The following is a 115,343-nucleotide window of genomic DNA, read 5'->3' as shown; positions in this document are numbered from 1 at the left end:
CGTCGAACGAGAAGAATTCAGTCGCACGCTGATCGAGACCGCGCCCGTTGCGCTCTGCCTGCTGGCGCGTCCCACGGGCGACATCGTGTTCGGCAACGGCCTGGCGCTGCAATGGCTGGGCGTCGAAGCCGGCCAGCCGCTGGAAAACACGCCGGAGGCCAATCTGCTGCTACGCCAGGTGCTGGCGGCGACCGCGCCGGGAACCATCGCCAATTTCCATGCCGCCGACGGCCGCCCGCTGTATGTCGCCTATGCACCGACGCGCTATAACAACCGGGATGTCGTGCTGTGCGCCTTTTCCGACATCAGCGCCCGGGCGTCGATAGAACGCGCGCTTGCACAGGCCAAGCGGGAAGCGGATAAGGCCAGCGAAGCCAAGTCCACGTTCCTGGCGACCATGAGCCACGAAATCCGCACGCCGCTCTATGGCGTGCTGGGGACATTGGAACTGATGGGGTTGACGCAGCTGGACCGCGAACAACGCCAGCATCTGGAGCGCATGCAAAGCTCGTCGGCGATCCTGCTCCAGCTCATCAGCGACATCCTGGACATCACCAAGATCGAAGCCGGCCAGCTTGTGCTGGAGTCCACGGAGTTCAACCCTCGTGAACTGGTGCAGAGCTGCACCAGCTCCTATGCGGCGATGGCCGAGCAAAAGGGCCTGCTGCTGTTCTGTTGCGTGGACATCGACGTGCCGCCCTGGGTGACGGGCGACGCCGCCCGAATCCGGCAGATACTGGGCAACCTGCTGAGCAACGCCATCAAATTCAGCGAATCCGGGCATGTGATCGCACGCCTGAAGGTTGCAAGCGCCGCGGCCGACCAAACGACCCTCACGCTCCAGGTCGTCGACACGGGCATCGGCATCGGCAAGGACGAACAGACCCAACTCTTCGTGCCCTTCTACCAGATCGATGGCGCATCGCATACGGTGCGAGGCACGGGGATCGGCCTGCCCATCTGCGCGCGCCTGGCCAAGCTGATGGGCAGCGAGATACGGGTGACCAGCGAACTGGGGCTGGGCAGCAGCTTTTCGCTGGAGTTACCGCTGCGGACCGTGCCCGGCCGGCCGCTCGATACGCCCGATCTGCGCGGCGCTCGCGTCCTGGTGCGCAGCCCCAATCGCGAGCTGACCGACAACGTTTGCCTGTGGCTGAATCTCTGGGGCGCGCAGGCCGCCCCCGCTCCGGCCCCCCTGCCCTTGGGCGCGCCCGACGAGGTGCTGCTGGACGTGCTGTTCAGCGGACCCGACCTGGATGCCCTGGACTGGGCCGGCCACCACGTGCTGGCGGCCGCTGGCGTCAAGGCGCCCTCCGCCCGCACCATCCGGGTCATACCCGGCGTGGATCAGATCGCCGCCGGCGTCCTGGGCGCCTTGCGGGGCCAGCTGACACCGCCGCCTGGCGCTGCGGAAGCGATCATGTTCGCGCCTTTGGGGCTGCGGGTCCTGGTCGCCGAAGACAACCCGATCAATCAGGCGACGTTGCAGAATCAGCTGCAACAGCTGGGCTGTACCGCGACAGTGGCCCCGAATGGCGCCGAGGCGTTGACGCTTTGGGGACTGGGAACCTACGACGTGCTGCTGACCGACGTCAACATGCCCCGCATGAACGGCTACGACCTGGCTCGCGAACTGCGCGCCCAAGGCGTCAAGGTCCCTATCATCGGCGTCACGGCAAACGCGATGCGCGAAGAGGAAGAGCGCTGCCTGGATGCAGGCATGACGTCATGGCTCGTCAAGCCTATCGAGTTGCGCACGCTGCGCCGCCATCTGCAGCACCGCAACGCCGGCGCTTCGGGCATCGCGACGGCCATGACCCGCTTGCTTCCCGCGGCAGCCAGCACGCCGCCCCCGGCGTCCATCAAGTTCCGCGCGCTTTTCATCACTACGATGCAGGACGATCTGGAGCAGCTGGAACAGACACTGGCGGCCGGCGACCTGCACCTGCTGCAAAAGACGCTGCACCGCATCCGGGGCGCGGTCGGCGTCGTGCACATGACAGCGCTGACCCGCAGGCTGGAGGCGCTGGAAGCAGCGCTGCACAACGAAGGACTGAACGCGGTGACGATCAGCGAAGCCCAAGCCCTGGCCGGCGCGCTGCGACGCATGCTGGCGGAAATCTAAACCCGTTTTCGTCGTGTCCCGGCAGGAACTTGGATTAAAATGAACACACTCGGAAGCCTGGATGGCTTCGGAAGCCGCGCCATTCGATAGCCCATTCATGAGCAAGCCTTTGTCTGCACAGGATGTACGTATCATCGTCGCCGATGATCATCCGATCATCTCGCTTGCCGTGGCCGAATCTCTCAACGGGGTTCCGGGCTTCAGCGTCGTGGCGACTGCCCGCTCCGGACTGGAACTCCTTGCGGCGGCCCAAAACCACCCCTGCAACTTGATCGTGACCGACTTCACGATGCAGTCCGACGCAGCGGACGAGGACGGCCTGCGCCTCATCGAGCGCCTGCAGCGCCAATTTCCGCAGATCCCGATCGTGGTCTTCACGATGCTGACCAATAGCGGCATTCTCAGCCAATTGCGGCAACTGGGCGTGGCGGGCATCGTCGGCAAAGACGAACCCATCGACAAGCTGGTGGCGGTATGCGTACGCGCCATGACCGGAGCAGAGACGATCCTGTCGGCCGGCGTCGACAAGCGGCTCAGCCAGAATGATGTGACGATGGGAGGCGCTGGCCGCACCAGGAGCCTGTCGCCCAAGGAGCTCGAAGTGGTGCGCCTGTTCGCGCTGGGGCTGTCGGTGACGGAGATCGCGCGCCGGCTGAACCGGTCCGTCGCAACCATCGGCACGCAAAAGCAGTCGGCCATGCGCAAGCTCAACATCGACAGCAACGCCGAACTGCTGCGCTACGCCGACGAACAAGGATTCGCCTGAGCGCTGTCCCGCCCGTCCACGCGTAACGCCCGACTGCGCTCACCGCGCAACCGGGCGTTGCTTGACGCTGACCGGCCCTTACCAGCGATAGGTCACGTTCAACATCCCGCCTATCCCGCGCTGGTCGCCGCTGCCGGCCAGGCCAGACACCTGGCCCGCCAGATAAAGGGACTTGCCTATCCTGCCCTCGGCGCCCATCTTCAACTCAGCCGCGTCGCGCAACGGCTTGACGCTGAAGCGCCCGTCACCGATCGCGACCTGCGGGGTGCCTGTATTGTGCAGCCAATTGGCCTCCAGGAACGGACGCATCGTCGCCCCAGCCTCGGACTTGCCCAGAGGATAAACGCGCGCGCCGACACGCGTGGTCACTGAATTCGCGCTGCCGCTCTCCAGCTTCATGCCCGGCAGCGTGGCGTCTTCGGCGTCGTACCGGGCGTAGGCCACTTGAACCTGAGGCTCGACCACCACGGCGGCCAGGGCCGAACCGGGCGCGAACGGCCGCACCGCATAGCCTGCTTCGACCGAAGCCATCCAGGCATGGGCGTGATAGCGCGCCGATCCCAGTTCGCTGCTGATCTGGTTCGAGTAGCGGGCGTACTGCAGCGTGGAGTCCGCATAGGCGCCCAGGCGGGTGACGTCATTGGCGTAGGCCGTGGCATACACGCCGACGGAGTAGCCCGTAACCTTGCCCCGCGCTCGCGCGTTCACGGAGGAGTTCGAGCCAGGCAGCATGAGCCGCGACGTGGAGTTCGCCCGCGCATCGCCGTAACCCGCCATCACGCCGGCAAACATGACGCCGTCCTGACCCGCGCGGGCGTGCAGCACATCGCCGCCCAACTGCATGACGTAGCTGTCCGTGTCGACGTCGACCTTGCCCTGTGTCATGCGCAGGCCGCTGTCGTGGCTACCTTTCACGCGCGCCCAGAGCGTATTGCCGGCTTTATCCGTCGCATCATTAGCCGACGGGATCCGACCCACCGCGCGGTCATGCAGGCTGTGCATGAACATCCGCGTCGCCGCCAACTGGTTGCCCAGGTACGCACCGCTTTCCGGCGAGACGTTGACGTAGCCCTCGCCGCCGGGCGGGGTGATCTCGGGCGGCGCCACCGGCCCGCCGGGCTCCGTGACCGGCGGTTCCGGCTTTTCCGGGTCGACCTCGCCGCCTGGATCCGTGACCGGCGGTTCCGGCTTTTCCGGGTCGACCTCGCCGCCTGGATCCGTGATCGGCGGCTCCGGCGTTTCCGGGTCGACCTCGCCGCCCGGCGTATAGACGGAAGTCAGGTACCAGTCTGACGCCACGCCATTGGCGCCGCCGCGCACCAGGCTGTAGTCATAGCCATTGATCGCGATGGTTCCCGCGCTAGCGCGGTAGCCCGTCGACCCGGCGTCCAGGCGAAACGCGTCCGCCGTGGTGGTGCCTCCATTGATCGTTTCCACCAGCCGGATGCCTTGCGTGGTCTGCCCGCCCGCGCCGCCCGCGTTGACAATACGCATGGCCGTGGTGCCGGAGGTGGAACCGCCGTCGATCACCAGTTTGTCGGTCAGGGAACTGTCATCGCCCAGTCTGGTGTTCATGACCAGCGTGCCGCCGCCGGCGTAGTCGTTGACGGTCACCGTCTTGAAGCCCGCGTGCGCGTCGGGTGCGACGAATCTCACCGTGCCCGCGTTGTTCAGGACGCCGAAGGAAGAATCGCCCCGAACGTTCCAGGCGCTGGTGGCGTCCACGCCCAGACTATTGATGCGGCCCCCGCGTGAGATGAGCGCGCCGGTCAACACGCTGGCATTCTTGAGCGAGACATCCACGACGCCACTGTCGGCCAGGATGTCACCGACCAGGGTGGAGCCAGCGGCGTCCAGGTTGACCTGCCCCGCTTCGATGGTCGTGGTAGTGCCGCCGCTGGTGACATCGATCGCCCGCGCGTGCAGAAGCAAGCCGCCGTCCTCGACACCGCCACGGCGCGCCGTGACTTGCGCGTCGCGCAGCGTGAAATCATGGTTGCCGCCAGTGACCAGCAACGCCGTGGCGTCCTGCGTGTCGACGCGGCTTCCGTTCGTGAGGAATAGCGTATTGGTGATGTCATCGCCCGTCACGTAGCTCCAGATCCCGAATGCGTCGACGCCTTGGGTACTCAGCTGCGTGCTGTCCAGCATCACGATGGTCCGGTTGCTCATGGCGAGGCCCGTGGCGTCGACGCCGCTAGTGCGCACGACGGTTCCTGTCGCGCTGACCTTCGAGTTGGTTCCGCTGGAAAACAGTCCGTGCGCCACGACGCCTTCGGTTTCGATGGTGGAGTCCGTCAACGAAATGCTGGCGCCGGATACCCGCGCCAGCGCGCCAACCGAACCCGCGCCGCTGGTCTGGATCCGCGTGCCGTAGGTTTCTATGGTGGCCTGGGTTCCCCCTTCGCGCGACGCATATAGCCCATGCGCATTGTTGCCACGCGTGATGATGGAACCCCCGCGCAGGATCGCGCGGCCCCGCCGGTTGTCGATACCGAGCGACTGGGAGTCGATATGCAAGCCGACGGCGTCGAGTTCGCTATCGACGCCGATGAGCCAGATCCCCGCTCCCCACGAACGCGTGGCCGAGATTGAGACGTCGCGCAGCTTGGCCGAAGCGCCGTCCGCGTTGAGATTGATGCCGTATCCGTTGGAACTCGACAGCGTCGCATCGCTGACTTCCACGGCGCCGCCCGGGACGCCGTAAACGCTGTTCGCCATGATCGCGTCGCCATAGGCGGTCACCGAGCCGCCCGCCATCACGAGCCTCCCGCTTTCCGCGTCGATGCCCCTGCCGGAGACAGCCGTGAGGTGCGTGTCCTTGAGCGACAGCGTCGACGTGGCGCCTCTCGCGGCCATCGCGGCGATCGTATTGCCACGAACGCTGGCATTGACGCCTGTCAGTTCGACCCGACCGCCGTTATCGACATAAACGGCGGCGCTGTTATTGGCGGCCGTGGTGATATCGAGGGACTCCGCCGTGATGAGGGAGTTTGCGCCTTCCGCGCGCAATCCGGTGCTGCCGTTGTTTGCCAGGGAGACGCTGCCGCCTTTCAGGGTGACTTTTCCGCCCGACTGCGCGTAAGCCCCATGGGAATACAAGCCCGCGGTGCTGATTTCGGTATTGACGGCCGATATCGAACTGCCTGCGCCCGTCGCATGCAGGCCATATGCGTAATACCCGGTGCCCACGGTCTGCACGCTGCCGTTGGACAGTTCCGCCGCCCCGCCCTGGCTGGCCTTGACGCCCGGGGTGTTCTGGCCGCCTGCTCCGCCCGCGCTGATACGGATGCCGTCTCCGATCACCTTGTTGCCCGCGATAGAGACAGTGATGGCTGCTCCGGCGCCAGCATGGGTGACCGTAGCCCCGGACTCCAAGGTCATCTGCGTGCCGCCCGTTGGATCCGATACATCCACCTGGCCGAGTTCCGCCGCAACGCCGACGAACGGGTAGGCGGGAAGCGTGGCGGCCAGTATGCCGATCATGATGGGGGTGAGATGCTGGTTCATGGTGGATTCCTTGGCCCCTGCCAAGGTCCGCTGACGAACATCGCAAATCACCCGCGATAGTGCATTGCCTATCGATCAATATGCCTGCGACCTGGACAAGGAGAGAATGAAGAAGAGGCCTCATTCTCTAGAGTCAAGGCTCCAGCAAGAATCATAAGATTATTAAAACCCCATCCCCCCGGCCGGCAACCTCTCTCTACGTGCTCAACCACGCCAACAGCGCCCCAGCCGCCACGCACGCCAGTGCCAGCGCCGACCAGGCCCGCCCTGCGCTACGGGCGCCAAATACGCCCACCGCGATCGCGGCATATGCGACAAAACTCAATAGCGTTCCAGTCAGTACGCCCACAGCCGGCGACGCGCCGGCCACGGCCGGTAGAATCAGCGCCAACGCCGACATCGCCAGGGCCGACACCAGATAGCCGCCCGCGGCGGCCGCCAGCACGCGGCCGCCGGTCCGCCATCGCTGTGCCGCGGTTCCGTCGCCGGCGGGCCGCGCTTTCCGCGGCTGCGCTGCAGCGGCCGTTGGCTCACCCCCCCAATGCCGCCGCAGCGCGCAAGCCATGTATGCCAGCGCCAGGCCGAAGACGAGCACGGTGAGTTCCACCGCCGCGAGCAACCCCTCCCCGCTCACGGCATACGCCTGCAAATGCCGCCCGGTCGTCGCCCAGTTCAACACCGGCAAACCCACGCATAGCACGGCCGCTGCTGCCAGCTGCTCGATCCACGCTTGTCGGGGCTGGCGCCACAACGCATGGGCCAATGAGGCGGTCCACACCGCGAAAAAGAACTGGATCTCTGCGGCGCTGCGCTGGGGCCAGGACGCCGGAATCAACCTGTTGCCGTAAAAGTAGGCGATGCTTGCCAGCGCAATGCCTGCCAGCGCGGCGACGTTGAAGGCCTCGACCCAACGGTAAACCAGAGCCGTGGCCCCGCCGAACTCATGCTCGCTCTTCCTGCGCCGCTTGATGGAGAACAACAGCGTACCGATGGCGATCATGGCAGTGCCCATCAGACCGCTGAAGAAGTACAGCCACTTGATGGTCCATCCGCCGAAATCCGCCTTGTGCAGGGCTTCGATCGTCTCGTGGACCTGCCTGGCTTCAAACCCGTCGTGCTGAGCGGGCACGACCTGCAATACCGCTGCGCTTGCCGCATCGAACGCGACGCGGCTGGCATCGGTGAGCAGCTGCGGGGCCGCGCTGGCCAAGGGCTTGCGGCCGGACACCAGGACCATGCTGCGGGCGTCGCCCGGACGGTCTATCGTGATGCGCGCAGCATCCTGCCCGGTCAGCTCGCGCGCGCGCGATAGCAAGGGATACAGATCCGGCACCCCGCCCAAACCCGGCCCTGCGAGGCCAGGCGCAGGCAGCGCAGGCGCAAGTTGGGCCTGGTAACGGCGATAGGCGCCGGCATCCCCGCCATACACCGCATGCAGCGGCCACGGCATGTAGCTGGTGTAGAAGAACGCCAGTCCCGTGTACCCGATCATGAACAGGAACGGCAGCGTCAGCACCGCCGTGGCGTTATGGGCATCCAGCCAGCTGCGCAGACCCTTGCCCGGGCGAAAAGTGAAGAAATCCTTGAAGATGCGCTTGTGCACCACCACGCCCGAGACCAGCGCGACCAGCATGCACATGGATATCCAACCCACCAGCCAGTAGCCCGGCAAGCCGCCGTGCAAGGTGTAGTGAAAGGACATGAAATGCCGGCCGCCCTCGGTCTCGCGTATCTGGGGCGGCGGCTGCACCGCGCCAGTCCGGGAGTCCAGCCAGACCTCGTGGCGCGCGCCATCGTCCGTGCGCCAGGACAGCTGCACGGGCCAGCCGGGTCTGGCCGGCAGGGCGATATCCCAGGCGGAAGCAGCCGCGGCGCGGGACGACAACTCCTGCGTTGCCCGCGGCAGCCACTGCTTGGCATCCGCAGCAGCATCAGAGGCGGAGCTGGCCGGCGGCCCCGCTTCCATCCAGCGCGTGATGGGTTCCCGGAACACGCTGAGCGTGCCGGTCAGGAAGATCGCGCACAGCAGCCAGCCGCAAGTCAGGCCGCACCAGGTGTGCAGCCAGGACATGCTTTGACGGAATCCCCCTTTCACAATCGGGTCCGCAGGCCGCAGCGATCACCGACCGACAACCGGCCGGTCACAACGTGCCCCGCAAGGTCAGCATCACGTTGCGGGGCTCGCCGTAATGGTTGCCGCGCCGGATCTGGCTGACCATGCCGTAGTAGTCCTTGTCGAACACGTTCGCCACGTTCAGGCTGGCGGACCAGTGCTTGTTGATGCGATAGCCCGCGCGCAAGTCCCACACCGCGCGGCCGGGCGCGCCCATCCGCACCGACATGTCGTCGTAGGCCTTGTACGAGTAGCCGCTTTGCGCCGACACGCCGCCGCCGACGCTGAAGGCATTCCAACGGCCCGGCAACTGGTAGGTGGTGGACAGGCGGAACAGATGGCGCGGCGTTTCCGCGCTGATCGTTTCGCCTTCGTCGTCGCGGCTGGTGACGTAGGTGTAGCCGGCCATCACCTGCCAGCCCGGCGACAATTCCCCACTGGCTTCCAGTTCAAAGCCCTTGCTGCGCAGGGTGCCGCCGTTGCGATAGCAATTGGGCGAGGCCAGCGAACCCGGGCAGTTGCCAGGGGCAGACATGTCCTCCACGGCGATGCCGGACTTCTTCACCGCGAATACCGCGGCGGATACGTTCAGGCGTCCGTCGTAGAGTTCGCCCTTCACCCCCGCCTCATAATTGGCGCCGATGGACGGGTCCAGCGGCTTGCCCGAAGACGTTACGTAGGTGCTCTGCGGCTGGTAGGTGTCGGCGTAGCTGGTGTAGACCGACCATTGCTGGTCCAGGTCGTAGACCAGTCCGGCATAGGGCGTGAATTCATGCTTCTGCTCATAGTCCCGGGTTCTCGCGCCCGTCAGCCCGTCGTCGGACCGGTACTTCAGCCAGCTGAACTTGCCGCCCAGCAGCAAATGCAGTGGCTCCGCCAGTTGCAGGCGCATGCTGCCGTACAGGCTGGTCTGCTCCAACTGCGAGGTCTCCTTGCTGTCCCACGCTGGACGCGCCGGCTCAGGGATGGAGGAATGGTCCGGGTGGTACACGTTGATGGGCGAGTCGCTGTCCAGATTCGCCGACTTCTGATTGACGCGCTGGCGCGACCAGCTGGTGCCAAGCAGAATCTGGTGCGTGCCGCCCAGCGCCTGGAAACTGCCCGTCGTGTTCAGATCGATGCCATCGCTCTTTACCCGCGCATTGTTGAAGTAGATGGTGTAGAAGCTCGAACCGACGCCAGTCGCCCGATCCACGCCGCCGATCGGAATGGCCACGCGCTGGTCCAGGTCCACCTCGGTGTGGTTGAGAGACAGGCGCAGCTTCCAGTCCTTGTCGAACCGGTGCTCGGCTTCGGCGAACACTTCGTTCACCTGGCCCTTCTGCCGGTTCCAGTCCTGGATCAGCGAGGTCGAGCGTGAAACGTCCAGCGCACCGCCATCGGTATAGCGCGGCAGGCCGAACAGCCAATAGCCGTCCGTGTCGGTGGCCTGGTGGCGCGCCCCGAACGTCAACGTGGTGTCGCGCCCGAGATCGGCGTCGATCACGCCGTAGACCAGGGGCGACTTCGACTTCGTGCCATCGTAGAAGTAATGGCGGTCCTGATAAGCGGTCACCAGGCGGCCGCGCACCGTGCCGGACTCGTTGAGCGGGCCGCCGCCATCAAGTTCCATGCGGTAGTTGTTCCAGGATCCGACCGTGGTGGAGCCCTCGAAATGGCCTTCGCCGCGCGGGCGCTTGCGCACCATGTTGATCGCGCCGCTGGGGTCCGCCGAGCCCAGCATCAAGCCGGCCGCGCCGCGCAGCACTTCGACCCGGTCGAATACCGCGGTGTCGATGGGCAGCCAGCCTACCGGGGCATAGACCACCCCGGCCACGCCATCGACCAGATAGTTGTTGTCGTCGACTGTGAAGCCGCGTATCGAGAACTTGTGGTTGCCGAAGTTTCTTGCCGTCTTCGTCACGCCGGTGGTCTGCGCCAGCGCCTCGTCCAGGGTGGTCAGGTTCTTGTCGTCCAGCAACTGGCGCGTGAGCACGCTGACCGACTGCGGCGTTTCCCTGACCGACTGCGTCATCTTGCTGATCGTGATGGCGTCGCTCGTGTACGAGCCGGTTCCTTCGGTGGTCGGATTGCCCACGCCGCTGCCGCTGACCGTCACCGACTGCAGCGTCACCGCATCGCCCGACGATTGCCCAATGGCCGTCAAGGTGTACACGTTCGGTCTGGCGCTGTTCACGCGCACATTGGCGCCGGCCAGCAACTGATCCAGCGCCTCCCGCGGCGTAAGGCGGCCATTGACCGCTGGCGCGCGCTTGCCCGCCACCACGGCCTCATCGAACAGCACCTGATGCCGGGACTGTTCCGAAAACAGCCTCAAGGCATGTTCCAGCGGTTGAGCCGGAATGCTGAAATCCACCTGCGCCTGCTGCTGCGCGTGCACCGCAGCGGGCGACGCCAGGGCGGCCAGCGCGCACGCCACCATCACCGGCATGGCCCTGAGTTGCATGCCCGCCGTCAACGCGCCGCCAGCCAGCGCGTCCTTCAACAATCCCCGTCCCATTCCCGCTCCATCGTTGTTGGCCGCTACCGGCCTTGCGGGAGTAAACGGATTGCGGCACGGGATTGGGAACCCGCATACCGCCTGCAAACAAAAATAATTTTCAGGCAGGCGCCTGGACGCTCAGCGATCCAGGATCAGGTAGCCGCCATCGGGCGCGCGCTTGACCTGCACCGGCAGCAGATCCGGCAGGGCTTCCAGGAATGCGGCCGGCGCATTGGTCGCGGCAAAGCCCGAGACCGGCAGGGACTTCAGGCCCGGGTTGTCCAGCGCCACCGGCTTGCCCAAGTACTGCGCGACTTCCTGGGCCACTTCGCCCAGCGGCGTGCGCCGGTACGCCAGACGGCCAGTGCGCCATCCGCCCACCCCGTCCGGCACCGCCGTCACCGCCTGATGGGTGGCGTTGCGCGCATCCACGGTCACGCCTTGTTCCGCGCCCAGCGACAGCTCCGGCCTGGCCTGGTCGCGGTCGGGCTGCACGCGCACGCGGCCGTGCGACACCTTGACGATGACTTCCTCTGGCGTGTTGCGCACATTGAAGGCCGTGCCCACCACGGTGATCCTGCTGCGGCGGGCATCGACGGTAAATGGCCGGCCGGCGTCCGGCGCCACGTCAAAAAACCCTTCGCCCTGGTTCAACACCAGCTCGCGGCGCCGCGGGTAGTAGCGGACCTCCAGCGTGCTGCCGAAATTCAACGCGACATGCGAGCCGTCGGGCAGGTCCAGCTGGCGCACCTCTCCCGCGGCGGTGCTCACGCTCAGTACGTAGCCGGGCGTGTTGTCCCAGCGATACCAACCGTAGCCGCCGCCCACCACCAGCGCCGCACAGGCGGCGGCGAAGGTCTTGGAGAAACCCGGTTGCCCCAACAGCGCGCCCCAGAAGCCCGGCCGGACGGAGGCCTTCCGCGAAGCGCGGCGCGGCAAGCGCGGGGATGAACGGCTGGCGGCCTGCGCGTCGGAGGCCAAGGCGGGCCGCGGCGCCTGCGACAGGTCTTCCCAGGTTCGCGATACCCGCGAATAGGCCTGCCGATGCGCGGGCCGCGCGGCCAGCCAGGCATGCAGCTCCTCTTCATCGGCGTCCGACCAGCTGGCGTCCTGGCGGCGCACCAGCCACTCGGCCGCCGCTTCGTGCAGGGCAAGCGTGTCCGGCGAGGCAGAGGAAGACGGGTCGGTCATGACGAGGCAGCGTCGCTGTTGTTGTTATTGTCCAGGCCGGCATCGCCGCCAGCAGGCCGATGCAATTGCTGCATCTGCGCAACCGTAGCATAGTGCACGCGGACCTCGCAGTACGCGATGGCCCGCGCCAGATGCTTGACGACCATGCGCCGCGATATCTGCATGCGGGCAGCGACTTCGTCCTGAGTCAATCCATCGAAACGGCTCAGCACAAAGGCTTCACGCTGGCGTTCGGGGAGTTCCTGCAAGGCTTCGCCCAGGCGCGCAAGCCGTTGCTGATGCGCGGCCGCGCGCATGGGACACGCCGCATCGCCCGCCGCCATGGCCTGCACGCCCTCTTCCGCTTCATCGAGCGACACCGTCTGCAAGCGCCGGCCTGCCTTGCGTTCGCGGAATTCGTCCGCCACGCCGTTCAACACCGTCCTGCGCAGGTAGGCGCCCTGTTCATCGGAAGAGTCCAGCGCGGGATTCGCCGCCACCCATTTGACGACGCCATCGTGCAACGCGTCTTCGGCGCTGCCTATGCTGCCCTTGAACCGCGCCAGGCCGCGCATGAGCGGCAAGCGCCAGCGCGCGTAGGCTTTGGCGATCGCGCTGGAATCTCCGTTCTTGTCGTCGGCGGATGCGGGTGTCGTGTCGGACGCCAGCAAAGGGTTGCGGCTCATGCGGCGCGGGTCATTTGAAAGTGGCCGGATTGTACTGAGATTTATTCTCAATCGCAATGCAGCCCGGCCCCGTGCCTTTCACCCATCCCTACCAGCCTCGCGACTCACGGCGCCACTTGATACCCGCGCTGCTGCATGCAATTGCTGTACGCGGAGGCCGCTGCCGCATTCTGCTGCGACGCTTCGGCGCGATCCTGGCGGCGGTCCTGGCGTTGCCGCGAACCGCCCACAACCATCCCTGCCGCCGCCGCGTCTTTCGCCTGGTTCTGCCGGTACTGCTGCTTGGCGTCGTCGCTCATCCGGTCGTAGACCTCCTCGTGCTGATTGCCGCGCACGCCGGCTACTGCCGCACCTGCTGCCGCGCCCGCGGCGGCGCCACGGACCCGTCCGCCGGATTTAGGATCGTTCGTGCTGGCGCTGGCGCCGCTGCCTGACAAAGCCTGGCATGCGCTGATGTCCTGCTGGGTGGTTTGGGGCGACTGCCCTTTGAGCGGCGTTACCGTCTGTGCGCCGGCGCACAGGCAGAACAGGGAAAGCAGCGTCGCGGTACAGGGGCGTATGGACTTTTTCATGAAAAACTCCATTGATGGTGAGGGACCCTGGACGTTTCAGTTTAGCGCCGCATGGCTGGCCGCGATCGCCTGCCAGGCACCGTTACTTCCTGCGGAAATCAGGCCGGAACCCCGCCCGCGGATTCCAGCGACAGCGCCCTGCCCGGCACCAATTCATAGCAGCCGCGGCGCAGCTTGCGGATCTGCAAGGGTCCGCCCCAATCCGCCAGGCGGCGCTGCAATAGCAACAGGCGCACGCCCAGGTTGTCCTGCACATCGGGCAGTCCCAGGGCGCTTCCGGCCAGCCGCAGTTCGCGCGTGGAAAAGCCCCAGCGGCCGTGGCGCTGCGCATCGCAGGCCAGCTTCCACAGAATCGCTCCCGCCACGCCCTTGATCAGGTATTGCCCGTCGATGAAGACCGTGCCGTCGCGCGGAAAGTAGCGCAGGCTGAGAGGCGCGCCCAGGTGCGCCGCCAGCCCGATCGGCGTCTCCTGCGGCAGCGGAGCGCCTGCATCCAGCTCGGCGCCTTGCAGCGTTACCAGGGCTTGCGCCAGCTGCGCGCACAATACCGCCAAGGCATCCTCGTCGTCATACCCGAAGAACTGGTCGCTCTCGCTTTCGACCAGCAGCGCGCCCACGGTGCGCCCCCGCGCGCGCAGCGGGACGGCCAACTGGCTGCAAGGGGTGGCCAGGCCGGGCAGCGCAATGGGCAGGCCTTCGATCGGGCCCAAGCCGCTGGCCATCTCGTGCAGGGTGCGGCCGTACCGGTACATGCGCGCCATATGGCCGATGCGCAGCGCCACGCCTTCGCGCGCGGCTACGCCCGCCAGGCCGGCTTCGACCAGCGGCACTTCGGCGCCCACGCCCTGCTGCGCATAACCCATGCTGGCCAAGGCATACAGGGTCTGGCGCCGCTCATCCAGCAACCAGAGGATGGCATGGCTCACCGCCAGATCGCGGCGCAAACCATCCATGGCGACCTGGGGCAACAGGCTAAGCTCGTCGCACTCGGCAAGCCGTGCCGACACGGCCCGCGCGCCGGCGGCCAGATCGCAGCGCGGCTGCAGCGTCGGCAGCGACGCGCCGGCGTGCATGGGCTGGATGTCCAGCACCTCGTAGATGTCGGCGCCGCGCAGCCGGAACACGTGTTCCATGCCGGTATGCGCGGCAATGCCGGCCAGCTTGGCGCGCAGGCGCTCGAACACCGGGCCTTCGGTTTCGGTGCGCAGATAACGCAATTGCAAAGCCAGGCTGGCCCCGGTGCAAGGGTCCTCCACCATCAGGCTGGCACGCCCGGTGGCGAGAATGTTCTCGCGGCTGCGGTTGAAGAACTGGAAGGTCAAGGCCACGTGGCAGCCATCCACGTACTCCACGTGCGACAGCAGATTGACATGGGGGATGCCATCGGCCGAGACGCTGCACAAGGTGGGCGGAATGCCGCCATCCAGGACACGTCGGACCGCCAGCAGGGTCAATGCGCTCATGGGCCAGGCTCCAGTTCCACTGCCTGCCCGGCATGCGGACCCGGCGTCTGGTTCCAGGCTCCCGCCACGGTAAAGCGCAACGCCACCAATTCGTGCACGGCTACGCCGTACCAGTGGTCCAGGAAGGGCGCCCCCGCGAAACCGTCGACTTCGGCGAGCTCCCGGGTCAGCGTGTTGCGCCGCAATGCCAGCAATTCGGCATGCGCGGGCAAGGCGGCTTCGACGCGGGCGTCGCGGCCTTTGAGATGCAGCGTGCGGTTCGTGCGGGGCGAGGTGGCCAGCATGGCGACCTGCGCGGTTTCGCGGATGGCGGCCACGACCCGGGGAGCGGCATTTTCCGCCACCAGCACCAGCATGCGGCCGTCCGGCAGCGTATCGGCGGCCAGGGCTCTGCAGACATGGGGATTGCCGTCTCGATCGCAACTGCCCAGCCGCAGCGAAGGCAGCATGGGCAGGCACAGGATCCATTCGGCGGGCAGTATGGGCACGGCGGGAAACCCCTGGGCTGTTGAAGCTCGACGGTGCCAGAAATCATAGCCCAAGGCCCCTGCCCGGATGGCATGGCAATTAGCGTTTTTTTAGCGCTTGCTTAACAAACTCTTAGCAACGCGCGCAGCGCGGCGTTCCTACACTTTCCTTGCCCGGTTTCCGGACCGAATCCGGCCATTTCCGGGCAACCGGCAACCGCCTCGCCCGTCCTCTTTTCAAGGCCAGCACCATGAACTGCAATACCGAAGCCCAGTATTTCCCTACGTCCAGCGCCGGCATGCCCCCGCGCATGGACATCTATGTCGGCATCCACAAGGCCTTGCGCGCCATGATGCTTGACACGCTGCTGGCCGTGGGCCGCGTCGACACGGCCGACCCCGCCGAAACGCGCGCGGCATGCGAACGCGTGCAGGCGCTGGCCGACATCTGCGCCAGCCACCTGGGACATGAAAACGATTTTTTGCATGCGGCGATGGAAGCGCGCCGCCCCGGATCCAGCGGGCGCATCGCCGCGGAGCATGTCGAACACCTTGCGGCGATTGCCCGCTTGCGCGCCGCGGCCTCCGCCCTGCTTGCAGCCGGCTGTGGCGCAACGCAAGCAGAAGCCGCGCTGCTGCTGTACCGGCAACTGGCGCTGTTCGTCGGCGAGAACTTCGCCCATATGCACGTGGAGGAAACGCAGCACAACCAGGTATTGTGGTCTTGCTACAGCGACGATGAGCTGCGCGCGCTGGAAGGCGCCATCGTGGCATCGCTGCCGCCGGCCGAGAACCTTTGCATCATGCGCTGGATGGTTCCGGCCATGACACCCGCCGAGCGCGCCGAACTGCTGGCAGGCGTACGGGCTGCCGCGCCCGCGCCTGTCTACGCCGCCGTGCTCGACGCGGTACGGCCGCATCTGACTCGCGCGGATTGGGTCAAGCTGACCCGTGCGCTGACACCATCCGAGACCGCTGTGCGGATCGTGGCCTGAGAGCCGCGATCAATTCGCCTTTTCGTCCTCGCCCTTGTAACCGCTGATATAGGCGCGCCCCGAGCAGCGCACGAAGGCCACGCAGGTCAGGCCGCCGCTCTTGGCGTCGCAGGTGGCGCGCGCCTCGTTGCGCGCGGCCACCGGATCGGGATTCTTCGCGGTAAAGCTGGTGCCGCGGCCCTTGCTGCCCTTGCCCCAGGCCATGCCGACGCAGGTGTCGGTATAGGTGAGCACCGTGCGGCAGCCCACGCAGTCTTCCCACTTGAGCAAGGCGTCGACCGCTTCCTTCTCGCTCGGGTAGCCGTCGGCATAGGTCAGCTGGCCCGAGTCCTTCTCGGCCACGGAGCCCCAGTAGCCGCGCGAATCCAGCTTGGCCGACAGGGCTTCGAGCTGGGCCGGCGTGGCGCTGTCGGGCGCCTTCAGGTCGGCTTCGCTGTAGCCGGGGCCAACGCACAGGGGCATGACGGCAAGCTTGCACTTGCCGTCGGCGCTGTCGTTGGTGCAGGTGCGGATGGCCTTCTTCGCGGCGACCTCGGAAGACACGCTGGCACCCCAGAACAGGTCGTCGCGCGAATTGCGCGAGAACGCCACGCAGCTGTCGGAGAATGAGGTCACGCTCTTGCAGCCCTTGCCGCCGGCCTTGTTGCACTTGGCCAGCGCGGCGTCCTGCGCTTCCTTGGTGGAAGTTTCGGGCATGACCCAATACAGCTTGGCGTGCGCTTCGTCGGTGGCCACGGCGCCGTACAGCGTGTCGGCATGCGCCGCGGGCGCAGCGACCAGGCCCAGCGCCAGCGCGCCTGCGCCGGCCAATGCGGCCACGGTGGAACGGAACTGAACGAGCAATCGCGCGAGCATCATGGGTGTGCAATATCCAGTGGTTGTGGCGCCGCGCACCCCTGCGATCTGTCATCGCCAGGGCGCCCCGGGGCGCAGAACGCGCGGATCGTAACACGTTACAGTTTGTCTTCCATGCCCTGCTTTTCCACGTTTCCAGGCATTACGTAACCAATTTTGCGGCGGCTGAAAGCTGATGCGCCACTATTTTTTCGTTAACATTCTGCCCTCATGGCGCAGCGCCGGGCGGCCGCTTGCGGGTATCCGCCGCCCTGCGGACGCTTCGGCGTCGCGATACGACTCGTCACGAAACGAAACCAAAACAAGACAAAATCTTGCGGTTGCTGAATTATGTTGCGGCACGCCGGATCTTTGAGGGAGCTAGGGCCCAGCATGAATAAATCGCGACTCCGTTCGACCTGGTTGCTGGGCCGCGCCCTGCCGGCGGCCTTGGCCCTGGCCGCCTTGGCCGGCTGCGCGCCGATGCCCACGGGCGGCAGTTCCACGCTGCCGTCGCTGACCAATATCTTCTCGTCCGGGCTATCGCTCTCGCCCAGCGTGAACGTGGCCAAGAACATGAAGGGCCGTCCGGTCTCCGACGCCATCACGGCGCTGGGCGAACCGTCGAAGAAGCGCGGCGTGGGCAACACGATGGAGCTCATCTGGTCCGACTACCAGACCGCCCCCTATACCGAATGGGTCTCGACCGGCACCTCGCAGCAGGTCGTGGGCATGATTCCGGCTACCTCCACCAGCGCCGCGACCCCCGTGTTCCAGAACACCAACCATGGCTATTACAACAACCGCACCAGGGTTTACGAATGCACCGTGGTGATGCGCATGCAGAACAGCGTCATCATCGACAGCCAGGTGGACGGCAACGTATGCCCTGAATTCATCGCCGCGCTGCGCAAGTGGGCCGGCGAACGCGAAGCCAACAACTACCGCAGCAATTAAGGCGCGCCCCCTCTTGTCGAACAAACTCGGAGCCCGCCATTTCGTCGCCGCGACGGCTGACGCCATACGCCAGCGGGGCCGCGCCATGCTGGCCGCGGCGCCCTGGTCCCTGGCGCTGTTCATCCTGTCGCTGCCTTTCGCCTTGCTGATCAGCAACCTGTTTCCGTACGGGAATGGGCTGTTCATGGCGCTGGCGCTGATCAACCTGATCGCGTTGGCGCGCATGACCGGCGCCTGGCATCGCGTCGTCAAGCCGGGCGACCTGACGGGCGTCGGCGCCCACCGCGGCAACGCGGCGCAGGTCCGCCACCTGGCGTTGCTTGGCGCGCTCGTCATCACAGCCACTGCGATGGCTCGCGCCACCGGAGACCTGCCCTATGTGATCTACATGGTGCTGGCCGGATCGAATGACGCTGTGTTCTGGAGCGCCTTGTGCGCCGCGCTGGCGCTGATCTGGGTGCCAACGCTGTACGCGCTGGCGATGTACGGCCTGAGCCTGCCGCGCGTTGCGGTAACCGGCAAGTACGGTTTCCAAGCCGCGCGCACCGCCATGCCGTACAAGCCCTGGCCGCTGATGCTGGCGTTGCTCATGTTGATCGCGGCGGCCGGCCACGCTGGCTACATCCTGGGCATGCTCGCGTACGGCTACCCGGATGTTGGGTTGGCGCGGGCTGCGATGAGCGCCCTGCTCTGCGTCCCGCTCGTGTTTGTGGTGGCGGCGATGTATGCGGTTGCCTATCGCGATTCCTGCGAACCGGCTGCGCGGACGCCCTCCAGCCGTCCTTGAACCCGGGCGCAGGCCGTCCAATGAGGCGTCAGGCGCGTCTCTTGCTGCCATGCCCTAGTCCAAATCCGACGATCGCGGATACTCGATTTGGAGTATTGCCCCGCCACGCCAGAACTGCAAAAGTCGCTGGCAGCGGTTCCCGGGCCACCGTGTTGTCGATCATGTTGCCGCAGGCGCCCTCCCCCAAGTACTTATGAGCACGAGGAATCAGGAGATGTCGCCATGGACCCCAAGAGTTTTCATTTCATCCTTCCAGCGGACAAGCGCCCTTCGTTCAGCCCGCTGAACGAGGAGGTACACCCCGACTTCGGTTGGCTGACCGCGAATCGCGCACGGTCGCGCGGCGCCGACGTCTTCGCGGTGATCGATACGATCGTGATTCACGCCACGGCGGGTTATGCCACCCAGCACGCGATTGACACATGGAAGGATAGAAAGGCAAGCGCCCACTGGATCGTCCCGGATGAAGACGAGCCCCAGCACGGCCACTTCGTCTGGTCCGTGGTCGCTGAAGCCAAGGCGGCATTCCATGTCGGGGACGTCAACTACGCGCCGCATCTGGGCCAGGGTCCGAACGTCAATAACCGCAGCCTGGGAATCGAGATCGTCAACACCCAGGATGTCCAGAATTACAAGGACCCCTATTCGGATTGGCAAGTTGAAGCGACGGCACAGATCATTACCTATGCCTGGAGCAAGTATCCGAACCTGAAGCATGTCATTTCGCATGCCAAGCTGGACCCGAATCGCCGGTCGGACCCCGGAACCAATTTTCCCTGGTCCAAGCTGGAGAATCTGGTGCTGTCCCATACTGCGGTGGCACAACGGAATCCGCTGGTGTTTGCCGCCTATGCCGGCGCGCCGCGGGCCGATTACGCGGGGAACTGCTGCGGACCGTGATCGCGAATCCGCGCGAAGCTGACATTTCACTGACGCAAAGACGCGAATAGTTATTATTCATATAGAATCCGGACTGTCCGCAACCCCCTAGCCTGGCAGTCCCGATGTCCCTGCCCCCTTCCACGGGCCCTGATTTCCCACGCAAACGCCTGATCCTGACCGCCGCGCTGGCCTTGGCGGCCTTGATCGCTTTGGCGTTCTGGTATGCCGGATCCAAGGGGTCCCCCGCCGCGCGCCCGCCCGAATATGGGCAGATTCCGGTAGCCGTCGCGGTTGCAGCCGCCAGCGCCGGTCCGCTGCAGCGCGACCTGCATGCGCTCGGCACCATTACGCCGCTGGCGCAGGTCACCCTGCGCAGCCAGGTCGATGGGGAACTGCTGAAGCTGCATTTCACCGAAGGCCAGGCCGTCGCGCGCGGCCAGCTGCTGGCCGAGATCGATGCGCGCCCCTACCTTGCGGCGCTGGCCGCGGCCGAAGGCGAACTGGCGCGCACCCAGGCGCTGCTGGAGAACGCCGAGGCCGATCTGCAGCGCTACCGCAAGCTGGCGCGCCAGGAAGCGGTGTCGGGCCAGCAGCTGGATACCGCCGAAGCCCAGGTGCGCGCCTATGCGGCCCAGCGGCTGCGCAACCAGGCCCAGGTGGCCGATGCCCGGCGCCTGCTGGACCACACGCGCATCGTCGCGCCCCATGACGGCCGTATCGGGCTGCGCCGCATCGACGCCGGCAACCACGTGCGCGCCGCCGACGCCGACGGCCTGACCACCCTGGTGCAGACCCGGCCGATCTCGGCGCTCTTCAGCATTTCCGAAACGCGCCTGGACATCTTGCGCCAGGCCCATGCGCGCGACGCCGCGCTGCGGGTCCAGGCCTGGGACGCGGACGACCGCCGCCTGCTGGCCGAAGGCACTTTGGAGGCGCTGGACAACCGCATCCAGGCCGCCAGCGGCACCGTCCGGCTGCGTGCGCGCTTTGCCAATGCCGACGAATCGCTGTTCCCGAATCAGTTCGTCAACATCCGGCTGGCGGTGGTGCAGCAGGACAACGTCATTTCCATACCCACGGCCGCGGTGCAGTACGGCGCCGAAGGCGCCTTCGTGTTCGTGATCGGCGAGGACACGCGCGCCACCCGCCGCGTGCTGGAGCTGGGCCCCGCCAACGCCGGCCGCATCGTGGTGCAGGCCGGCCTGGCCGCAGGCGAACGCGTCGTGGTCGAAGGCGTGGACCGCCTGCACGACGGCCGTGACGTACAGATTGTCGAACCGCCGAGATCATGAGCCTGTCGCGCCCCTTCATCCTGCGCCCCGTCGCCACGTCCTTCCTGATGATCGCCCTGCTGCTGTCGGGCATCCTGGCGTGGCGCATGCTGCCCGTGGCGGCGCTGCCGCAGGTGGACTACCCCATCATCCAGGTGACCACGCAGTATCCCGGCGCAAGTCCGAACGTGACGGCCCGCACCGTCACCGCGCCGCTGGAGCGGCGCTTCGGGCAGATCCCGGGCCTGAAACAGATGTCGTCCACCAGCGGCAGCGGCATCTCGGTGATCACGCTGCAATTCTCGCTGGACGTATCGCTGGGGGTGGCCGAGCAGGAAGTCCAGGCGGCCATCAGCGCCAGCGGCGCGCTGCTGCCCAACGACCTGCCGACGCCGCCCGTGTACCGCAAGGTCAATCCCGCCGACGTGCCTATCCTGACACTGGCGGTCACGTCCGATTCCCTGCCGCTGCCGCAGGTCTACGACCTGGTCGACACCCGCATGACGCAACGCCTGTCGCAGTTGTCCGGCGTGGGCATGGTCAGCCTGGCGGGCGGCCAGCGGCCGGCGGTGCGGGTGCAGGTCAATCCCATGGCGCTGGCCGCGCGCGGCCTGCAGCTGGCCGACGTGCAGGAGGCCATCGGCAAGGCCAATTCGAACCAGCCCAAGGGCAGCTTCGACGGGCCGGTGCGTTCGGTCATCATGGACGCCAACGACCAGTTGCAAAGCGCCGAGGAGTACCGCGAACTGATCGTCGCCTGGCGCAACGGCGCGCCAGTGCGGCTGGGTCAGGTCGCCACGGTAGAGGACGGCGCCGAAGACCGCTATCTGGCCGCCTGGGTCGATCAGCAGCCCGCCGTGCTGGTCAACATCCAGCGCCAGCCGGGCGCCAACGTCATCGCCGTGGCCGACCAGGTCAAGGCGCTGCTGCCGCAACTGACGTCCAGCTTGCCCGCCGCCGCGCAGGTCCGCGTGCTGACCGACCGCACCGAGAGCATCCGCGCATCGGTGCGCGGCGTGCAATGGGAGCTGGCCTTCGCCGTGGGCCTGGTGGTGCTGGTGACGTTCCTGTTCCTGCGCAACCTGCCCGCCACGCTGATCCCCAGCCTGGCCGTGCCGTTGTCCCTGATCGGCACCTTCGGCTTCATGCACCTGGCGGGCTTCTCCACCAACAACCTGACGCTGATGGCGCTGACCATCGGCGCGGGCTTCGTGGTGGACGATGCCATCGTGATGCTGGAGAACATCGCCCGCTACCGCGAGCGGGGCCACAGCCCCATGTCGGCCGCGCTCAAGGGCGCCGGGCAGATCGGCTTCACGCTGGTGTCCCTGACGCTGTCGCTGATCGCGGTATTGATTCCGCTGCTGTTCATGGAGGACGTGGTGGGCCGGCTGTTCCGCGAGTTCGCGGTGACGCTGGCCGTCGCCATCCTGATATCGCTGGCGGTGTCGTTGACCCTGACGCCCATGATGTGCGCGCGCCTTCTGCCTGCGCACGAAGCGACGCGCCCCGGGCTGCTGGACCGCATCCAGGCGCGCTACGCCGGCTGGCTGGACCTGACCTTGCGCCATCAACGGCTGACGCTGACGGTAATGCTGGCGACGGTGGCGCTGACCGGACTGCTGTACCTGGCCGTGCCCAAGGGCTTCTTCCCGACCCAGGACGGCGGCACGCTGCAAGGGGTGACGCAATCGTCCCAGAGCACCTCGTTCGATGCCATGTCGCGGCGCCAGCAAGCGGTGGCCGAGGCCTTGCTGGCAGACCCGGACGTCGCCAGCCTGTCGTCCTTCATCGGCATCGACGGCATGAACGCCACCTTGAACACCGGCCGGCTGCTGATCAACCTGAAGCCCTGGTCAGAGCGCAGCGCGCCGCTGGCGGACATCATGGCGCGGCTGGATGGCCGCGCCCGCGAGGTCCAGGGCATTTCGCTCTACCTGCAGCCGGTGCAGGAACTCAATATCGAGGACCGCGTGAGCCGCGGCCAGTACCAGTTCACGCTGACCTCGCCGGACAGCGCGCTGCTGGCGCGCTGGACCCGCGCGCTGGCTGAACGCCTGGCGCAGGCGCCCGAGTTGGTCGACGTTTCCACCGACCTGCAAGGCGACGGCCGCCAGGCTTACCTGCAGGTCTCGCGCGACGCCGCGGCCCGCCTGGGGGTGACGATGGACGACGTGGCGCAGACCCTCTACAACGCCTTCGGCCAGCGCCAGGTGGCCACGCTGTTCACGCAGTCCAACCAGTACCGGGTGGTGCTGGAAGTGGACCGCAAGCTGGCGCTCAACCCGGACGCGCTGGAACGCATCCATCTGCAATCCGAAGACGGGCAGGCGATTCCGCTGTCGGCGCTGGCCACCGTCAGCGAGCGCGCGGCGCCGCTGGCCGTGAACCACCTGTCGCAATTCCCCGCGGTGAACCTGTCCTTCAACCTGCCCGCGGGCGGCTCGCTGGGCGCGGCCATCGCGGCCATCGAGTCGCCGCGGCAGGAGATCGGCATGCCGGTCAGCGTGGAGCTGCGCTTGCAGGGCGCGGCGGCGGCCTTCCAGGCCTCGCTGTCGAACACGCTGTGGCTGATGCTGGCCGCCGTGGTCACCATGTACCTGGTGCTGGGCATGCTGTATGAAAGCGCAATCCATCCGGTGACCATCCTGTCCACCCTGCCCTCGGCCGCGGTGGGCGCCTTTTTGGCGCTGCTGCTCACCGGGCGTCCGCTGGACCTGATCGCCGTCATCGGCATCATCCTGTTGATCGGGCTGGTGAAGAAGAACGGCATCATGATGGTGGACTTTGCGCTGGAGGCCGAACGCTCTCGCGGCCTGACGCCGCAGGCCGCCATCCGCGAAGCCGCGCTGCTGCGCCTGCGTCCGATTCTGATGACCACGCTGGCCGCGCTGTTCGGCGCGCTGCCGCTGATGCTGGCCACGGGCTCGGGCGCGGAACTGCGCCAGCCGCTGGGCTGGGTCATGGTGGGCGGGCTGCTGGTCAGCCAGGTGCTGACCCTGTTCACCACGCCTGCCGTGTACCTGTTCTTCCACCGCCTGGGCCAGCGCCGCGGCGCCGCGGCCGCCAAACCCGGGATGGAAGGCCGGGCGCCATGATCCGCGCCTTGCTGCACCGCCCGACCGCCTGCATCTTCCTGGCGATCGCGCTGACTTTGCTGGGCGCGGTCGCATGGCGGCTGCTGCCCGTGGCGCCGCTGCCCCAGGTCGACTTTCCCACCATCGAGGTGCGCGCCGAGCTGCCGGGCGCCAGTCCCGAAAGCATGGCCAGCACGGTGGCCGCGCCGCTGGAGCGTGCGTTGGGCAGCATCGCCGGCGTCAGCGCCATGACTTCGTCCAGCAACCAGGGCGCGACCCGTGTGCAACTGCAGTTCGACCTGGACCGCGACATCAACGAGGCCGCGCGCGACGTGCAGGCAGCCATCAACGCGGCCCGCGCCGAGCTGCCCGCCGGCATGCCGGGCAATCCCAGCTATCGCAAGGTCAACCCGTCCCAGGCCCCCATCATGGCGCTGGCGCTCAGTTCGCCCACGCGCCCCGCGGGCGAACTCTACGACCTGGGTTCGACCGTGCTGGCGCAGAAGATCTCGCAGATCAACGGCGTGGGCGAAGTGACCATGGGCGGCAGCTCCCTGCCCGCGGTGCGCGTGCAAGTCAATTCCAACGCCTTGGCCCACTACGGCGTGGCGCTGGACGAAGTGCGCCAGGCCATCGCCGACGCCGCGCCCATGCGCCCGCAAGGCCAGCTGGATTCCGCCAGCCAGCGCTGGGAAGTCGGCACGCCCGAGCAGCCCCGCGCCGCGCGCGACTACGAAAGCCTGATCGTGCGCCACCAGGACGGCGCGGTGATCCGGCTGTCGCAGATCGCGCGCGTGAGCGACTCGGTGGAAAACCGCTACAGCAGCGGCTTCCACAACCGCAACCCGGCGGTGGTCCTGACCATCAGCCGCCAGCCGGGTTCGAACATCATCGAAACCATAGGCGCCATCAACCAGGCCCTGCCCGGCCTGCGCGCGCTGATGCCGGCCGACGTGGACCTGACCGTGGCGCTGGACCGCTCGCCGGGCATCAACGCCACCTTGCGCGAAGCGCACATCACGCTGGGGCTGGCCACCGCGCTGGTGATCCTGGTGGTGTGGGCGTTCCTGGGCAATGCGCGGGCGGCGGCCATCCCCAGCGTGGCGATTCCGGTGTGCCTGATCGCCACCTTCGCCGTCATGTACCTGTGGGGCTTTTCGCTGAACAATCTGTCGCTGATGGCGCTGATCGTCGCGGCCGGCCTGGTGGTCGACGACGCCATCGTGGTGCTGGAGAACATCTCGCGCCATATCGAGCGCGGCCTCTCGCCGCGCAAGGCCGCGCTGCGAGGCGTACGCGAAGTGGGCTTCACGCTGGTGGCCATGACCGTGGCGCTGAGCGTGGTCTTCGTGTCCATCCTGTTCATGGGCGGCCTGGTCGAGCGGCTGTTTCGCGAGTTCTCCATCACCCTGGTCGCCGCCACCGTCATTTCGCTGGTGGTCTCGGTGGCCATCATCCCCAGCCTGTGCGCCCGCTGGCTCAAGCCCGCCGGCCCGGCCACGCCCACGGCGAACGCGCGTCCATCGCGCATGCGCGCGATCTTCGAGCGCCTCCATGCCTGGTACGGCAGCACCCTGTGGCGGGTGCTGGGCCATGCCCGCCTGACGCTGTTGCTGCTGGCCGCCGTGGTGGGGCTGAACGTCTACCTGTACGTGCAGGCGCCCAAAGGCTTCCTGCCGGTGCAGGATACCGGCCAACTGGTGGGCTTCGTGCGCGGCGACGATGGCTTCTCGTTCCAGGTCATGCAACCCAAGATCGACCAATACCGCCAACTGGTGCTGAAGCATCCGGCGGTGCAGGACGTCATCGGCTACAACGGCGGCAGCCTGGGCATCAGCAACTCCCTGTTCCTGATCCGCCTGAAGCCCGCCGCCGAACGCAAGGAATCGTCGACCGAGGTCATCAACTGGCTGCGCACCAACGCCCCGGCCGTGCCGGGCGGCATGTTCTTCCTGAACGTGGACCAGGACCTGCGCATGCCCGGCGGCTTTGGCAACTCCGGCGACCATGAACTGGCCATCATGGCCAGCGACGTGCCGGCGCTGCGGCAATGGTCGCGCAAGATCTCCAAGGCCATGCAGGAGATCCCCGAGTTGCGCGACGTCGATGCGGAAGGCGACGGCGCCACCCAGCAAGTCGTGATCGACATAGACCGCGCCGCCGCGCAACGCCTGGGCGTGGACATGGGCACCATCAGCAGCGTGCTCAGCAACTCCTTCAGCCAGCGCCAGGTCGCGACGCTCTACGACGCCATGAACCAGTACCGCGTGGTGCTGGAACTGGACCCGCGCTACACCGAGGACCCGGAGGTGCTGGAACAGGTGCAAGTGGTCGCGGCGGACGGCACCCGCGTGCCGCTGACGGCCTTCGCCACCTATGACTACGGGCTGGTGAACGACCGCGTGTTCCATGACGGCCTGTTCGCCGCCGTGGGGGTGGGCTTTTCGTTGGCCGAAGGCGTGTCGTTGCAACAGGCCCTGGCCGCCATCGACAGAACCATGGCCGAGCTGATGGTGCCCTCATCCATCCAGACCCGCCTGGGCGGCGACGCGCGCAACTTCCAGCAAAGCCTGCAGGACCAGCCCTGGCTGATCCTGGCGGTGCTGGTGGCGATCTACCTGGTGCTGGGCATCCTGTACGAAAGCCCGCTGCATCCGCTCACCATCCTGTCGACCTTGCCGTCCGCCGGCGTGGGCGCGCTGCTGGCGCTGCGCCTGGCCGGCATCGAATTCACGCTGATCGCGTTGCTGGGGCTGTTCCTGCTGGTGGGCATCGTCATGAAGAACGCCATCCTGATGATCGACTTCGCCCTCAGCCTGGAACGGCGCGAAGGGCTGACGCCCGAGCAGGCCATCCACCGCGCCGCCATGCTGCGGCTGCGGCCCATCGTCATGACCAACCTCGCGGGGCTGCTGGGCGCCCTGCCCTTGGTGCTGGGCATGGGCGAAGGCTCCGAGCTGCGCCGACCGCTGGGCATCGCCATCGTCGGCGGGCTGATGATCAGCCAGTTTTTGACGCTGTACACCACGCCCATCGTTTATCTGGCGCTGGAACGGTTGCGGTTGAAGTGGAAGGCTGCCAAGCGCGGCCGCGCAAGCTATCCGCCGCCATGATCGGCCGCTCCCGTCCGCCCGCGGTTGCGCGCAGCGAACGAGAATGCGTCACGCCGCCGTCTGGATGCCGGCTTCGCGTATCAGGCGCGCCCACTTCTTCTGTTCTTCCTGGATGTAGCGCTGCGCCACCTCTGGAGATCCGCCCATGGCCGTGCTGCCCTCGGCGGTGAACATGGCCACGGTGGCCGGATCCGCCAGCACCTTTTCCACCACCGCATTGACGGCCCGCACGACCTCGGGCGGCGTGCCCGCCGGCGCCACCAGGGCCTTCCAGTCCAGCGCCTCGAATCCCTCGTAGCCGGACTCGGCCACGGTGGGCACATCGGGCAGGATCGCCAGCCGCGCGCGCGAGCTGACGGCCAAGGACCGCAACACCTTGCCCTTGAGCATTTCCTGGGCGGCCTGCGGCGTGGCGAACATGTAGTCCGTACTGCCGCCCAGCAAATCGTTGAGCGCCGGCGCCGCGCCGCGATATGGCACGTTCAGCACCTGGAACTTGCCCTGATAGGCGAGCAGTTCGCCCGCCAGATGGCCTACCGTGCCGGAACCCGCCAGGGCCTGCTTGATGGCGCCAGGCTCGGCCCGCGCATCCTTGATCAGGTCGGCCAAGGTCTGCCAGCGCGCGTTGGCCTTGACCACCAGCACCACCGGCAGCGACGCGATCAGGGAGACCGCCGCGAAGTCTTTTTCCGCGTCGAAGGGAATCTGCGGCATCAGGGCGGGATTGATGGCCAGGTTGGCGGTCTGGCCCAGGCCCAGCATGTAGCCATCCGGCTTGGCCTTGGCGACGAAGTCCATGCCGATGTTGCCGCCCGCGCCGGGGCGGTTTTCCACCACCACCGACCAGCCTGCCATGGCAGTGACCTTGGCCGCGATGGCGCGCGCCACGGAGTCCGTGCCTCCGCCCGGCGTGTAGGGAACGATGAGGCGCACCGGCCGCCCGTTCGGGTAGGCGGCCGCAGTCTGGGCGCGCAGCGGCAAGGCCGCGGCGCACATCGCGGCGCCCAGGAAAGCGCGGCGGGATAGCGTGATCATGGTTAGTCTCCTTGTGTGATTTGCCTTGCTTTCAAGGCCGCGATTTCGTCGTCGCGATAGCCGACGCCGCGCAGCAGCGCGTCGGTGTGTTCGCCCACCGCAGGCGGCTGCAGGCGTATTCCGGGCTGGGCGCCGCCCAGCGTGAAGGGCGCCAGCGGCGCCAGGGACTCGCGCCCGTCCTCCAGGGTGATGGGCGCGAGGCCGCCGGTAGCCGCCAAATGCGGATCGTCGAACAGTTGCTCAGGCCGCGTGATCGGCGCGAAGGGCAAACCTTCGCGCTCGAATACCGCCGCCAACTCGGCCGCGCTGCGGTCCGCCAGGTGCGAACGCAGCTGCGGCATCAGCCAGTCGCGCGCCTGCACGCGGTCGTTGTTGCTGGCCAGGCGCGGATCGGCCAGCAGCTCCGCCAGGCCGAAGGCGCGGCAGAAGATGCCCCATTGCTTGTCGCTGACCACGGCCAGGAAGATCTGTTCGCCGCCCTTGACGGTGAACACGTCGTAGATGGCCCAGGCCGAGATGCGGCTGGGCATGGGCGCCGCCGCGCGCCCGGTGACGGCGTACTGCATCATGTGCTGGCCGACCAGGAAGACGTTGTTCTCGAACAGCGAGGCCTGCACTTCCGTGCCCTCTCCCGTCTGCTCGCGCTGCGCCAGGGCCGCCATGGCGCCAATGGCGCCGAACATGCCGCCCATGATGTCGTTGACGCTGGCGCCCGCGCGCAGGGGATCGCCAGGACGCCCGGTCATGTAGGCCAGGCCGCCCATCATCTGCACGACTTCGTCCAGCGCGGTGCGGTGTTCGTAGGGTCCGGGCAGGAAGCCCTTGTGGCTGACATAGATGAGGCGGGGATTGCGTCGCTTGAGGGTGGCGTAGTCCAGGCCCAGCTTTTGCATGACGCCGGCCTTGAAGTTCTCGCTCACGATGTCGGCCGAGTCGATCAGGCGCAACGCGGCCTCTATGCCCTCGGGCTGCTTCAGGTCCAGGGCGATGCTCTTCTTGTTGCGGTTGAACATCGGGAAGAAGCCCGCCCCCGACCCCAGCAAGCGGCGCGTGCTGTCGCCGCCCACCGGTTCAACCTTGATGACCTCGGCACCCAGGTCGGCCAGCAGCATGCCGCAGGTGGGGCCCATGACCATGTGGGTGAATTCGACGACGCGGATGTGCTCGTAAGGAAGGCGCGGACTGGACATGTGCGTGGATCTTCTGCAAGTGTGGGCGGCTGCCGCAGGACCGGCGCGGCCGCATGTTTCTGATGTCGGGATCCCCGGCGCTCAAGCCTGGCCGAATCCCTTGGGCAATCCCGCGTCCGGCGTCATGCCGTAGAGGGGCTCGCCCGGAAGTCCGGCGGCAAGCGGCGCGCGCGCGGCAACGATGCCTTCCAGATCGATGCCGGTGCGCACGCCCATGGCCTCGAACATGAAGACCAGGTCTTCGGTCACGACGTTGCCGGACGCGCCCGGCGCATAGGGGCAGCCGCCCAGGCCGCCCAGCGAACTGTCGAAGGTGCGCACGCCTTCCTCCCAGGCAGCCAGGCAGTTGGCCAGGCCCAGGCCGCGCGTGTTGTGCATGTGGGCGGCGCCCGCCTTATCGCCGATTTCTGCGCGCAGGCGGCGGAACAGCCGGCGCACTTGCGCGGGATTGGCATAGCCCACGGTGTCCGACAGCCCCGATTCGTCAGCGCCCGCGGCCACGCACAGCGCCGCCAGGCGGATGACCTCGTCTTCGGGCACCGCGCCCTGCAAGGTGCAGCCGAAGGCCGTTGAAATGCCGGCCTCCAGCTTGACCGCGGGAGCCAGCTCGTCGCGCAGCCTCGCGATCGCCCGAACCTCCTCCACCATTTCTTCTGGGGTCTTGCGCACATTGGCCAGCGAATGCTCGCGGCTGGCGGAGACCGGCATCGTCAGCTTGTGGACGCCTGCCTTCAGCGCCGCCTCTGCGCCACGCAGGTTGGGCACCAGCGCCATGACCGTAAGCGCCGGATGGCGCGCCGCATGCCGCACCACCTCGGCAGCGTCCGCCATCTGCGGCAGCAGGCGCGCCGGCACGAAGGAAGCCACTTCGATTTCACGCACGCCGGCCGCGACCAGCGCATCGATCCAGCGCAGCTTGTCGGCGGTAGGCATGGTCGCCTTGACCGACTGCAAGCCATCGCGCGGGCCCACTTCGCTGATCAAGACGTCGGGGTTCCGGTCGCTGGGATGGGCCATGGCTTGATGTCTCCGAAAATTCTATCTTATAGAACGATGTTTCTTTAGATAGAATTATGGAATTCACCCGCCGCAACTGTCAAGCGCCGACTCGCCCGGGAAAACCACGAGCCACGCGCCAGGCAGCGCCTACAATGCCGTCACTCGTTCTAAAGGATGGAATATGGCCCAGCCCTGGAATCAACCCTGCGGAGCCGCGCATGCCCCGTAAAGCCGCCACGGAATCCCTGGCCGATAGCGATGCCGCCCAGGGCGGCGTGGCCGCGGTGGACCGCGCGCTCAGCCTGATGTCGGTTTACGCGCCGGGTGACAAGGCCCTGTCACTGGGAGAACTGGCCGAGCGTACGCGCCTGTACAAGAGCACGGTCCTGCGACTGCTGGCGTCGCTGGAGCACGCCGGATGGATCCAGCGCCTGGACGACGGCCGCTATGCCCTGGGTGGAGAAATCGCCCGTCTGCACGGTCTCTACGCCGCCTCGTTTTCGTTGGAAGAGGTGGTCATGCCGGTGTTGCGCGACCTGGTCGCCGCGACCGGCGAAAGCGCGGCCTATCACGTGCGCCAGGGCGATGCGCGCCTGTGCCTTTACCGCGTGGATTCGCCGCATCCGGTGCGCGACCACATCCGTGCGGGCGATTTGCTGCCGCTGGACCGCGGCAGCGGCGGGCGCGTCCTGACGGCCTACGACCCCGTGTTGGGGCGGGCGCCGGGACCGGATCAGGAACTGCATGCGCGCATCCGCGCCGACGGCTATTTCGCGGCCATGGGCGACCGCCTGGCGGAAGTGGCGGGCATTTCCGCTCCAGTCTTTCTGCTCAATGGCGAGATCGCAGCGGCGGTGACGCTGACCGCCCCCGTCCATCGTTATGTTGCCGCCCATCTGGCAGCGGTGCGGGAGGCGGCGCGGCGCCTGACCGGAAAAGTGGGCTAGCGGACGCGAAGGCCGCGAATACCGCCGGGCAGTGTAAAAAAACCGGTCCTTCCGCACGATGGACAAGCCCGAACCGGCGGATAAACAATGCATTTCCCTCCACGGCCGGAGTCCCTCCATGGCACCCGAAGCCCTGCAACTGCGGATCGACCACTTGACGGAGCTGGACCGGCGTGAACTTGCCAAATTGATGGGGGCCGATGCCGTGCGTTTCGTGGAGACGCGGCCGGCGGATGGACGCCTGGGCGAACTCGATACGCTCACCGCCATCGTCAGCATTTCGCTGGCCACCATCAACGCCGCCGGCGTTGTGCTGGCCATCTGGCTGGCCAAGGGCGGAAGGAAGGTGACGCTGCGCGACCACCTTGTGATCGAGACTGCCGAAGGCAACCGCCTGGTACGCAAGTTGGAACTGACCGGCCGATCCGAGGACGAAATCAAGGCAGAGGTCCTCAAGGAACTCCAGGCCGCATTTTCCAACGTGTCTACGTCCGCCAAGGAGCAATGAATGCGGCCGGCCGCCGGCCAGATGGACCCGGACACCAACACGGTGTTCGTCTGCGACAGCCCGGTGCGCGAGTACGTGAAATGGGCCATGCATGGCAAGCTGCCGCGCGCGCTCCTGCCCACGGTCCTGCATGAACTGACGCACCACTGGTGCCTGTCTGGTTGCGTCGGCCGCGCGCTGGCCGAACTCAGCCTGGAGTCGCAAGAACATCTGGCGGCCTCCCCCCTGTTTCCGCTCTATGCCGATGACATCGTGCTGGCGCAGTGGGACACGGTGGAGTTCGCGCGCGCGCTGCTGGAGCCGCTGCTGGAAGGCATGGCTATGTTCGCGCAGTTCGACGTCTATCCCGGACCCTCTCCGGTCCTGTCCGGCACGCTGGCCATGCTGGGACGTCTGTTTCCCCCTGAAGAAGACGAGACGGCGGCGGACGTCATCGACGCGCTGCGCCACCGGCTGATCGAATACCGCCTGTCCGACCAAGCCCTGCGCAGCAAGAGCGGATTGCTAGTGCAGGCCATGAGCAGCCGCAACGGCGGCTATCTGCTGGGCTATCTCAGCGTGAAGAACCTGTGGATGCAAGCGCGCAAGGCCTCCCCCCGCCTGGCCGACGCCGACCTGTTTCTGCTGTACTTGCGCAATCTGGTCTTCGACGACGCGGGATTCGTGGACAAGCTGCTCGACGCCGGCGCGCAGGCGCTGCACGGCACGCAAGCGTTCGACGGCCTTGCCAGCCATCTGAACGAGCGCCTCAAGCTGTTGTCGGCGCCGGATCTGGAGCAGCGCGTCGCGGAAATGGAGGAAGCGCTGGAGAAGTACTCCGACCTGGAGGGCCACGGCCGCTGCATCTACCTGGACGATCAGTTGGTCGAGGACGTCAACTGGCGCCTTTACCAGCGTTTGCGCGCCATCGCACCCGGCTTGAAGGATCTGAAGGGGCCCGACCTCAAAGGCATGACGCGGGCGGAAAAACTACATGCGATCCGCGAGTTCGGCGCGGCGCTGGACCGGGCGGCAACGGGTATCGACAAGGTGGATCCGGCTGATCTACAGCGCCTGCTCAGGATCTGGGCGCACCTGTTGCACCGCGCCATCGTGTGCTTGCGGGTAGATCAGGTGGAATGCGAAACAGGCGCCGACGGCAGATGCACGGTCTATGCGAACGGCGATCCCGTCTTCTCCGCAACCGCCCGGCCCAAGCGCAAACCCGACGGCCGCAACCCGGCCTCGCTGGCGCTCTACTACCTGCCCGACGAGTACGAGATCGCGCTGGTGTGCGTGGACGACAAGGGCGCCCTGTTCGCGCTCTTCGGGGACCGCGTTTCCGCCACGCAACAGGAAACGCTCACGCAGGCGATCCGCATCGTCCTCGGCGACCACGACCGGCGGGAAATCCTGGGCTCCTATCTGCGCATGCACGCCGGCTTGCGCGACGAACCGCTGCTGCGGCCGGGCGCGGTCGCGCGCCTGGCCGAACACTTCTACTTCAACCATGCGATGCGCTTCGTGGTCGACGCCCATCTGGACGCCTGCCTGAAAACGTTGCGCACCGACGGACTCTGGCAGATCCTGGACGAAGAAGGAAGCCATGTGAACGCAATGGCGGCCTTGGGACTGATCCAGTCCTGGACCTCGGACGAGACCTGCATCCGGGCCTTGCTGCAGCATCGGGAAATGGACTTCGATGAAGTCACCGCGCGACTCTCCCAGGCCCAGGCCGCCCACGGCCTGCCCTTGATCCATGAGGGCAAGCGCAGGGTCTTTCTCTGACGCAAGCCGCCCACGGCAATCAGGGCAGCTGCCCGCCCGGCAGCACCAGCTTCTCCAGATAATCCAGATCCTCGCGCACCAGCCGCAAGGACTCGCTTACGTCCGGCGACCTGGGACGCCGGGAGGCGTCGCGCAGCAATGACTGCACCGCCATGTCGGCCATGATGGCCGCGACTTCGGCGCGGCTCAGGCGGCCGTCGGGCTTGTACCACCACGCCGACCAGTTGCACATGCCGATGAGGCTGAAGGCGGCGACGTGCGGATCGACCATGCGGAATTGGCCGTCGCGGATGCCGTTTTCGATGACGCGGCTGAAGTTCTCCAGCACGTTGCGGCGCGACGCCTGCACCGCGGCGCGCTGCTTGGGCGTCATGTCGGCCTCGGTCCGGTCGGCCACGCGGAACTCGGCGGTGCGCGACAGGATCAGGTCGGCATGCCGCGTGACCAGCGCGCGCAGCGCCTCGACTGGATCCAGGTCCTCGCGGGTGGCGGTCTCGCCGGCCATTTTCTTGGCCGCGCTCAGCACGTCCTCGGTCAACGAACGCAGGATCTCGTCCTTGCTCTTGAAGTAGTAATAGACCGCGGTGCGGCTCAGGCCCAGGGATTCGGCGATGTCCTGGATGCTGGTGCCGCCGCTGCCGCGCTTGATGAATAGCGTGGCAGCGGCGTCGAGTATGGCGGTGCGCAGCGCTTCGCCCTTCAGCGCTCCCTTGGTGCTTGCGTCGTTCACGTTGCGATGTTCCTCGAATGGACCGTCCGGGACGGCCCCGTCCCGAAATTATGGCATGCGCGTTTACGTCCCCAACCCGCGCCCGCCGGCGTTCTCCCGTGGCTGAGTCCCTAATTTTTGACGCTACTGTCAGTTTTTTAAATTTAATTGACACTAAAGTCAAATATTCGTCTAATACGTCAAACCGAGGTCCCAGGACCATCGCCACAGGAGACGAATGTGACTACCGCCGCCCCCTCCAGCCAGATCACCGCCGGCTTTCTCAACACCGATTGGAATCCGCGCGACCTGCCCGCCGGCGCCTCGACCCGCAACGTCGTGCTGCGCACCGCGGACGGCGCCGCCACCTCCGGATCGCTGTACCAGCCGGCCGGCCCCCGTCCCGACACCGTGGTCTGCGTGATGCATCCGCGCGAGTTCATGGCCTGCCACTACCTGATCCCCGACATCGTCGGCGCCGGTCTTGCGGCGTGGTCGCAAGGCGCGCGCTCGGTCGGCAACGATCTCAGGCTGGAACACGAACAGGCGCTGCAGGACGTGGCCGCCGGCCTGCGCTTCCTGCGCGAGCAGGGTTTCAAGAAGATCGTGCTGCTGGGCAATTCCGGCGGCGCCGGCCTGTACGCGTTCTATGCGCAGCAGGCCGGCCTGCCCGCCGGCGAGCGCGTCGCCCGCACCCCGGGCGGCAAGCCCAGCGGGCTGGATGAACTGGACATGCCCGAGGTGCATGGCCTGGTGCTGGTGGGTCCGCATCCGGGCCAGGGTTCGCTGCTGCTGAATTGCATCGACCCCTCTGTCGCCGACGAGAACGACGCGCTGTCGGCGGCGCCGGACCTGGATCCGCTGGCGCCCGAGAACGGCTACCGGCCCAAGGGCCAGGCGCGCTATGCGCCGGAGTTCGTCGCCCGCTACCGCCAGGCGCAGCGCGACCGCGTGGCGCGCCTGGACGCGCAGGCGCGGCAAATGATCGCCGACCGCCTGGCGGCCCGCGCCGACCTCAAGAGCGGCGCCGACACATCCGCCGCACGCCGCCGCCAGGCCGCGCACACGCCGGTGCTGGTGGTCTGGCGCACCGACGCCGACCTGCGCTGCCTGGACCTCAGCCTGGATCCTTCCGACCGCCACCCGGGTTCGCTGTGGGGCAAGGATCCCTACGCGTCGAACTATGGCGCCGTCGGCTTCGCCCGCTTCTGCACGCCCGAGAGCTGGCTGTCGACCTGGTCCGGCCTGTCTTCCAACGCCAGCATGGCGCGCACCGCCGGCGGCATCAATCAGCCCACCCTGATCGTCGAATACACCGGCGACCAGGCCTGTTTCCCTTCCGACGTGCGCGCCATCCACGACGCCATCCCCGCGCCGGACAAGACCCACCTGCGCATCCGCGGCGACCACCACGGCCGCGCGCTGGTCGAAGGCGAAGAACCCGGGCGCTACGCGGCCGGCCGCGAACTGGCCGCCTGGCTGCGCCAACGTTTCCTGTAATCCGAATGCCGACGGAGCAAGTCATGACTGCAACTCCCAAGACCCCCGCCCCCCTGCGCCTGCACGGCGTGGACCATACGGCGCGGCCCACCTGGCGCCTGCGCGAAACGGTCGCCTTCTACCGCGACATCCTCGGCCTGCCGCTGGTGCATGTGATCTCGGCGCGCGGCTGGGGTCCCGCCACGCACCCGGACTTCCTGCATTTCTTCTTCGACAGCGGCCAGGGCAGCACCATCGCGTTCTTCTATTACCTGGGCTCGGACGAACCCGAAGCGCTGCGCGGACGCAGCCGCATGCGGCCGCTGCCCGAAGACCATGTGTTCGACGCCACGCATACCGCCTGGCTGGTGGAAAGCGAGGACGAGCTCAAGGCCTGGAAGCAGAAGCTGCAGGATGCCGGGCTGGAAGTCTCGGTCGAAACCCGCCATGAAGTGATCGAATCCATCTACGTACGCGATCCCAACGGCTATTTCATCGAATTCACACGCAAGCTGCGGCCCCTGGGCGAAGTCGACGCGATCGACGCCGCCTTGACGCTGCAGGCGGCCATGCAGGCCGAAGCCGATGCGGAATCGGCTGGCGGACGCATCCAGCACATCGACGACGTCTGGGCGCGCAAGGCGGCGCTGCTGCAAGACAGGCTGGAGCTGGCCGATGGCGGCGCCGAGCCGCCCGTGCGGATCTTCGTGCCGCGCGTCGAGGAGTTTTCGTCCCTGGTCGAGGACGCCTCGGGACGCGAAAACTGCACCGTGGTGCCGGGCGAGCATTTCGACTGCATCGTTTCCGACGGCCCGGTGGAGTTCCAGCGCAAGGCCCTGGGGCTCAAGCCCGCCGTCTGGTATGGCTTGTTCACTGGCGGCGTCAGCGGCACGATCGACGTATTGGATCGGGACCGCGTCCGGATCTCGGCCGCGCGCCACTGAGACACGGGCCAGGAGGAGACCATCATGCGAGATATACGCCACCCCATAGAGGGCGTGATCTACCACCACCCCGAGCGCGCCCGCCAGTATTTCGCCAGCGGCGCCTGGGAGCATTCGACCGTGGGCGCGGCGCTGCACGCCACGGCCCGGCGCTGCCCCGAACGCACCGCGCTGATCATCGACGAAGGCAGCCTGAGCTTTCGCGAACTGGACGAACAGACCGACCGGCTGGCCGCCGCCTTGCTGAAGCTGGGCCTGGCGCCCGCGGACCGCGCCATCTTCCAGATGGGCACCACGCTTGAAACCGCGCTGGCCTTGCTGGCCTGCTACAAGGCAGGGATCGTCCCGGTCTGTTCGTTGCCGCAGCACCGCGAGCTGGAGATCGGCCAGCTCTCGCGCCAGACCCGCGCCCGCGGCTATTTCGTGCAGGCCGACTTCGGCAAGTTCGATCTGCCGGCCTTTGCCGCCGGCATGCTGGCCGCCAGCGACACGCTGGAACACCTGGTCGTGGCGCGCGGCGACTCGCCGCATGGCGAGTCCCTGCATGCCCTGCTCGATGCGATGCCGCTGGCCGAGGCCCGCCTCATCCTGGCGGACCAGGGACCCGGCTGCGAGGACGTGCTGAGCTTCCAGCTGTCGGGCGGCACGACCGGCATGCCCAAGATCATCCCGCGCTTCCACGCCGAGTATCTGGGCCATTCGCTGGCCTGCGCCCGGCGCTACAAGATGCAGGACGACGACCGCATCATCTGGGCGCTGCCCCTGCTGCACAACGCGGCCCAGGTCTATGTGCTGATCCCCGTCATCGCCATGGGCGTGTCCGCGGTGCTGATGCCGCGGGTCGACGTGCCGCGCATGCTGGAGCTGATCGAACGCCACCGCGTCACCCGCGCCATGTCCATCGGGCCGATAGCGCCGCAGATCATGGCCTTTCCCGACCTGGCGAACTACGACCTGTCCTCCTTGCGCCTGTTCATCACCATGAGCGCTGCGGACCGCCTCGAAGCGCATCTGAACGTGCCCTGCTCCAACCTGTTCGGCATCACGGAAGGACTGCTGCTGGGCTCGCCCGCCGACGCGTCCGAGTACGAGCGGCACCATACGCAAGGCCGCTCGGGCTGTCCCGAGGACGACATCCGCCTGCTGGCGCCCGGCACCGAGGAACCGGTGGCCGAAGGCCAGATGGGCGAACTCTGCTTCCGCGGCCCCGCCACGCTGCCCGGATTCTTCGATGCCCCGGCGGCGAACGCCTCGGCCTATACCTCGGACGGCTATTACCGCACCGGCGACATGATGACGGCGCGCCTGGTCGATGGCGCAACCTGCTACGCCTTCGAAGGCCGCCTGCGCGACAACATCAACCGCGGCGGCGAGAAGATCGGCTGCGAGGAAGTCGAGGCGCTGGTCGGCGCGCATCCCGCGATTTCCGAAGCGCGCCTGGTGGCCATGCCCGACCCCTTCTACGGCGAGAAAGGCTGCATCTTCATCATCGTCCGGCCTGGCCACGCGGCGCCCGGCCTGACGGAACTGGCGGACTTCCTCACGGGCCAGGGGCTCGCCAAATACAAATGCCCCGAACGCATCGAGCAGATCGAAGCCTTCCCCGTCACCAAGGTCGGCAAGCTCGACAAGGCCGCCCTGCGCCATAGCGTCGCGGAAATGCTCAATCAGGAAGCCGCAAAGGCCCGGGAGAACGGCAATGACCAGCACTGAATACGTCTTGAGCGAAACGCCTTTCATCGTGCGCCGCCGCGTCAAATGGGGCGACTGCGATCCCGCCGGCGTGGTCTACACCGTCACTTTTGGCGAATACGTGCTGTCAGCGGCCGAACTGTTCTACGGCCACCTGTTCAACGGCACGCCGCAGCGCATCAAGGATGAGCACGGCTTCGGCACGCCGACGCGCGCGCTGTCCTTCGACTTCCAGGCCTCGCTGTGGCCCGACGAGGAATTCGACATGTGCGTCAGGGTCGAGGAAATCCGCACCCGCACCTACACCCTGCACGTGGCCGGCAGCGTGCGCGGCCAGCCGGCGTTCGACGCCAGGCTGACCCCGATCTGCGTGGCGCGCGGCGAACGGCGCGCCATCGAAGTGCCCGCCGCGCTGCGCGGCGCGCTGCAGTCATATCAGCAAGCCTGCGCGCAGGCCGAAGCAAACAGGAGTGAAGCCAAATGAAGATCGCCGTCATCGGAGCCGGCCCCGCCGGCCTGTACTTTTCGCTGCTCGCCAAGAAGCATGCGCCGCAGCATGAAATCACCGTGTACGAACGGAACCCGCGCGGCGCCACCTACGGCTGGGGCGTGGTGTTCTCGGACATCGGCCTGTCCTTCCTGCGCGAAGCCGACCCGGAATTCTTCAAGGCCTTTGTCGCGCACCACGAACGCTGCGACTACATGGAAATCATCCATCAGGGCGCCCGCGTGCAGGTCCAGGGCAACCATTTCTCGCGCACGGCCCGCATCGACATGCTGGAAGTCCTGGAGCGCGCCTGCCTGGACGCGGGCGTCAAGATCCTGCATGAACAGCGGATCGACGACGTGGAACGGCTGGCCGCGGAAGTGGACATGGTGGTGGCCGCCGACGGCAGCAACAGCGCCGTGCGCAAGCAGTACGCCGAACACTTCCGGCCGAGCTTCGAACGCCGCCGCAACAAGTTCGCCTGGTACGGCACGCGCCAGCGCTTTCATCCGGTGTCGCTGATCTTCCGCGAAACGGACCACGGCATCTTCATCGCGCACAGCTACCAGTACAGCAAGGACCTCAGCACCTTCCTGGTGGAAGTGGACCCGGACACCTGGCAACGCGCCGGCCTGGACGCGGCCAGCGAGGACGCAAGCCGCCGCTATTGCGCAGAAGTATTCCGCGCCGACCTGGGCGCCAACGAACTGCTGGGCAACCGTTCGCTCTGGTTCGAAGCCAACATCGTGCGCAATGAGCGCTGGTCGCACCGCAACATCGTCCTGCTTGGCGACGCGTTGCGCACCGTGCATTTCTCGCTCGGCTCCGGCACCCGCATGGCAATGCAGGACGCGATCGCGCTGCATCAAGGCCTCACGCAGCATCCCGACGACACGCAGGCCGCGTTCGCGCACTTCGAGGCGCAGCGCCGCCCGGCTTCGTCCAACTTCCAGAGCGCCGCCGCGCGCAGCCTGGACTGGTACGAGAACGTGGCCGACAAGATGCACCTGGACCCGGTGTCCTTCGCCTACGACTACATGCGCCGCACGGGCCAGGTCAGCCACGACGACCTGCGCCAGCGCGATCCGGGCTTCGCCGCGGCCTACGAGGCGCTGCACCCGGAGGCGGCGGCCGTGTCCTGAGCGGCGCACTGTTTTGTTGTGAGTACCCGGCCGCGGCGCACCCGCGCTTGCGGCCTCAACGATAAGCGGCGCGGGGAAGCGCCGCAAAAACCATCCATGGAAAGTGGAGGAGACATGAAAAATACTCTTTGGTGCCTGGCGCTGACTGGCGCCCTGGCCTGCGCCTCGGCACAGGCCCAATCCGACAAGTACCCCGAACGGCCGGTGCGCATCGTGCTGCCCTATTCGGTGGGCAGCGGCCCCGACGCCGTCGCCCGCATGCTGGGCGAACAGCTCACGGCGGCCTGGAAGCAGCCGCTCATCGTCGAGAACAAGCCTGGCGCCAACGGCTGGCTGGCGATCGGCGAGGTCAAGCGCGCCACGCCCGACGGCTACTCGCTGGCGGTGGTGGACAACACCCACATGACGCTGCAACCACAGCTCTACCGCAGCCTGCCCTTCGATCCGGTCAAGGATTTCGTCCCGGTGGCGCCGATCTACACCACCCATTTCTTCATGGTGGTGTCGGCCTCGTCCCCCTGGAACAACGTCACCGACCTGATCGCGGCGGCCAAGGCCCAGCCCGGCAAGCTGACCTACGGCACCTGGGGCATGGGCAGCGTGGCGCACGTGGGCACCTCCATGTTCCAGACCGCCACGCAGACCAGCATGACGCACGTGCCCTTCAAGGACCTGGCCCAGCTCTACACGGCGGTGGCCAATGGCGAAGTCGATTGGGCTTTCGGCACGGCGGCCACGGTGCAGAACCTGTACCAGGCCAAGCGCGTCAAGCTGCTGGCGCTGGCGGCGCCGTCCCGCCTGGGTTCCTACGCGGACGTGCCCACGGTCAGCGAGGCCGGCGGCCCCAAGGACTTCGAGTTGAAAACCTGGGTCGCGGCCTTCGCGCCCAAGGGCACGCCGGATGCCGTGGTCAAGCGCATCAACGCCGCCATCGCCCAGGCCGTGGTCACGCCCGCCGTGCGCAAACGCTTCGAAACCTATGGCTTCGACGCCTGGCCGCAGGACGCCGCCGCGCTGGCCCAGGCCCGCGACGCCGATTCGGCGCGCTTTGCGGCCGTGGTCAAAGAGGCCAATATCTCGCTGGACTGAGGCACCGTCCCGGGGCTGCCCGCGGCGGCCCCGCTACCCTTCCGGCGCCTTGGGAGTGGCCGTCAGCCGCTGCGCCATGAACTCCAGGAATTCGCGCGCCAGCGCCGGCAAGGTCCGGCCCTGCAAGGTCAGGACCTGGATGCTCCGCTGCCGCATTTCCGGATTGCTGAACGGCACCGCCGCCAAGCCCTCGCCGTCGCGCTGTCCCAGCATCGTCAGGTAGCCCGACAGCGCCACGATGTCGCTGCCCGGCAGCATGGGCAGGAAGGCCGCGGAATGATTGGACACATAGGCCGGCTCGATATGCAGCCCGGCATTGGCGCAGGCCGCGTCGAACAGCTGCCGCACGGTGGTGCCATGGTCGCCCAGCGACAGCGGCACCTTGGTCAGGTCGCGCACGCTCAGGCTGCGGCGGCTGGCCAGCGGGTGGTTGCGGCACATGACCGCATAGACCGGCGCGCGCACCAGCAATTCGGTCTTGAGCCGGTCGTCCTGCGCGGTGGTGTAGCGCAGCGCCAGCTGCGACAGGCCTTCCAGGATCTGCCGGCTGACCTCCTCGGGGCGCTCCACATGCAGATGGAAGCGGGCCTCGGGCCGCACCCGCTTGAACTCGGCCATGCACATGGGCAGGAATCGGTGGGCGAAACCCTCGGTGCAGGCCAGGCGTATAGTCACGTCGCCCAGGTGGCTGCGCTGGCGGATCTCGGTGGTGACGCGCTCGGCTTCCAGCGCGGCGGCATTGGCGTACGCCGCCAGTTGGCGGCCGGCCTCGCTCAGTTCCATGCCGCGCGCCTGCCGCTCGAACAGCGCGATGCCCAGCCCGTCCTCCAGCTTGGCGATCTGCCGGCTGACGGCCGAGGCCGCCACGTGCTGCGCCGCCGCGGCGCCCGCGATGGAGCCGCAGCGCGCGACCTCCAGGAAGTACCTCAAGCCCAGCGAAATCATGACGGCCCCTCTTACCCATGCCTTTATAGCAACGAAAGAATGCTAATTATCTAATTGTGGCATGTTATGAAGCGTAATAACTTTGTGCCTCCCTCAGCATCCCAGCCGCCCAAGTGACCCGCGAACAAGCCCTGCTCCAAGCCGTTCAAGCCTACGACAATGGCGACCTGCATGCCGCGCTGGCCCGTCGCGTCGCCTACGCGACGGAAAGCGAAGTGCCCGACCAGGCGCCGGCCCAGCATGCCTACCTCAATGAAGAACTGCTGCCCTTGCTCAAGGAGCTGGGCTTCGCCTGCGAGGTGCATCCCAATCCCTCGGGCGCCGACCTGCCCATCCTGGTGGCGCGGCGCATCGAGCAGGCCGGCCTGCCCACGGTGCTGATGTACGGCCATGGCGACGTGGTGCGCGGCAATGCCGCCCGTTGGGAAGCCGGCCGCGATCCTTGGCGCCTGCAGGTCGAGGGTGACCGCTGGTACGGGCGCGGCACCGCCGACAACAAGGGCCAGCACAGCATCAACCTGGAAGCCTTGCGCCAGGTCATCGCCGCGCGCGGCGGCGCGCTGGGCTTCAACGCGATCTGGCTGATCGAAACCGGCGAGGAAGCGGGTTCGCCCGGACTGGCCGCCTTCTGCGAGGCGCAGCGCGAGGCCCTGGCGGCGGACGTGTTCATCGCCAGCGACGGCCCGCGCCTGAGCGCCCGGCGTCCCACCCTGTTCATGGGCTCGCGCGGCGCGGTGAACTTCGAATTGAAGCTGCGTGCGCGCGAACGCGGCTATCACTCGGGCAACTGGGGCGGCCTGCTGGCCAACCCCGCCATCGTGCTGGCGCATGCCATCGCCACGCTGGTGGACGCGCGCGGCCGCATCACGGTGCCCGGCCTGCGTCCGCCCCCCATCCCGGACGCGGTGGCCGAGGCGCTGGCCGACCTGGAAGTCGGCGGCGGCGAGGACGACCCCGACATCAACGCCTGGTGGGGCGAACCCGGGCTGAGCGCGCCCGAAAAAGTGTTCGGCTGGAACAGCCTGGACGTCCTGACCTTTGGCGCCGGCGATCCGGCCAAGCCGGTCAACGCCATCCCGCCCGAAGCCGTGGCCTGGTGTCAACTGCGTTTCGTGGTGGGCACGGACTGGCGGGCGCTGGAAACGCATGTAAAGGAGCATCTGCGCGCGGCGGGCTTCGAGGACGTGCAAGTGCGCATCGGCATGCAGGCCGGCGCCACCCGCCTGTCGCCCGACAATCCCTGGGTGCGTTGGGCCGCGGCCTCGCTGGAACGCAGCACCGGCAAGCGGCCGGCGCTGTTGCCGAACCTGGGCGGTTCCCTGCCCAACGACATCTTCGCCGACCAGCTGGGCCTGCCCACCTTGTGGGTGCCGCATTCCTATCCCGCCTGCGCCCAGCACGCACCCAACGAACACCTGCTGGGCAGCGTCGCCCGCGAGGGGTTGGCCATCATGGCCGGCCTGTTCTGGGACCTGGGCGACCAGGGCAGCGCCCTGCGCCTGGCGGCCACAACTCCGTCTTCCAACACCAAGTGACCGGGATCTCCGACATGAACGTCAAACTCCGCGCCGCCCTCGTGGCCGCAAGCCTTGCCGCCGCCGCGCATGCGGGCGGCGCCCATGCCGCCTATCCCGAACAGGCGATCAAGATCGTCGTGCCCTTCACGCCGGGCGGCGCGACCGACGCCGTGGCGCGGCTGCTGGCCAACAAGCTGTCCGGCAAGTTCGGCCAGCCGGTCATCGTGGAAAACCGCCCGGGCGCATCCACCGTGATCGGCGCGGAAGCGGCGGCGCGCGCGCAGCCTGACGGCTACACCCTGATGCTGTCGGGCAGCACCACCTATACCGTGCTGCCGGCGCTCAAGCCCGGCCTGCCCTACGATCCGCAAAAGAGCTACGAACACATCGCCATCGTCGCCATGGCGCCCGTGGTGCTGCTGGCCAAGAACGGCCTGGCGGCCGGCACCGTGCAGGAAGCGGCGGCGCTGGCCCGGCAGCAAAGCGCCAAGGGCGGCCTGATGTACGGCACCTTCGGTCCCGGGTCCGCGCCGCACCTGGCCGGCGAGATGTACGCCGAGGCCGCGGGCGCCAAGATGTTGCCGGTGCCCTACAAGGGCAGCGCGCAGTTGGTCACGGCCATGATAGGCGGCGAGGTCGACCTGGGCGTGGACACCGTGTCCTCCGCCGCGCCGCAGGTCCGCGCCGGCAAGATCCGCGCGCTGGCCGTGACGGGCGAACGCCGCATGCCGCAACTGCCCGACGTGCCGACTTTCGCGGAGGCCGGCATGGCGGACGTTTCCTTCGTGGGCTGGTACGCGCTGGTGGCGCCGGCGCGCACGCCGGCCCCCGTGGTGGACACCCTGAGCCGCGCCGTGGCGGAAATCATGGAAGACCCGCAGGTGCGCAAATCGGTGGCCGACCTGGCGCTCGATCCCGTGTATCTGCCCGCCCCGGCCTTCAAGGCGCAGATCACGAAGGAACTGCGCACCTTTTCTGAAGTGGCGGCCCGCGCCGGCATCACCCTGGACTAGCCGCGGCGGGCTGACGCCTGGCCTCAGTCCGGTTGGGTGCGGGTGATCTTGGACCCTTCCAGGCCCATGCCCGCCATCAGCCCCTGTCCGCCGAATGGCACGGCATATACGTCCTGGCTAAGGGTGGTGGTGGTAATGCTGGCGGCATAGCTGTCGTCCACCACGACCAGGCTGGGGCCGGCGCCGAGCGACCAGCCGTCGCTCTGGTCCAGGTACCGCAGCGCCGGCTCATTCATGAAGAACAGCGCATAGCTGAACTCCTGCGCGCCGGCCTGAAGACCGAACGACACCGCCGATATGTTGTAGTAGGCCTGGACCTTGCCGCCGCGCATGAGCGCGCCGTCGCCGGTTTCCGCGCCGACCAGCAGCCCCCCCTTCAGGATGCGGGGGAACACCAGCACGCCCACCGCCTTGTCGCCCAGTAAACGCGTCTTGGGTTCCTGCTGGTAGAGGCGATCCAGCGCACCCTGCGCTTCCCGGCTGAGCTCTGCCGCGGACTCCGCCCTGGCCTGCGGCGCCAGGAAGAAACAGGCAACCCACAAAAAAAGGCTGGCCCAAAGCCAGCCGCGGATACTCATAGGCAAAACGGATGCGCGACGCATACAGCCCCCTGATCTCGAAAGGAAAAGGACGGCAAGCGCCGACGCGCTCGCCCCGACTTGCTGGATGAGTATTGGCAGGCGCCGATGCCTTGTCAAGATGCATGCGCACCCGGCCACCGAGGCCACGTCAAACCCTGGGCGGCGAAGTCTCCCGTTGCGGGTGGCGATGCCGGCCCAGGGCTTCAATGAAGAACGACACGCTCTTGGCGGGGGCCGTCGCGTCCATCGTCAGCAGTCCGCCATCCGCCGGATCGGCGGACAGGCCCGCCGCGGCAAGCAACTGCACGCCCTCGCCCATGCCCATCAAGGTCTTGCCATGGCGGTAGGCGTCGCGCAGGAACTCCAGCGCGCGTCCGTCCGATTCCAGGCGGGCCACGGCGGCCTCGCCGCCCGCCGCCACCACGCCATCGAACAGCGCCGAAGGATGGTTGTCCAGGGAGGCGTCGGCATCCAGCGTGCCGCCCCCGGCCGCCGGAACGGGTCCGATGCGCTGCCCGACCAGCCGCACAATGGCGCCCGCCGCGATCAGGCCCTGGGCCACGGCTGACACGCTCTTGCCATCCACGCCCTCCGCCACCAGGATTGCGACCTTGCGCGTGGCGATGCCGCCGTCGCCAGGGCGCGCGGCCAACGACAATGCCGGCGACACCTCGACCTCCGGCTTGGGCGGAAGCTCGATCGCCCGCGGCAAGGGCGCAGGCAAGCCCATGCCCAGTTGGTCGGCTACGCCCCGCGCCAGTTCTTCGGACACATTGCGCAGCGACGCGACCATGCGCTGGCGCACCGCCGGCACCGTGACCTTGCTCAACTCAAAGGCATAGGCGTCGACGATGTGGCGCTTTTCCCAGTCCGCCTGGCTTTCATAGAACAGCGTCGCCTGGTTGTAATGCTCGGCGAATTTTTCAGGATGCCCTCGCAGTTCGTCGCCCGTCTCCGGCTCCGGAAACGACACGAAGCCTTCCATGCCGGCCTGGAAGGGACAGCCGCCTGCAAGCGAGTTGGGCTCGTAGGCCACGCGGCCGCGGTGGATGGCCTGGCGATGCATGCCGTCGCGCTGGTTGTTGTGCACGGGCGCAAGCGGCGCATTGATCGGGATTTCATGGAAGTTGGGGCCGCCCAGCCGCGAAATCTGCGTGTCCACGTAGGAGTGGATGCGCCCTGCCAATAGCGGGTCATTGGTGAAGTCCAGGCCCGGCACGATGTGGGCGGCGCAAAAGGCGACCTGCTCGGTCTCGGCGTAGAAGTTGTCGGGGTTGCGGTCCAGCACCATCCGCCCCACCGGCACCACGGGCACCAGCTCCTCGGGCACGATCTTGGTCGCGTCCAGCACGTCGAAGCTGAAGCCTTCGGCCTGCTCATCGGTGAACACCTGCACGCCCAGCTCCCACTGCGGGCCATTGCCGGCGTCGATCGCCTCCCAAAGATCGCGGCGGTGGAAGTCGGGATCCGCGCCAGACACCTTGACGGCTTCGTTCCACACCTGCGAATGCGTGCCGAGAATGGGATTCCAATGGAACTTCACCAGCCGCGATTCGCCCGCGGCGTTGACGAAGCGGAACGTATGCACGCCAAAGCCCTGCATCATCCGGTAGCTGCGCGGGATGGCGCGGTCCGACATCAGCCACATCAGCATGTGAGTGGATTCCGGCATCAGCGACACGAAGTCCCAGAAGGTATCGTGCGCGGACGCGGCCTGGGGCATGCCATGATGCGGCTCGGGCTTGACGGCGTGCACCAGGTCCGGGAATTTCATCGCGTCCTGGATGAAGAAGACCGGCATGTTGTTCCCGACCAGATCCCAGTTGCCCTCGTCGGTATAGAACTTCACGGCGAAACCGCGGACGTCCCGCGCCGTGTCCTTGGAGCCGCGTTCACCCGCCACCGTCGAAAAGCGCACGAACACCGGCGTGCGCTTGCCGGCTTCGGCGAACAGGGACGCGGCGGTCAGGTCGGTCAGCGGCTTGTAGCATTCGAAGTAGCCGTGCGCCGCCGAACCGCGCGCATGCACGATGCGTTCGGGAATCCGCTCGTGGTCGAAATGCGTGATCTTCTCGCGCAGGATGAAGTCCTTGAGCAAAGCCGGCCCGCGCAGTCCCGCCTTGAGCGAGTGCTGGTTATCGCTGACGCGCACGCCCTGGTTGGTGGTCAGCATCTGCCCGCCAGCATCGGCGCGCACGCGCTCCAGCCGTCCGTCGGCCGCATTGACGCCGGCCGCGGCCGCGCCCCCGGTCTTGGCCGAGGTCTCGGTTTCGGACAGCGAACTGGCCGTCGCGGAAGGATCCGCTGCCGCGACGTGCGCGCCGGCATAGGGGCAGCGCGCCCCTTCTTCGCCGTACTCCGCCGCCTTGCCGGCATTGTGGGGAATCGCGGCGGCCGTTTCGCCCACGGCCGCGGCGCGCTTGGCCGCCGGGTGGCTGGGCTTGCCCGCGGGTCCGGACGCCGGGCCGCTGTCCGTGTTCAGATAGGCAGTGTCCACGGCCGCGCCCGCGCCGCCCTTGCCTGCTGCTTTCTTGGCTGGCATCGCAATCTCCTAGTGGCTCAGCATCTTGCCGCGCGCCTGCTCGGCCCGCGAGGCGCCGATGGCGGTCTCGACCTGCTTGACCTCTTCGGGAGGCGGCAACACGGCGGGGAATCCGAGCGATTCGATCCACAGCTCGCGCGACCAGCCCTGCGTGTGATAGAGATGATGGTCCTCGTCCGTTGCCACGGCGTCGTGAGCCTGCTTCAACACCTTGGCCTCGTCGCCGCTGTGCTGTTCGGCAATCACGCCGATCAGGGACCAGTTCGCGTGATCCTTGGTTTCGGCCAGCACCACGCATTCGGTGGCGACCAATTGGGCGGCGTCCGGATCGCCGGCGCTGATCGCCATCTTCATGGCCTTGACCAGCGCCTCGCCGATGTGGCGCACGACCTGGCGGCCTGGCGGCTGCGCCTGCGGGTCCAGGCCCAGCTGCTCGAACACCGTCAACAGCACCCGGCGATGGGTGCGGGTTTCTTCCAGATAGCCGAGCCATTCCTCTTTCAGATCCTCGTTCACCGCGCAGGACACGGCGGTTTCGTACACGGCCAGGCCACCAATTTCGGTTTCCAGGGCCTGGTACAGCAGTTCCTCGATTTGCGAGGCATTTCCGGCTTTGCGTTTCATTGGGCGCTCCTCTTCTGGATGGGCATCCGCGCATGCCTGCGGCGGATATGCGGATGGAGCGCCTACCCAGCAATCGCCATGCCCGGTCCGCGCGATGGCAATTGCCCTGCGGCAGCTCGGAGCGGATGCCGCCTCCGCGGCAAAAAATACAAGACTGTGGGCAAGGACAACCTCGTCCCCATTTAGACTAGAATTGGAACCATTCTCAATAAAATCAGACCGCCAGGCTCGCGGCGGCGCCAACAAGAAAGAGGCTCGTCCTGAAATCCGGTTTCCGCCTATCCATGGCCTGGCTCCATACCTGGGTCGGCCTGTGGTTTTCCTGGCTGCTGTTCGCCGTCTTCCTGACGGGATCGCTGGCCGTCTTCTCCGAGCCCATTACGCACTGGATGACGCCCGAGCACCGCGAGGCGGAAGCCCTGGCCGCGCAAAAGGAAAGCGTGCCGGTGGACCGCGCCCGCCGGCTGGAACTGGCGGTGGACTACATGGCGCGCAACCATGCCGGCGCCGGCATGTGGGAAATCTGGCCGGTGGACCGCTTTCACGAAAACGGCCTGACGGCCTATTGGTTCGACCAGAACGGCCTATATGCGGATGCCGAGCTCGACCCCGAGACAGGCGCCGAACTGGATGACCACCACGATGCCGAAGGCCGCGCGACGATGGGCGGCACGCATTTCGTGGACTTCCACTACACGCTGCACGACGCCGGCCTGGGGCTGTGGATCGTCGCCTTCGCCAGCATGGCCATGCTGGTCGCGCTGATTTCCGGCGTGGTCACGCACAAGCGCATCTTCAAGGACTTCTTCACCTTCCGCGCCAAGAAGGGCCAACGGTCCTGGCTGGACGCGCACAACGCGGTGGCGGTGCTGACCCTGCCCTTCCAGTTCATGATTGCCTACACAGGAATCGTGATTTCCAGCGCCCAGCTCATGCCGGCCCCGGTCACGGCGACCTATGGCGCCGGCCCGCAGGCCAGCCGCCTGTACCTGGCCGAGCTGACGGGCGAAGAACGGCCCGCCCGCAGCGGCGTGGCGCTGGCCATGCCGGCGCTCGAGCCCATCGTGGCCCGCGGCGAACGACTGATCGGGCAGACCGCGCGCGCCATCGTCATCAACAATCCCGAAGACAGCTCCATGCGCATCGGCGTCTATGGCTGGAACGAAGACGCCGACACCTTCCGCAATCTGAGCGCCACCACGGGCATGGCGGAGTTCTCCGCCAGCGGCGAGCTGCTGCGCCTGCGGCCCGCAGGCGGCGTGCACGGCGGCGCGCCGGCGCTGACGTTCCAGGTGATGAGCGACCTGCACATGTCCAAGTTCGGCGGGCTGGGCATCAGCTGGCTGTACTTCGTCTGCGGCCTGGCGGGCGCGGCCATGATGGGCACGGGCGCCTTGCTGTTCATGGTCAAGCGCCGCGCCAAGCATGGCGGCGAGTTCGGCAGCGCCACGGCGCGCATGTACCGGCTGATAGAAGGATTGAACGTGGCCGCGCTGGCCGGATTGGCGATCGCCTGCATCAGCTACCTCTGGGCCAACCGCCTGCTGCCCGTGGCGCTGGAGAACCGCGCGCTTTGGGAACTGCGCTGCTTCTTCCTGGCGTGGGGGCTGACCCTGGCGCATGCCTGGCTGTGCAGCCCGCGCCGCGCCTGGATCTCGCAATTGGTGCTGCTGTCGGCGCTGTGCCTGCTGCTGCCGGCGCTGTCGTTCATCACATTGGGCGACCATCCGGCAGCGCAGATCGCGCGCGGCGATTGGGAGAGCGCCGGCGTCGAACTGACGTCCGTCGCATTCGGCGTACTATCGGGCTGGGCGGCCCTGCTGTTGTGGCGACGGCCCGCATCCGCGCCCGTCCGGCGCAATCCCCGCAGTGACGCAGAGGCGGCCGCATGAACACCAACGACCTGTACGCAATTTCCATGGCGCTGCTGCTGACCTATTCGGGCATGGCCTGCCTGAGCCTGGCCATGCCGCGCCACTATGATCAGGTCTGGGGACGCGATCCCTCCGCCGGCCATACCCGCGCGCTGCGCGGCGCCGGCGTGCTGCTGCTGGCGTTGGCCCTGCTGCCCTGCGTGGGCCTGTGGGGCAATACCGTGGGCGTGGTGGCATGGCTGGGCTGGCTGTCGGCGGGCGCGCTGCTCTGGGTCGGCATGGTGTCATGGGCGCCGCGTCCGGCAGCCCGTACCGCGGCGCTGGCGGTGGCAATATCCCTGGCCGGGGTCGGCATCGGCTTCTGAAGCGCAGGTTTGACGCGCATCAAGCAAGCCTGATATCCCGGCGGTGCGGGGCAATTCCTGCACCATATGTGGTGGTAGAGTTTCCACACCCTACTACATATGGTGTCAGTCATGCATATCCAGCACATCCTCAAGCGCGACGGCCGGGTCGCGGCGTTCGACCGCGACAAGATCGCCCAAGCCATGGCGGCCGCCGGCAGCAGCACGGGAGAACTGGATCTGGCGGGCGCGCAAGTCCTGACCGACACCGTCATCGCCGCACTGGAAGGCAACCCCTGCCCTGGCGTCGAGACCATCCAGAACCGCGTCGAGGAAGCCCTGGTCCAGGCAGGCCATTGGCGCACCGCGCGGGCCTACATCGTGCACCGCGAACAGCACGCCCGGCTGCGCGCGCTGCGCCACACGCTGGTGGACGTGGAAAGCGCGATGGAGGAATACCTGGACCAGCGCGACTGGCGCGTCAACGCCAACGCCAACCAGGGCTACAGCCTGGGCGGCCTGATCCTGAACGTGGCGGGCAAAGTCACCGCCAATTACTGGCTTTCCAACGTGTTCGCGCCCGAGGCGGGCCGCGCCCACCGCGAAGGCGACATCCACATCCACGACCTGGACATGCTGAGCGGCTATTGCGCCGGCTGGTCGCTGCGCCAGCTGCTGACCGAAGGCTTCAACGGCATCCCCGGCAAGGTCGAAGCCACGCCGCCGCGCCACATGTCCGCGGCCATCGGCCAGATCGTCAACTTCCTGGGCACGCTGCAGAATGAGTGGGCCGGCGCGCAGGCGTTCAGCTCCTTCGATACCTACATGGCGCCCTTCATCCGCCGCGACGCCATGACGTACGCCGACGTGAAGCAGTCCATGCAGGAACTCATCTACAACCTGAACGTGCCCAGCCGCTGGGGCACGCAGACGCCCTTCACCAACCTCACGTTCGACTGGACCTGCCCGCCGGACCTGAAGGACCAGATCCCGTACATCGGCGGCGAGGAAATGCCTTTTTCCTACGGCGACCTGCAGACCGAGATGGACATGATCAACCGCGCCTACATCGAAGTCATGATGGCTGGCGACGCCAAGGGCCGCGTGTTCACCTTCCCCATCCCCACCTACAACATCACCCCCGACTTCGACTGGGACCACCCCAACACCGAGCGCCTGTTTGAAATGACGGCGCGCTACGGCCTGCCCTATTTCCAGAACTTCCTGAATTCGGACCTGGAGCCGCACATGGTGCGCTCCATGTGCTGCCGCCTGCAGCTGGACCTGCGCGAACTGCTCAAGCGCGGCAACGGCCTGTTCGGCTCGGCCGAGCAGACGGGGTCGGTCGGCGTGGTGACGGTCAACTGCGCGCGCCTGGGCTACACCTGCCGCGGCGACGAAGCGCGGCTGATGCAGCAACTGGACCACCTGCTGGAACTGGGCCGCGACGTGCTGGAAACCAAGCGCAAGGTGGTGCAGCGCTACATCGATCAGGGCCTCTACCCCTATACCCGCCGCTATCTGGGCACCCTGCGCAATCACTTCAGCACGCTGGGCGTGAACGGCATCAACGAGATGGTCCGCAACTTCACGGCCGACGCCGAGGACATCACCACCGCCGCGGGCCACGCCCTGGCCGTGCGCCTCCTGGACCGCGTGCGCGACCGCATGACCGAGTTCCAGGAACAGACCGGCCACCTGTACAACCTCGAAGCCACGCCCGCCGAAGGCACCACCTACCGCTTCGCGCGCGAAGACAGGAAGCGCTACCCCGCCATCCTGCAAGCGGGCAGCGAGACGCAGCCCTACTACACCAACTCCAGCCAGCTGCCGGTGGGCCACACCGACGATCCTTTCCATGCGCTGGAGCTGCAGGAAACGCTGCAGGGCAAGTACACCGGCGGCACCGTGCTGCATCTGTACATGAACGAAGCCGTTTCTTCTTCCGCCGCATGCAAGCAGCTGGTGCGCCGCGCACTGTCGAATTTCCGGCTGCCCTACATCACGGTCACGCCGACCTTCTCCATCTGCCCCAACCATGGCTATCTGGCGGGGCACCACGAGTTCTGCCCGAAATGCGATGCCGAACTGCTGGCCAAGCAAGCGGCATGCTGCACCCCGGCCTAGGGCTGTAAAGGCCAGCCCCCAGGCCGGACCGCCGGGCAGCCCGCCCGGCATCCACTCCATAAGGAACCGCCATGCAAACCTTGATCGCTCCCGAAGTCGCCACCGCTCCCGCCGTGCAATTGGACGACAGCCAGCGCGTGCGCTGCGAGATCTGGACCCGCGTCATGGGCTACCACCGCCCCGTCACTTCCTTCAACACCGGCAAACAGGGCGAATTCAATGAACGCCGCTTCTTCGTCGAACGCCGCGCCTGAGGGCGCCACGCGAGCCGCCGCGTCGACCCCGGGCTGCGGCCCGGGCACGCGGCGGCTGACGGCGCGCCCGGCCTACCCGGCTGCGCCGCAACCGGTGGCCCAGCCCTTGCCGCGGCATTCACACGCCGTCGGCGGGCTGGTGCCGTTTTCCACCGTGGACTGGCCCGGACAACTGGCGGCGGTCGTATTCATCACGGGCTGCCCCTGGCGCTGCCACTACTGCCACAACGTCGAACTCCAGACCCGCGCCGCCCGCTACGACTGGCGCGAGATCCGCGCCTTCCTGGAAACGCGCAAAGGCCTGCTGGACGCCATCGTGTTCTCCGGCGGCGAGCCCTTGAGCGAACCGCGCCTGCCGCAGATGATCCGCGACGTCCGGCGCATGGGCTACCGCGTCGGCCTGCATACCGCCGGCATCTATCCCCTGCGCCTGGCCGACGTGCTGCGCCATCTGGATTGGGTCGGCCTGGACATCAAGGCCGACGCCCAGGGCTATGACGACGTCACTGGCCGCCGCGATTCGCAGCGCCCCGCGCTGGCCTGCCTGACGCAACTGCTGGCGGCCGGCATCGATTTCGAGTGCCGCATCACCTGGCATCCGGATTGGCTGGACGAGACGCGGCTGCTGACCCTGGCGCGCGAGCTGGCGCGCCGCGGCGTGCGCCGCTTCGCGGTGCAGGGCGTGCGCCGCTCGCCCGACGCGCCCCCGGTGCGCGCGCTAAGCGCCCCGGCCCTGGCGCTGCTGATGCAATGGTTCGAGGAGTTCGCCTATCGCTGAGCCAGGTGCTGCCGCACTTGATTCTGCGCAAGGCGACCCAACTCCCCTTGCTCTAGCCTCTGTCCACTTGAAAAGAGGAAAGACTCATCATGACGTGGTTCAAATCACTCACCCTCGCCGGACGCGAATTGCTGCCCATCGTCCAGGGCGGCATGGGCGTCGGCGTATCCGCCCATCGCCTGGCCGGCGCGGTCGCCAGCCAGAACGCCATGGGCACCATCGCCAGTGTGGATTTGCGCCACCACCACCCCGATCTGCTGGAGAAAACCGAGCGTTGCCATGACCGCGACATCATCGACAGCGCCAACCAGGAGGCGCTCGACCGCGAGGTGCGCGCCGCGCTGGACACCGCTCAGGGCCGCGGCCTGGTGGCGGTGAACGTCATGAAGGCGGTGCGCGACCACCCCGCCCTGGTGCGCCAGGCCTGCGAAAGCGGCGCCCACGCCATCGTGATGGGCGCCGGCCTGCCGCTGGACCTGCCCGAGATGACGGCCGACTACCCCAAGGTAGCGCTGGTGCCCATCCTGTCCGAGGCGCGCGGCGTGGCCGTGGTGCTGAAGAAATGGATGAAAAAGGGCCGCATGGCCGACGCCGTGGTGATCGAACACCCTGGGTACGCCGGCGGCCATCTGGGCGCGGCCCGGCTGGATGACGTGCACAGCGAGCGCTTCGACTTCCAGCATGTGCTGGCCGATTGCCACAAGCTGTTCCAGGAACTGGCGCTGGGTTCCGACGCCCCCCGCTTGATCGTGGCGGGCGGCGTGGGCAGCCATGAGCAAGTGCGCCATTGGCTGGCCAACGGCGCGGACGGCGTGCAGGTCGGCACGGCGTTTGCCGTCACCAGCGAAGGCGACGCGCACGAGAACTTCAAGCGCGTGCTGATCGACGCCGATCCGGACAAGCTGGCCGAATTCACCAGCGTCGCGGGCCTGCCCGCCCGCGCCGTGGAAACGCCCTGGCTGACGCGCTACCTGCGCCAGGAAAAGACGCTGCAGGCCAACACCCGCTGCGATGCGCGCCGCTGCAGCCAGCGCATGGACTGCCTGACGCAATGCGGATTGCGCGACGGCCTGGCGCGCTTCGGGCAATTCTGCATCGACCTGAAGCTGGCGGCCGCGATGCGCGGCGAAGTCAGCCGCGGCCTGTTCTTCCGCGGCGCGTCCAAGCTGCCCTTCGGCAACGCCGTACGTTCAGTGCGTGAATTGATGGACTATCTGCTGCACGGCGAGATGCCCGCCGCGGCCTGAGTCGCGCAAGACTGTCTTGGGCGGGATTTCCAAAAATAATTGAACGACGTACAATATTATTCGTCGTTCAATTATTTCGCACCATGGATTCCTCTGCCCTCCCTTCATCCGAATCCGCCGCGCCCGAAGCCGGGCGTCGCGAACGCAAGCGCCTGCAGACCCTGGACCACCTGGCGCAAACCGCCTGGCGCCTGTTCGAGACCCTGGGCTATGACGCGGTCACCATGGAACAGATCGCCGCGCAGGCGGACGTATCCAAGGGCACGCTGTACAACCATTTCCCCGTCAAGGAAGCCCTGCTCGCGCACCGCTTCCATGGCGAGCTGGCGGCCAGCGTCCGTGGCCTCCAGCCCGCGCTGCGCGCCCTGCCCACCCTCGCGCAGCGCCTGACGCGGCTACTGCATGCGTCGGCCCATTGGTCCGAATCGCATCGCGCCTATCTGGGGCCGTACCTGCGCTACCGGCTGTCCACGCTGCAGCCCGGCGCGCACGACGACGGCCGCTACCCGCGCAGCGGCATGCAGGCGCTGTACACCGCGCTGATCGAAGAAGCGCAGGCCGCCGGCCAGGCGCGTACCGATCTTGCCGCCGGGCAACTGGCCCATCAGCTGCAATTCCTGTATCTGGGCGCGATGCTGCGCTGGTTGGATCAACCTCGCAGCAGCCTGAAGGCAGAATTCGATGCCGCCATCAGTCTCTTCGTGCGCGGCGTACACCCCGAGGCCGGAGCATGACTGCCGCCGCGCTGGACTGGGCTACCGCCGCCCTGGCCGGCCCGCACGCCGTCGGCGGCAAGGGCTGGCAGCTGGGCCGCATGGCGCAACTGGGTGTGCCGGTGCCCGACGGCTTCGTGCTGCCGGCCGCGCTGAGCCTCGACCACGAACCAGGCCAGGCGCTGCCGCCCGCCGTCACCCAGGCGCTGCGCGATGAACTGGCCGCGCGCGGCTGGCTCGAGCGGCCGCTGGCCTTGCGCTCGTCTGCACCACAGGAAGATTCCGCGGGCGCCTCATTCGCAGGGATCCATCTTTCCTGCCTGAACGTGCGCGGTGCGGATGCGGCGAGCGACGCGGTCCGGCAGGTTTGGGATTCACAATGGACGCCGCAGGCGCGCGCCTACCGGCAGAAGCTGGGGCTGGACCCTGCCGGCATGGCCGTGGTCGTCATGCCGCTGATCGACGCGGTCGCCTCGGGCATCGCCTTCACCATCGACCCCGTGTCGGGGCGGCACGACGAGATGGTCATCCACGCCAACTGGGGCTTGGGCGAGTCGCTGGTCGACGGCGCGGCGCAAGGCGACGAATACCGCCTGCGCGAAGACTATCTGCGCCAGGCGTGGCCGCTGGCGGACCGGCGCATCGGCGCCAAACGCCACGCCAGCCAGGCCGCGGAAGGCTCCGGCACCTTGCTTGCTTCCACGCCCGCCGCGCTCGCGGCCCAGGCCGTGCTGAGCGACGCGCAGGCCGTAGCCCTGGGCGACATCGTGCGCGACGCGGCGCGCGCGCTGGACTATGCCGGCGGCGGCTACGACATCGAATGGGTCTGGGACGGGCGGCGCTTCTGGATCGTGCAGGCCCGCCCCGTCACCGTGGCGGCGCGCCACACCTATCCGGCGCTGCGCGCACAGCCCGCCTATTGGTCGCGCGGCAACACCCGCGAAGTGCTGCCGCTGGCCATGTCGGCGCTGGAATGGGATACGGGGCGCGTCATGGCGCAACGCATGCTGATCACGGGCTTTGAATTGAGCGGCTATACCCCCCTGCCGGGCTTGCGGCTGGCGGCGCTATTCCAGGGCCGGGTCTATCTGGACGCCTCGCTTATCCAGTGGGTGGGTTATGACGCGCTGGGCGTGCAGCCTAAAGCCATGAACGCCCTCTTGGGCGGCCCCCAGCCCGAGATCGAGGTAGCGCCTCTGACGCTGGGCCAACGCTTGCGGCACGGCGCGCGCATCCTGCGCTACCTGCGCCGCGCAGCGCCCTTGCGCAAGCAGGCGGAACTGGACCTGCCGCGCCTGTTCGCCCGCGCCCAGGCCTGGCTGGACGAGCCCGCGCCCGCATCCAACGCCGCGTTGGGCGCCCGCTTGTGGGACCAGTTCCTCACCGTGCTGGCGGCGGACCAACTGTTCTTCCTGCAAGGATCGGGCGGCGGCGCGCTGCACAAGCTGCTGGAACTGGTGGAAAAGGCCTGCCCGGACGAAGGCCATGCGCTCACGGCCGCGTTGATGGCTGGCGGCGAACCCAGCGTGACCGCCGCGCAAAGCTACGCCCTCATGGCGCTGGCCAAGCTGGCCGCTGGCGACGCACGGGTGATGGACTGGCTGCGCGATCCCCGGCGCGACAGCGCCGGCTGGCAGAACGCCTTGCCGGATGGGGCTCCCTTCAAGCCGGCCTTCGCGGATTTCCTGCGCCAGTATGGCCACCGCGCCGTTTATGAAACCTATCTGCGCAACCCGCGCTGGCGCGAAGATCCCGCCTATCTGCTGGACAGCGTGCTGCAGCTGACCGACGCCGACCCTGCCGCGCTGCGCGCCCGGCAGGACAGCGCGGCAAGCCAGGCCCGGCAGCGCCTGCGCGCGGCATTGCCTTTCTGGCAGCGGCCGCTGATCGCCCGGCTGCTGGCCGCGGCACGCATCGAGGGCAGGCAACGCGAGGCCGCGCGCAGCGTCCTGGTAGCCTATCTTGCGGCCGCTCGCAGGAACGCGCTGGCGCTGGGCCGGCGCTACGTCCGTCCCGACGGCCTGGCCGCCGCGGACGACATCTTCCATCTGACCGCCGCCGAACTCGTCGCCTTGGCCGAAGCCAGGCTCGCGCCCGCCGCGGCAGGCCGCCGCGCCGCCCTGCGCCGGACGCAGCTGGAATCCTGGGCGGCTACGCCGGATCAGGACGTCATCGCCGAATACGCCAAGGGCGCTTCCACAACGCTATCGCCCCTCGCGCCTGACAATACCGGCGCCACCGGTACCTGGCGCGGCACGCCCGCGGCCGGAGGCCGCGCGCAGGCAAGCGCGTTCGTGGCCCGCACGCCATCCGAGGGCCTGGCCATGCCCGCAGGCGGCGTCCTGGTGGCGGCGTCCACCGACCCGGCCTGGACGCCGCTGTTCCTGCGGGCGGGCGCCCTGGTCATGGAGGCAGGCGGCTACCTGTCGCATGGCGCCATCGTGGCGCGCGAGTTCGGCATACCGGCAATCGTCAATGTGCAGGGCATCATGCGGCACGTGGCCACCGGCGACATGCTGGACGTGGACGCGTCGCGCGGCACGGTGCGGCGGCTGGCATCCGCTACCCCCCTGGGCGCATCCGGCCCGTAGAAGCCCGCTAGCGCGCCGCGGCCAGGTCGAACTGGAACACCGCGCCCGATCCGGCGCGGTCCACCAGCCTGATCTCGCTGTGATGCAGCTGCAGGATGCGCTGCACGATCACCAGCCCCAGGCCGCCGCCGTCGCCAGGGCCGCGATTCAAGGCGCTGGCCCGCGTGAAAAGCCCCGCGCGCAGCGCCTGCGGTATGCCCTCGCCTGTATCGCTGACTTGCACCTGCACCAGGTCATGCGCGCTGCCCAGCCGCAGTTCGATGAGGCCGCCGGGCGGGCTGTGGCGGATGGCGTTGTCCAGCAGGTTGGTCAGCACGCGTTCGATCAGCCCCAGGTCCGCGCGCACCGGCGGCAACTCGCGCGGGATATCGGTGGTCAGGCGCTGCTGCCGCGCCTCGGCCGCCAGCTCGAACTTCTGGATCACGTCCTGCACCAGTTCCGGCAGCGAAAAGGTCTCGGGCTCCAGCCGCACCAGCCCGGACTCCAGCCGCGCCAATTCGAAGAGTTCCTGCGCCAGGCGGCCGACCTTGCGGCTCTGGGCCAGCGCAATGTCCAGGTAGCGGCGACGCTCGTCCGCGTCCAGCGTCTGGTCCTTCAGCCTCAGGGTTTCCAGATAGCCGTGCAGCGAGGTCAGCGGCGTGCGCAGATCGTGCGAGATATTGGCGACCAGGTCGCGCCGCTGCTGGTCTTGCCGCGTCAGTTCGCGCCACTGGTCGGATATGCGCTTGCCCATCTGCACGAAGCTGCGCCGCAACACCGCGATCTCGTCGCCATTGCGCGCCGCTGCATCGCCCGGACGCTCCAGCGCGGCCAGGGCCTGCCCGTCGTCGCCGTCGAAGGCGCGCACCGCGCGCGTCAGGCCGCGCAGCGGCCGCGTGATCAAGGCAAACGCCGCCAGGCCCGCCACCAGGCCCAGCAGCGCGACCAGCGCGATCGACCACAAGGTCGTGCGCAGCACCGAGCTGCGCGACACGGCCATCGCCAACGCGTCGTGCGCCTGGCCCTGCAAGACCACGTAGACGTAGCCCTTTTCCTGCCCGCCCACGCGCACCGGCGCGGCGCTGAAGACTTTCTGCGCGTCCAGGCTGCGCGGGTCGTCGCCGGTGATGGGCAGCATGTCGCCGGCCAACAGGCGCTTGACCGGTCCCAGGTCGACATGGTCGCGCTTGATCTGGCCGGCGGGCGCGGCATCGCCCACGATGCGGCCGTCATTGGACAGCAGGTAAACCTCGACCGCCGGATTCACCGCCATCAGCATGTCGAACAGCGAGCGCACCGCGGCGGGTTTCCAGCCGTTGGTGTCCATCAATTCGTTGGCGCCGGCGATGTGCTGCGCCAGTCCGCTGGACAGGCGTTGGACCACCTCCTGCTCATAGCGGGAATTGGCCGCGATCTGCAGCCAGGCCGAGGCGCCGCAGCTGGCAAGCAACAACAGCGCGAACACGGCGGACAGCCGTTGGGTAAGCGTGAACCGCTTCATGATGCGCCTCCCGCGCCGGCCGGCCCCGCGGCGAATTTATAGCCCTTGCCCCACACCGTCAGAATGCGCTGCGGATCCGACGGGTCCGCCTCGATCTTCACCCGCAGCCGGTTGATGTGGGTGTTGACCGTGTGTTCATAGCCTTCGTGCTGGTAGCCCCATACCTGGTTCAGCAGATCCATGCGCGAAAAAACCTTGTCCGGGTGCCGCGCGAAGAAATGCAGCAGGTCGAACTCGCGCGGCGTCAGGTCCAGCCGGCGGCCGTCGACCTCGGCCGTGCGCGCCACCGGGTCGATGGCCACGCCGTGCAGGGCCAGGCTGCCGGCGTCGATGCGCGCGTTGCGCTCCAGGGCTTCGCTGCGGCGCAGGAGCGCCCGCACCCGCGCCACCAGTTCCAGCATCGAGAACGGCTTGGCCAGGTAGTCGTCCGCGCCCAGCTCCAGGCCCAGGATGCGGTGCACCTCGCTGGAGCGCGCGCTGGTGATGATGATGGGCGTGTAGCGCGCCATGGCGCGGGCACGCTTGCAGATTTCCAGGCCGTCGATGCCGGGCAGCATCAGGTCCAGCACCAGGGCGTCCCAGCCGCCTTCCTCCAGCCTGCGCATGCCTTCGTTGCCGTCGGCGGCATGTTCGACCGCGTAGCCTTCGTCCCGCAGATGCAGGCGCAGCAGTTCGGCGATGTGGGCGTCGTCTTCGACGATGAGTACGCGTCGGGGCGTGTCCATGGGCGGGAAACTCAAAAAGGGTTATGCGCCTATTGTCGCCAATCCGCGCCGCCGAGTTATCACAATTAATTTAAGTTTGCGTGAGGACTTCGGTATCGGCCACGGGGAAGAATGGCTCCAACGACAACCAGCCCCCCGGAGCCCGCCATGCTGGCCACCCCCGCAAGCCACGACGCGCCGCCCGTCCCGCCCGCCAATGCCCCCGTCCATCCCGGCTGGCTGCGCGCCATGCACTGGCTCAACGCCCTGGCCGTGGTGGTCATGGCAATGAGCGGCTGGCGCATCTACAACGCCTCGCCCTTGTTCGACTTCGTCTTCCCCCGGGAGATCACGCTGGGCGGCTGGCTCGGCGGCGCCCTGCAATGGCACTTCGCCGGCATGTGGCTGCTGTTCTTCAACGGCATCCTGTACCTGGCCATGAATCTGGCCACCGGCCGCCTCTGGCGCAAGTTCTTCCCCTTGAGCATCCGCGGCATTGCCGCAGACCTGGGCGCGGCGCTGCGCGGCAAGCTCGCCCACGCCGATCCGCGCCGCTACAACCAGGTGCAGCGGCTGGCTTACCTGTTCGTGATGGCCGACATCGCCGTGCTGGTGCTGTCCGGGCTGGTGCTGTGGAAGTCGGTGCAGTTCGAACTGCTGCGCGAACTGCTGGGCGGATACGAGACCGCGCGCCGCGTGCATTTCATTGCCATGGCCTTGCTGACGGCTTTCGTGGCGATCCATCTGGTGATGGTGGCACTGGTGCCGCGCAGCCTGATCGCCATGATCCGCGGCAAATAAGGAGCCCTCCGTGAACAAGCACAAGCGCCCCTCCCTGCCCGGCCTGGACGGCCCGGCCATTCTCAAGGAAGCCGGAAGGATCCTGCAAAAACGGGTCGAACAGCCCTCGCGCCGCGCTTTCCTGCGCAACAGCCTGACCCTGGGCGGGCTGGCCATGCTGTCGGGCTGCTCGCTGTCGGACGATGACAGCGTGGAACAAGCGCTGACCGCGGTTTCTCGCTTCAATGACCGGGTGCAGGGCTGGATCTTCGACCCAAACAAGCTGGCGCCGACCTATCCCGAATCGATGATCACGCGGCCCTTCCCCTTCAATGCCTACTACGGCATTGACGAGGTCCGCCACGTGGACGAGGAATCGTTCCGCCTGGAAGTCAGCGGACTGGTCGCCGACAAGCGCCGCTGGCGGCTGGAGGAACTGCGCGCCATGGCGCAGATCGACCAGGTGACGCGGCACATCTGCGTCGAAGGCTGGAGCGCCATCGGCAAATGGGGCGGCGTGCCGTTCTCCGCCTTCCTCAAGCGCGTGGGCGCGGACCTGAGCGCCAAGTACGTGGGCTTCAAATGCGCCGACGACTACTACACCAGCATCGACATGCCCACCGCACTGCACCCCCAGACCATCCTGGCGCTGACCTATGACGGCCAGACGCTGCCACCAGAGTACGGCTTCCCCATGAAGCTGCGCATGCCTACCAAGCTTGGCTACAAGAACCCCAAGCACATACAGGCAATTTTCGTCACCAACACCTACCCGGGCGGTTACTGGGAGGACCAGGGCTACAACTGGTTCGGCGGCAGCTAGGTGGAATCTTTCACGCTTTCACTCTCCATAAAGGAACGCATCATGAAGAAAATCGCTACCACCGCCGCGCTGTCCCTGTGCCTGGCTTTCGGCGCCGCGGCAGTCCACGCCGCCGACAACATGAGCAAGGACGCCATGGGCGGCGGCTCGATGGCCAAGGACTCGATGTCCAAGGATGGCATGTCGAAGGATGGGATGTCGAAGAGCGGCATGTCCAAGGACGGCATGTCCAAAGATGGGATGTCGAAGGACTCCATGTCGAAAGACAGCATGTCGAAGGATGGCATGTCGAAAGACAGCATGTCGAAGGACGGCATGTCCAAAGGCGGAATGTCCAAGGACAGCATGTCCAAAGACGGCATGAAGCAGTAACTCCCAACCGACCAGCCCTGTTCCGGAGCATGTCATGAGACTAGACCGCAGGCATTTCCTGGGCCTGGGCAGCGCGGCGGCCATCGCCGCCGGCCTGGCCCCGGTCCTTGCGGCGCGCGGCGGCCCGGCCGCCGCCGCCCAGGCCTTCCCCTACACGCTGAGCGACGCGCAATGGCGCGAACGGCTCACGCGCGAACAATATGAGGTACTGCGCCGCGAAGGCACCGAGCGTCCCTACTCCAGCCCGCTGGACAAGGAGCATCGCAAGGGCGCCTACGCCTGCGCCGGCTGCGCCCATCCGCTGTTCTCGTCGTCCACCAAGTTCGACAGCGGCACCGGCTGGCCCAGCTTCTGGCAGCCGCTGGACGGCGCCGTCGGCGAGACCAAGGATCGCAGCTTCGGCATGACGCGCATCGCCGTGCATTGCGCCAACTGCGGCGGCCATCTGGGCCATGTCTTCGACGACGGCCCCCGCCCGACCGGACTACGCTATTGCATGAATGGCGTGGCCCTCGCATTCACCCCGCAGGCCTGAACTCGGGCCGCCCCATCCATCAGGAGAGACCATGTCCGCCACCCGCCTGCCCCGCAAACTCTGCGCCGCGCTGGCCGCCGCCTGCGGCCTCTTGGGCGCCGCCTCGGCCAGCGCCGCCGAAGCCGCCTTCGTCATTCCGCCCCCGGCCCTGGACCAGCCCGCGGTCGCCGCTCCGCAAAAGGCCGTCATCGCCGGCGGTTGCTTCTGGGGCGTGCAAGCCGTGTTCCAGCACGTCAAGGGGGTGAGCTCGGCCGTCTCCGGCTACGCCGGCGGCCAGGCGTCCACCGCCAATTACGACACCGTCAGCGGAGGACGCAGCGGTCACGCCGAAGCGGTCGAGATCACCTACGACCCCGCCCAGGTCAGCTACGGCCAGCTGCTGCAGATCTATTTCTCGGTGGCCCACGACCCCACCCAGCTCAACCGCCAGGGTCCGGACACCGGCACCCAGTACCGCTCCGCGGTCTTCCCCGCGAACGACGACCAGCGCAAGGTGGCCGAGGCCTACATCGCGCAACTGAACAAGACCGGCGTCTATCCCAAGGCGCTTGCCACGACGATAGAACCGCTGAAGGCCTTCTACCCCGCCGAGGACTATCACCAGGACTATCTCGTGCGCCATCCGTACAGCATGTACATCATGGTGAACGACGTGCCCAAGGTCGAGAACCTGGCGAAGACGTTTCCGCAGCGCTATCGGGACAAGCCCGTGCTGGTGAACTGAAAACGATAGATGGAGCCGGCCGCGCGGAATGAGGTCGGCCGCGCGCCAGGCTACGAAGCTCTCATCTCCTTCTTTTCCTGCGTCTCCGCTTTTCTCCACCGCAATGGGACTTGATGGCGAGAAACGTGCCCGTACCCAACGCCGGGAGTTTGAACGCACCGAAGACTACAGGACACGAAAATTCATCATTTCCTCAAAATACTGCTTCAGCAGCTTCATTTGCCGCTCGTGGGCCAGGCAAAGACAAGCAGCAGGTACCGTAGACGGAAACCGTAGACGCTTCCCATGCCTACACCTAATGGTTGCCTGAAAAATGGCAATGCTGAAAGAGGTTGAAAATGGGCAGAGTGAGCGCCAAACTCCCACAAGCCGTCAAATTTTGCCGTCGAACACCATGCAATTTGTTGAACTGTTCGATTTGTACGCTTTGGACTTGAACCGCTCGGCACAACCCCGTACCCACATGTTCCAACTACGACAGCTAAAGATCTTCGTCGCGGCGATGGAAACGCTGAGCTTCACGAAAGCCGCCAAACAGGTGCATCTGTCCCAACCCAGCGTTACGGAACAGATACGGGCGCTGGAAGAGAGCGTCGGCCAGGCGCTGTTCGTCCGCCAGAACAATCGCCTGCAACCCACCCCGGCCGCAGAGAGATTGGCCATTCGAGCGCGCGAATTGCTTGCGCGGGCCGATGACGCCTTCCGGGAAGTCCGCGAAAACGTCGGCGATTCGGGCGGCACGATCCGGGTCGCCGCGCCGCAGACTTTGTGCACCAGTGTGTTGGTTCCGCAACTGCTGCGCTTTGCCGGCATGCATCCCGGAACGCAGGTTGCGGTCCAGGAAAAAAACTCCATGGCAACCGCCCAGGCGGTGCTCGATGGGACGGCCGACCTTGGTCTGGTGCACGGATGGCCGGAAAACGACGCCGACCTTCGGGTGGAAGCCATTGCGCGGGACATGCCGGTGGTCGTGATGCCCCCAGGGCATCCGCTATGCCAGGCTGCTGACATCAAGGCCGACGCGCTTGCCGCGTTTCCGCTGGTTGTCACGATGGAAGGCTGCCGGTATCGGACATACCTGGAGGCCGTGCTGCAGGAAGCCCCGGCGCAGCCGCGTATCCGCGGTGTCGCCGAGAGCGTACCGGCCTTGATACAGATGGTGTCCGCAGGCCTCGGGGTATCGATCCTGCCGCGGATGGCCATGGATCCCGCATTAACAACGGCAGGCGTCCAGTGGCGGCCATTGTCCACTGCGGGAGCCGGTCTTCCCATCTGCCTGCTCATCTTGCACCGAACGCCTACGCGCCAAGTGGCCGCCTTTATCGAGATGATCCGCCTCGCGGTGGCCGGCTCAGACGAGCCGATGGCCGCCATCGACGTGCAGCACGGTACCGGTCGTGTAGCCATTGCCGATCAGGAAGCCGATGGCATCCGCGATATCGCTGCCAGCGCCGACTCGGCCCACGGGTAGCCGCTCGGCCATCGACGCCAAAAGCGGTCCGCTGTCGGCGCCGGCCACGTCATTCCAGATGGGCGTATCCACCCAGCCCGGCGATACGGCATTGATCCGCAACGGCGCAAGCTCGACCGCCATGGCGCGCACCACACCCTCCAACGCGGCATTGATCGCGGCCACGGCGATGCCCTTCGGCCGGGGACGGTAGGCGGCAATGCCGGAAGTCAGGGTGATGGAACCGTGCGCCGCCATGCGCTGGGCGCCATGTTTGGCCAGCAGGATCGGCGCGACGACCTTCGAGCGGATGGCCCGGTCGAGCGCGTCCAGCGAGAGGTCCGGTAGCAGCTCATAGGCGCCGCGTATGTCGGCAGCCGTGCAGACCAGATGATCCACCGGGCCTGATTCTTCAAACAGCCGTTGCACTTGCGCTTCACTCGTCACATCCGCCTGGTGCAGGCGCGGCGCGCCAAACGCTCGCAACTGCTCGCGCGCCGCCTCGAGCTTGCCGCGGGATCTGCCCACGATCAGCACCTCGCAGTGCATGCCCAGCAATCGCTCGCTGACGGCCAGCCCCATGCCGGAACTACCGCCGACCACCACAACCCGTTGCCCCGCAAGACCGTTGCCCATGCTCATTTCCTTGAAATACGTGTTTGGAGTAAGCGATGGTGGCGTTACGCGCTGCCGGGCGCCAGCAGGAATGTTTGATTGAGGCATCGGCTAGCCCGATGCTCGCGCGGGCGTACCGTTGGCCAACCTGTGCGGTGACATCGGCCGCAGCCGGACATACCGCAGTGCTCAACGGCGCCGTCGGCCGCGGCGCGACGCTGGGCGGTATCATGCTGGCCAAGGACCGGCGTTGCCGGCAAACGAGTCCAGGAGAAGTACAGCAGTGAACGATACCCACATTCCGGAAACGGAAGCCCCCGACGACCGCAAAGAACAGCTGCCCACGCTGTGGCGCGATGACGGCTGGACCGCCCGGATCATCAAGAACGAGGAAGACGACGGCTGGGCCGTGGAGATGACCATGGACGGAGAAGCCGAGCCCGCGCTGGTCGGCCCATGGACCATGGGCCGCGACAAGAAGAACCCCAAGCCGCTCGACTCCCCCGCCTTCATCACCCTGGTCAAGACCGCCCGGGAAGTCCTGCGCCGCCACGAGCAGCAATTGCACGCGACGCTGCACAAGAGCGTGAAGATCGACGCCGCCGCGGGCCGCCTGACCATCAAGCTGGATATCGTTCCCGACGAAGACGAGCCCTACGCCGTGTTGAGCGCCTACGACGAGTCCGGCGAACAATTGGCGCGGACCCAGGTCGCGCCGACGTACAAGCTGAGCGTGCAGCGCGCCTCGGAGTGGGCCAGCGGCGGTTTCGGCAAGCACGGCTGATACGCGGCGCTGACAAGCACCGGCTGCTGGCCGCTGCGGCGCCCGCGCGCAAAAGCAAAGCTGGCCACGTCAACGCGGCCAGCTTTGTCCCACTGAATCAAACCATCGCGGCCGGCTCAATGCCCGGTCGAATCCCCTTCCCGGCTGGCTTCGAACAGGAACCAGGTGCGCCGTTCGGTCTCGTCGATCCAGTTCTCGATCAGGCTGGAGCTGGCGATGTCGCGGTGTTCATCGGTGATGTTGTGCGCTTCGCGCAACGCCGCCGCCAGGACCTTGTTGTCCTCGCGCAGCTCGGCCAGCATGTCCAGCGGCTGCACGTAATCCGCATCGTTGTCCGAGATACGCTGCGAGCGCGCGATGTGTCCGATGGACCGCAGCGTCGTGCCGCCGATCTTGCGAATGCGCTCGGCGATGGGATCCGTCATGGCGAACAGCTGGTCGCCCTGCTCGTCCAGCAGCAGGTGGTAATCCCGGAAATGGGGGCCGCTGACATGCCAATGAAAGTTCTTGGTCTTGAGATACAGCGCGAACACGTCGGCGAGTATCTGGTTCAGCGCGGCGGAAATATCCCTGGTGGCCGCCGACGCCAGGTCGGTCGGCGTCGCCAGCGGGCGCTTGCGGCGCTCTTTCAGGGCTTTGGTGGTCTTCTCATCCAGTTTCTTGGCCATGGGTCGCAACTCCTAGGAATGATGGTGAAAACGCACGCGCGGCGCGAGGCTTGCTTGCGCCGCGACTTCGCTAGCGTAAATCCGCCCGCGCTTTTTTGCCAATGTCCTGGATCAAGGCGCTCCCCCTTTCTGAAATCCGGTCCGGCTAGGAGTATGCTACGGCGCGTCAATTCAGCCGGATCCCTTCATCGCCATGCGCGGCAATCCCGACACCAGGCAAGGCGCCATCGCCCTGCACGGGTTTTACTTCCTGTACTACGGCCTGCAGGGAGTCAGCATTCCCTTCCTGCCCCTATGGTTCGCCAGCCGCGGCCTGGATCCCGCCGTCATCGGCCTGATCGTCGCCACGTCCTTCCTGCCCAAGATCCTGTCCACGCCCGTGGTCGCCCACGTCGCCGACCAGACCGGCCGCGCGCACGCCCTGATCGCCGCGGCGCTGGCGGCGTCGCTGGCGCTGTTCGTCTGCTATCCGTTCAGCAGCACGCCCGGCTGGCTGCTGGCCATCACCCTGCTGCTCAATGCCGTCTTCCCGGCGGTATTGCCGCTGATGGACCGCATGGCCATCGCCAGCGGCCGGGGCCAAGGCAGTTCCTACACGGTCATGCGCGCCTGCGGCTCGCTGGGCTTTGCCGTGGTCACCGTGATCGGCGGCTACCTGATCAAGACCTTTGACGCCAACTGGGTGATGTGGCTGTCCATCCTCCTCATCATCGCCTGCCTGGCTTGCGTGCGGCTGCTGCCCCGGGCGGCACGCCCCACTCCCGACGAGGCGCCCGCGCCAGCGGCGCGCCTGCCCATGCTCGAGGTCCTGCGCGACCGCCCGCTGCTCATGTGCATCGCGGCGGCCTCGCTGGTCCAGGCCAGCAACGGCTTTCTCTATTCCTATTCCACGCTGTACTGGACCGCCAGCGGCCTGTCGACTTCGCTGATATCCATGCTGTGGGTGGTGGGCGTGGCCAGCGAGGTCCTGTTCTTCTTCCTGGCGCCCCGCATCCTGGCCCGCACGGGCGCCCAGTGGCTGATCCTGGCATCCGCCGTCATGACCGCGATCCGCTGGACCGGGCTCTCCGCCACTACCGATCCCACGCTGATCGCGGCGCTGCAGCTGCTGCAGTGCTTCACATTGGCCGGCAACAACGCCGCCATCATGTGGTACATCACCCGGCACGTGCCCGCCGCGATCAAGACCTCGGCGATCGCGCTTTACGCCTTGCTGTCGGGCGGAGTCTTCATGTTCGCCAGCATCCAGCTGGGCGGCGCGCTGTATCGCAGCTATGCGCCGGGGGGGTTCCTGGTGATGGCGTTGTGCGCTGTCGGCGCGGTGCCGCTGGTGATTTATGCGGAGAAACTGCGGAGGAAGGCCGCCTGACCAGAAGCCGGAAAAAAAAGGCCTCGCAAGCGAGGCCTCTTCGTCAGCAGCAGCCGATCCGCTTCTTCCCGCCATAGCGCGCGTCCTGCCGCTCGCGGAAAAATGCTTCGTAGCTCATCGGTTCCTGGTCCGGGTGCGTGCGCCGCATGTGGGCCACATACGTTTCGTAGTCCGGCACGCCGACCATCAGCCGGAGCGTCTGCCCCAGGTAGCGGCCGGCGGCGCCGGCCGCGGAACTCATGTTCGTAAACAGCATGCGTCGTCTCCCTGCTGCGCTCAGTCCGCGCCGGCGGCAACCGGCAGCGTTTCGTAAGGCATTTCGCGGGCGGTTGGCTTGTTTTCGTTGCGCGCGCGCTGCACCGAACGCAGGCCGAACACCACGATGCTCACCACCACGAAGATGAAGATCGCGCACAGACCGGCGTTGATGTAGTCGTTCAACACCACGCGCGACATCTCGCCCAGGGACTTGGCCGGGGCCAGGACCTTGCCTTCGGCGATGGCCGCGTTGTACTTGTCGGCGTGCGCCAGGAAGCTGACGCGCGGATCGGCGTGGAACAGCTTCTGCCAGCCGGCGGTCAGCGTGCATGCCAGCAGCCACAGGGTCGGCAGCACCGTGACCCAGGCGTAGCGGTCGCGCTTCATCTTGAACAGCACCACGGTGCCCAGCGTCAGCGCGATCGCGGCCAGCATCTGGTTGGCGATGCCGAACAACGGCCACAGCGTGTTGATGCCGCCCAGCGGATCGACCACGCCCTGATACAGGAAGTAGCCCCAGGCCGCCACGCACAGGCCGGTGGCGATCAGGTTGGCGGGCAGCGAGTCGGTGCGCTTGAGCGACGGGGCGAAGGTGCCCAGCAGGTCTTGCAGCATGAAGCGGCCCGCGCGGGTGCCGGCGTCGACAGCGGTCAGGATGAAGAGCGCTTCGAACAGGATGGCGAAGTGGTACCAGAAGGCCATCATGCCCGGGCCGCCGATGGCCTGGTGCAGGATGTGCGCCATGCCCACGGCCAGCGTAGGCGCGCCGCCGGCGCGCGAGATGATCGTGCTTTCGCCCACGTCCTTGGCGGTCTGGATCAGATCCGCGGGCGTCACCACGAAGCCCCAGCTGGAGACCACCTGGGCCACCTGGTCGGGCGTGGTGCCGATCACGGCCGCCGGGCTGTTCATGGCGTAGTAAATGCCCGGCTCGATCACGCAAGCCGCCACCAGCGCCATGATGGCGACGAAGGATTCCATCAGCATGCCGCCGTAACCGATATAGCGGGCCTGGGTTTCGTTCTCGATCAGCTTGGGCGTGGTGCCCGAGGAGATCAGGGCATGGAAGCCCGACACGGCGCCGCAGGCGATGGTGATGAAGAGGAACGGGAACAGGTTGCCCGACCACACCGGACCGCTGCCGTCGACGAACTGGGTCAACGCCGGCATCTTCAGCTCGGGCGCGACCACGACAATGCCGATGGCCAGGCCGACGATGGTGCCGATCTTCAGGAAGGTCGACAGGTAGTCGCGCGGAGCCAGCAGCAGCCACACCGGCAGCACCGACGCGATGAAACCGTAGATGATCAGGATCCAGGTCAGGCCCTTGCCGTCGAAGTCGAACATGGGGCCGATCACCGGGTGCGCGGCCACGTCCTGGCCGAAGGTGATGGCAGCCATCAGGCCGACGAAGCCGATGATGGACACTTCGCCGATCTTGCCTGGACGGATATAGCGCAGGTACACGCCCATGAACAGCGCGATGGGGATGGTCGCGGCCACCGTGAAGGTGCCCCAGGGCGAGTGCGTCAGCGCCTTGACCACGATCAGCGCCAGCACGGCCAGGATGATGACCATGATCATGAAGGCGCCGAACAGCGCGATCACGCCCGGGATCTTGCCCAGTTCGGACTTGACCAGGTCACCCAGCGAACGGCCGTCGCGGCGGGTCGAGATGAAGAGGATGGTGAAGTCCTGCACGGCGCCGGCGAACACCACGCCCGCCAGGATCCACAGCATGCCCGGCAGATAGCCCATCTGCGCGGCCAGCACCGGGCCCACCAGGGGGCCGGCGCCGGCGATGGCGGCGAAGTGGTGGCCGAACAGCACGTGCTTGTTGGTGGGCACGTAGTCCAGGCCGTCGTTGTGCTTCCATGCCGGCGTCATGCGCGTCGGATCCAGCTGGAAGACGTTCTTGGCGATGAAGCGGCTGTAATAACGGTATGCGATCAAATACACGCATACGGCGGCGATCACCACCCATAGCGCATTGATGGTCTCCCCTCTGGCCAGCGCCACGGTGCCCAGCGCGAACGCGCCCAGTACCGCAACCGCCAGCCAGACCAGGTGCTGACCCAGTCCCTTACTGCTGGTTTGCATAAGTGCTCCTCTAGCCTCCCGCCATGCTTTTGGCGTGAAACGCTTTTATCGTCCCGCGGAAGGCAGACTCATTGTTGTGGGGTGGCGGACGCGCGCGCGTCCACGCAGCGCCGTGTCGACGCGGACGCTAGTATTTCGTTTTGACTACGCAGCAACAAGCGCGAAACTACGCAATTCCGCTACGTGTTACTACGCAATGCGCCGCAGCATGATTTGGCGGAAACCGTAAAATCACGGCTGAAATTTCCCGATCCTGACTGCGGCAGGCAAAATGCTGCGTCGCAATATTCGCGTTCGCGCTGATACAAATCCTTCATGAAGCTGCGCCTGAAAATCCTGCTGCTCGCCGCGGTCCCCCTGCTGGTGGCCGTCGCCGCCATCACGGTGGCCGTCTACGTGCAGGGCCTGCAGCTGGCGCAGCGCGAAAAGCAGGTCGTGGAAAACGCCTGGCTGGCCAGCAAGGAAGGCGAACTGCGCCACTACGTCAACCTGGCCTACAGCGCCATCGCGCCCCTGCAGGCGGCGGCCGACGACGACGCCACCCGCCAGCGCGCGCTCGACCTGCTGGCGCAGATGGAATTCGGCCACGACGGCTATTTTTTCGTCTATGACCTGAAGGGCCGGAACCTGATGCACCCGCGCCAGCCGGAGCTGGTCGGCCAGGACCTCTGGGAGCTGCGCGACACCAAGGGCCAGCCCGTGATCCAGAACCTGCTGACCGCCGCCCGGCGCGGCGGCCAGGACGGTGAAGCGGTTCACTATCTATGGGAAAAGCCCTCCACCCACCAGACCGAGGAAAAACTGGGTTACGTGGTGGTGCTGGAGCGCTGGGGCTGGATGCTGGGCACCGGCATCTACCTGGACGACGTGCAGCAGGCGCTGGAGCGCATCGACGCCGCCGCGCAAGCCAATATCCGCGATATGTTTGCCTGGGTGGCCGGCATCGCCGCCGTGTCCATCCTGGGCGTGGCGGCCTGCGGCCTGGCCCTGAACATCAGCGACCATCGCCAGTCCGACGCCAAGCTGCGGCTGATGGCGCGGCAACTGGTGCGTTCGCAGGAGGACGAGCGCGCGCGGCTCTCGCGCGAGCTGCACGACGGCATCAGCCAGGTGCTGGTGTCGATCAAGCTGTCCCTGGAAGCGGCGCGGGAGCGGCTGCGGCAGACCTTGCCGGCCGAGCCGCGCGCCCTCGCTCATATCGACACCCCCCTGGGCGGCGCACTGGATCGGTTGAATACCGCCGTGGGCGAGGTCCGGCGTATTTCGCACAACCTGCGGCCGACGCTGCTGGACGACCTGGGCCTGCCGGCCGCACTCGAACATCTGGGCCGCGAGTTCGCCATCCCCAGCCAGGATGGCGCCCCGCCGCTGGCCGTGCGCCTGCACACCGCCGGGCAGCCGGTGAAGCTGCCCGAAGCCTATGCCACCGCCCTGTTCCGCGTCACCCAGGAAGCCCTGACCAACGTCATCCGCCATGCCGGCGCCACCCGCGCCGACATGACGCTGGCTTATTCCCAGCGCGACCTGCGCCTGACCATCGCCGACGACGGCCGCGGCTTCGACTATGCCGAGGTGCAGCAGGATCCGCGCCGCGGCATCGGCCTGCGCAATATGCGCGAACGCATGAACGCGCTGTCCGGCACGCTGACATTCCGCTCCACCTCCCACGGCACGGTCCTGCAGGCCTGGCTGCCGCTGCCCGCCGCCCCTCTACCCGCGAGCTCCGACGCATGACCCACAAGCCCGACCCCATCCGGCTGCTGCTGATCGACGACCACCCGCTGGTGCGGGACGGGCTGCGGCTGCGCCTGGAAACCGTGCCGCAGTTGCAGGTAGTGGGCGAGGCCGGCAACGCCGCCGCCGCCCAGGCCTTCCTGGCCGCCTGCCTGGCCGAGGATCCGCAGGGCGGCACCCTGCCGCACCTGGCGCTGATGGACCTCAACATGCCGGGCGTGGGCGGGCTGGAGCTGACCGCCCTGCTGCACGAGCGCTACCCGCAGATCGCCGTGCTGGTGCTGTCCATGCACGACAACCCCGAATACATGCTGCAAGCCGTCAAGGCCGGCGCGCGCGGCTATCTGCTGAAGGACGAGCCGGCGCAGGAAATCGTCACCGCCATCGGCGCGGTCATGGCGGGCCGCAGCTATTTCAGCGCGGCGGTCGCGGTGCGCCTGTCGCAGGCCACGGCGCCGGCCACCATGCTGACGCAGCGCGAACGCGACGTGCTGCGCCACATCGCCAGCGGCGAGGCCAACAAGCAGATCGCGCAGGCGCTGGTGCTGTCGGTGCGCACGGTGGAAACCCATCGCCTGAACATCAAGCGCAAGCTGGGCATAGATGGACAGGCTGAGCTGATCAAGTACGCCGTCGAAAACCGTGGGGTGTAGCCCCCCCACGCCGCGCACGCTACGCGTGCTTGCTGCCCCCCGAAGGGGGCTGTTTCCCCTTGGGGCGGCCCGGCGGGGAACCCTTCTTGTGGCCTGAGGTAGACTTGCAGCACTACGCTACACACAGTAAAGCGCCGCAACCAGCGCCGCCCCCAGGAGTCCCCGATGTCATTGGAAAAGCACTACACCGCCATTCTTGAAGAACTAGGGGAAGATCCGTCCCGCGAAGGACTGGCGGACACGCCCGCCCGCGCGGCCAAGGCCATGCGCCACCTGTGCCGCGGCTACGGCCAGAACCTGGACGAAATCGTCAACGGCGCGCTGTTCACCTCGGACACGCGCGAGATCGTGCTGGTCAAGAACATCGAGCTGTATTCGCTCTGCGAGCACCACATGCTGCCCTTCATCGGCAAGGCCCACGTGGCCTATCTGCCCAACGGCAAGGTGCTGGGCCTGTCCAAGGTCGCGCGCATCGTCGAGATGTACGCGCGCCGCCTGCAGATCCAGGAAAACCTCAGCCGCCAGGTGGCCGAAGCCGTGCAGTCCGTGACCGGCGCGGCCGGCGTGGCCGTGGTCATCGAAGCCCAGCACATGTGCATGATGATGCGCGGCGTGGAAAAGCAGAACTCGTCCATGGTGACCTCGGTCATGCTGGGTGAATTCCACGACAATCCGTCGACCCGGGCCGAATTCCTCAGCCTCATCCGCTAGCCGGATTTCCCCTCCCCCTTTTGGCGCATATCGCGGGCCGCCTCGCCGGCCGCACCCCGCCGCGCCGGCCGCGCCAGCCCTGGCGCCGCCGGCCGGCAGGCGGGCCCGGCCCGCTTTTGGCTCCTACTGATCCGGGCATCTGGCCCTAGCGTTCTGGCCCCATCCGGGCAAACTGGCTCCAGCATCCCGGTCGCGCCGGAGCGCGGCCGTTCCCTCCCGGAGATCTCCATGAACGCGATATTCCGCCTCATCCGCCGCTGCACCCTGGCCGGCCTGGCCGCCGCGCTGTTGGCCGCTCCCGCCTATGCCCAGACCAAGCTGGTGGTCGGCTACCAGCTGATCGTCGGGCCGTTCCTGACGGCGATCGCCGACGGCAGTTTCGACAAGGCCTTGAAGGACGCCGGCTACCAGGTGGACTGGCGCCAGTTCACCTCCGGCGGCGACATCTCCACCGCGCTGGCCTCCGGCAACGTGCCGGTCGGCGTGCTGGGCTCCACCGGCATCACCGCGGCCGCGACCCGCGGCGTGGACATGGAGCTGTTCTGGATCCTGGACAACATCGGCAAGTCCGAGGCGCTGGTGGCGCGCAACGGTTCCGGCATCAACAGCACGGCCGACCTGAAGGGCAAGCGGGTCGCCACGCCTTTCGTGTCCACCTCGCACTTCCATCTGCTGGTCGGGCTGGAACAGGTCTGGAAGATCAATCCGCGCGACGTGCGCATCCTGAACATGCAGCCGCCGCAGATCGTGGCCGCGTGGCAGCGCGGCGACATCGACGCGGCCTACGTCTGGCCGCCCGCGCTGACCGAGATCGCCAAGAGCGGCAAGATCATCGCCGACTCGGAACAAATCGGCAAAGCCAGCGTGCCAACCTTCGACGGCATCGTGGTGGATCGCGCCTGGGCCGCCAAGAACCCCAAGTTCATGGCCGCCTTCACCAGCGTATTGGCCAAATCCTACGCGGACTACCGCGCCAACAGCGCCAAATGGACCGCCGACTCGCCGCAGGTCAAGAGCATCGTCAAACTGATCGGCGGCAAACCCGAGGACATGGTCGAGGCGCTCCAGCTGCTGGTCTTCCCGACCGTGCAGGAACAGGCCTCCAATGTCTGGCTGGGCGGCGGCAAGGAATCGGGCGCCGCCCGCGCCTTCGCGGCCAGCGCCCAGTTCCTGAAAGACCAGAAGCAGATCGACCGCGCCCTGGCCGACTACAGCCCGCACGTCACGGACAAGTACGCCCGGGCGGCCGAGAAGTAAGAAGCGCTTGCGGCCAAGGCGGCCCGTCCGGCGCCGCCTGCCCAGCATCCCGCAGGGCTGCGCGCAGCCCGCCGCAACTAGGGGAGCCGGCATGACCATGCAGTCCACGTCCGCCACGCATAGCCTGTGCGCGGAGAAAGTCAGCGTCACCTACCCCGGCCTGCACGAAAGCGGTCCGGTCATTGCGCTGCAGAACGTCAACCTGACCATCCAGCCCGGCGAGTTCGTCGTCGCGCTGGGCGCCTCGGGTTGCGGCAAGACCACCTTGCTCAGCCTGCTGGCCGGGTTCCTGTCGCCCACCGAGGGCGAGATCACGCTGGGCGGCCGGCCCATCGTGGGTCCCGGCGCCGACCGCGGCGTGGTGTTCCAGAAGCACGCCCTGCTGCCCTGGCTGAACGTGCTGGAGAACACCGAGTTCGGCCTGAAGCTGCAAGGCGTGGACAAGGAAACCCGCCGCGCCCGCGCGCGCCGCAATCTGGAACTGGTGGGCCTGCAGGACTTCCACCGCCACATGATCTACCAGCTGTCGGGCGGCATGCAGCAGCGCGTGGGCATTGCGCGCGCGCTGACCTGCAACCCCGCCATGCTGTTGATGGACGAGCCCATGGCGGCGCTCGACGCGCTGACCCGCGAGACCATCCAGGAGCTGCTGCTGGACATCTGGCGGCAGACCAACAAGATGTTCTTCTTCATCACGCACAGCGTCGAAGAAGCGCTGTTTCTGGGTTCGCGGCTGATCGTCATGTCGCCCCGCCCGGGCCGCATCACGCACACCTTCACCCCGGACTTCAACCGGCGCTACCTGGAGACCCGCGATGGCCGCAGCATCAAATCCAGTCCCGACTTCATCGCCATGCGCGAACAAGTCCTTGGCATCATCTATGGCGACGAGCGAGCCTCCTCCCCCCAAGGCTTCCATGGCTAGCAACCGCCCGGGACACAAGCCCGCCGCGCCGGGCAAGGTCTACGGCGCGCCGGGCGCGGGCTACAGCGGCCACATCAGCCTGATCACCAGCCTGGCGCTCATCGGCCTGTGGTTCCTGGTGACCAGCGCCGGCTGGGTGCGGCCGCTGTTCCTGCCTTCGCCCCTGGCCGTGTACGACAAGTTCGTCTCGGCCATGACCGACGGCGTGGCCAACTCCACGCTTACCGAACATGCGCTGGCCAGCCTGTCGCGGGTGTTCGGCGCCTTCTTCCTGGCCTGCGTGACCGCCATTCCCGTCGGCATCCTGATGGGCGTGAACCGCTACGCGCGCGGCATCTTCGATCCGCCCATCGAGTTCTACCGCCCGCTGCCGCCGCTGGCTTACCTGCCGCTCATCATCATCTGGTTCGGCATCGGCGAGTTCCCCAAGGTCCTGCTGATCTACCTGGCGATCTTCGCGCCCATGGCGATCGCCGCGCGCGCCGGCGTGCGCTCGGTGTCGATCGAACAGATCCACGCGGCCTACGCCATGGGCGGCACGCCCGCGCAGGTGGTCTGGCACGTGATCCTGAAGGCCGCCATGCCGGAAATCTTCACGGGCATGCGCATCGGCATCGGCGTGGGCTGGACCACGCTGGTGGCCGCCGAAATGGTGGCCGCCGACCGCGGCCTGGGCTTCATGGTGCTGAACGCCGCCCAGTTCCTGGCCAGCGACACCGTCATCATGGGCATCATCGTGATCGGCGTGTTCGCCTTCGCCTTCGACCTGCTGGTCCGTTATCTGGAGAAGTTCGCCATACCCTGGAAGGGCCGGGTCTGAAACGCGCCCGGGCAATCCCTCATTTCGTCCCCCATCCGGCTCCTCTATCCTCAAGAGCGGCGCCTGCGCAGCGGCTACCGGCTGCGCGGCCTAGACAAGGAGCCGTCATGTCCAGCCAGGCCTCGATGCTCAAGCCTGTGTTGTGGGAGCGCCTGTTCGAACGCGAAAGCGCGCCCAATCTCAGCCTGCAGGGCTGCGTGCGCCAGATGCTGGTGTCCGCCATCCTCAGCGGCCACCTGCCGCCAGGCACGCCGGTGCCGTCCAGCCGGCATCTGGCCGACCAGCTGCGCATCGCGCGCAACACCGTGGTTTTCGCCTACCAGCAACTGGTCAGCGAGGGCTATCTGGTGTCGCGCGAACGCAGCGGCCACTTCGTCAGCGACACGGTCATGCGGGGCCATTCCGGGCCGGCGGCCGACGCCCCGCCCGCCGACGGCGGCGAGCCCGACGTGCGCTGGGACGAAAGGCTGCGCTTTCGCCCGTCCCGGCAGCGCAACATCACCAAGCCGCGCGACTGGCAGAAGCAGCCCTACCCCTTCGTCTACGCCCAGTTCGACCAGGACCTGTTCCCCACCGCGGAATGGCGCGAATGCTGCATCAAGGCGCTGTCCGTGCTGGACATCCGCAGTTGGGCGCCGGACCTGATCACCCACGACGACCCGGCGCTCATCGAGCAGATCCGTACCCAGGTGCTGCCACGCCGCGGCGTCTGGGCCGACGCCGAGGAAATCGTCATCACGGTGGGCGCGCAGCATGCGCTCTACCTGCTGGCCGACCTGCTGGTCAACGAGGACACCGTGGTCGGCATGGAAGACCCCGGCTATCCCGACGCCCGCAACATCTTCGCCAGCCACACGCGCAATCTGCTGCCCCTGCCGGTGGACGAACAAGGGCTGTGCACCGGCACCCATCTGCTGGGCTGCGACTACATTTTCGTCACGCCGGGCCACCAGTGCCCCACCACGGTCACGCTATCGCCGGAGCGCCGCCAGAACCTGCTGACGCTGGCGCGCCAGGCCGACAGCCTGATCATCGAGGATGACTTCGAAAGCGAAAGCCGCTGGGGCGAAGGCGCGATTCCCGCCTTGAAGAGCCTGGACCGCGACGGCCGCGTGATCTACGTGGGCAGCCTGGCCAAGTCCTTCGCGCCGGGCCTGCGCATCGGCTACATCGTGGCGCCGCGCGAGCTCACCGCCGAACTGCGCGCCCTGCGCCGCCTGATGCTGCGCCACCCTTCGGCCTATATCCAGCGGGCGTTTTCGCTATTCATTTCGCTGGGCCACCACCATTCGCTGCTGCGCAGGCAATCGCAGGCCTACCAGGAACGCGGCACCGAGCTGGCCCGCGCGCTGGCGCGGCACCTGCCCGATTTCAAGGTCATCCCCATTACCGGATCCTCGTCCTGCTGGCTGCAAGGGCCGCCCTGGCTCAACGCCTGCGAGCTATCCGAAGCCGCGCTGGCCGAAGGCGTGGTGGTGGAGCCCGGCGACGTCTTCTTCATGAACGGCGCCGACGCGCCGCGCAACTTCCTGCGGGTCGGCTTCACCTCGATCCGGCCGGAACACATCGAGCCGGGGATCGCCAGGCTGGCCAAGGTCGTCGACCGCTACCGCGGCCGCGCCGCGGACGGCAAGCAGGCCCCGCAGGGCCCGGACCTGCACGCGCTAGAGCACTTCATCTCTTAGGTAGTACCAGCGGTACAGCAGGCCCTGGCCCAGCCTGCGGAACGGCGCGAACATATGCCCCGGCAAGGGCGAGTCGTAGATCGGCAGGTCCCAGGACACGCCGTCCTTGCCCATCATGCGCTGCGCCAGGCGTTTGCCGGCGTGGGCCGAGAACGCCACGCCATTGCCGCCGTAGCCGAAGGCGTAATAGACCGGCTGCGCCGGGTCGGGCTGCGTGACGCGCGGCATCATGTCGTGGCTCACGTCGACCCAGCCCCACCAGGAATAGTCCACGTCCACCCCCGCCAGCGTGGGGAACTTGCGCGCCAGCCCCTCGCGCAGCAGCGCCAGATGGCGCGGGTGCTGCGCGTCGGCGCCGCGCAGCGCGCTGCGGCTGCCGATCTGCATGCGGCCATCGGGCAGCAGACGGTAATAGAAGCGCAGCGTCCGTGTATCGGTAATGAACACCGTGCTCTTCAGACCCGCGGCGTCGCGTTCCGCCGGCGTCAGCACCCGCGTCACCAGCGAGTTCGAAAGCACCGGCATGATGCGATTGTCCAGCAGGCGGTTGACGCCCTGCGCGGTGTAGCCGCCGGTGGCGAAGGCCACGCGGCGCGCACGCACGTAGCCGTTGGGCGTCTGCAGCCGCACGCCGCCGTTCTCGGTGCGCCAGCCCAGCACCGGGCTGCCCGGATGGATGCGCACGCCCAGGGCCCGCGCCTGCCGCATATAGCCATAGGCGAGCTTCAAGGGATGCACGCCCACGCCGTCCGGCTCGTGCATCGCGCCCACCGCCTCGCGGTCGTACACGTAGCGTTCGCGCAATTCCTCCCGGCTCAACATCCTGGCGTCATAGCCGAACACCTCGCGCATCACGCGGGCCTCGTTCTCCAGGAATGCCATCTTCTTCTGGCGGTGCGCGGTGTACAGGTGGCCGCCCGGCTGCGCGTCGCAATCCACCTGGGCCACCAGGCTCTTCCAGTATTCGAAGCCTTCGCGGATCTCGGCGTCCAGGCGCTTGGCGGTCGCCAATCCCCAGCGCGCTATCCATTGCGAACGGTACAGGCGTCCGGACGCATTCTGTCCCTGTCCGCCGTTGCGGCTGGTGCAGCCCCACACCACGCGGTTGGCTTCCAGCACCACGGCCTTCACGCCGAAGTCGCGGGCCAGCGTCAGCGCCGCCGACAGCCCGGTGAAGCCCGAGCCCACGATCACCACGTCGGCATCGATATCGCCGTTGACAGGACCGTCGTCCTCGGGCGGCTCGCCCGCGGTCGCGACCCAGTAGGTGGGCGCGTAGTCCTGCCCGCGGCCGGGCGGGGACACCAGCGGATCGTAGGCCGGGTTGTAGGCGCTGATCGCCGTCCGGCCAGCGGGGGCCGGACCTGCAGGTTGGAAGGACATTTGAGTATCCATGCGGCGTTCCGGTAGCTGGGTGCGGGGCGTGCTCAGCCGCGGGCCGGCAATACCGGGCGCTGCTTGCGGTAGGCGTTCTTGACGCGGATCTTGCCGTTCTGGAAGGTGAAGACGTCCACCATGTCCGCCTCCACGCGGGAGCCGTCTGCGGCTGTGCCGGTAAAGGTCGATTCGGACACGCCGCGGTCGCCGGCCACCCAATGCGTGCCGTTCTGCCACTGCGCGTCGGGAAAATTCGCCCAGGCCGCCGCGAAGGCGGCGCGCACCGCCTCGCGGCCTTCGTGCCGCGCGCCCCATCGCTCGGGGCCGGCCACGGTCTCGAACACGCAGTCGTCGCTCATGAAGGACATCAGGGCGTCGATATCGTGGCGGTTCCAGGCCGCCGCGAATTCGGCCAGCATGTCCGCGGTGACGGTCTTCTGCATTGCATACCTCCGGTAGACGCTGGCGCGACGCGCGCCAGCATTCAGGATCCAAGGTAAGTGAGCCCCCAGGCAGGGTCTAGAACCAGACACGGGAAATCGCTTGCACCAGACGCTTGCCCGCTCATCGCGCCGCGGCCGGCGCCAGCCAGGCGTCCATGCCGGCGGGATCGACGGCGCCGCGCATGCCGATCAGCACCAGCGCCGGTTCGTCCAGATCCGCCGGCGGCCTGGCTTGCGTGTCGTAGCGCACGCGCCGGCCCGCCAGTTGCACCAGCACCAGGCCGTGCCGGTCGGTGCGCACCCAGCCCTTGGCGCGCAGCAGCTGCCTGGGCGCGTCGCGCAGCCGGCTGGCGAGCCGGTCGGCGTCGAGCAGCGCGGGCGCGCGCCACAGCCAGCTCTGGAACGGATGATCGGGGTCATCGGGGGTTGCGGCGTGGACGTGCCCCGCATGGCCGCAAGCGCCGCTGGCGCATTCATGCGCAAGGCTGCAAGCCCCGCCCTCGCCCAGCAGATGGCGCAGGTCCACGCGCCCTTCGCGCGTCTCGACCATCGCAGCCCCGCGCGTCGCCGCGTGCAGCCATAGGCGCAGCGACGGCAGCTCCTCGGCAGGCGCGAGATCGGTCTTGTTCAACACCAGCAGATCGGCGGCCTTGAACTGGCGGTCCAGCGTATCGGCCAGCACGGGATCCGCCGCCAGCGCGCGCACGTTCGCGGCATCGGCCAGCACCACCACGCCCTCCAGCTGCAGCATGGGATCGGCCATGCCGACCTGCGCGATGCGGCCGGGATCGGACACGCCGCTGGCTTCGATCACAATCCATTCGGGCAAGGGGTCCAGCGCCAGCACGCGCGCCAGGGCATCGTCCAGGCCGCCCGCCATGGAACAGCAGACGCAGCCGTTGGCCAGCCTGATCACCTGATCGCTGCGCTGCGCGATCAGCGCGGCGTCGATATCGACAGGGCCGAAGTCATTGACCAGGACCGCCGCGCGGCGCTGGCTGCGGGCCAACACGTGATTGAGCAGACTGGTCTTGCCCGCGCCCAGGAATCCGCCCACCACGGTCAGCGCGATGCGCGGTGCGCCATGGGCCGCCATCTCAGGCTTCCCGCAGCGGCAAGGGCCTGCCGCCGATGACGGTGCCCAGCACGCGCACGTCCTTCAGTTTCTCGGGAGCGACCTCCAGCGGGTCGTCCTGCAGCACGCAGAAGTCCGCATGCTTGCCGATCTCGATGGAGCCGACCAGGTGATCCAGGTGCAGGGTGTACGCCGCGCCCAGCGTGACGGCGTGCAGGGCCTGCTCCACGCCAATGCGCTCGGACTCCCCCAACACCTTGCCCGACGACGTCTGGCGGTTCACCGCGCACCAGGCCGTGAAAAGCGGTCCCAGCGGCGTGATGGGCGCGTCCGAATGGACGGAGAACGGCACGCCGGCGCGCGCGGCCGAGGCACAGGCGTCCATGCGGTTGGCGCGGTCCGGACCCATGGTCAGGGCGTGATGCGCGTCGCCCCAGTAGAAGATGTGGTTGGCAAAGAGATTGGCGCACATGCCCAGGCTGGCCATGCGCCGGAACTGCGCCGCGTCGGCCATCTGGCAATGCTGCAGGGTATGGCGGTGGTCGCGCCGCGGGCTGCGGCGCAGGGCTCGATCCACCGCGTCGATCGCAAGCTCGGTGGCTTCGTCGCCATTGGTGTGGATGTGCAGCTGCACCCCGGCGTCGTGATAGGCCTGGACCATCGCGTCCAGCTCGGCCGGCGCGATCACCCAGATGCCGTTGGGCGCGCCGTTGTAGTAGCCCGGCCAGCGCAGCCGGGCGGTAAAGCCCTGGATCGAACCGTCCACCACCAGCTTGACCATGCCCAGATGCAGCTTGTCGTTGTTCAGGCGCCGGGCCTCGGCCAGCTTGGCCAGGCAGCGCTGCGGATCGCCCGCGTAGGTCAGCGCGGACGCGGCCGGCACAATGCGCACGGGGTAGTCCGGCTCGGCGGTGATGCGGGCCAGCGTCGCCAGGCCCTCGTCGCCCAGCTCGTTGACCAGGTCCGTGGCCGTGGTGACGCCCGCCCACTGCGCCACCTTGCCAAACATGCGCAGGCCCTCTTCCGATACCCCCACGGTGCGGAACGGGCTGCCGATCAGGCGCATGACGGGGAACATGGCGGCAAATTCGCAGAGTTCGCCGCTGGGCCGTCCGTCTTCCATGCGCGTCACGCCCTCGATGTCGGTATCGCGGTCTATGCCGGCGCGCGCCAACATGGGCGTGTTCACGTTCATCAGGTGCATGCTGGCGTGCATGACCACCACGGGCCGCTCGGCGGACACGGCGTCCAGGTCCTGCACGCGCATGCGCGCGCCGTCGAAGAAGATCGGGTCGAAGCCCCACCCTATCAGCGTCTCGCCGGTCGCCAGGGCGCGTTCGGCCTCGCGCAGCCGCGCGGCCACAGCCTCGAAACTCTTCAAGCCTTCCCACAGCCTGCCATCGGGTCCGCGCCGGTCATAGAAGCCCACGTACACGAACTTCCACATGCCGCCTTCCGGCAGATGGCAATGCCCTTCGACCAGGCCGGGCATGAGCACCTTGTCCGCATAACGCTCGTCGAGGTCGGCAGGCCCCCAGCCCGCCAGCTCCTCGCGGCTGCCCACGCCCAGGATACGGCCCTCCCGCACCGCCACGTGCGTGGCGCGGGGCTGCATCGGGTTCATGGTCAGGATGCTGCGCGCGGCATAGATCGTGGTTCGGGCGAGGGTCTGGGTCATCGGTCTGTCCTTCTATCGGAGGGTGGGCTCATCCCTGCAGCGGCGACGCCAGGACGCCGTCGCGGGATTCGACGAAATGGCAGGCCACGCGGTGGCCCGGCGCGACTTCGCGCAAGCTGGGCTCGCGCGTGGTACAGAGCGGCTGCGCGGCCGGGCAGCGGCCGGCAAAACGGCAGCCCGGCGGCGGATCGACCGGACTGGGCGGATCGCCCGCCAGCCGCACGCGGCGCGCGGCCAGCTCGCGCCCGCCCTTCACGGTCGGCACCGCCGACATCAGGGCGACGCTGTAGGGATGCAGCGGCCGCGTGAAGAAGGCGTTGCGCGTGGCCTGCTCGATGATCTTGCCCAGGTACATGACGGCGATGTCGTCGCAGATGTGCTCCACCACCGCCATGTCGTGCGAGATGAACAGGAAGGACTGCCCCTGCTCGCGCTGGATGCGCCGCAGCAGGTTCAGGATCTGCGCGCGGATCGCGATATCCAGGGCCGACACCGGTTCGTCGCAGACGATGAGGTCGGGCGCGCGGGCCACGTTCAGCCGCTGCCGCTGGCCGCCGGAAAACTGGTGCGGAAACAGTTGCCGCTGCTCCGGGCGCAGGCCCACCAGTTCGAACATGCGGGCCACGCGCGCCTCGCGTCCGCCCGGCGGATCGATGCCCATCAGGTCCAAGGGCGAGCGCACGATGTCGCCAGCCCGCTGGCGCGGATTGAGCGAGGAATACGGATCCTGGAACACCAGCTGCACGCGGCGGCGCATGCGACGCAGGGCCGAGCCGTTCAGCGCCGTCATGTCCGTACCGTCGAAGTGGATGGAGCCCGCGGTCGGGTCCGCCAACCGCAGCACGGACAAGGCCGTGGTGGTCTTGCCCGAGCCGGACTCGCCCACGATCGCCAGCGTGCGGCCGCGCTGCAGCTCGAAGGACACGCCGTCCACGGCCTTCACGACCACCGGCTTGCCGTCGCGGCCGCGTCCGCCGATGGGAAAATGCACGGCAAGATCGCGCACGGACAGCAAGGCGGGAGATTGCGGTGACGTCATTGCGCGGCCTCCGGATACAGCCAACAGGCAACTTCCTGGCCCTCGCCTACACGGGTCAGGGGCGGAAACGCGTCGCGGCAGCGCGCCATGGCCTGCCCGCAACGTTCCATGAAGGGACAGCCCGCGCCGCGCTCCCAGATCGACGGCACCACGCCGGGAATCTCCGGCAGGTCGGGGCGCACGTCGTCGGGCTCGCGGTCCAGTTCGGGCAGACAGGCGATCAGCCCCTGGGTGTAGGGATGGCGGGGCTGCGCCAGGATCTCGCGCACTCCGCCCTGCTCCACCACCCGCCCGCCGTACATGACCACGACGCGGTCGGCCATCTCCGACACCGCGCCCATGTCATGCGTGATCAGCAGCACCGCGGTGCCGCGCCGCGCCTGCTGCTCGCGCAGCAGGTCGAAGATCTGCGCCTGGACCGTCACGTCCAGCGCTGTTGTCGGCTCGTCGGCGATCAGCACGTCTGGATCGCAGGCCAGCGCGATGGCGATCATTACGCGCTGCCGCATGCCGCCGGACATCTGGTGCGGATAATCGTCCACGCGCCGCTCCGGCAAGGGGATGCCCACCGACTTCAGCATCTCGATGGCGCGCTCGCGCGCCTGGCCCTTGCTCAGGCCCTGGTGCAGCCGCAGGGGTTCCGCGATCTGGTCGCCGACCGTGTACACAGGGTTCAGCGCCGTCATGGGCTCCTGGAAGATCATGGATATCTTGTTGCCGCGCACCTGGCGCATGGCCTCCTCGTCGCGGCCGGCCAGGTCGTCGCCGCGCAGGCGCACGCGGCCCCCGCCGATGCGTCCCGGCGCGGGAATCAGCCGCATGATGGCCAGCGCCGTCATGCTCTTGCCGCAGCCGGACTCGCCCACCAGGCACAGGGTCTCGCCGGGGTTCAGGTCGAAGCTCACCGCGCTCAGCACCTCGGCCACGCGGCCGCGCGACTGGAACTCCAGGCTCAAGCTGTCGACCTCCAGCACGGGCGTTTGCTGCGCGGCGTTCATGCCCGCCCCCTCGAGTTCGGGTTGAGGGCGTCGTTCAGCCCGTCGCCGATCAGGCTGACGGCCAGCACGGTCAGGAAGATGGCGGCGCCCGGCAGGGTCACCGCCCACCACGCGGTCAGGATGTAGGGGCGGTTGCTGCCTATCATCAGGCCCCAGCTCATGATGTTGGGATCGCCCAGCCCCAGGAACGACAGGCCGGCCTCGAACAGGATCGCCGTGCCTATCGCCAGCGTGGCCGACACGATCAGCGGCGCCAGCGCGTTGGGCAGGATCACGCGCCAGATGATGCGCGCGTCGCCCGCGCCTATCACCCTCTCGGCCAGCACGTACTCGCGGCGCTTGAGGCGCAGGAATTCGCCGCGCGCCAGCCGCGCCGTGCCCGGCCAGCTGACCACGCCGATGGCGATGGCGATGGTCGCCAGCGACGGCGAGAACAGCGTCACCAGCACCATGGCGAACAGCAAGGTGGGCAGCACCTGAAAGAACTCGGTGATGCGCATCAAGGTTTCGTCGATCCAGCCGCCGTAGTAGCCCGCAAGCGCGCCCACCGTCAGCCCGATGGCCATGGACAGCACCGCCGCCACCACGCCCACCAGCAGCGTGGCGCGGCCGCCATAGACCATGCCAGTCAGCACGTCGCGGCCCAGGTAGTCGGTGCCCAGCAGCGCGTCCGCGCCCGGCGGCGTCATCGGCGCGCCCGCAATCTCGAAGGGATCCGCCTCCATGATCATGGGTCCGAAGAGCGTCACGGTGAGGATGGCGGCCAGCAGCAGCACGCCGGCCAGCGCCGAGGGATTGCGCGCGAATACCCGCAAGGCCTCGTACGACGGGCGGGCCGGCGGCCGTGCCGCCTGGCCCGGCAAGGCGGCAATGGATACGGCGGGAGGGGTCTGGCTCATGAGGTCTTGATCCTGGGATCGATCAGGCGGTAGGCCAGATCGGTAAGCTGATTCATCACGACCACCAGCAGCGAGGCGAACAGCAGGATGCCCAGCAGCGTGGGATAGTCGCGCCTGAGCACGGAGTCGAACGCCAGCCGGCCCAGCCCGGGCCAGTTGAAGACCGTTTCGACCAGGATCGCGCCCGCCAGCACATTGCCGAACTGCAGGCCCAGCATGGTCACCACCGGCAGCACGCCGTTGCGCAGCGCGTGCTTGTAGAGCACGGAGCGCTCTGGCAGGCCCTTGGCGCGCGCGGTGCGGATGTAGTCGGCCGACAACGCCTCCATGACGCTGGCGCGCGCCAGCCGGCTGTACTGCGCCAGATAGACGAAGGCCAGGGTGAAGGCCGGCAGCACCAGGTGGTGCAGCACGTCCAGCACGCCCGCCCAGCCGTCCTGCGGCCCGCCGGCAGAACGCATGTCGGACACCGGGAAGATCGGCAGCGCCGAGGCGAACAGGATGATGAGGATGATGCCGGTCCAGAACACTGGCGCGGAATAACCCACCACCGACAACAGCGTGATGCCTTGCGACAGCGGCCCGTTGGGCTTGCGCGCAGCCAGCGTGCCCAGCATCGTCCCGGCCAGGAACGCGCTCAGCACCGAGGTCACCACCAGCAGCAGCGTGGCCGGCACGCGATCCCAGATCAGCTGCGCCACCGGCACGTTGAAGAAATAGGAATAGCCCAGGTCGCCCCGCAGCACCTGCATCAGATAGATGCCCAGCTGCGTCAGGAAGGGCTTATCCAGCCCGTACTGCGCGCGCAGCTGCGCCCGCAGTTCTTCGCTGATGCCGCCCATGGAGCCCGCGATGGTCTCGACCGGATCGCCCGGCGAAATGTGGATCAGCAGGAAATTCAGCGTCACCACGGCCAGCAGCAGCACCAGCGCATAGGCCAGGCGGCGCAAGAGATAGCGCGTCATGGCAGTTCCGCCTTACTGCAGGTAGGTGTCGTCCATGGGCGATATGACGCCCCAGATGCCGTCCGGCAGGCCGTGCACCTTCTTCAACGACAGGGTGTGGTACGGAATGACCGTGAGGAAGTCGATGGGCACATCGGCCGTGACCAGCCGCTGGAATTCCGCGTAGAGCGCGCGGCGCTTGTCGGCGTCGGTTTCGGTGCCGGCCTGCTCCAGCAGTTCGTCCACCTTGGGGTTGGAATAGGACTGCGTGTTGGTCCAGATGATGTCGCGGATGTTGCTGGACAGGTAGGTGCGGTGCACGCCGATCACCGGATCGCCCCAGTTGAAGACGATATCCGTGGTCATGTCGAAATCCTTGCCGGCGATGCGCTTGGCCCAGGTCGGGAAGTCCGGCGAGGCGCGCACCTGCACCGCGATGCCGACCTTCTTCAACTGGCTGCGCAGGTACTCCGCCACATTCTTGCCCTGCACGTCGGAGCCCGGCATGTAGTCCACCGTCAGCGACAGGCGTTCGCCCTTGGCATCCTTCTTGTAGCCCGCTTCTTCCAGCAGTTGCTCGGACTTCTTCAGGTCCAGCGGATACTTCGCCACATCCTGGGTGGCAAACGGACTGGTGCCGATAATGGGGCCGTCGGCAGGCTTGGCGAAGCCGGCGTTCAGGGCCTTGGTGATGAAGCCCTTGTCGGTGGCATAGGCGATGGCCTGCCGCACCCGCACGTCGTTCAAGGGCTTGCGCGCCGTGTTGAAAGCCAGCCAGCTCAAGGCGCCTATGCCTTCATAGCCCTTGCTGGTCATGACGATGGCGGGATTGTCCTTGGCGCGCCGCAGGATGGTGGGCTCGGTCATGAAGGGCAATACGCCGATGTCGCCGCGCTCCAAGCCGATCAGCAGATTGGTGGCGTCGGGATTGATCTTCACCACGATCCGGTCCAGGTAGGGCTTGCCGGGCAGGAAGAACTTATCGAACTTCTCCAGCACGATCTCCTGGCCCGGCTTGAATTCCTTGAACTTGAACGGACCCGACCCAACCACGTCGGCCGAGTTGCGCGGATGGCTCTTGAGGTCCTGTCCATCATCGTAGATGTGCTTGGGCAGCACCGGCATCAGGGCCGGCGACAGCGCCAGCAGGATGGCTGGATGCGGTTTGCTCATGCGCAGCACCACCGTGTAGGGATCCGGCGTGTCCACCGCTTCCACGGGCGCGAACATGGTCTGGAACGGATGGTTCTTCTTGACCGCCATGACCGAGAACGCCACGTCGGCCGAGGTCACCGGCTTGCCGTCGTGGAATACGGCGTCCTTACGCAGATGCAGCGTCAGGGACTTGCCGTCCGGCGCCAGTTCCCACGATTGCGCCAGATAGGGCTGCGGCTTCCAATCGGCGTCGTAGCGCAGCAGGCTGGCGAACAGCTGCGTGCTGGGCAAGGCGGTTGCAATGCCCGATTGCACCGCGCCGTTCAGATGGCGCGGCACCTGCGTTGAACCGATTACCAGCGTGCCGCCTGGCTTGGGCGCATCCGCGGCGCTGGCCCCGCCCGCCAGGGCCAGCGTCGTCAGTATCGTGGTCAGGCATTTTTTTACGCTGCGCATGTTCTACCCCTTTGTGTCCAGTGTCACGAACCATTCATCGGATGGTCTTGGGGGTAGCGTATCCAGCCAGCTGGTCCAGGCTTAGTACCAAACCGCCGGACTTTTTGGAGCCAGCCCCGCAGACGGACCGGATTCAACCGGCCAGCGCCCGCGCGTACAGCGAAGCGACCGCGCAGCTGTTGACGCGGGCCTGCATGGAATCGGAGCGGCTGGTCAGCAGCACCGGCACGCGCGTGCCCAGCACCAGTCCGGCCGTACCCGCGCCAGCCAGCCAGGTCAGCTCCTTGTAGAGCATGTTGCCGGCCTCGATGTCGGGCACCAGCAGGATGTCGGCATCGCCCGCCACGCGCGACACGATGCCCTTCTGATCAGCCGCCTCGCGCGAGATGGCGTTGTCGAAGGCCAGCGGGCCGTCGATCTCGCCGCCGCGGATCTGCTGGCGGTCGGCCATCTTCGACAGGGCGGCCGCATCCAGCGTGGCGGGCATCGCAGGATTGACCGACTCGGTGGCGCACTGCACCGCGAGCTTGGGGCGGTCGACGCCCAGCGCGCGCGCCAGGTCGATGGCGTTCTGCGCGATGTCGGCCTTTTCCTGCAGGCTGGGTGCGATGTTGACCGCGGCATCGGTCAGGATGAAGAGCTTGGGATAGGCCGCTACCGCCATCACGAAGGCATGGCTGATGCGCCTGTCCGTGCGCAGGCCCGCGTCTCGCGCCACCACGGCCGACATGAAGTGGTCGGTATGCAAGCTTCCCTTCATCAACATGCGCACGGCGCCGTCGCGCGCCAGCGCGGCCGCGGCGCGCGCGGCCTGCACCTCGTCGTCGGGCGTGTCGACCACTTCCAGTTCGTCTGCGCGCAGCCCCAGGTCCGCCATCAGGACGCGCAGCCGGCCGGCGGGACCGACCAGCACGGGTTCGATGTAGCCCGCGTCGCGCGCCTGCACGGCCGCGCCCAGGCTGGTCGGACACAGCGGATACGCCACCGCGGTGCGCAAGCGTCCGGCCGACAGCGCGGCATTGCGCAGCGGCTCGAACAAGCGATCGCTTTCCATTTTGGTCTGCTCCTGCCGCGGAGATCCGCGGCGCCTGGCGAGAGAATTCCGGCGCGGCCGCCGCCGCGCCGGACGCACGCTATGCGATCAGCGCTTGGCGGGATCGATCGACAGCGGCACCTCGCCCGGATGGAACGGCTGGTTCACGTACTGCTTGTACTTGTCCAGGAAGCGCACCGGCTGCTTGAGCGCATCGCGGCGGAACGGGTCGCCCAGTTCCTGGCTGACCATCATTTCCAGCACGGTGGTCTTGCCTTCGGACTGCGCCTTGCATGCGGCCTGCAAGGCCGCGCCCACCTGATCGGCATGCTCCACCCGTATGCCTTCCGCGCCCATAGCCCGCGCCAGCTCCGAGAAGTTTGGATTCTTCAGGTTGCTGCCGACGAAGCGGCGGCCATAGAAGTCCACCTGGTTCTTCTTTTCCGCGCCCCATTGGCCGTTATGGAAGACCACGGCCGTCACCGGTATATTCTCGCGCACGCAGGTCAGCAATTCCTGGAAGCTCATGCACCAGGCCCCATCGCCGACATAGGCCACGGCGGGCCGGTCGGGCCGGCCCAGCTTGGCGCCGATCAGCGCCGGCAAGGCGTAGCCGCAATTGCCGAAGCTCATGGCGGCCAGCATGGAGTTCGGCTCGTCAAAGCGCAGATAACTGTTGGACACCGAGCAGATGTTGCCGATGTCGGTGGAGACCATCACGTGCTTGGGCATGGCGCGTTCCAGTTCGCGCAGCATGCGGCGGGGATGCATGCGGCCTGCGCCATGCTCGATGATGTCCAGGCTCCAGTCGTCGCGTTCATGCGACCAGCTGTCCAGTTCCTTTTCCCATTCGGCCTTCTGCGCCGCGATCTGTTCGGCGCGGCCACCCTTGGTGGCGGCGCAAGCGACCTCGCGTCCTTGCAACTTGGCGGTCAGCGCCGCCGCGGCCGGCTTGGCGTCGCCGCAGATGCCGACCGACACCGGACGCACCAGGCCCAGCATGCGGTGGTCGGCATCCACCTGGATGATGCGCGCGCCCTGCGGCCAGTAGTCCAGCCCGTGCTGCGGCAAGGTGCCGAACGGGCCCAGGCGCGTGCCCAGCGCCAACACCACGTCGGCCTGCGACAGCAGCTTCATGCCGGCCTTGGCGCCCTGGTAGCCCAAGGGGCCGCACCACAGCGGATGGCTGGCCGGGAACGCATCGTTATGCAGGTAGCTGGTGACCACGGGCGCGCCCAGCAGCTCGGCCAGGGCCACGCATTCCGCCTGGCCTTCCGAGAACAGCACCCCTCCGCCCGCCACGATGACGGGGAACTTGGCCTGCGCCAGCATTTGCGCCGCCGCCTCCAGGTCCTCTTCCGAACCCGGGCCGCGGCGGATGCGGCGCGGCTCCGGAATCGCCACGTCGATCTCGCCGTAGAAATAATCGCGCGGGATGTTCAGCTGCGTGGGGCCGCGTTCGGCCAGCGCATTGTCGAAGGCCTTGGCCGTGAATTCGGCCATGCGGTCGGGCCGGTTCACGTGGGCCTGGTATTTGGTGATGCGCGAGAAGATCGGCAGCTGTTCGGTTTCCTGGAAGCCGCCCAGCCCCATGCCCGCGGTGCCGGTCTCGGGCGTGATGGCCACGACCGGGCTATGCGCCCAGTACGCCGCGGCTACGCCGGTCACGAAATTGGTGATGCCGGGGCCGTTTTGCGCAATACAGACGCCGTGGCGGCCGGTGACGCGCGAATAACCGTCGGCCATGTGCGCGGCGCCCTGCTCGTGCACCGTCGGCACGAAGCGGATGCCGGCCGCCGGAAACAGGTCCAGCGCGTCCATGAAGGCCGAGCCGACGATGCCGAATACGTCCTTGACGCCCTGCGCGACCAGCGTTTCCACAAACGCTTCGCTGGGGGTCATGTGTTGCTTGCTGCTCATGGTCTCTCTCCTGGCAGGCCGGCGGTGTCGGATTGCATCTGGGCCGGCATGATCCGATACTGCAGCAGAAACCTGCCCGTTCCCAGCCCACGGCGTTTCATTTTCTGCAAAATCCGTGCGACGATGCGCGGCAAGCCGCCGAATCTTCAATTATTGAAAGATGAAAGACGAATCCTCCGCAGCGCTGCGCGCGCTGACCCTGTTGGAACAGGTTGCCCGCTCCGGGCAGCCGGTATCGCTGGCCGCGCTGACGGACGCCACCGGCCTGCCCAAGCCCTCCGTGCTGCGCATCCTGTCACGGCTGGTCGACGCCGGCATGTTGCTGCGCGAGCCCGCCGGCAAAAGTTACGTCAGCGGCCCGCGCCTGAGCGCGCTGGCGCGCGACACTCTGTTGAATTCGCCCTTGCGCGGCGAGCGCCACCGCATCCTGGACAGCCTGGTCGACGAAATCGGCGAAACCTGCAACTGCACCATGCTGGACGGTGACGAGGTCATCTACCTGGACCGCGTCGAAACCGCCTGGCCGCTGCGGGTGAACCTGCAATCGGGCTCGCGCGTGCCGCTGCATTGCTCGGCCAGTGGCAAGCTGTTCCTGGCGCACATGCGGCGCGAGGCGCGTCAGCGGCTGCTGGCTGCGGCGCCCTTGCCGCGCTACACGCCCAACACGCTGTGCGACGTCGCTGCGCTGGAGCAGGAACTGCGCACCATCAAGAAGGAAGGCGCGAGCTTCGACCGCGAGGAATTCCTGCTGGGTATCGTCTGCATGGCGGTGCCCATTCTGCATGGCACGCGCGCCATCGCCGCGGTCGCCCTGCACGCGCCGGTAGCCCGGCTGTCCATCGAAGGCGCGCGCGCCTGGCTGCCGCGCATGCAGGAGGCCGCCCGGGCGCTGGCCGGCACCTACGGGCCTGACGCCTAGCGGCCGGCGGCTCCCGCCCTCCCAGGGGCGCGTCCGGAACGCAATGTTCCGGCATTTGTTGCGAGGCCCATCGGCCACAGGCATTACACTCTTGGGCGTACGCGCGCATGCCGCCTTTTACGCTGCCGCCCCTTCCTTTTGCCGCCAGGCCGATGCCGGGCAGAAAGCGACTCTCTCTATCGTGACCGACACCTCCTTTACCTCCCTGCCCCTGCTGCCCGCCCTGCTCGACAATCTGAAGAGCCTGGGCTTCGAGCAGATGACACCCATCCAGGCCCAGAGCCTGCCGCTCATCCTGGAAGGCCGCGACCTCATTGCGCAGGCCAAGACCGGCAGCGGCAAGACCGCGGCCTTCGGCCTGGGCGTGCTGCAGAAGCTCGATCCCACCCGGCTGACGCCGCAGGCGCTGCTGGTCTGCCCCACGCGAGAACTGGCGGACCAGGTCGCGCAGGAACTGCGCCGGCTGGCGCGCCAGATCGCCAACGTCAAGATCCTGACCCTGTGCGGCGGCGCCGCCGCCCGCCCCCAGGCCGAATCGCTGGCGCGCGGCGCGCACCTGGTGGTGGGCACGCCCGGGCGCATCCAGGACCACCTGGAGCGCGGCAGCCTGGACCTGTCGGGCCTGAACACCCTGGTGCTGGACGAGGCCGACCGCATGGTCGACATGGGCTTTTATGACGATATCGTGGCCATCGCCTCGCATTGCCCCAGCAAGCGCCAGACGCTGCTGTTCTCGGCCACGTATCCCGACAACATCCGCAAGCTCAGCGCCCGTTTCCTGCGCAATCCCGCCGAGGTCAAGGTCGAGGCGCAGCATGACGCCAGCCGCATCGAGCAGATCTTCTACGAAATCGACGAAAAGGACCGGCTCGATGCGGTGACGCGCCTGCTGGCGCACTTCCGCCCTGAATCCACGCTGGCCTTCTGTAACACCAAGATCCGCAGCCACGACCTGGTGGAACGGCTGCAGGCCGAGGGCATCAGCGCCCAGGCCCTGAACGGCGACCTGGAACAGCGCGAACGCGACGAAATCCTGATCCAGTTCGCCAACCGCAGCTGCGCCGTGCTGGTGGCCACCGACGTGGCCGCGCGCGGCCTGGACATCCAGAACCTGAGCGCCGTGATCAACGTCGACGTGACCAAGGACACCGAGGTCCACGTGCACCGCATCGGCCGCAGCGGCCGCGGCGACCAGAAGGGCCTGGCGCTGAGCCTGTGCTCGCCCGAGGAAATGCGCTGGGCCAACCTGATCGAGCAGTATCAGGGCGCACCGCTGGTATGGGGCGACATCAAGGCCTTGCGGCCCAAGGCGGATCGTCCCTTGCGCGCGCCCATGATCACCTTGTGCATCCAGGGCGGCAAGAAGGACAAGCTGCGCCCGGGCGACCTGCTGGGCGCGCTGACCGGCGACGGCGGCCTGACGTTCGAGCAGGTCGGCAAGATCAACATCACCGAATTCAACTCCTACGTGGCGCTGGACCGGCAGATCGCCAAGCAGGCGTTCTCGCGCCTGTCCAACAGCAATATCAAGGGCCGGCGCTTCCGCATGCGCTATCTGGAAGAGTTCTGAGCGTCTGCGGGTGACAAAAACTTGATGATTTTGCTCGGGTTTTGCAATAATGGCGCGGCCTGCCCCGGCCGCCGCCCTACTCGCGATAGCCGGAGCGCGGAACCAAAGGCTCGCAACCTGTTCCAACGGCCGCAGTCCCCTTTCAACCAATAGATGAGAAACTCACCATGATCAAATCCGACGATACCGGCAAGCTGATCCTGCGCCTGACCCTCGGCATTCTGATTCTGCTGCATGGCCTGTTCAAACTGACCGGCGGCGGCGTCGGCGGCATCAGCGGCATGCTGTCCTCGCATGGCCTGCCGGGCTTCCTCGCCTATGGCGCGTACGTCGGCGAAATCCTGGCGCCCGTCCTGCTCATCGTCGGCATCTACACCCGCCTGGGCGGCTTGCTGATCGCGATCAACATGGTCGTCGCCATCCTGCTGGCCCACTCCGGCCAGATCAGCAGCATGACCAACAATGGCGGCTGGGCGCTGGAACTGCAAGGCATGTTCCTGTTCACCGGCCTGGCCATCGCCTTCATGGGCGCGGGCCGCTTCAGCCTGGCCGGCAATGGCGGCCGCTGGAACTAACAGCCGTAACACGGCGCTACGCGCTGACAGGGGGTCGCCGAGGCGGCCCCTTTTTTATGCGCGGACATTGATACGAACGAAATCGACAGTCACGCAGGCGCAAACATCCGTCACCGGAAAGCTGTTTCGGAACGATTACAGTCCAGAACCGTAAGGACTGGCCTGTGGCCTAATCCTGACGAGCGCAACAAAGGCGTGAGCCACGCCTGGCGCTCGGCAGGAGTCGCAAAATGAAGAAGAGTCTGTTGCTTATGCTTGCCATGACCAGCGCCTTGACCGGTTGCGTGGTCGTGCCCGCCAGGCCGGCGTATTACCGCCCGGCGCCGGTGTACTACACGCCGCATTATTACTACCCGGCGTACCCAGCCCCCCATTACTACTATCGTGGCTATTGATCCGCGCGCCCGTTGCGCCAAGGAAAAACCATGAATACCTGTTCCCGGATCCTGCGCCCGCGCCCTTTGGCCGCGGCTGTCCTGATCGCCGCCTGTGCCAGCGCGGCGGCGCAGACCTATGAGCCGCCGCCGGCGCCCGCCGCGCCCGTCTATGACGACGGCGATCCTGCCAACGCCAACCTGGCGCTGGTGGACCGCAGCCCCCAGCCGCCGCCGCCCCTGCCCGTCTATGTCCAGCCGCCGGCGCCCGCCGACGGCTATATGTGGGTGCCGGGCTACTGGAGCCTGAACCGCTACGGGTTTTTCTGGGTGCCCGGCGCATGGGTGCTCGCGCCCTATGCCGGCGCGCTCTGGACCCCCGGCTATTGGGGCTTCAGCAATGGCATCTACCTGTGGACCCCCGGCTATTGGGGCCCCCACGTGGGCTTCTATGGCGGGATCAACTACGGCTTCGGCTACAACGGCCTGGGCTATGTAGGCGGCTACTGGAAGCGCGACCGCTTCTACTACAACCGTTCCGTCACGAACGTGAACGTCACGCGCGTGACCAATGTCTATAACCACACCGTGGTCGTGAACAACGTGGACAACCGCCGCGTCAGCTACCACGGCGGCCCGTCGGGCATCCGGCGCGACGCGGACCCGCGCGAACTTGCCGCGCGCAAGGAACGCCATTCTCCGCAGACGGATATACAGCGCGGCTATGCGCGCGACGCGGGTAACAACCGGGCCCAGTTCTATGACCACAACAAGGGCCGGCCGCCCCAGGCCTACGTCGACCATCAATCCAATGGCCGGCCGCCCGAAGGCCAGCGTCCAGGCAATGGACGGGATGGACGCGACCGCGGCCCGGACAACGACGGGCGCGATAACCGCGGCGGTGCCGACCGGAACAACGCGGACCGCGGCGACATGCAGCGCGGACGCGATATGTCTGCCGGGCAGACAGGCCGCCCTCAGCAAGCGCAGGGGCAACAGGCGCGCGAGCAACAGCAACGCGATCAGCAAGCCCAGCAACAGGCGCGCGAGCAACAGCAACGCGATCAGCAAGCCCAGCAACAGGCGCGTCAGCAACAGCAACGTGACCAGCAGGCTCAGCAGCAGGCGCGTCAGCAACAGCAACGCGACCAGCAGGCCCAGCAGCAGGAGCGCCAGCAACAGCAACGCGACCAACAGGCGCAGCAGCAAGCGCGTCAGCAGCAACAGCGTGACCAGCAGGCGCAGCAGCAAGCTCGTCAGCAGCAACAGCGCGACCAGCAGGCCCAGCAACAGGCGCGTCAGCAACAACAGCGCGATCAGCAGGCTCAGCAGCAGGCGCGTCAGCAACAGCAGCGCGACCAGCAGGCTCAGCAGCAAGCGCGTCAGCAGCAACAGCGCGACCAGCAAGCCCAGCAGCAAGCTCGTCAGCAACAGCAGCGCGATCAACCGCGCGGAGACGGCAATGCCAACGGGAATGGCCGCGGCGGCTCCGGACGCGATTAGGATGGGCGACGCCGCGCCGCTTGCTGGACCCCCGCTTCCCGCGCGGCTACAGTAGACCAGTTGCCGCGCGGCCCCTGAGACTCCTGGAGATTCCGATGAAGCGCATTGCCCCCTGGTTACTCCTCTGCGGCCTGCTGGCCGGCCCGTCGGCCCAGGCCGCGCTGGACGTGGGCGCCCCCGCCCCGGATTTCAGCACCCAGGCCTCGCTGGGCGGCAAGGTCTACACGTTCTCGCTCGGCGAGGCCCTCAAGAAAGGGCCGGTGGTGCTGTACTTCTTCCCCGCCGCGTTCACCCAGGGCTGCACGATAGAGGCGCACAACTTCGCCGAAGCCACCGACGAGTACAAGTCCCTGGGCGCCACCGTCATCGGCGTGTCGACCGACAATATCGACACCTTGAACAAGTTCTCGGTCAGCGAATGCCGCGGCAAGTTCGCGGTGGCGGCCGACGGCGATGGCAAGATCATGAAGGCCTACGACGCGGTTCACGACAAGCGCCCCGAGTACGCGCAGCGCATCTCTTACGTGATCTCGCCGCAGGGCAAGATCCTGTATGAATACACCGACATGAACCCCGATTCCCACGTGGCCAATACCATGCGCGCCTTGCGCGACTGGAAGGCCAAGCAGTAGGCATTGCCGTCCAGGTTCGGCGCCATCCAGGACGGACGCGCCGCAAGCGCCGACCGCATGGAGCTGAGGTGTTCATGGCTGCGGCGGCGGCACCAGGGCCGTACCCGAACTGAACGTGACGCGTATGGTCTTGCCCGCATCCGCCGCAATGGCCCTCGCCGTAAGCACGGCGGTACCTGGAGAGACTGGCGCGCGCAGTTCCATCGTGGCAACGCCATAGTCGTCGGTGCTGCTGGTAGCCGAGAGCAGCGCCCCGAGGTTGGTCCGCCAGTTGACCGTGACGCCCGCGACCTCCAGATTGCCGTTGGCATCCTTGACGGTCGCCTTGAGGATCAGCTTCTCCTGGCCGTCGGCCCGAGCGGAGGTCTTGCTGCTGGCCAGGGAGGCGACGCGGGCGGTGATGGGATCCGCGGTCAAGGCCACGCGGAAGGTCCGGCCCGAATCGTCTGCACCCGTCTTGGCCGTCACCGTGGCGTACCCCGCAAGCTTTCCCGCCGTCAGCACGACAGTGGCCTCGCCCTGGGCGTTGGTTCTAGTGGATGACGCTTCCAGCGTGCCGAGATCGGTGCTCCAGTTGACCACATGACCTGCGCCTCCTGAGCGGCCGTTACCGTCCAGCACCACCGCCGTGAAGACCACGGTGTCGCGAGCATTGGCTACGATGCTGGTCTTGCTGGCCGAGGCGCTGCCAACGCGGGTGCTGGGCGTAGCGGGCGCAAAGGTCACGCTGGCTACCCTGCCCGCGTCCCGCCCCGAGGCCGCGGCGGTGACATTTACGTTGCCGGCAGCCTTCGGCGCGGTCAGTACCATCGTGGCCTTGCCGCTGGCGTCGGGCCTGCTGACAGCATCGGCCAGCGTGCCGCCGGACGCGGTCCAGTTGACAACCATGTCGCCACCCATTGCATAGCCGTTGCTGTTCCACCCAATCATCGGATTACCGTATGCGTCCTGTACCGTGGCGGTAAAGCTCACCGTATCGGCGCCGTCGGCAACGCCGTTGGTCTTGCTTTGGGTGAGCGCGACCACGCGGGCGCTGGTGGGGTCGGCCTCGAAGAAGACGAGCGAGGTCCTGCCCGGATCCGCCGTTCCTACCCGGGCCCTCGTCAAAACCCGAGCGGCGACCGTCGACACCAGCTTGACCTGGGCCTCGCCCTGGGCGTCGGTGACGCTCGTAGCACTATCCAGGCTGCCTATGCTGGCGGCCCAGTCGACGGTGGCCCCCGCCACGCGATTGCCCCTGGCGTCCTTCACATAGGCCCAGAGGAAGACAGTGTCTGTACCGTTGGCCCGTACCGTCGTCCTACCGCTACTAATTGCCAAACTCACCACGCGCGCGCTGTAGGCATCGGCCACAAAGGCTATCGTGGCGGTCTGGCCCGCGTCGCCGCCCGCGGCCCGGGCGTTGACGCTCGCAGTGCCCACAGCGGTCGGCGCGGTCAATACAACCGAGGCTTGGCTATGGGCGTCGGTCTTGCTGACCGTCGCAGCCAGCTTGCCCAGGCTGGCCCCCCAGTTGACCGCGACGCCCGCCCCCACCGGATTGCCTTTGGCGTCCGCAACCGTGGCCGTGAAGGTCACGGTATCCATGCCATCGGCCAAGCCGCTCGTCTTGCTCGCCGCGACTGTCGCCACGCGGGCGGTCGACGCGTCGGCCATGAAGGTGACGGACACAACCTGCCCCGCATCGCCGCCCGCGGCCTTGGCGGTAACCGTCGCGACGCCCGTGGAAGTCGGCGCAATCAGAACGGCCGTGGTTTCGCTCTTGCTATCGGTCGTGGTGGCCGTCTGGAGCTGGCCCAGACTTGTACTCCAGTTGACGGTCACACCTGCGCCGACCCGATTGCCTTGCCTGTCGACGACGACGGCCCGGAGGGTCACGGTGTCGGCGCCGTTGGCCACCGCGTCGGTCTTGCCCGCGGCCAGCTCGATGACGTGGGCGCTGGAGGCGTCAGCGATGAAATCGATGGCGGCGGTCTTGCCCGGATCTCCGCCGGCGCTCTTCGCCTGGCGGGCCGGCGCGCACTTGGCGGTGACAGTCGCCGCGCCGGTCGCGGTAGGCGCGGTCAGGACGACAGTGGCCTGACTGCTGGCATTGGTGATACTGGAAGCGCCTATCGTGCCCCGATCGGCGCTCCAATTGACCACGATGCCCGCCCCCACCGGATTGCCGCGGCCATCATCGATCGTGGCCGTGAGCGTGACGGTGTCGGTGCCATTGGCCAGGCCGGTGATCTTGCTTGGGCTGAGTGCGGCCACGCGGGCCCTCAGTTCGTCCGCCGCGAACACGGCCGAGGCGGTCTTGCCGGCATCGCCAGCCGCCGCCCGGGCAGTGACGGTCGCCGTGCCGGGAACGATAGGCGCGATCAGCAAGGCCGAAGCCTGGCCGCTGGCATTGGTGACGCTGGTAACGGCGAGCGTCCCCAGGCTGGCGCTCCAGTTGACGGTGACGCCCGCCCCCACCGGATTGCCGCGGCCATCTTCGACCATGGCGGAGAAAACCACGGCATCCGCGCCATTGGCCGTGCCTCTGGCCTGGCTGGGCGTGAGCTGGACAACGCGCGCGGTCGCGGTGTCCGCGACGAAGGCAACCGCGGCGGTCTTGCCCGGGTCGCGGCTTGCGGCCCGGGCGGTGATCGTCGCCGCGCCAGCCGCGGTCGGCGCGGTCAGCACGACTGTGGCCTGGCTGCTCGCGTCGGTGTTGCTGGAAGCGGCGCCCAACATGCCCAGGCTGGCGCTCCAGTTGACGGCGATGCCCGCCCCTACCGGATTGCCGCGGCCATCCGCCACGGTGGCGGTAAAGGTCACCGTGTCCAGACCGTCGGCCAAGGCGGTAGTCTTGCTTGGCGCGAGCCGCAGCACCTGGGCCTCGGATGCATCGAGCAGGAAGGCAACGGACCCCGTCTTTCCCGGATCCTGGGAGCCGGCCTTGGCGGTGATGGCCGCAACGCCTGCAACGGTGGCGGACAGCAGTTCCGCCACGGCGATGCCGTTCGCGTCGGTATTGCTGCTGTTGCTGGAAAGCCGCCCGCCGGTGGCAGTCCAGCTCACCGCCACGCCCGCGCCTACCGCATTGCCCTTGCCGTCCTTGACCGTCGCCTTCAGTACCGTCTTGTCCCTGCCGTTTGCAAGAATGGACGCGGGCTCCGCAACGAGCTGCGCCACGCTGGCCGCGCTCGGCGCTTCAAGGAACTCCGCCTCGCTCCTGCCCTTGAACCCGTGCTCTTCCATCGCCTCGACCCCGATCATGCCCGCGGCAGTGCTGCTGACCAGGGCATACGCCATGCCATCGGCGTCGGTGCGGTCCGAGGACTCCTGGATCGTGCCTGGTCCCTGCACAGCCCATGTGACGATGCGCCCCGCCATGGGTTCGGCCTGAATGCCGCGAACCTGGGCCGTGAACCTGACGCTGTCGACGCCGTCCGCCATGGCGGCGGCCTTCGAGCGGGCCACGCTGACGCTGAGCGGATTGACGCTGACATTCATGATGTTGGAACGGATCCTGCGGCCATGCGCATCGGTGGCGGACGCCATCAGCTGATAGCTGTTGACGCCTCCGCTGCGGTAGTCCGGCAGCGTCAGCGATGCGGATGCGCCGCCGCTGTACGGCATCGCAAACGGCGCCGCGGAACCGGACCATTCGATCCTGGGCGCGGCATCCGCGCCCGCCAGCGTTACCGGGAAACTGACGACCGTCTGCGGATACCCGGAAGCGGCCGCCGGCAACTGTATCGTCATGGGATCGTTCTTCTTGTATTCCAGGACGATTTCGTTGTTGCGTTCCACCAGATCCATGCGCATGCCGGCAAGCTTGCGGCTGCGCGCGACTTCGCCCGGCTGCAACTGCCTGGCCAATGGCACGCCGAGCGCGTACTTCAGGCCCAGCTTGAAGCTGGTGTCGGACTGCCCGCCCTGCCCCATGCGATGGTCCAGGCCCAGCGTGACCAGCGACGCCGGCGTATAGGAAACGCCCAGGGTCCAGGCGCTGGGGTTGCGTTGCCGGTTGCTGGCGCCGAACAGCCCGACCTCTTCGCCGTAGTACTTCTCGAACATCAGCTTGCCGCCCAGCTGCGGATACTGCGGCAGATAACCTTCGGTCCGGATATCCCAGCCGCTGGCCGGACGTTCCTGATAGTCCCGCGCGTCGGGCGAACGCTTCCAGTCGCTCAGCCGGAAGTAGCCGTTCATGCTGAGCTTCAGATAGTCCGCCCACCATTCGCCGCCCAGACCGAGCCGCCGGTGGCCGCGCGACACGTCCTGGTCCAGGAAGGCGTTGCCGCCGACCATGTAGCCGTCGCCGAAATGGCGGTAGCCCAGCCCGAGGTTGACCGTGGTCCGGTAGGACTCTTGCAGCAGGTTGGTCCGCCGCGCGCCGAACTGGGAAAAAATCAGACCCGTCCCAGAATCGTGGAGCGGGAACAGCATGTCGAGGCCTCCGCCGTGGAAGTTGCCCAAGAGGTCCAGCCTGGCGGCGCCGAACTGGCCCAGCCAGTTTTCCGCAGCCTGCTTGGCTACGCCGATGGCCTTGCCGCTGGCCGTCGACCTGGCGTCCGCGCTTGCCATTTGATTGGGATTGGCGGGCAAGGGGCGCCCTTCCAGATCGGGCGCGGGCTCCATGCCTGCGGGAATCGGCGCGTTCGCTGCGGCCGCGCCTGGATCCTTCGCCCGATCTCCGTCCTGAACTGCAACGCTGGCGGATGCGGCGCGGCCTTCGGCGCCGGGGAACGGCTGGCGTTGTTCGCCGGCCAGCGGCGCGGTGCACCCCTGGAACAGCAGCAAACCGGAAAGCGCCGTGCAGAGCGCCTTTCTGACTTGGCGCGCAGCCGCTCTGCACCAAGCGTGTGCCTTGGATGGCTTCAGCATCGTCATGACCTTGTCTGATAGGAATCCCGCGGGCGGGCAATGCGCCAACCAGGCAGAGCCGCCAAACTACTGAAGTGCGGCATTGGCGGATTCGTTCTGAGTCATATGCAGGACGAGGTCCTGCCAGCGCTCAAAGCAATCACGCCCCGGGATTCTTGTTACTTAATAATGACAAAATATGACGACATGCTATTTATATAACTGTTGATATCAATATGTAATTTCTTTATTCCATAACAGAAAACCCGATGACTGCGCGCATGGCAGCATCGGGCGGACTCGTGTTGCAGAGTGATGGGGACGGCTCAGCCAAGGCTGAGCACGGGGAGCGCAGGCTGAGCCGGCCTTCCTAGTTGAACGGCCAGACCGGCGGATGCGTGCCGGGCGGGCTGGACGGACGCGTCCAACGGGCCGGCGTATCGGAGAACTGCGCGGCGTGGCGCAGCGCCACCAGCTCGCCAAAGCCAGAGGGCTCGGTTTCCAGCAGGCCCTCGAAACCTGGCATCGGACAGGCCAAGCCGCCCTCGACGCGGCCCAGGCCGCGCAGCCAATGCGCGGTCTGCGCCAGCGACACGCGCACATGCCAGCTGCCGCCTTCGGTCGCTTGGCGCGCCAGCGCGGCTTGCGCGCCGAACGCCATCAGGTAGCCCGAGGCATGATCCAGGATCTGCATGGGCATGGGCTTGGGCGCGTCCTGGCCCGCGGCCTGCGCCTCCGCGTGGTTGAAGCCCGTGGCGGTCTGCACCAGGGAATCGAAGCCGCGGCGGCCAGCCCATGGACCCTTGTCGCCATAGGCGGTCAAGGACACGTAGACAATGCCCGGACGCAGGCGCGCCGCGTCCTGCGGGCCGAAGCCCAGCGCGGCCAGGCCGCCAGGGCGGTAGCCCTGCACGAACACGTGCGCGCTGCGCAACAGGTTGCCCAGCGCGATGCGGCCGTCGGCCGTATCCAGATCGGCCAGCACCGACAACTTGCCGCGGCTGGTGTCGATGATGTTGTCGATGTTGGGCAGATGCGGGGAGTTGAGCAGCATCACGTCGGCGCCGTACGCCGCCAGCGCCCGTCCGCAGACCGGTCCGGCGATGATGCGGGTCAGGTCCAGCACGCGGATATCCTTGAGCGGCCGGGCGCCGTTGCCGTACTTGGGCCAGGGCCGCGGATCGGCTTCGCCGATGCGCTCGATGGTCAGCAGAGGCTGGGCGGCCACCGCCAGGGCTTGGGGATGGCGGTCCCATTCGTCGAAGCTGCGCATGGCGGCCACGGGCAGCCCCGCGTCGGCGGCCACCTGTTCGAAGTCCAAGGCCTTCCAGCGGCTCAAGGCGCGCTCGACCATGGCGCGGGTGGTGTCTTCGCCAGCCGGACAGCCCAGCAGCGCCAGCGCGCCATCGCGATGATGGGCGAAATTGGCGTGGATGCGGACCCAGCCCCCGTCTCCGCAGCGATACAGCCCGGTGATGGGGTCCCAGGGATTGGGCGTGATGCCGTTGATCGTGTAGTGGCTGCGGCATTCCTGCGCCGCGTGCAGCATGTCGACGGCGACCTGCTGCCTGGCGCCGCCGCGCAAATTCCAGATTTCCGCCGCGGCCAGCGCGGCCGCGGCCAGGCTGGTCTGCGCCGCGGCGCCGACGGCGAAGGACGATGGGACTACCGGATCGGCGCCAGTCAACACCACGTGCTGCAGCGATTCGTCGGGCAGATCCACCGAGCGCCAGAGCTTTTGCAAGACGTCGCGGGACGCGTTGCCTGCGGGTGTGCGGCCCCTCAGAAAAGACGGGCGTAGGTCCATCAGATTTCCCATAGCGTTCATCTTGCTCTAGTCGTTTATTTGAATTACATGGCGGGGTCCAGGCCGCGTCAATATCCGTGGCGCGCCAGCGTGTTTCATGGTTTGACCGCAAAGCGCCGCGATCCGGCCGCGCCGAGCGCTTTCCCCCGCGAGGCCGGCGGCGCCGGCCTGGGCAGGCCAGGACACATCTACTCGTAGTTTTTACATCGTCTTCCAAGACCGGTCTGCCGGCGCGTCCGCGCGGCGGGCGCAATATAGAATGCCAGCCTCGCCGCCCCCTGCCCTGGACCGCCCATGAACACGCTGCTTTGGCTGCGCACCGACCTGCGCGCGCATGACAACCCTGCCCTGGCCGCCGCCGCCGAAGCCGGCACGGTCACCGCCCTGTTCCTGGCCGCGCCCGGCCAATGGCGGCTGCATGGCGACGCGCCGGCCAAGGTCGATTTCTGGCTGCGCAATCTGCGCGAACTTTCGCGCGAGCTTGGCCGCCTGGGCATTCCGCTGCGGCTGCTGACGGTGCATGACTGGAGCCAGGCGCCGGACGCGCTGGCCGCTTTCTGCCGCGACCACGCCATCGGCCAGGTTCACGTCAACGCCGAATGGGCCGTCAACGAACGCCGCCGCGATGCCGCGGTCGCCGCCCGCCTGCGGACCCTGGACGTGGACTGGACGCTGCATCATGGCGCTTCGCTGCTGCGGCCCGGCACGGTGCTGACCGGCAAGGGCGAGTGCTACCGCGTCTACACCCCTTACGCGCGCGCCTGCCGCGAACGGCTGCGCACGGCGCCGCTTCGCGCCCTGCCGGCCCCGCGCGCGCAGACCCCGCCGCCCTGGCCGGCGGATCCGCTGCCCGCGGCCTTCGAAGGGTTCGACGCGCCCGCCGAGCCCGTACGCGCGCTCTGGCCTGCCGGCGAGCACGCGGCCAGCGAACGGCTCGACGCCTTTGCCGACGGCGTCATTGACGCTTACCAGGAAGAACGCGATTTTCCCTCGCTGCCCGCCACCAGCTGCCTGTCGCCCTATCTGGCGGCAGGCGTGCTGTCGCCGGGCCAGGCCTTGCGCGCCGCGCTGACCGCCAACCATGGCGAGGTGGAAGGCGGCAAGCGCGGCGCCGCCACCTGGATCAACGAATTGCTGTGGCGCGAGTTCTACCAGCATCTATTGGCCGCCCACCCCGTGCTGTCCATGCACCAGCCCATGAAGCCGGAAACTGCCGCGGTGCCGTGGCGCGACGCGCCGGAGGACCTGTATGCCTGGCAGCAGGGCCAGACCGGCATTCCCATCGTCGACGCGGCCATGCGGCAGTTGCTGGCGCTGGGCTGGATGCACAATCGCCTGCGCATGGTGACGGCCATGTTCCTGTCCAAGAACCTGCTGATCGACTGGCGGCTGGGCGAAGCCTGGTTCATGGCGCAGCTGGTGGACGGCGATCTCGCCGCCAACAACGGCGGCTGGCAATGGAGCGCCTCCACGGGCGCGGACGCCGTACCCTACTTCCGCATCTTCAATCCGCTGTCGCAGTCGCGCAAGTTCGATCCGGACGGCGTGTTCCTGCGCGAATGGCTGCCGGAACTGGCGCATCTGGACAGCCGCGCCATCCATGATCCCAGCCCCATGGAGCGCGCCGCCGCTGGCTATCCGCTGCCCATTGTCGACCTGGCCCAGAGCCGGCTGCGCGCGCTGGAGGCGTTCAGCGGGCTGCCGCCGGCCTGAGCGCTGGCCGCGGGCGGGAACGACGTCGGCCGCGCTTGACCTAGGTCAACGCCGCTTCCGTCCGCGTCCCGGATGATCGGTCTGCGACATCCCGCCAACGCCGATCGCAGGACGACACAGCCATGCGCGACCATCCGCAGGTCCACGACCAGGAATACACGCTGCACGACGAGCAGTGCCTCATCACCCGCACCGACGCGCGCGGCCGCATCATCTACGCCAATCCCGCCTTCCTGGAGGTCAGCGGCTACACGCAAGCGGACCTGATGGGCAAGGGCCATGACACCATGCGCCATCCCGACATGCCGCTGGCCGCCTACGACGACCTGTGGCGCACGATACAGCGCGGCCAGTCCTGGACGGGCGTGATCAAGAACCGGCGCAAACACGGCGGCCACTATTGGTCGCTGGCCAGCATCACCCCGGTGGTGGAGCGCGGCGTCACCGTCTGCTATGCCTGCGTGCGCGTAAAGCCGACGCGCGCCCAGATCGAGACGGCAGACAGCGCCTACCGGCGCCTGCGCACCGGCATTACCGGCGGCTTGCGATTGCGCGCGGGACGGATCGTGCCGGGAGGCCTGCTGGCGCGTCTGCGCGACTGGCGGGCGTCGGGCATACGCGCGCGCATGCTGGCCTGGGCGGGACTTTCGTCCGCGCTGTTCCTGGCCGCTGGCGGCATCGCGCTGCACGGCATGGCGGCCAATCTGAATATCGAACAACTGGCCTTGGCTGCTGCGGTACTGGCGGCCGGCGTCTGCCTGATCTTCGCTTCGGGCTGGGCCTACGCCCGCACGCTTTCCGGCTTGCTGAACACGGCCACCGACTTCACTCGGCAGATCGCCGCCGGCAATCTGGGCACGCCGCTGGCGCCAGGCAATCCGGACGATGAAACCGGCGCGCTCAGGTTTTCGCTGGAGGCCACGCGCAGGAACCTGGTCGGACTGGCCCGCGACGTGCACACCGGCATCGCGGACGCGCCTGGAACGGTTGCGCAGCGGGTCGAAACAGAGGATCTGCGCCACGCCATCGAGGTATTGCGGATCGCGCGCGCCCAGCCGCGGCCTGCGCACCCGGCCGCCTAGGCCTGTTGCCCGGCATGGCCCCGCGCCGCGTCCGCGCGTCAACCGCCGGCCGCGGCCTCCTTGTCCAGCCGCTTGATGAACACCTGCAACTCCTTCACCACCTGCTGATCGCCGCGCGCCTGCGCGGCCTGCAAGCCTGACTCCCAGGCGGCGCGCGCGCCGGCCTTGTCGCCCTGTCCCAGGCAAGCCTTGCCCAGCCATTTCCAGGCCACCGAATAGGCGGGATCGAACGCCAGCGCCGCGCGCAGATGGGTCTCGGCCTCGCGGAAGCAGTCTTGCTCCGCATAGGCCTTACCCAGCGAAAAGCGCAACAGCATGTTGTCCGTGCCCTTGGCCAGCATCGCCTCCAGGCGTTGGGTCATTCCTTCCATGGTCGGCCTCCTGCGGGCGCTCGTGCATTGCTGCGATGCGCACATGATAGGACGGCCGCGCCGCGATCCGCGCAAAGGCCCCGCGCCGCGCGCGGAGATGGGCGGGATGGCGCGGACATCCGCGCAGGTGTCCACGCAGAAACCCATTTCGGCGCGTTTCAATGCCGGGCCGGGGTGAATTCATTGGGGACTATCCTGTCTTACCTCAAGTTGCCTTCCGCAAGGTATCCGCCCCATGAAGCTCTTGTGCCTGCGCCTGCTGCGCGCCACGCCCCTGCTGCTGCTGCCGCTGGCGGCGACCGCGCTGGCTCAAGCGGAACCCGACAAGCGGACGGGCGAAGCCGCCCTGCTCAACCGCGTGACCTGGGGCGCAACGCCTGCCGAGCTGGCCCGCATCCAGAAGATGGGACCCGAACGCTACCTGCAGGCGCAGCTGCGCCCCGCCGCCGAAGGCAAGCTGCCGCCGGCGGTGCAGGAGCGCATCGACGCGCTCTCGATCTCGCAGCGCTCCGACGAGGACGCGCGCGCGACCCAGCTGGACATGCGCGCCGCGGCCAAAAAACTGCCGCCGGACGAACAGCAGAAAGCCATGCGCGAAGCCCGCCAGTTTTCGCTGCAGCGGGCCGCGGAGGTCAACCAGCGCGCCGTGTGGCGCGCGTTGTATTCGGACAGGCAGTTGCAGGACCAGATGACCTGGTTCTGGATGAACCACTTCAATATCGACCTGCAGAAAGGCGACGTGGGCATCTTTCTTTCGCAATACGAAGACCAAGCCATCCGCCCGCATGCGCTGGGCAAGTTCGGCGACCTGCTGAAGGCCACCATGCGCGCGCCTGCCATGCTGATCTATCTGGACAATGCGCAGAATGTCGCCGGCAAGATCAACGAGAACTACGCGCGCGAGCTGATGGAACTGCATACGCTGGGCGTGGGCGGCGGATACACGCAGGCCGACGTGCAGGAACTGGCCCGCATCCTGACCGGCATGGGCGTCGCCGCCAAGCCCGAACCGCCCAAGGTCCGGCCGCAATGGCGTGCGCAGGTCGTGCAGGAAGGACTGTTTCTCTTCAACCCCGCGCGCCACGACCAGGGCGACAAGACGTTCCTGGGCCATCGCATCGCCGCGGCCGGGATTCGGGAAGTGGACGAGGCGGCCGATCTGCTGGCCCGCAGCCCGGCCACCGCCAGGCATGTCAGCGGCAAGCTCGCCGCCTACTTCGTGGGCGACAATCCGCCCGCGACGCTGGTCGGCAAGATGAGCAAGACCTTCCTCGCCGCCGACGGCGACATCGCCGCCACCCTGCGCACGCTGTTCGCGTCGCCGGAGTTCGCGGCCTCGCTCAAGACCGGCGTGTTCAAGGATCCCGTGCACTACGTCTATTCGTCGCTGCGGCTGGCCTATGGCGACATGCCGCCGATCCTGAATCCCCAGCCGGGCCTGGGTATGCTGAAGCAGCTCGGCCAGCCGCTGAACCAGCGCCTGACGCCTGACGGCTATCCGATGGGCAAGGCGGACTGGTCCGGGTCCGGGCAGATGGCCGTGCGCTTCGAGGTCGCCGGCGCGGTGGTTGGCGCGGCCAAGGCCCTGTATCAGGAGGACGGCGCCGCGCCGGCCAATCCGCCGCGCCTGCCGAACCTGCTGAAGGCAAACGAGGGCAACGGCCTGTTCGCCGGACTGTCGCCCGCCACGCGCGAGGCCATCGCGCAAGCAGGATCGTCCCGGGACGCCAACCTCTATCTGTTGGCCTCGCCTGAATTCATGCGCCGCTGAAGCGCCCGCAGGACAAGAACAAGGGAACGGATCATGGACCGCCGCCGCCTGTTGCAACTGATGGCCTCCGCACCGCTGGCGCTGGGAAGCAGCCGCTTGTACGCCGCCCCCGCCGCTTCCGGCAACCGCCTGCTGCTTGTCTTCATGCGCGGCGCCTACGACGCCGCCAGCCTGCTGGTGCCGGCCACGAGCGACTTCTATTACGAATCCCGGCCCAACATCGCCATTGCCCGCCCGGGCGGCGGCCCCGGCGCCGCCCTGCCCCTGAGCGACGGCTGGGCCCTGCACCCGGCACTGGCCGAAAGCCTGCTGCCCTACTACGAAAGGCGCCAACTCGCGTTCCTGCCGTTCGCCGGCACCGACGACACCAGCCGCAGCCATTTCGAAACCCAGAACAGCATCGAACTGGGGCAAGGCGCGAGCAAGGGCGGCAACTACCGTTCGGGCTTCCTGAACCGGCTCGCGGCGACGCTGAACACGGGCCGGCCCCGACCCGCCGCATTCACCAGCGAGGTGCCGCAGATCTTCCGCGGCGACGAACCCGTGCCCAACGTCGACCTGATCGGCGCCGCGCGCAAGTCGCGGCTGACGGCGGACGACAACCGCATCATCGAGTCCATGTACCGGAACACCGATCTGCATGCCTCGGTCGCCGAGGGACAGCGCGTCATGGACGCGGCGCGCGAGGAGATCGACGCGGAAATGCAGGCCGCCAGCGGCAACGCGGTGTCGGCCGACAGGCTGGAACAGGAGGCGCGCCGCATCGCGCGCTTCATGACCGACCGCTACAACCTGGGTTTCGTCGACGTCGGCGGCTGGGACACCCACGTCGGCCAGGGCGCCGCCAGCGGCCTGTTGTCGAACCGCCTGGGCCAGTTGGGCCGGGCGCTGGCCGCCTATGCCGACGCCATGGGCCCGGCCTGGAAGCAGACCACGGTCGTGGTCATCAGCGAATTCGGCCGCACTTTCCGCGAGAACGGCAACAAGGGCACCGATCACGGCCACGGCACGGTCTACTGGATCATGGGCGGCAATGTGCGCGGCGGACGCATCGCGGGCCGCCAGGTGGAGGTCAAGCGCGAGACCCTGTTCCAGGACCGCGACTATCCCGTGCTGAATGAGTACCGCGCCGTGTTCGCCGGCCTGTTCTCGCGGCTGTACGGGTTGGACCGCGCGCGGCTGGCGCAGGTGTTTCCGGGCGTCGCGCCCGTGGACCTGAAGCTGGTCTAGCCTGCGCTAGAATTCCGTCCTTGCCCAGTCATTGCCGCCGCGGCCCTCCCTTTCGTCCCGGCCCTTCTCCCATGCCCCTGCACCTCATCGCGCTGGCCGCCGCCGCTTTCGGCATCGGCACCAGCGAGTTCGTCATCATGGGCCTCCTGCCCAACGTCGCCCAGGACCTTCAAGTCAGCATCGACATCGCCGGCCTGCTGATCACCGGCTACGCCATGGGCGTGGTGATCGGCGCGCCCATCATGGCCATCATTACCGCCAGGCTGCCGCGCAAGGCCACGCTGATCGGCCTGGCCAGCACCTTCGTGGTGGGCAATCTGCTGTGCGCGCTGGCGCCGAATTACGGCTTGCTGATGGCCGCGCGCGTGTTCACCGCGTTCTGCCATGGCGCCTTCTTCGGCCTGGGCGCGGTGGTGGCCGCGGACCTGGTGGCGCGCAACCAGCGCGCCAGCGCCATCGCGCTGATGTTCACCGGCCTGACGCTGGCCAATGTGCTGGGCGTACCGCTGGGCACGGCGCTGGGTCAGGTGGCCGGCTGGCGCTCGACGTTCTGGGTGGTCAGCGGCATCGGTTTGCTGGCCGTGGCCGCGCTGGCTGCGTGGCTGCCGGCGCGCATCCCCATGCAGCCCGGCAACATCCTGCGCGAATTCAAGGTGCTGCGCGACGCGCGCGTGGTCTGGCCGCTGGCCGCCAGCGTGCTTGCCTCCGCAGCGCTGTTCTGCGTGCTGACCTACATCGCGCCGCTCTTGCGCGAAGTGACCGGCGTGTCCGAACGCGGCGTCACCGGCGTGCTGCTGCTCTTCGGCGTGGCGCTGACGGTGGGCAGCACCCTGGGCGGCAAACTGGGCGACCGCAACCTGGAAGTGTCGTTGCGCCGCATCTTCATTGGCCTGCTGCTGGTGTTCCTTGCGCTCAGCCAGGCCATCCACGCGCTGGCCCCCATGCTGGTCATGACCTTCATCTGGGGCGTGCTGGGCTTTGCCGTCGTGCCGTTGCTGCAGACGCTGATCGTGGACCAGGCGGCCGACGCGCCCAACCTGGCGTCGACCCTCAATCAAGGCGCATTCAACCTGGGCAATGCGGGCGGCGCCTGGCTGGGCAGCGTGGCGCTGGGCCACGGCCTGCCGCTGACGGACCTGCCCTGGATGTCGGCCGGCATCACCGCCGCCGTCCTGCTGCTGACCTTGTGGGGTACGCGCTACTACGGCCGCGACGCCGGGGCTACACTCGCTGGACAACAAGCCGGCGCGCTGACGCCCTCGCGTTCGGACGCCTAAGGAGCCCGCATGAGCACCCTCTACGATTTTTCCGCCCGCGCCATCGACGGCACGGAACAGTCCCTGGACACCTACCGCGGCCGCGTGCTGCTGGTGGTGAACGTGGCCTCCAAATGCGGCTTCACGCCGCAGTACGCCGGCCTGGAAGAACTCTACCGCTCGTTCCACGACGACGGCTTCGCGGTGCTGGGCTTTCCTTGCGACCAGTTCGGCCACCAGGAACCCGGCGACGAAGCCGAAATCCGCAATTTCTGCAGCACGCAGTACGACATCACCTTCCCGCTCTACGCCAAGATCAACGTCAACGGCGAGGACGCCCATCCGCTGTACCGCTGGCTCAAGGGCGAGAAGCCCGGCGTCTTCGGCACTGAGGGCATCAAGTGGAACTTCACCAAGTTCCTGGTGGGCCGCGACGGCCAGGTCATCAAGCGCTACGCGCCCACCGACACGCCGGCCGGCATCAAGGACGACATCGAAAAGGCGCTGTCCGCGCCGGTCTGAGCCGCGCGTCAGCGCAGCGGCGGCAACCGGCGGCGCACCGTGTGCGACTTGACGATGGCGGTGTTGGTTTCGGCGTATTCGGTCACGCGCTCCAGGATGCCGTCCAGATGCGAGATCGAGCGCAGCACCACGCGGGCGATGAAGCAATCGTCGCCCGTTACCTTGTCGCATTCCACGAATTCCGGGATTTCCTGGATCAGGCCTTCCACGTGGCGTAGCTGCCCGGGCAAGGGGCGGATGCGGACGATGGCCTCCAGCGCGTAGCCCAGCGCCACCGGGTCCACGTCCAGGGTATAGGCGCGGATCACGCCCGACTCTTCCAGCCGCCGCAAGCGGTCCGCGACGCTGGGCGCGGACATCCCGACCTGGCGCGCCAGGTCGGCCGTGGTGGTGCGCGCATTGGCCGTCAGCGTCTCCACCAGGCGGCGGTCGATGCCGTCCAGGACCGGGCTTTCACTTTTTAGGTCGTTTTGCATAAATTCCACCTAAACAAAGGTTTCGGAATCGATTCACCACATCAACATCATATAACCAGCTTGATCCGCCTGGGATAATTTCTCCATCGAACATCGCGGCCGCACGGCCCTGGAGAACCCTCATGAATCCCTCATCAGAACGCGTGGGCCTGGCCCAGATGGCCGCGGCGATGACCCTGTCCGGCACCCTGGGCGTGTTTGTGCTGGAGTCGGGGCAAAGCGCCTGGAACGTGGTTTTCTTCCGCTGCGTGTTCGGCGCCCTCTCCCTGTTCCTGTATTGCTGGGCGCGCGGCCTGCTCAAGCCGGGCCTGTTCACCGCCCGCACGCTGGCGCTGGCCCTGGCCGCGGGCGCCGCGCTGGTGCTGAACTGGGTGCTGCTGTTTTCCGCCTACCGGCTGGCGTCCATTTCGCTGGCCACCGCGGTCTACAACGTGCAGCCCTTCTTCCTGATCGGCCTGGGCGTGCTGTTCCTGGGCGAACGGCCCACGCGCGGCAAGCTGGCCTGGTCCGTGCTGGCCTTCGCCGGCCTGATGCTGGTGCTGCGCCTGTCCGACGCGGGCGGCGCGGACGGCCGGGCCTACCTGTCGGGGCTGATGCTGGGGCTGGGCGCGGCGGCGCTCTATGGCGTCACCGCCATCATCGTCAAGCGGCTCAAGCACATTCCGCCGCAGGTGCTGGCGCTGGTGCAGGTGACGCTGGGCGCGGTGATGCTGCTGCCCATGGCGGACTTCAACGCCCTGCCCGCCGCGCCCCTGCAATGGAGCTATCTGGTGGCGCTGGGGCTGATCCACACCTGCCTGATGTACATCCTGATGTACTCGGCCATCCAGAAGCTGCCGACCACGTCCACCGCCGCGTTGAGCTTCATCTATCCCGCCGTCGCCATCCTGCTGGACTTCGTGGTCTACGGACACCGCATGGACGCCACGCAGATCGCGGGCGTGGCCATGATCTTCCTGGCGGCGGCGGGCGTGAGCCTGAACTGGAGCTGGCGCCTGCCGGGGCGGCCGCGCGCGGGCACGGCCTGAATGCGGGCCGCGGCATGGGCAAGCCCCGGGCCGCCACCGGGGCAAACCCGTACCCGCCCCCCGGTTATTGGGGCCGGCGCCAACCCGGCCCCGCTATCATGGCTTTTCCCTGCGCCGGCCGCCGCCGGCGCAACGCACAGGACATCCCATGATCGATCTCTACTACTGGACCACCCCCAACGGCCACAAGATCACGCTGTTCCTCGAAGAAACCGGCCTGCCCTACAAGATCCATCCGGTGAACATCGGCCGCGGCGATCAGTTCAAGCCCGAGTTCCTGGCGATCGCGCCGAACAACCGCATTCCGGCGATCGTCGACCAGGCCCCGGCCGGCGGCGGCGCGCCGATCTCGCTGTTCGAGTCGGGCGCCATCCTGCTGTACCTGGCCGAGAAGACCGGCCGCTTCCTGCCCGCCGACCTGCGCGGCCGCGCCGAAGTGTCACAATGGCTCTTCTGGCAGATGGGCGGCCTGGGTCCCATGGCCGGCCAGAACCACCACTTTTCCGGCTACGCGCAAGAGCGCATTCCTTACGCCATCGACCGCTACGTCAAGGAAACCAACCGTCTCTACGGCGTATTGAACAAGCGCCTGGCGGACCGCGAATTCGTCGCCGGCGACTATTCCATCGCCGACATGGCGGCCTACCCCTGGATCGTGCCGCACGCCAAGCAGGGCCAGGACCTGAACGAGTTCCCGCACCTCAAGCGCTGGTTCGACGCCATTGCGGCCCGCCCCGCCACGCAGCGCGCCTATGCCCTGGCCGACACCATCAATACGGCGCCCTCCGTCAGCGACGAGGAATCGCGCCGCATCCTGTTCGGCCAGACCGCCCAGAACACCGCCCGCTGAAGGAGCCGCCATGCCCGACCCGCAACTGGTTTTCCGCCGCGCGCGCCTGGGGGATCTGCCGGGCATCGTCGCCCTGCTGGCCGATGACGAGCTCGGCGCCACGCGCGAGAATCCCGCGCTGCCGCTGGACCCGCGCTATGCTGCCGCCTTTGCCGCAATCGGCCAGGATTCCAATCAATTCCTGGCCGTGGTCGAGCAGGACTCGCAACTGGTCGGCTGTTTGCAGTTATCGTTCATACCCGGCCTGTCGCGGCTGGGCCAGTGGCGCGGGCAGATCGAGAGCGTGCGCATCGCCTCGTCCTCGCGCGGCGCCGGCCTCGGACGCAGGATGTTCGAGTGGGCGATCGAGCAATGCCGCACCCAGGGCTGCAGCCTGGTGCAGCTGACCACCGACCGCGCCCGCCCCGATGCGCGCAGGTTCTATGAGAGCCTGGGCTTCAAGGCCAGCCACGACGGCATGAAGCTCAGCCTGTAGTTTTTCAGTACTGATTTGGAAGGAACGCCCATGCATGGCGAATACAAAGTCCCCGGCGGCAAACTGGTCGTCGCGGATCTGGAAGTGCGCGACGGCCGCCTGGCCGACGTGCGCATCAGCGGCGACTTTTTTCTTGAACCGCCCGAGGCCCTGGACGCCATCAACAGCGGCCTGAACGGCCTGCCGGCCGATGCCGGCGAACTGGAACTGGCGCTGGCCGTGCAATCGGCGCTGCCCGCCGATGCCGAAATGTTCGGCTTCTCGGCCGAGGCCGTCGCCGTGGTGCTGCGGAGGGCGCTGGCATGACGCGCACCGACTGGAACGACTACGACTGGCAACTGATCCATGAAGGGCCGCAAGACCCGGTGCTGCACATGGCGCTGGACGCCGTCATCACCGACGAGGTCGGCGCCGGCCTGCGCCCGCCCACCCTGCGCATCTGGGAATGGGCGGCGCCGGCGGTCGTGATCGGCCGCTT

Annotated in this window: 97 protein-coding genes and 1 pseudogene (1 of these 98 running past the window's edge); 60 read left to right on the top strand and 38 right to left on the bottom strand. The window is 67.4% G+C overall.

Annotated features, from left to right (window positions below; translation table 11 throughout):
- Both N5C88_RS19315 and N5C88_RS19310 read left to right on the top strand, forming a co-directional pair.
- Positions 1-2,125 carry the 3' portion of a hybrid sensor histidine kinase/response regulator gene (locus N5C88_RS19315; RefSeq protein WP_280016022.1) on the top strand. 1,148 nt of this gene lie to the left of the window's left edge, so the window shows 2,125 of its 3,273 coding nt (coding positions 1,149-3,273); the start codon falls outside the window, past its left edge; it ends in the stop codon at positions 2,123-2,125.
- A 97-nt stretch (positions 2,126-2,222) separates the two neighbouring features.
- On the top strand, positions 2,223-2,891 hold the full coding sequence (locus tag N5C88_RS19310) for a response regulator transcription factor (RefSeq protein ID WP_118932018.1): 669 nt from the start codon (positions 2,223-2,225) through the stop codon (positions 2,889-2,891).
- Positions 2,892-2,969: 78 nt separating this feature from the next.
- Here N5C88_RS19310 and N5C88_RS19305 read toward each other — a convergent pair whose 3' ends face one another.
- The 8 genes from N5C88_RS19305 to N5C88_RS19270 form a co-directional block, all read right to left on the bottom strand.
- Complete coding sequence (locus N5C88_RS19305) at positions 2,970-6,401, bottom strand: autotransporter outer membrane beta-barrel domain-containing protein (RefSeq protein ID WP_280016021.1); 3,432 nt, start codon at positions 6,399-6,401, stop codon at positions 2,970-2,972.
- 196 nt (positions 6,402-6,597) lie between these two features.
- Positions 6,598-8,472 (bottom strand): PepSY-associated TM helix domain-containing protein, encoded by a 1,875-nt coding sequence (locus N5C88_RS19300; RefSeq protein ID WP_280016020.1) that lies wholly within the window; start codon positions 8,470-8,472, stop codon positions 6,598-6,600.
- Positions 8,473-8,542: 70 nt separating this feature from the next.
- Positions 8,543-11,014: a TonB-dependent receptor gene (locus N5C88_RS19295; protein ID WP_280016019.1), complete on the bottom strand. Its 2,472-nt coding sequence runs from the start codon at positions 11,012-11,014 to the stop codon at positions 8,543-8,545.
- Between the two features lie 120 nt (positions 11,015-11,134).
- The gene (locus N5C88_RS19290; protein ID WP_251880358.1) at positions 11,135-12,187 is read right to left on the bottom strand and encodes a FecR domain-containing protein; all 1,053 of its coding nucleotides are present in this window, start codon (positions 12,185-12,187) and stop codon (positions 11,135-11,137) included.
- Entirely contained in the window at positions 12,184-12,852 is a 669-nt protein-coding gene (locus N5C88_RS19285; RefSeq protein ID WP_280016018.1) for a sigma-70 family RNA polymerase sigma factor, read from the bottom strand. The genes N5C88_RS19290 and N5C88_RS19285 overlap by 4 nt, the downstream gene beginning before the upstream one ends.
- Before the next feature lie 104 nt (positions 12,853-12,956).
- On the bottom strand, positions 12,957-13,424 hold the full coding sequence (locus N5C88_RS19280) for a YMGG-like glycine zipper-containing protein (protein ID WP_118932017.1): 468 nt from the start codon (positions 13,422-13,424) through the stop codon (positions 12,957-12,959).
- A gap of 98 nt (positions 13,425-13,522) precedes the next feature.
- On the bottom strand, positions 13,523-14,887 hold the full coding sequence (locus N5C88_RS19275) for a GAF domain-containing protein (RefSeq protein WP_280016017.1): 1,365 nt from the start codon (positions 14,885-14,887) through the stop codon (positions 13,523-13,525).
- Positions 14,884-15,375 (bottom strand): pyridoxamine 5'-phosphate oxidase family protein, encoded by a 492-nt coding sequence (locus N5C88_RS19270; protein ID WP_118931929.1) that lies wholly within the window; start codon positions 15,373-15,375, stop codon positions 14,884-14,886. Before N5C88_RS19270 ends, N5C88_RS19275 begins: the two co-directional genes overlap by 4 nt.
- 230 nt (positions 15,376-15,605) lie before the next feature.
- Between N5C88_RS19270 and N5C88_RS19265 the strand changes: the two genes are divergently transcribed.
- Positions 15,606-16,349 carry a hemerythrin domain-containing protein gene (locus N5C88_RS19265; RefSeq protein ID WP_280016016.1) on the top strand — a complete coding sequence of 248 codons (744 nt, stop codon included), beginning with the start codon at positions 15,606-15,608 and terminating at the stop codon, positions 16,347-16,349.
- 9 nt (positions 16,350-16,358) lie between these two features.
- Here N5C88_RS19265 and N5C88_RS19260 read toward each other — a convergent pair whose 3' ends face one another.
- Complete coding sequence (locus N5C88_RS19260; RefSeq protein WP_280016015.1) at positions 16,359-17,207, bottom strand: DUF4189 domain-containing protein; 849 nt, start codon at positions 17,205-17,207, stop codon at positions 16,359-16,361.
- Positions 17,208-17,576: 369 nt separating this feature from the next.
- Here N5C88_RS19260 and N5C88_RS19255 point away from each other — a divergent pair, with 369 nt between their 5' ends.
- The 6 genes from N5C88_RS19255 (at position 17,577) to N5C88_RS19230 (ending at position 27,270) form a co-directional block, all read left to right on the top strand.
- Positions 17,577-18,140 (top strand): hypothetical protein, encoded by a 564-nt coding sequence (locus N5C88_RS19255; RefSeq protein ID WP_059379661.1) that lies wholly within the window; start codon positions 17,577-17,579, stop codon positions 18,138-18,140.
- Positions 18,141-18,153: 13 nt separating this feature from the next.
- The gene (locus N5C88_RS19250; RefSeq protein ID WP_280016014.1) at positions 18,154-18,927 is read left to right on the top strand and encodes a hypothetical protein; all 774 of its coding nucleotides are present in this window, start codon (positions 18,154-18,156) and stop codon (positions 18,925-18,927) included.
- Between the two features lie 222 nt (positions 18,928-19,149).
- Entirely contained in the window at positions 19,150-19,827 is a 678-nt protein-coding gene (locus N5C88_RS19245; protein ID WP_118931926.1) for an N-acetylmuramoyl-L-alanine amidase, read from the top strand.
- A 104-nt stretch (positions 19,828-19,931) separates the two neighbouring features.
- Positions 19,932-21,101, top strand: coding sequence for an efflux RND transporter periplasmic adaptor subunit (locus tag N5C88_RS19240; protein WP_280016013.1), 1,170 nt, complete (start codon positions 19,932-19,934; stop codon positions 21,099-21,101).
- Positions 21,098-24,178: a multidrug efflux RND transporter permease subunit gene (locus N5C88_RS19235; protein ID WP_280016012.1), complete on the top strand. Its 3,081-nt coding sequence runs from the start codon at positions 21,098-21,100 to the stop codon at positions 24,176-24,178. The genes N5C88_RS19240 and N5C88_RS19235 overlap by 4 nt, the downstream gene beginning before the upstream one ends.
- Entirely contained in the window at positions 24,175-27,270 is a 3,096-nt protein-coding gene (locus tag N5C88_RS19230) for an efflux RND transporter permease subunit (RefSeq protein WP_280016011.1), read from the top strand. Before N5C88_RS19235 ends, N5C88_RS19230 begins: the two co-directional genes overlap by 4 nt.
- Positions 27,271-27,318: 48 nt before the next feature.
- On the opposite strand, the gene N5C88_RS19225 is transcribed toward N5C88_RS19230, so the two are convergent.
- The 3 genes from N5C88_RS19225 to N5C88_RS19215 form a co-directional block, all read right to left on the bottom strand.
- Positions 27,319-28,305 carry a tripartite tricarboxylate transporter substrate-binding protein gene (locus tag N5C88_RS19225; protein WP_251880375.1) on the bottom strand — a complete coding sequence of 329 codons (987 nt, stop codon included), beginning with the start codon at positions 28,303-28,305 and terminating at the stop codon, positions 27,319-27,321.
- Between the two features lie 2 nt (positions 28,306-28,307).
- On the bottom strand, positions 28,308-29,495 hold the full coding sequence (locus N5C88_RS19220) for a CaiB/BaiF CoA-transferase family protein (protein ID WP_280016010.1): 1,188 nt from the start codon (positions 29,493-29,495) through the stop codon (positions 28,308-28,310).
- An 81-nt stretch (positions 29,496-29,576) separates the two neighbouring features.
- Entirely contained in the window at positions 29,577-30,512 is a 936-nt protein-coding gene (locus tag N5C88_RS19215; RefSeq protein ID WP_118931919.1) for a hydroxymethylglutaryl-CoA lyase, read from the bottom strand.
- 200 nt (positions 30,513-30,712) lie between these two features.
- Here N5C88_RS19215 and N5C88_RS19210 point away from each other — a divergent pair, with 200 nt between their 5' ends.
- The 3 genes from N5C88_RS19210 to N5C88_RS19200 all read left to right on the top strand — a co-directional run bounded on the left by N5C88_RS19210 (position 30,713) and on the right by N5C88_RS19200 (position 33,716).
- Positions 30,713-31,441, top strand: a complete 729-nt coding sequence (locus N5C88_RS19210) for an IclR family transcriptional regulator (protein ID WP_118931918.1) — start codon at positions 30,713-30,715, stop codon at positions 31,439-31,441.
- Positions 31,442-31,559: 118 nt separating this feature from the next.
- The gene (locus N5C88_RS19205; protein ID WP_280016009.1) at positions 31,560-31,949 is read left to right on the top strand and encodes a hypothetical protein; all 390 of its coding nucleotides are present in this window, start codon (positions 31,560-31,562) and stop codon (positions 31,947-31,949) included.
- Complete coding sequence (locus N5C88_RS19200; RefSeq protein ID WP_059379651.1) at positions 31,950-33,716, top strand: hypothetical protein; 1,767 nt, start codon at positions 31,950-31,952, stop codon at positions 33,714-33,716.
- Positions 33,717-33,735: 19 nt separating this feature from the next.
- Here N5C88_RS19200 and N5C88_RS19195 read toward each other — a convergent pair whose 3' ends face one another.
- The gene (locus N5C88_RS19195) at positions 33,736-34,446 is read right to left on the bottom strand and encodes a TetR/AcrR family transcriptional regulator (RefSeq protein WP_059379650.1); all 711 of its coding nucleotides are present in this window, start codon (positions 34,444-34,446) and stop codon (positions 33,736-33,738) included.
- Between the two features lie 219 nt (positions 34,447-34,665).
- Here N5C88_RS19195 and N5C88_RS19190 point away from each other — a divergent pair, with 219 nt between their 5' ends.
- The 6 genes from N5C88_RS19190 to N5C88_RS19165 all read left to right on the top strand — a co-directional run bounded on the left by N5C88_RS19190 (position 34,666) and on the right by N5C88_RS19165 (position 41,258).
- On the top strand, positions 34,666-35,925 hold the full coding sequence (locus tag N5C88_RS19190; RefSeq protein ID WP_059379649.1) for an alpha/beta hydrolase: 1,260 nt from the start codon (positions 34,666-34,668) through the stop codon (positions 35,923-35,925).
- Positions 35,926-35,948: 23 nt separating this feature from the next.
- Complete coding sequence (locus N5C88_RS19185; RefSeq protein ID WP_280016008.1) at positions 35,949-36,848, top strand: VOC family protein; 900 nt, start codon at positions 35,949-35,951, stop codon at positions 36,846-36,848.
- A gap of 24 nt (positions 36,849-36,872) precedes the next feature.
- Positions 36,873-38,561: an AMP-binding protein gene (locus tag N5C88_RS19180; protein WP_280016007.1), complete on the top strand. Its 1,689-nt coding sequence runs from the start codon at positions 36,873-36,875 to the stop codon at positions 38,559-38,561.
- Positions 38,548-39,024 (top strand): thioesterase family protein, encoded by a 477-nt coding sequence (locus N5C88_RS19175; RefSeq protein ID WP_059379646.1) that lies wholly within the window; start codon positions 38,548-38,550, stop codon positions 39,022-39,024. Before N5C88_RS19180 ends, N5C88_RS19175 begins: the two co-directional genes overlap by 14 nt.
- Positions 39,021-40,169 (top strand): FAD-dependent monooxygenase, encoded by a 1,149-nt coding sequence (locus N5C88_RS19170; protein ID WP_280016006.1) that lies wholly within the window; start codon positions 39,021-39,023, stop codon positions 40,167-40,169. Before N5C88_RS19175 ends, N5C88_RS19170 begins: the two co-directional genes overlap by 4 nt.
- Positions 40,170-40,283: 114 nt before the next feature.
- Positions 40,284-41,258 carry a tripartite tricarboxylate transporter substrate binding protein gene (locus tag N5C88_RS19165; RefSeq protein ID WP_059379644.1) on the top strand — a complete coding sequence of 325 codons (975 nt, stop codon included), beginning with the start codon at positions 40,284-40,286 and terminating at the stop codon, positions 41,256-41,258.
- 33 nt (positions 41,259-41,291) lie between these two features.
- Here the strand turns inward: N5C88_RS19165 and N5C88_RS19160 are convergent, their stop codons facing one another.
- Positions 41,292-42,203, bottom strand: coding sequence for a LysR family transcriptional regulator (locus tag N5C88_RS19160; protein ID WP_059379643.1), 912 nt, complete (start codon positions 42,201-42,203; stop codon positions 41,292-41,294).
- Positions 42,204-42,316: 113 nt separating this feature from the next.
- Between N5C88_RS19160 and N5C88_RS19155 the strand changes: the two genes are divergently transcribed.
- Together N5C88_RS19155 and N5C88_RS19150 are read left to right on the top strand one after the other, a co-directional pair.
- A complete protein-coding gene (locus tag N5C88_RS19155; RefSeq protein WP_280016005.1) occupies positions 42,317-43,738 on the top strand; it encodes a M20 family metallopeptidase in 1,422 nt (473 codons plus the stop codon).
- Positions 43,739-43,752: 14 nt separating this feature from the next.
- Positions 43,753-44,733, top strand: coding sequence for a tripartite tricarboxylate transporter substrate binding protein (locus N5C88_RS19150; protein WP_118932015.1), 981 nt, complete (start codon positions 43,753-43,755; stop codon positions 44,731-44,733).
- A 23-nt stretch (positions 44,734-44,756) separates the two neighbouring features.
- Here N5C88_RS19150 and N5C88_RS19145 read toward each other — a convergent pair whose 3' ends face one another.
- The 3 genes from N5C88_RS19145 to N5C88_RS19135 all read right to left on the bottom strand — a co-directional run bounded on the left by N5C88_RS19145 (position 44,757) and on the right by N5C88_RS19135 (position 48,480).
- Entirely contained in the window at positions 44,757-45,275 is a 519-nt protein-coding gene (locus tag N5C88_RS19145; RefSeq protein WP_280016004.1) for a lipid-binding SYLF domain-containing protein, read from the bottom strand.
- A 187-nt stretch (positions 45,276-45,462) separates the two neighbouring features.
- Positions 45,463-47,856 carry a catalase gene (locus tag N5C88_RS19140; RefSeq protein ID WP_280016003.1) on the bottom strand — a complete coding sequence of 798 codons (2,394 nt, stop codon included), beginning with the start codon at positions 47,854-47,856 and terminating at the stop codon, positions 45,463-45,465.
- 9 nt (positions 47,857-47,865) lie between these two features.
- Positions 47,866-48,480: a ferritin-like domain-containing protein gene (locus N5C88_RS19135; protein WP_280016002.1), complete on the bottom strand. Its 615-nt coding sequence runs from the start codon at positions 48,478-48,480 to the stop codon at positions 47,866-47,868.
- 284 nt (positions 48,481-48,764) lie between these two features.
- On the opposite strand from N5C88_RS19135, the gene N5C88_RS19130 reads away from it, so the two are divergent.
- From N5C88_RS19130 to N5C88_RS19095, 8 genes are all read left to right on the top strand, one after another.
- Positions 48,765-50,372 (top strand): PepSY-associated TM helix domain-containing protein, encoded by a 1,608-nt coding sequence (locus N5C88_RS19130; protein WP_280016001.1) that lies wholly within the window; start codon positions 48,765-48,767, stop codon positions 50,370-50,372.
- A complete protein-coding gene (locus N5C88_RS19125) occupies positions 50,369-50,719 on the top strand; it encodes a DUF3325 domain-containing protein (protein WP_280016000.1) in 351 nt (116 codons plus the stop codon). The genes N5C88_RS19130 and N5C88_RS19125 overlap by 4 nt, the downstream gene beginning before the upstream one ends.
- Before the next feature lie 111 nt (positions 50,720-50,830).
- On the top strand, positions 50,831-52,825 hold the full coding sequence (locus N5C88_RS19120; RefSeq protein WP_059379788.1) for a ribonucleoside triphosphate reductase: 1,995 nt from the start codon (positions 50,831-50,833) through the stop codon (positions 52,823-52,825).
- A 71-nt stretch (positions 52,826-52,896) separates the two neighbouring features.
- A complete protein-coding gene (gene nrdD, locus N5C88_RS19115) occupies positions 52,897-53,079 on the top strand; it encodes an anaerobic ribonucleoside-triphosphate reductase (RefSeq protein ID WP_280015999.1) in 183 nt (60 codons plus the stop codon).
- A complete protein-coding gene (locus tag N5C88_RS19110) occupies positions 53,045-53,857 on the top strand; it encodes an anaerobic ribonucleoside-triphosphate reductase activating protein (protein WP_280015998.1) in 813 nt (270 codons plus the stop codon). Before nrdD ends, N5C88_RS19110 begins: the two co-directional genes overlap by 35 nt.
- 89 nt (positions 53,858-53,946) lie before the next feature.
- The gene (locus N5C88_RS19105) at positions 53,947-55,104 is read left to right on the top strand and encodes a nitronate monooxygenase family protein (RefSeq protein ID WP_059379633.1); all 1,158 of its coding nucleotides are present in this window, start codon (positions 53,947-53,949) and stop codon (positions 55,102-55,104) included.
- A gap of 83 nt (positions 55,105-55,187) precedes the next feature.
- Positions 55,188-55,838: a TetR/AcrR family transcriptional regulator gene (locus N5C88_RS19100; RefSeq protein ID WP_118935133.1), complete on the top strand. Its 651-nt coding sequence runs from the start codon at positions 55,188-55,190 to the stop codon at positions 55,836-55,838.
- Positions 55,835-58,408: a PEP/pyruvate-binding domain-containing protein gene (locus N5C88_RS19095; RefSeq protein WP_280015997.1), complete on the top strand. Its 2,574-nt coding sequence runs from the start codon at positions 55,835-55,837 to the stop codon at positions 58,406-58,408. The genes N5C88_RS19100 and N5C88_RS19095 overlap by 4 nt, the downstream gene beginning before the upstream one ends.
- A 7-nt stretch (positions 58,409-58,415) precedes the next feature.
- On the opposite strand, the gene N5C88_RS19090 is transcribed toward N5C88_RS19095, so the two are convergent.
- Positions 58,416-59,888, bottom strand: a complete 1,473-nt coding sequence (locus tag N5C88_RS19090) for a HAMP domain-containing sensor histidine kinase (RefSeq protein WP_059379630.1) — start codon at positions 59,886-59,888, stop codon at positions 58,416-58,418.
- Entirely contained in the window at positions 59,885-60,613 is a 729-nt protein-coding gene (locus tag N5C88_RS19085) for a response regulator transcription factor (protein WP_059379629.1), read from the bottom strand. Before N5C88_RS19085 ends, N5C88_RS19090 begins: the two co-directional genes overlap by 4 nt.
- A gap of 147 nt (positions 60,614-60,760) precedes the next feature.
- On the opposite strand from N5C88_RS19085, the gene N5C88_RS19080 reads away from it, so the two are divergent.
- From N5C88_RS19080 to N5C88_RS19055, 6 genes are all read left to right on the top strand, one after another.
- Entirely contained in the window at positions 60,761-61,393 is a 633-nt protein-coding gene (locus N5C88_RS19080) for a cytochrome b/b6 domain-containing protein (RefSeq protein ID WP_118935139.1), read from the top strand.
- Positions 61,394-61,403: 10 nt separating this feature from the next.
- Positions 61,404-62,195, top strand: coding sequence for a molybdopterin-binding protein (locus N5C88_RS19075; protein WP_251880407.1), 792 nt, complete (start codon positions 61,404-61,406; stop codon positions 62,193-62,195).
- A 42-nt stretch (positions 62,196-62,237) separates the two neighbouring features.
- On the top strand, positions 62,238-62,567 hold the full coding sequence (locus N5C88_RS19070; RefSeq protein WP_280015996.1) for a pentapeptide MXKDX repeat protein: 330 nt from the start codon (positions 62,238-62,240) through the stop codon (positions 62,565-62,567).
- A 34-nt stretch (positions 62,568-62,601) separates the two neighbouring features.
- Positions 62,602-63,102 carry a peptide-methionine (R)-S-oxide reductase MsrB gene (gene msrB, locus N5C88_RS19065; protein ID WP_059379625.1) on the top strand — a complete coding sequence of 167 codons (501 nt, stop codon included), beginning with the start codon at positions 62,602-62,604 and terminating at the stop codon, positions 63,100-63,102.
- A gap of 31 nt (positions 63,103-63,133) precedes the next feature.
- Positions 63,134-63,826 carry a peptide-methionine (S)-S-oxide reductase MsrA gene (gene msrA, locus N5C88_RS19060; protein ID WP_280015994.1) on the top strand — a complete coding sequence of 231 codons (693 nt, stop codon included), beginning with the start codon at positions 63,134-63,136 and terminating at the stop codon, positions 63,824-63,826.
- A gap of 313 nt (positions 63,827-64,139) precedes the next feature.
- Positions 64,140-65,297: a LysR family transcriptional regulator gene (locus N5C88_RS19055; protein ID WP_280015992.1), complete on the top strand. Its 1,158-nt coding sequence runs from the start codon at positions 64,140-64,142 to the stop codon at positions 65,295-65,297.
- On the opposite strand, the gene N5C88_RS19050 is transcribed toward N5C88_RS19055, so the two are convergent.
- On the bottom strand, positions 65,178-65,912 hold the full coding sequence (locus N5C88_RS19050; RefSeq protein ID WP_251880414.1) for an SDR family oxidoreductase: 735 nt from the start codon (positions 65,910-65,912) through the stop codon (positions 65,178-65,180). The two genes, N5C88_RS19055 and N5C88_RS19050, sit on opposite strands and share 120 nt — an antisense overlap.
- A gap of 262 nt (positions 65,913-66,174) precedes the next feature.
- On the opposite strand from N5C88_RS19050, the gene N5C88_RS19045 reads away from it, so the two are divergent.
- The gene (locus tag N5C88_RS19045; RefSeq protein WP_059379620.1) at positions 66,175-66,675 is read left to right on the top strand and encodes a hypothetical protein; all 501 of its coding nucleotides are present in this window, start codon (positions 66,175-66,177) and stop codon (positions 66,673-66,675) included.
- 116 nt (positions 66,676-66,791) lie between these two features.
- Here N5C88_RS19045 and N5C88_RS19040 read toward each other — a convergent pair whose 3' ends face one another.
- Complete coding sequence (locus tag N5C88_RS19040; protein WP_013393536.1) at positions 66,792-67,343, bottom strand: DNA starvation/stationary phase protection protein; 552 nt, start codon at positions 67,341-67,343, stop codon at positions 66,792-66,794.
- A 193-nt stretch (positions 67,344-67,536) separates the two neighbouring features.
- Between N5C88_RS19040 and N5C88_RS19035 the strand changes: the two genes are divergently transcribed.
- Complete coding sequence (locus N5C88_RS19035; protein ID WP_059379617.1) at positions 67,537-68,712, top strand: MFS transporter; 1,176 nt, start codon at positions 67,537-67,539, stop codon at positions 68,710-68,712.
- A gap of 43 nt (positions 68,713-68,755) precedes the next feature.
- Here the strand turns inward: N5C88_RS19035 and N5C88_RS19030 are convergent, their stop codons facing one another.
- Positions 68,756-68,968 (bottom strand): YbdD/YjiX family protein, encoded by a 213-nt coding sequence (locus tag N5C88_RS19030; RefSeq protein WP_118935066.1) that lies wholly within the window; start codon positions 68,966-68,968, stop codon positions 68,756-68,758.
- Between the two features lie 20 nt (positions 68,969-68,988).
- Positions 68,989-71,070, bottom strand: a complete 2,082-nt coding sequence (locus tag N5C88_RS19025) for a carbon starvation CstA family protein (protein WP_251880416.1) — start codon at positions 71,068-71,070, stop codon at positions 68,989-68,991.
- 315 nt (positions 71,071-71,385) lie between these two features.
- Between N5C88_RS19025 and N5C88_RS19020 the strand changes: the two genes are divergently transcribed.
- From N5C88_RS19020 to N5C88_RS18990, 7 genes are all read left to right on the top strand, one after another.
- Positions 71,386-72,804 (top strand): cache domain-containing protein, encoded by a 1,419-nt coding sequence (locus N5C88_RS19020; RefSeq protein ID WP_059379615.1) that lies wholly within the window; start codon positions 71,386-71,388, stop codon positions 72,802-72,804.
- On the top strand, positions 72,801-73,457 hold the full coding sequence (locus N5C88_RS19015; protein ID WP_280015991.1) for a response regulator transcription factor: 657 nt from the start codon (positions 72,801-72,803) through the stop codon (positions 73,455-73,457). Before N5C88_RS19020 ends, N5C88_RS19015 begins: the two co-directional genes overlap by 4 nt.
- 165 nt (positions 73,458-73,622) lie before the next feature.
- On the top strand, positions 73,623-74,168 hold the full coding sequence (folE, locus tag N5C88_RS19010) for a GTP cyclohydrolase I FolE (RefSeq protein ID WP_059379613.1): 546 nt from the start codon (positions 73,623-73,625) through the stop codon (positions 74,166-74,168).
- Between the two features lie 228 nt (positions 74,169-74,396).
- Positions 74,397-75,425, top strand: coding sequence for a taurine ABC transporter substrate-binding protein (gene tauA / locus N5C88_RS19005; RefSeq protein WP_059379612.1), 1,029 nt, complete (start codon positions 74,397-74,399; stop codon positions 75,423-75,425).
- Positions 75,426-75,516: 91 nt separating this feature from the next.
- The gene (locus tag N5C88_RS19000) at positions 75,517-76,350 is read left to right on the top strand and encodes a taurine ABC transporter ATP-binding protein (RefSeq protein WP_059379611.1); all 834 of its coding nucleotides are present in this window, start codon (positions 75,517-75,519) and stop codon (positions 76,348-76,350) included.
- Positions 76,343-77,170 (top strand): ABC transporter permease subunit, encoded by an 828-nt coding sequence (locus N5C88_RS18995; protein WP_059379610.1) that lies wholly within the window; start codon positions 76,343-76,345, stop codon positions 77,168-77,170. Before N5C88_RS19000 ends, N5C88_RS18995 begins: the two co-directional genes overlap by 8 nt.
- Before the next feature lie 107 nt (positions 77,171-77,277).
- Positions 77,278-78,855, top strand: a complete 1,578-nt coding sequence (locus N5C88_RS18990; RefSeq protein ID WP_280015990.1) for a PLP-dependent aminotransferase family protein — start codon at positions 77,278-77,280, stop codon at positions 78,853-78,855.
- Here the strand turns inward: N5C88_RS18990 and N5C88_RS18985 are convergent.
- From N5C88_RS18985 to xsc, 11 genes are all read right to left on the bottom strand, one after another.
- Positions 78,835-80,250 (bottom strand): FAD-dependent oxidoreductase, encoded by a 1,416-nt coding sequence (locus tag N5C88_RS18985; protein ID WP_251880420.1) that lies wholly within the window; start codon positions 80,248-80,250, stop codon positions 78,835-78,837. The genes N5C88_RS18990 and N5C88_RS18985 overlap by 21 nt on opposite strands.
- Positions 80,251-80,282: 32 nt before the next feature.
- Positions 80,283-80,675: a nuclear transport factor 2 family protein gene (locus tag N5C88_RS18980; protein ID WP_118934386.1), complete on the bottom strand. Its 393-nt coding sequence runs from the start codon at positions 80,673-80,675 to the stop codon at positions 80,283-80,285.
- A 121-nt stretch (positions 80,676-80,796) separates the two neighbouring features.
- A complete protein-coding gene (locus N5C88_RS18975) occupies positions 80,797-81,771 on the bottom strand; it encodes a GTP-binding protein (protein WP_280015989.1) in 975 nt (324 codons plus the stop codon).
- Position 81,772: 1 nt separating this feature from the next.
- Positions 81,773-83,428 (bottom strand): amidohydrolase, encoded by a 1,656-nt coding sequence (locus tag N5C88_RS18970; RefSeq protein ID WP_280015988.1) that lies wholly within the window; start codon positions 83,426-83,428, stop codon positions 81,773-81,775.
- 28 nt (positions 83,429-83,456) lie between these two features.
- Positions 83,457-84,467, bottom strand: a complete 1,011-nt coding sequence (locus N5C88_RS18965) for an oligopeptide/dipeptide ABC transporter ATP-binding protein (RefSeq protein ID WP_280015987.1) — start codon at positions 84,465-84,467, stop codon at positions 83,457-83,459.
- Positions 84,464-85,465 carry an ABC transporter ATP-binding protein gene (locus N5C88_RS18960; RefSeq protein WP_059379603.1) on the bottom strand — a complete coding sequence of 334 codons (1,002 nt, stop codon included), beginning with the start codon at positions 85,463-85,465 and terminating at the stop codon, positions 84,464-84,466. Before N5C88_RS18960 ends, N5C88_RS18965 begins: the two co-directional genes overlap by 4 nt.
- Positions 85,462-86,364 carry an ABC transporter permease gene (locus N5C88_RS18955; RefSeq protein WP_280015986.1) on the bottom strand — a complete coding sequence of 301 codons (903 nt, stop codon included), beginning with the start codon at positions 86,362-86,364 and terminating at the stop codon, positions 85,462-85,464. Before N5C88_RS18955 ends, N5C88_RS18960 begins: the two co-directional genes overlap by 4 nt.
- Positions 86,361-87,329, bottom strand: a complete 969-nt coding sequence (locus N5C88_RS18950) for an ABC transporter permease (protein WP_059379601.1) — start codon at positions 87,327-87,329, stop codon at positions 86,361-86,363. Before N5C88_RS18950 ends, N5C88_RS18955 begins: the two co-directional genes overlap by 4 nt.
- 12 nt (positions 87,330-87,341) lie before the next feature.
- Entirely contained in the window at positions 87,342-88,919 is a 1,578-nt protein-coding gene (locus N5C88_RS18945) for an ABC transporter substrate-binding protein (protein WP_251880428.1), read from the bottom strand.
- 133 nt (positions 88,920-89,052) lie between these two features.
- Entirely contained in the window at positions 89,053-89,973 is a 921-nt protein-coding gene (locus N5C88_RS18940) for a bifunctional enoyl-CoA hydratase/phosphate acetyltransferase (RefSeq protein ID WP_280015985.1), read from the bottom strand.
- Between the two features lie 87 nt (positions 89,974-90,060).
- A complete protein-coding gene (xsc, locus tag N5C88_RS18935) occupies positions 90,061-91,872 on the bottom strand; it encodes a sulfoacetaldehyde acetyltransferase (RefSeq protein ID WP_280015984.1) in 1,812 nt (603 codons plus the stop codon).
- Positions 91,873-92,032: 160 nt separating this feature from the next.
- On the opposite strand from xsc, the gene N5C88_RS18930 reads away from it, so the two are divergent.
- From N5C88_RS18930 to N5C88_RS18905, 6 genes are all read left to right on the top strand, one after another.
- A complete protein-coding gene (locus tag N5C88_RS18930; RefSeq protein ID WP_059379597.1) occupies positions 92,033-92,791 on the top strand; it encodes an IclR family transcriptional regulator in 759 nt (252 codons plus the stop codon).
- 181 nt (positions 92,792-92,972) lie between these two features.
- The gene (gene dbpA, locus N5C88_RS18925) at positions 92,973-94,361 is read left to right on the top strand and encodes an ATP-dependent RNA helicase DbpA (protein WP_118934392.1); all 1,389 of its coding nucleotides are present in this window, start codon (positions 92,973-92,975) and stop codon (positions 94,359-94,361) included.
- 167 nt (positions 94,362-94,528) lie between these two features.
- The gene (locus N5C88_RS18920; RefSeq protein WP_054456781.1) at positions 94,529-94,936 is read left to right on the top strand and encodes a DoxX family protein; all 408 of its coding nucleotides are present in this window, start codon (positions 94,529-94,531) and stop codon (positions 94,934-94,936) included.
- A gap of 230 nt (positions 94,937-95,166) precedes the next feature.
- Entirely contained in the window at positions 95,167-95,331 is a 165-nt protein-coding gene (locus N5C88_RS18915; RefSeq protein ID WP_165867956.1) for a hypothetical protein, read from the top strand.
- Positions 95,332-95,361: 30 nt separating this feature from the next.
- On the top strand, positions 95,362-96,813 hold the full coding sequence (locus N5C88_RS18910) for an adenylate cyclase (RefSeq protein WP_280015983.1): 1,452 nt from the start codon (positions 95,362-95,364) through the stop codon (positions 96,811-96,813).
- 95 nt (positions 96,814-96,908) lie between these two features.
- Entirely contained in the window at positions 96,909-97,445 is a 537-nt protein-coding gene (locus N5C88_RS18905) for a peroxiredoxin (RefSeq protein ID WP_059379595.1), read from the top strand.
- Positions 97,446-97,517: 72 nt separating this feature from the next.
- Here the strand turns inward: N5C88_RS18905 and N5C88_RS18900 are convergent, their stop codons facing one another.
- Together N5C88_RS18900 and N5C88_RS18895 are read right to left on the bottom strand one after the other, a co-directional pair.
- Positions 97,518-102,221: an Ig-like domain-containing protein gene (locus N5C88_RS18900; RefSeq protein ID WP_280015981.1), complete on the bottom strand. Its 4,704-nt coding sequence runs from the start codon at positions 102,219-102,221 to the stop codon at positions 97,518-97,520.
- Between the two features lie 433 nt (positions 102,222-102,654).
- On the bottom strand, positions 102,655-104,103 hold the full coding sequence (locus N5C88_RS18895) for a CoA transferase (protein ID WP_280016033.1): 1,449 nt from the start codon (positions 104,101-104,103) through the stop codon (positions 102,655-102,657).
- Between the two features lie 282 nt (positions 104,104-104,385).
- On the opposite strand from N5C88_RS18895, the gene phrB reads away from it, so the two are divergent.
- Both phrB and N5C88_RS18885 read left to right on the top strand, forming a co-directional pair.
- Positions 104,386-105,804, top strand: a complete 1,419-nt coding sequence (phrB, locus tag N5C88_RS18890) for a deoxyribodipyrimidine photo-lyase (RefSeq protein ID WP_280015980.1) — start codon at positions 104,386-104,388, stop codon at positions 105,802-105,804.
- A gap of 122 nt (positions 105,805-105,926) precedes the next feature.
- The gene (locus N5C88_RS18885) at positions 105,927-106,886 is read left to right on the top strand and encodes a PAS domain-containing protein (RefSeq protein ID WP_118934196.1); all 960 of its coding nucleotides are present in this window, start codon (positions 105,927-105,929) and stop codon (positions 106,884-106,886) included.
- A gap of 38 nt (positions 106,887-106,924) precedes the next feature.
- On the opposite strand, the gene N5C88_RS18880 is transcribed toward N5C88_RS18885, so the two are convergent.
- Positions 106,925-107,257: a hypothetical protein gene (locus tag N5C88_RS18880; RefSeq protein ID WP_118934194.1), complete on the bottom strand. Its 333-nt coding sequence runs from the start codon at positions 107,255-107,257 to the stop codon at positions 106,925-106,927.
- Positions 107,258-107,492: 235 nt separating this feature from the next.
- Here N5C88_RS18880 and N5C88_RS18875 point away from each other — a divergent pair, with 235 nt between their 5' ends.
- The 4 genes from N5C88_RS18875 (at position 107,493) to N5C88_RS18860 (ending at position 112,036) form a co-directional block, all read left to right on the top strand.
- Entirely contained in the window at positions 107,493-109,028 is a 1,536-nt protein-coding gene (locus tag N5C88_RS18875) for a DUF1800 domain-containing protein (RefSeq protein ID WP_280015979.1), read from the top strand.
- A 33-nt stretch (positions 109,029-109,061) separates the two neighbouring features.
- Positions 109,062-110,258: a DUF1501 domain-containing protein gene (locus tag N5C88_RS18870; protein ID WP_280015978.1), complete on the top strand. Its 1,197-nt coding sequence runs from the start codon at positions 109,062-109,064 to the stop codon at positions 110,256-110,258.
- Positions 110,259-110,329: 71 nt separating this feature from the next.
- Complete coding sequence (locus N5C88_RS18865; protein WP_059380298.1) at positions 110,330-111,535, top strand: MFS transporter; 1,206 nt, start codon at positions 110,330-110,332, stop codon at positions 111,533-111,535.
- Between the two features lie 9 nt (positions 111,536-111,544).
- Positions 111,545-112,036: a glutathione peroxidase gene (locus N5C88_RS18860; RefSeq protein ID WP_059380299.1), complete on the top strand. Its 492-nt coding sequence runs from the start codon at positions 111,545-111,547 to the stop codon at positions 112,034-112,036.
- A gap of 8 nt (positions 112,037-112,044) precedes the next feature.
- Here N5C88_RS18860 and N5C88_RS18855 read toward each other — a convergent pair whose 3' ends face one another.
- On the bottom strand, positions 112,045-112,512 hold the full coding sequence (locus N5C88_RS18855; RefSeq protein WP_059380300.1) for an Lrp/AsnC family transcriptional regulator: 468 nt from the start codon (positions 112,510-112,512) through the stop codon (positions 112,045-112,047).
- A 122-nt stretch (positions 112,513-112,634) separates the two neighbouring features.
- On the opposite strand from N5C88_RS18855, the gene N5C88_RS18850 reads away from it, so the two are divergent.
- The 5 genes and pseudogenes from N5C88_RS18850 to N5C88_RS18830 form a co-directional block, all read left to right on the top strand.
- Positions 112,635-113,540, top strand: coding sequence for a DMT family transporter (locus N5C88_RS18850; RefSeq protein ID WP_059380301.1), 906 nt, complete (start codon positions 112,635-112,637; stop codon positions 113,538-113,540).
- A 148-nt stretch (positions 113,541-113,688) separates the two neighbouring features.
- Entirely contained in the window at positions 113,689-114,390 is a 702-nt protein-coding gene (locus N5C88_RS18845; protein WP_059380302.1) for a glutathione binding-like protein, read from the top strand.
- A 10-nt stretch (positions 114,391-114,400) separates the two neighbouring features.
- Positions 114,401-114,865, top strand: a complete 465-nt coding sequence (locus tag N5C88_RS18840) for a GNAT family N-acetyltransferase (protein ID WP_059380303.1) — start codon at positions 114,401-114,403, stop codon at positions 114,863-114,865.
- 30 nt (positions 114,866-114,895) lie between these two features.
- A complete protein-coding gene (locus tag N5C88_RS18835) occupies positions 114,896-115,171 on the top strand; it encodes a lipoate protein ligase C-terminal domain-containing protein (protein WP_013393496.1) in 276 nt (91 codons plus the stop codon).
- A pseudogene (locus N5C88_RS18830) lies at positions 115,168-115,343 on the top strand (lipoate--protein ligase family protein); the annotation flags it as partial. The gene N5C88_RS18835 and the pseudogene N5C88_RS18830, both read left to right, overlap by 4 nt.

Source organism: Achromobacter sp. GD03932 (assembly GCF_029839485.1).
Classification (GTDB): Bacteria; Pseudomonadota; Gammaproteobacteria; order Burkholderiales; family Burkholderiaceae_B; genus Achromobacter; species Achromobacter bronchisepticus_A.
Note: the sequence above shows the minus strand (reverse complement) of the source record. Positions and strands in the feature narration are given on the sequence as shown.

Coding starts and splice junctions, on each gene's coding strand:
- xsc (WP_280015984.1), bottom strand. CDS start 91,872: ATGAGCAGCAAGCAACACATGACCCCCAGCGAAGCGTTTGTGGAAACG.
- N5C88_RS18840 (WP_059380303.1), top strand. CDS start 114,401: ATGCCCGACCCGCAACTGGTTTTCCGCCGCGCGCGCCTGGGGGATCTG.
- N5C88_RS19055 (WP_280015992.1), top strand. CDS start 64,140: ATGGCAATGCTGAAAGAGGTTGAAAATGGGCAGAGTGAGCGCCAAACT.
- N5C88_RS19000 (WP_059379611.1), top strand. CDS start 75,517: ATGACCATGCAGTCCACGTCCGCCACGCATAGCCTGTGCGCGGAGAAA.
- N5C88_RS19130 (WP_280016001.1), top strand. CDS start 48,765: ATGGCCTGGCTCCATACCTGGGTCGGCCTGTGGTTTTCCTGGCTGCTG.
- N5C88_RS19265 (WP_280016016.1), top strand. CDS start 15,606: ATGAACTGCAATACCGAAGCCCAGTATTTCCCTACGTCCAGCGCCGGC.
- msrA (WP_280015994.1), top strand. CDS start 63,134: ATGTCCGCCACCCGCCTGCCCCGCAAACTCTGCGCCGCGCTGGCCGCC.
- N5C88_RS18905 (WP_059379595.1), top strand. CDS start 96,909: ATGAAGCGCATTGCCCCCTGGTTACTCCTCTGCGGCCTGCTGGCCGGC.
- N5C88_RS19225 (WP_251880375.1), bottom strand. CDS start 28,305: ATGATCACGCTATCCCGCCGCGCTTTCCTGGGCGCCGCGATGTGCGCC.
- N5C88_RS19210 (WP_118931918.1), top strand. CDS start 30,713: ATGCCCCGTAAAGCCGCCACGGAATCCCTGGCCGATAGCGATGCCGCC.
- N5C88_RS18940 (WP_280015985.1), bottom strand. CDS start 89,973: ATGGAAAGCGATCGCTTGTTCGAGCCGCTGCGCAATGCCGCGCTGTCG.
- N5C88_RS19070 (WP_280015996.1), top strand. CDS start 62,238: ATGAAGAAAATCGCTACCACCGCCGCGCTGTCCCTGTGCCTGGCTTTC.
- N5C88_RS19180 (WP_280016007.1), top strand. CDS start 36,873: ATGCGAGATATACGCCACCCCATAGAGGGCGTGATCTACCACCACCCC.
- N5C88_RS19150 (WP_118932015.1), top strand. CDS start 43,753: ATGAACGTCAAACTCCGCGCCGCCCTCGTGGCCGCAAGCCTTGCCGCC.
- N5C88_RS19090 (WP_059379630.1), bottom strand. CDS start 59,888: ATGAAGCGGTTCACGCTTACCCAACGGCTGTCCGCCGTGTTCGCGCTG.
- N5C88_RS19020 (WP_059379615.1), top strand. CDS start 71,386: ATGAAGCTGCGCCTGAAAATCCTGCTGCTCGCCGCGGTCCCCCTGCTG.
- N5C88_RS19240 (WP_280016013.1), top strand. CDS start 19,932: ATGTCCCTGCCCCCTTCCACGGGCCCTGATTTCCCACGCAAACGCCTG.
- N5C88_RS18835 (WP_013393496.1), top strand. CDS start 114,896: ATGCATGGCGAATACAAAGTCCCCGGCGGCAAACTGGTCGTCGCGGAT.
- phrB (WP_280015980.1), top strand. CDS start 104,386: ATGAACACGCTGCTTTGGCTGCGCACCGACCTGCGCGCGCATGACAAC.
- N5C88_RS19260 (WP_280016015.1), bottom strand. CDS start 17,207: ATGATGCTCGCGCGATTGCTCGTTCAGTTCCGTTCCACCGTGGCCGCA.
- N5C88_RS18995 (WP_059379610.1), top strand. CDS start 76,343: ATGGCTAGCAACCGCCCGGGACACAAGCCCGCCGCGCCGGGCAAGGTC.
- N5C88_RS19025 (WP_251880416.1), bottom strand. CDS start 71,070: ATGCAAACCAGCAGTAAGGGACTGGGTCAGCACCTGGTCTGGCTGGCG.
- N5C88_RS19230 (WP_280016011.1), top strand. CDS start 24,175: ATGATCCGCGCCTTGCTGCACCGCCCGACCGCCTGCATCTTCCTGGCG.
- N5C88_RS18860 (WP_059380299.1), top strand. CDS start 111,545: ATGAGCACCCTCTACGATTTTTCCGCCCGCGCCATCGACGGCACGGAA.
- N5C88_RS18975 (WP_280015989.1), bottom strand. CDS start 81,771: ATGGCGGCCCATGGCGCACCGCGCATCGCGCTGACCGTGGTGGGCGGA.
- N5C88_RS18985 (WP_251880420.1), bottom strand. CDS start 80,250: ATGGATACTCAAATGTCCTTCCAACCTGCAGGTCCGGCCCCCGCTGGC.
- N5C88_RS19205 (WP_280016009.1), top strand. CDS start 31,560: ATGGCACCCGAAGCCCTGCAACTGCGGATCGACCACTTGACGGAGCTG.
- N5C88_RS19105 (WP_059379633.1), top strand. CDS start 53,947: ATGACGTGGTTCAAATCACTCACCCTCGCCGGACGCGAATTGCTGCCC.
- N5C88_RS19185 (WP_280016008.1), top strand. CDS start 35,949: ATGACTGCAACTCCCAAGACCCCCGCCCCCCTGCGCCTGCACGGCGTG.
- N5C88_RS19040 (WP_013393536.1), bottom strand. CDS start 67,343: ATGGCCAAGAAACTGGATGAGAAGACCACCAAAGCCCTGAAAGAGCGC.
- N5C88_RS19255 (WP_059379661.1), top strand. CDS start 17,577: ATGAATAAATCGCGACTCCGTTCGACCTGGTTGCTGGGCCGCGCCCTG.
- N5C88_RS19215 (WP_118931919.1), bottom strand. CDS start 30,512: ATGGCCCATCCCAGCGACCGGAACCCCGACGTCTTGATCAGCGAAGTG.
- N5C88_RS19085 (WP_059379629.1), bottom strand. CDS start 60,613: ATGGACACGCCCCGACGCGTACTCATCGTCGAAGACGACGCCCACATC.
- N5C88_RS19110 (WP_280015998.1), top strand. CDS start 53,045: ATGAACGCCGCTTCTTCGTCGAACGCCGCGCCTGAGGGCGCCACGCGA.
- N5C88_RS18990 (WP_280015990.1), top strand. CDS start 77,278: ATGTCCAGCCAGGCCTCGATGCTCAAGCCTGTGTTGTGGGAGCGCCTG.
- N5C88_RS19305 (WP_280016021.1), bottom strand. CDS start 6,401: ATGAACCAGCATCTCACCCCCATCATGATCGGCATACTGGCCGCCACG.
- N5C88_RS19310 (WP_118932018.1), top strand. CDS start 2,223: ATGAGCAAGCCTTTGTCTGCACAGGATGTACGTATCATCGTCGCCGAT.
- N5C88_RS19235 (WP_280016012.1), top strand. CDS start 21,098: ATGAGCCTGTCGCGCCCCTTCATCCTGCGCCCCGTCGCCACGTCCTTC.
- N5C88_RS18930 (WP_059379597.1), top strand. CDS start 92,033: ATGAAAGACGAATCCTCCGCAGCGCTGCGCGCGCTGACCCTGTTGGAA.
- folE (WP_059379613.1), top strand. CDS start 73,623: ATGTCATTGGAAAAGCACTACACCGCCATTCTTGAAGAACTAGGGGAA.
- N5C88_RS18850 (WP_059380301.1), top strand. CDS start 112,635: ATGAATCCCTCATCAGAACGCGTGGGCCTGGCCCAGATGGCCGCGGCG.
- N5C88_RS19095 (WP_280015997.1), top strand. CDS start 55,835: ATGACTGCCGCCGCGCTGGACTGGGCTACCGCCGCCCTGGCCGGCCCG.
- N5C88_RS19285 (WP_280016018.1), bottom strand. CDS start 12,852: ATGAGCCGCAACCCTTTGCTGGCGTCCGACACGACACCCGCATCCGCC.
- N5C88_RS19290 (WP_251880358.1), bottom strand. CDS start 12,187: ATGACCGACCCGTCTTCCTCTGCCTCGCCGGACACGCTTGCCCTGCAC.
- N5C88_RS18845 (WP_059380302.1), top strand. CDS start 113,689: ATGATCGATCTCTACTACTGGACCACCCCCAACGGCCACAAGATCACG.
- N5C88_RS19030 (WP_118935066.1), bottom strand. CDS start 68,968: ATGCTGTTTACGAACATGAGTTCCGCGGCCGGCGCCGCCGGCCGCTAC.
- N5C88_RS19140 (WP_280016003.1), bottom strand. CDS start 47,856: ATGCCAGCCAAGAAAGCAGCAGGCAAGGGCGGCGCGGGCGCGGCCGTG.
- N5C88_RS19120 (WP_059379788.1), top strand. CDS start 50,831: ATGCATATCCAGCACATCCTCAAGCGCGACGGCCGGGTCGCGGCGTTC.
- N5C88_RS18955 (WP_280015986.1), bottom strand. CDS start 86,364: ATGAGCCAGACCCCTCCCGCCGTATCCATTGCCGCCTTGCCGGGCCAG.
- N5C88_RS19200 (WP_059379651.1), top strand. CDS start 31,950: ATGCGGCCGGCCGCCGGCCAGATGGACCCGGACACCAACACGGTGTTC.
- N5C88_RS19080 (WP_118935139.1), top strand. CDS start 60,761: ATGCTGGCCACCCCCGCAAGCCACGACGCGCCGCCCGTCCCGCCCGCC.
- N5C88_RS19295 (WP_280016019.1), bottom strand. CDS start 11,014: ATGGGACGGGGATTGTTGAAGGACGCGCTGGCTGGCGGCGCGTTGACG.
- N5C88_RS19275 (WP_280016017.1), bottom strand. CDS start 14,887: ATGAGCGCATTGACCCTGCTGGCGGTCCGACGTGTCCTGGATGGCGGC.
- N5C88_RS18980 (WP_118934386.1), bottom strand. CDS start 80,675: ATGCAGAAGACCGTCACCGCGGACATGCTGGCCGAATTCGCGGCGGCC.
- N5C88_RS18910 (WP_280015983.1), top strand. CDS start 95,362: ATGAATACCTGTTCCCGGATCCTGCGCCCGCGCCCTTTGGCCGCGGCT.
- N5C88_RS19300 (WP_280016020.1), bottom strand. CDS start 8,472: ATGTCCTGGCTGCACACCTGGTGCGGCCTGACTTGCGGCTGGCTGCTG.
- N5C88_RS19280 (WP_118932017.1), bottom strand. CDS start 13,424: ATGAAAAAGTCCATACGCCCCTGTACCGCGACGCTGCTTTCCCTGTTC.
- N5C88_RS18970 (WP_280015988.1), bottom strand. CDS start 83,428: ATGACCCAGACCCTCGCCCGAACCACGATCTATGCCGCGCGCAGCATC.
- N5C88_RS19220 (WP_280016010.1), bottom strand. CDS start 29,495: ATGTCCAGTCCGCGCCTTCCTTACGAGCACATCCGCGTCGTCGAATTC.
- msrB (WP_059379625.1), top strand. CDS start 62,602: ATGAGACTAGACCGCAGGCATTTCCTGGGCCTGGGCAGCGCGGCGGCC.
- N5C88_RS19165 (WP_059379644.1), top strand. CDS start 40,284: ATGAAAAATACTCTTTGGTGCCTGGCGCTGACTGGCGCCCTGGCCTGC.
- N5C88_RS18960 (WP_059379603.1), bottom strand. CDS start 85,465: ATGAACGCCGCGCAGCAAACGCCCGTGCTGGAGGTCGACAGCTTGAGC.
- N5C88_RS18945 (WP_251880428.1), bottom strand. CDS start 88,919: ATGCGCAGCGTAAAAAAATGCCTGACCACGATACTGACGACGCTGGCC.
- N5C88_RS18880 (WP_118934194.1), bottom strand. CDS start 107,257: ATGGAAGGAATGACCCAACGCCTGGAGGCGATGCTGGCCAAGGGCACG.
- nrdD (WP_280015999.1), top strand. CDS start 52,897: ATGCAAACCTTGATCGCTCCCGAAGTCGCCACCGCTCCCGCCGTGCAA.
- N5C88_RS18965 (WP_280015987.1), bottom strand. CDS start 84,467: ATGACGTCACCGCAATCTCCCGCCTTGCTGTCCGTGCGCGATCTTGCC.
- N5C88_RS19015 (WP_280015991.1), top strand. CDS start 72,801: ATGACCCACAAGCCCGACCCCATCCGGCTGCTGCTGATCGACGACCAC.
- N5C88_RS19160 (WP_059379643.1), bottom strand. CDS start 42,203: ATGATTTCGCTGGGCTTGAGGTACTTCCTGGAGGTCGCGCGCTGCGGC.
- N5C88_RS18895 (WP_280016033.1), bottom strand. CDS start 104,103: ATGGGAAATCTGATGGACCTACGCCCGTCTTTTCTGAGGGGCCGCACA.
- N5C88_RS18875 (WP_280015979.1), top strand. CDS start 107,493: ATGAAGCTCTTGTGCCTGCGCCTGCTGCGCGCCACGCCCCTGCTGCTG.
- N5C88_RS19100 (WP_118935133.1), top strand. CDS start 55,188: ATGGATTCCTCTGCCCTCCCTTCATCCGAATCCGCCGCGCCCGAAGCC.
- N5C88_RS18950 (WP_059379601.1), bottom strand. CDS start 87,329: ATGACGCGCTATCTCTTGCGCCGCCTGGCCTATGCGCTGGTGCTGCTG.
- N5C88_RS19050 (WP_251880414.1), bottom strand. CDS start 65,912: ATGGGCAACGGTCTTGCGGGGCAACGGGTTGTGGTGGTCGGCGGTAGT.
- N5C88_RS18920 (WP_054456781.1), top strand. CDS start 94,529: ATGATCAAATCCGACGATACCGGCAAGCTGATCCTGCGCCTGACCCTC.
- N5C88_RS19135 (WP_280016002.1), bottom strand. CDS start 48,480: ATGAAACGCAAAGCCGGAAATGCCTCGCAAATCGAGGAACTGCTGTAC.
- N5C88_RS19125 (WP_280016000.1), top strand. CDS start 50,369: ATGAACACCAACGACCTGTACGCAATTTCCATGGCGCTGCTGCTGACC.
- N5C88_RS19170 (WP_280016006.1), top strand. CDS start 39,021: ATGAAGATCGCCGTCATCGGAGCCGGCCCCGCCGGCCTGTACTTTTCG.
- N5C88_RS19035 (WP_059379617.1), top strand. CDS start 67,537: ATGCGCGGCAATCCCGACACCAGGCAAGGCGCCATCGCCCTGCACGGG.
- tauA (WP_059379612.1), top strand. CDS start 74,397: ATGAACGCGATATTCCGCCTCATCCGCCGCTGCACCCTGGCCGGCCTG.
- N5C88_RS18915 (WP_165867956.1), top strand. CDS start 95,167: ATGAAGAAGAGTCTGTTGCTTATGCTTGCCATGACCAGCGCCTTGACC.
- N5C88_RS18870 (WP_280015978.1), top strand. CDS start 109,062: ATGGACCGCCGCCGCCTGTTGCAACTGATGGCCTCCGCACCGCTGGCG.
- N5C88_RS18885 (WP_118934196.1), top strand. CDS start 105,927: ATGCGCGACCATCCGCAGGTCCACGACCAGGAATACACGCTGCACGAC.
- N5C88_RS19245 (WP_118931926.1), top strand. CDS start 19,150: ATGGACCCCAAGAGTTTTCATTTCATCCTTCCAGCGGACAAGCGCCCT.
- N5C88_RS18855 (WP_059380300.1), bottom strand. CDS start 112,512: ATGCAAAACGACCTAAAAAGTGAAAGCCCGGTCCTGGACGGCATCGAC.
- N5C88_RS19175 (WP_059379646.1), top strand. CDS start 38,548: ATGACCAGCACTGAATACGTCTTGAGCGAAACGCCTTTCATCGTGCGC.
- N5C88_RS18865 (WP_059380298.1), top strand. CDS start 110,330: ATGCCCCTGCACCTCATCGCGCTGGCCGCCGCCGCTTTCGGCATCGGC.